Raw genomic sequence first — 110731 nt, forward strand, 5'->3', positions numbered from 1 at the left:
CGGCCTCCTCGACGCACAGTCCCGCACGGTCAACACCGACATGATGCTCGCCGCCGCCCGCGCCCTCGCCGACGTCGTCGCCGAGGACGAGCTCAACGCGAACTACATCATCCCCAGCGTCTTCAACGACAAGGTCGCCGGGGCGGTCGCGGGCGCCGTCCGCGAGGCCGCGAAGGCCGCCGGTGCGGCTGTGACGGGCACCACGACCGTCTGATGACGGCGCGTCGCGGGCCCGCGGGCCCGCGACCTGCCCCTAAGGTGTCGGGCAGAAATCAGGCCGCAGAAATGCGGCTGTATCCGAGGCTGTGCCGCTTTCCGTGTGACTCTCCAGGGTGCCGGATTGGCTTTCCCGCCACTGGTGGGGGCAGGATGCGTAACCGGGCGCGAGGGTCTGGCAACGGACCCGGGTCCGGGGACTGTCCGAGGGCCCTGGCAGCATCGGCTTCGATCTCACGCCTCATTGGCAAGAAGAACACGGGAGTACAACATGAACCGCAGTGAGCTGGTGGCCGCGCTGGCCGACCGCGCCGAGGTGACCCGCAAGGACGCCGACGCCGTTCTGGCCGCGCTCGCCGAGACCGTCGGCGAGGTCGTCGCCAAGGGCGACGAGAAGGTCACCATCCCCGGCTTCCTGACCTTCGAGCGCACCCACCGTGCCGCTCGGACCGCTCGCAACCCGCAGACGGGTGAGCCGATCCAGATCGCTGCCGGTTACAGCGTGAAGGTCTCCGCGGGCTCCAAGCTCAAGGAAGCCGCCAAGGGCAAGTAAGGCCTTCAGCGCTGCGCTCAGCGCTGGAAGGGCGGTCACCCCGGGCCGGGGTGACCGCCCTTCGGGCTTTTCCCGGGCTTCTACGGCCCCTGCAAGGCCCGTGGACGGCGTACGGCCACCCGGATGCACGAAAGCGCCTGTACGGGCCTTGAATGGCTCGTACAGGCGCTTACGGCCCGTCAGAACGGCTGCACTCAGGCGCCGGTGCCGCCGGGTCACGCCCCCGGACCCCCAGCCGGGGGCCCGGGTGGGGCTCAGGCGCCGGCGTTGCCGCCGGGCATCTCCACGTTCGCGCCCAGGTCCTTCAGCTTCTGCATGAAGTTCTCGTAGCCGCGGTTGATCAGGTCGATGCCGTGGACCCGCGAGGTGCCCTCCGCGGCCAGGGCCGCGATCAGGTACGAGAAGCCGCCGCGCAGGTCGGGGACGACCATGTCGGAGCCCTGCAGCTTCGTGGGGCCGGAGACGACCGCCGAGTGGAGGAAGTTGCGCTGGCCGAAGCGGCAGGCGGAACCGCCCAGGCACTCGCGGTACAGCTGGATGTGAGCACCCATCTGGTTCAGCGCCGAGGTGAAACCGAGGCGCGACTCGTACACCGTCTCGTGGACGATCGACAGGCCCGAGGCCTGCGTCAGGGCCACGACCAGCGGCTGCTGCCAGTCGGTCTGGAAGCCGGGGTGGACGTCCGTCTCCAGCGCGATGGCGTTGAGCGAGCCGCCCGGGTGCCAGAAGCGGATGCCCTCGTCGTCGATCTCGAAGGCGCCGCCGACCTTGCGGTAGGTGTTGAGGAAGGTCATCATCGAGCGCTGCTGGGCGCCGCGCACGTAGATGTTGCCCCCGGTGGCCAGCGCCGCGGACGCCCAGGAGGCGGCCTCGAGGCGGTCGGAGAGCGCGCGGTGGTTGTAGCCGCCGAGCTTGTCGACACCGGTGATCCGGATGGTCCGGTCGGTGTCCATGGCGATGATCGCGCCCATCTTCTGCAGCACGCAGATGAGGTCCTCGATCTCCGGCTCCACGGCCGCGTTGGACAGCTCGGTGACGCCCTCCGCCAGGACGGCGGTCAGCAGCACCTGCTCGGTCGCGCCGACCGAGGGGTAGGGCAGGCGGATCTTGCAGCCGCGCAGCCGCTGCGGGGCCTCCAGGTACTGGCCGCCCTCGCGCTTCTCGATGGTCGCGCCGAACTGGCGGAGCACCTCGAAGTGGAAGTCGATCGGCCGGCCGCCGATGTCGCAGCCGCCCAGGCCGGGGATGAAGGCGTGGCCGAGGCGGTGCAGCAGCGGGCCGCACAGCAGGATCGGGATGCGCGAGGAGCCGGCGTGCGCGTCGATGTCCGCGACGTTGGCGCTCTCCACGTACGTGGGGTCGAGGACCAGCTCGCCGGGCTCGTCGCCGGGGCGGACGGTCACACCGTGCAGCTGCAGCAGTCCGCGCACGACGCGTACGTCGCGGATGTCGGGGACGTTGCGCAGCCGGCTGGGACCGTGTCCGAGCAGCGCGGCGACCATGGCCTTGGGCACGAGGTTCTTCGCGCCGCGGACACGGATCTCGCCCTCGAGCGGGGTACCGCCGTGGACAAGCAGGACATCGTCAGGGCCGGTCATGGATCTCGCGTTCCTGGAGTTGGGCAGGGGGCAAGAAGAAAGGGTAATGCGACGAGGGGGCCGCCCTGCATGCCTGAGGGGGCTCCGGGCACGTCATGGCTTTGCAACAACACGCTCCGTTAATGGAATGGTCGCTACCGGTTATCGGCGAGGCGCCGGGGGCCGCCCCTTTCTTGCCGGAGTGGGCGTCCACCCCCCGCGCGGGCCCGAAATGCGGGATCATGTGCCCATGTCCGAGGTGTCCTCGCTCACAGGACGACTGCTTGTCGCGACACCGGCGCTCGCTGACCCGAATTTCGACCGCGCGGTGGTGCTGCTGCTCGACCACGACGAGGAGGGTTCCCTCGGAGTGATCCTGAACCGCCCGACCCCCGTCGGGGTGGGCGACATCCTGGAGTCCTGGGCCGCGCTGGCCGGGGAGCCGGGCGTGGTCTTCCAGGGCGGGCCCGTCTCGCTCGACTCGGCGCTGGGCGTGGCCGTGGTGCCGGGGGAGGGGAGCGACAAGGCGGGCGCCTCCGCCGTCGTCGGCGACGGCCCGCTCGGCTGGCGCCGCGTCCACGGCGCGATCGGCCTCGTCGACCTGGAGGCCCCGCCGGAGCTGCTCGCGGCCGCCCTCGGCTCGCTGCGGATCTTCGCCGGCTATGCCGGCTGGGGCCCCGGCCAGCTGGAGGACGAGCTGGTGGAGGGCGCGTGGTACGTGGTCGAGTCCGAGCCGGGGGACGTGTCGTCGCCCGACCCGTCGCAGCTGTGGCGCGCGGTGCTGCGCCGCCAGCGCAACGAACTGGCGATGGTCGCCACGTATCCGGACGACCCGAGCCTGAACTGACCCCGCGCGCCCGTACGGGTGCGCGCAGGGCGTCCTCCGGGCGGGGGAGCAGCGCGGCCGGCTCCGCGGGCCTGCGACCGGGGTACGGCCGGGTGCGAGCCGGGCGGGAAACGAGCGGACCGGGGATCGGTCCCCGGCGGTGTCCCCCAGTACCCTTGGAGACCATGAGCACTCTTGAGCCCGAGCGCGGGGCAGGGACCGGCACCCTCGTAGAGCCGACGCCGCAGGTGTCGCACGGCGACGGCGACCACGAGCGCTACGCCCATTACGTCCAGAAGGACAAGATCATGGAGAGCGCGCTCTCCGGTTCTCCGGTCGTCGCCCTCTGCGGCAAGGTCTGGGTCCCGGGCCGCGACCCGAAGAAGTACCCGGTCTGTCCGATGTGCAAGGAGATCTTCGACGGCATGGGCGCCGGCGGGGACAAGGACAAGGGCGGCAAGGGCGGCGACAAGAAGTAGGGCCCGGCCCCCCGCCGCCGGCACCGCCGGCACCACCGGATCTTTCCCGGCCCCCGGGATGCGCTGAGGCGCGTCCCGGGGGCCGTGTGCGTGTGCGGCCGGGAGCGTGAGGGACGGCTCGCCCCGAGAGCGTGCGCGTTGCGCAGGGTGCTTTTGCGGATCACGGAGTGGTGGAGACCTCTTGTCCGGGCCATGGCACGCCTCTACTCTCCTGCCAGTTGTGCTGAGCGAAACGCCCATTGCGTATGTTGCAACGCCACGCGGGAGGGGACCCCATGACGCCGTCCGGCCGTCGCTTATCCGCCTGGGCGGCCCTGACAGCGGCCGCCGTCGCCCTGACGGCCTGCGCGCCCTCCACCTCCGTCGGCGGCGCCCGCGGCGACGACAGCACGGGACGGCTGCGCGTCTGGCTCTTCCGGGAGGTCGACAACAAGCCCAAGGCCGCCGTCGTCGACAAGGCCGTCGCCGGCTTCACCCGGGAACACCGCGGCGTCTCCGTCGACGTCACCTACATCCCCGTCGAGACGCGCGCCCAGCGGATCAAGGCCGCCTTCAACGACCCCGCGAGCGCCCCGGACGTCATCGAGTACGGCAACACCGACACCGCCGGCTACGTGCGCGACGGCGGACTGGCCGACGTGACCGCCGACTTCGCCGCCTGGCCCGAGGCGAAGGACACCGACCCCGCCGCCCGCCGCTCGGTGACCGTCGACGGCAAGGTCTACGGCGCCCCGCTCTTCGTCGGCGTGCGCGCCCTCTACTACCGCACCGACGTCTTCCGCGAGCTCGGCCTCCGGCCGCCGCGCAGCCAGGCGGAGCTCGCGGAGACCGCGCGCCGCGTCCACCGGGAGCGGCCCGGGATGTACGGGCTCGTGGTCGGCGGCGCGTACACGTACGGGGCCCTGCCCTTCCTGTGGGCCAACGGCGGCGCGCTCGCGCAGCAGAAGGGAAGGAAGTACACCGCCGCGGTCGACCGCGAGGACGCGAAGAAGGGCATCGCCGCGTACACCGGCCTGTTCGGCGACCACAACTGCCCGCCGGCCAAGTGCGCGCAGATGGGCGGGAACGCCACCGTCGAGGCCTTCGCCTCGGGCAAGGCCGCCATGGCCATCGGCGGCGACTTCAGCCACCGGGCCGTCGAGAACGGCAAGGTCCGGGGCAAGTACGCGGTCGTCCCGCTGCCCGGTGCCGAAGAAGGCAGCATCGCCCCCGCCTTCGCGGGCGGGAACAACCTCGGTGTCCTCAAGCGCAGTTCCCGCCGCACGCTCGCCGTCGCCCTGATGCGCACCCTCACCGGCAAGCGCACCCAGTCCGAGCTCTTCGACGCCATGGGCTTCCTGCCCACCTACACGGACGTGCGCCGGGAAGCCGCCCGCAGACAGCCCTTCGTCGAACCCTTCGTGAAGACGCTCACGGCAGGCGCCGCCTTCGTGCCCGTGACCCCCGCCTGGGCCGCCATCGACGCCGGGCAGGTCCTGCCGACGATGCTCCAGGAGATCGTGAGCGGCCGCAGGAGCGTGGACGCCGCGGCGTCGGCCGCGGCGAAGAAGATGAACGCCGCGTTCAAGGCGGCAGGCTGAACGATGCGTCCACACGACAAGCCCGCCCGCGCCGGAGCGACCCGCACCCCCAGCAGGTGGACGCCCTGGCTCTACCTCGCCCCCGCCCTCGTCCTCATCGGCGGACTGCTGGTCTACCCCGTCTACGAGCTCGGCCTCATCTCCTTCCTGGAGTACACCCAGGCGCAGGTCAGCGGCGGCAGGCCCACCTCCTTCCAGGGCTTCGGCAACTACGCGGCGCTCTTCGGGGACCCCCAGTTCCGGGAGGTGCTCGTCACCACCGTCCTCTTCGCGGCCGCGTGCGTGCTCTCCACCCTCGCCGTCGGCTGCGCGCTGGCCGTGCTCCTCACTCGCGTGCGCGCCCTGCCCCGCCTCGCCCTGATGGCCGCCGCGCTCGGCGCGTGGGCCACGCCCGCCGTCACCGGCTCGACGGTCTGGCTCTTCCTCTTCGACCCCGACTTCGGGCCCGTCGACAAGGCGCTCACGTGGCTCGGCCTGTCCGGCTTCGAGGGCTACGCGTGGACGTACGACCGCTACAGCGCCTTCGCGCTCGTCCTCCTCGAAGTCGTCTGGTGCTCGTTCCCCTTCGTCATGGTGACCGTCTACGCGGGCATCCGGGCCGTCCCCCGCGAGGTCCTGGAGGCGGCCGCCCTGGACGGCGCCTCGCAGTGGCGCATCTGGCGCGGGGTCACGGCGCCGATGCTCAGGCCGATCCTCGTCGTCGTCACCATCCAGTCGGTCATCTGGGACTTCAAGGTCTTCACCCAGATCTACGTGATGACCAACGGAGGCGGGGTCGCCGGGCAGAACCTGACCCTGAACGTCTACGCCTACCAGAAGGCGTTCGCCTCCTCGCAGTACAGCCTCGGCTCGGCCATCGGAGTCGTCATGCTGCTGATCCTGCTCGCCGTCACGCTCGGATACCTGCGGCTGCTCAGGCGCCAGGGGGAGGAGATATGAGCTTTCCCCGTTCCGCCGGCGTCCGTTTCCCCCGCATCCCCCGTTTCCCCCGTTTCCCCCGCATCCGCCGCCCGTGGCGCCTCGCCGCCGAGGCCGCCGCCCTGCTGACCGCCGCCGTGGTGGCCTTCCCGCTCTACTGGATGGTCCTGTCCGCGGTGAAACCGGCGGGCGAAGTGCAGTCGGAGCGGCCCCGCCCCTGGACGGCGGAGCCCTCCCTGGACGCCTTCCGCCGCGTCTTCGGCCAGCAGGACTTCGCGCGCTACTTCCTCAACAGCCTGCTCGTCGCGGGAACCGTCGTCGTGGTCTCCGCGGTCGTCGCCTTCCTCGCCGCGACCGCCGTCACCCGATTCCGCTTCCGGTTCCGGACGACGCTGCTCGTCATGTTCCTCATCGCCCAGATGGTGCCGGTCGAGGCCCTCACCATCCCGCTGTTCTTCCTCCTGCGCGACGCCGGGCAGACCGTCCCCGGCATCGGCCTCAACACCCTCGGTTCGCTGATCCTGCCCCACATCGCCTTCTCGCTGCCCTTCGCGATCTGGATGCTGCGCGGATTCGTCCGGGCCGTGCCGGAGGCGCTGGAGGAGGCGGCCTGTCTGGACGGCGCGAGCCGCTCCCGCTTCCTGTGGCAGATCCTCTTCCCCTTGGTCTTCCCCGGGCTCGTCGCGACGAGCGTCTTCTCCTTCATCTCGACGTGGAACGACTTCCTCTTCGCGAAGTCCTTCATCGTCAGCGCCACGGAGAACTCCACCCTGCCGATGGCGCTCCTCGTCTTCTTCAAGGACGAGGGCAACGACTGGGGCGGCATCATGGCGGCGTCGACCGTCATGACCGTCCCGGTGCTCGTCTTCTTCGTACTCGTACAGCGGAGGCTCGTGTCGGGCCTCGGCGGAGCGGTGAAGGACTGACCCCATGGACGACTTCGGCACCCACCTGATCCCGGCTCCGCGCCGGATCCGTCCCACGCCGCCCGGCGGCGGCGCGGGCTTCGTGCTCGACGAGGAGACCGGGATCGACGCGCAGCCCGGAACCCGGGGCGTCGCCTGCTGGATGCGCGCGACCGTCGGCGCCGCCACGGGGCTGCCCCTGGCCCCGCACACCGGCAGTGGCAGTGGCAGCGACAACCGCATCCTGCTGCGCGTCCTGCCCGAGCTCGGCGAGCAGGGCGGCCCCGAGGCCCACCGCATCGTGGTCGACGGCGGCCTCGTCGAGATCGCCGGGGCGGGCGAGGCCGGGGTGTTCCGCGGGGCGCAGACCTTCCGTCAGCTGCTGGGGCCGGAAGCGTTCCGGCGGGCGCCGGTCGCGCCGGGGCGGCGGTGGGAGCTCCCCGCGGTCGTCGTCGAGGACGCCCCGCGCTTCGCCTGGCGCGGCGTTCTCCTCGACGTCGCCCGCCACTTCCTCCCCAAGGACGGCGTGCTGCGCTACCTCGACCTCCTCGCCGCGCACAAGCTCAACGTGCTGCACCTGCACCTGACGGACGACCAGGGCTGGCGCATCGAGATCCTGCGCCACCCCCGGCTGACGGAGGTGGGCGCCTGGCGACCGCGCACCAAGGCCGGGCACCGGGCCTCACCGCTGTGGGACGAGCGGCCGCACGGCGGCTACTACACGCAGGACGACATCCGCGAGATCGTCGCGTACGCGGCCGAGCGGCACATCACCGTCGTCCCGGAGATCGACATCCCGGGACATTCGCAGGCCGCCATCGCCGCGTATCCCGGGCTGGGCAACACCGACGTCGTCGACACCGCCGCCCTGACGGTGTGGGACACGTGGGGCGTCAGCCCGAACGTCCTCGCCCCCTCCGACGCCACCCTCGCCTTCTACGAGGACGTGCTCACCGAGGTCCTCGGCCTCTTCCCGTCGACGTTCGTGCACATCGGCGGCGACGAGTGCCCCAAGGACCAGTGGAAGGCGTCGCCGGCCGCGCAGGCCCGGATCCGGGAGCTGGGGCTGGCGGACGAGGACGAGTTGCAGAGCTGGTTCGTGCGGCACTTCGACCGCTGGCTCGCCGAGCGCGGCCGGCGCCTCGCCGGGTGGGACGAGATCCTCGAAGGCGGCCTGGCCGAGGGCGCCACCGTCTCCTCCTGGCGGGGCTACGCGGGGGGCGTCGCCGCCGCGCGGGCCGGGCACGACGTCGTCATGTGCCCCGAACAGCACGTGTACCTCGACCACCGGCAGGCGCCCGGTGCCGACGAGCCCGTACCCATCGGCTACGTCCGCACTCTGGAGGACGTCTACCGCTTCGAACCCGTGCCGCCCGGCCTCACCGGCGCCGAGGCCGCCCGCGTCCTGGGCGCCCAGGCCAACCTCTGGAGCGAGGTGACGGAGAACCAGCAGCGCGTCGACTACCAGGCCTTCCCGCGCCTGGCCGCCTTCGCCGAGGCCGTGTGGTCGGACCTGCCCGCGCCCGCCGAGCGCGACTACCCCGCCTTCGAACGCCGTATGACCGCCCATTACGCCCGCCTCGACGCCCTGGGCGTGGACTACCGGCCGCCCGGCGGCCCCAGGCCCTGGCAGCGCCGCCCCGGCGTCCTCGGACGCCCGATCGAGGGTGCGCCCCCGATCGTGTGAGCCACGGCCAAGCTGCGCGCCGTTGCGCCGGACGGCTGGCACGGTAGTCCTTCACACACTGCCGTAAGTCGTAAAAAGGCCCCCTAAAATGGCAATCCGTACACAGCGGGGACACTCCCGGAAATCGGACCATTCGCATTGCCGGGGACGGATCGGCGGTTCGTGGACCCTCGCGACGGCGGAGTCCGAAGATGTGCCAGAGTTGCCACGTCCGGGCCGTGAGGACGTACCGTACGGCGGGATCGTACGGCGGGATCAGGCCGGACAGCCGGGACCACCGGGGAAGGGGCAGCTGGGTTGACCACGCACGCACCGCAGGCAGCGCACACGGTGACGCTGCCGGGCTCGCTCGACGAGGCCGTGGCGGCGCTGGCCGCCATGCCCGCGGCCGTGCCCGTCGCGGGTGGCACCGATCTGATGGCCGCCGTCAACTCCGGGCTGCTGCGGCCCGCCGGGCTCGTCGGCCTGGGCCGCATCAGCGAGATCCGCGGTTGGCAGTACCAGGACGGCCACGCCCTGCTCGGCGCCGGCCTCACCCACGCCCGGATGGGCCGCCCCGACTTCGCGGCCCTCATCCCGGCGCTCGCCGCCGCCGCCCGCGCCGCCGGCCCGCCCCAGATCCGCAACGCCGGCACCCTCGGCGGCAACATCGCCTCCGCCGCGCCGACCGGTGACGCCCTGCCCGTCCTCGCCGCCCTCGAAGCCACCCTCGTCATCGCGGGCCCCGGCGGCAGCCGCCGCGAGATCCCCGTCGGCCACCTCCTGACGGGCTACGAGATGCTCGCCCCCGGCGAGCTCATCGGCTACGTCCGCGTGCCCCTGCTGCACGCCCCGCAGACCTTCCTCAAGGCCACCGGACGCACCGGCCCGGGCCGCGCCACCGCGTCCGTCGCCGTCGTCCTCGACCCCGCCCGGCGGGGCGTGCGCTGCGCGGTCGGCGCCGTCGCGCCCATGCCGCTGCGCCCGCTCGACGCCGAGCGCTGGGTCGCCTCCCTCATCGACTGGGACGGCGAGCGCACGCTCGCCCCCGAGGCGTGCGCCGCCTTCGGCGACTACGTCGCCGCGGCCTGCATCCCGGACCCCGCGCCCGCTCCCGACGGCGGGGAGCCGGGCGCCCTGCCGCCCGCCGCGCTGCACTTGCGTCGTACGGTGGCGACTCTGGCCCGCCGAGCACTGGGGAGGGCACTCGCGTGAGTGACGAACAGCGACAGGCCCACGCCGCCGGCCCGGTCGGCTGGCAGCCGATCCCGCGCGGCGGGGAGTACGACGAGGGCACCACGTTCCTGCAGCTGCCCCCGGAGCTCCTCGCGCATCCGGGCGCGGCCATGAACGGCACCGGCGCCTGGGACCCGCTGGCCGCGGCCGGCTCGGGCGGCTACACCCCGCCCTCCGCCGACTCCTGGCAGCAGGCGCCTGCGGCGGCTGCTGCGGGGGCGCAGGGGCAGTGGGGGGTGCCCGGGGCTTACGGGCACGGGCAGGGGCAGGGGCATGGGGACGCGGGTGCCCATCAGGGCGGCTACGAGCCGGTGTCCGAGACTTCTGAGGCCCATGGCGGGGTCCACGGTGCGCACGGTGGTGCCCATGGTGGTGGCCATGGTGGTGGCCATGGTGGGGTGCCTGACGCGGCCTACGGTGAGACGTACGGCGAGGGTGTGCACGTCGGGGGTGCCCACGGTGGTGGCCTCCATGACGGCGGTCTGCACGACGGTGGTCTGTACGACGGCGGTCTGCACGACGGGGGCATGCACGACGCCGGTGTGCATGACGCCGGGCTTCACGACGGTGGTGCTCACGAGGGTGGTGCTCACGAGGGCGGTCACCATGACAGCACCCTCCACGACGGCACGCTTCACGACGGCACGCTTCACGACGGCGCCCTCCACTCACTCCACGACGGTGGTGCCGACCCGCACGCCACGGCGGAGTGGCCGGCGCCCGGGCCCGGCTCGACGGGCCAGTGGTCCGTGCCGGCCGCGGGCGACGACCCCGTCGACGAGTCCGGTGAGTACCTCGTCCGCAGTGGCGCCCCGGAGGCGCCCGCGGCGCCGCAGGCTCCTTGGTCGGCGCAGCCCGTCGACGACTCCTGGCGCCAGTCGCTGGCCGCGGCCACCCCGGCGGCGGGTACGCCCGTCGTGGGCCCCGACACCGGCCAGTGGTCGGTTCCGGTTCTGCCCGAGGACGCGGCGGATGGGGCGGATACGGCGGACACGTCCAGCGAGTACGCGCGGGACGGTTTCCCCGGCACGGGCGCGGAGAATTCCGCTTCCGCCCTGCCCGGCGAGCCTCCGGCCGTGGACGCGACGAGCACGTTCACCGTGCCGGCGTACGTCAGCGACGTCACCGGTACGGGCGATAATCCGGGCGGAGCCGGGACGGCCGGGACGGAGAACGAGCCGCCTGTCGCGGCCGTCTCCTCCGCCGCCTCCGAGGAGCCGTCGTCCGCGGCGGAGCCGGAGGGTTCCGGGACCGAGCAGGGGCAGGGGCAGGAGCAGGAGCAGCAGCCCGCGCCGCACCTGCAGCCGGCGCAGCAGGCGGTGCACGCCGAGTCGTTCGCCCACCCGGGCCCGGCCGGGCCGCACGCCCGGCCGACGCTGCCCGAGCAGTTCGTACCGCCGCAGGGGCCGCCGCAGGGACCGTCGGATGCGGCCGATGCCGTAGCGGCTGACGTCGAAGCGGCTGACGTCGTGGCGGATGAGGCGCCGATGCCGTCCGCCGCGCCCGCCGACGGCCCCGAGCACGAGCAGGACGCGCCCGGTGCCGACGCCGATCCGGGTGCCGGTATTCCGGAACACGCCATCCCCGGCCCCGGCGTCCCGGCGCACGACACGCTCGGCGCCGGCGATCCCCTCGGGTCCACCGGCGATCCTCTCGGGTCCACGGGTCACCCCCTCGACCTTTCCGATCCCCTCGACCCCCTCGACCCCCTCGGCGTCCCGCACAACGAGCACCCCTGCACGTCCTACGTCCTGCGCGTCAACGGCACCGACCGGCCCGTGACCGACGCCTGGATCGGCGAGTCCCTGCTGTACGTCCTGCGCGAGCGCCTCGGCCTCGCCGGGGCCAAGGACGGCTGCTCGCAGGGCGAGTGCGGGGCCTGCTCGGTCCAGGTCGACGGGCGGCTCGTCGCGTCCTGCCTCGTCCCGGCGGCCACTGCGGCCGGCGCGGAGGTCCGTACGGTCGAGGGCCTGGCCGTCGACGGCCGGCCGTCCGACGTGCAGCGGGCGCTCGCCGAGTGCGGCGCCGTGCAGTGCGGCTTCTGCGTGCCCGGCATGGCGATGACCATGCACGACCTCCTCGAGGGCAACCACGCCCCGACCGAGAGGGAGACCCGCCAGGCCATCTGCGGCAACCTCTGCCGCTGCTCGGGCTACCGGGGCGTGCTGGACGCGGTCCGGCAGGTCGTCGGCGAGCGCGAGGCGGCCGCGGCGCAGGAGCTTCAGGACGCGGAAGCGCAGCAGCACGAGGTGCAGCCGGATGCGGACCAGGCCCGTATCCCGCACCAGGCGGGCCCGCACGGCGGGGGCAGCGGAAAGGCGACGACGGCATGACGGGAAGCGGCGGAATGGGCGGAATGACGGGAATGGCGGGCGCGGCCGAAGGTGCCGCCACGGCCACCGCCGTCCCTCTGCTCGCCTCGCCCGGCGGCCCAGCCGAACCGCAGCGCGGCATCGGCGCCTCCCTCACCCCGGCCGACGCGGAGGCCAAGACCCAGGGCATCTACCCGTACGCGGCCGACCTGTGGGCCGAGGGCCTGCTGTGGGCCGCGCTCCTGCGCTCCCCGCACCCGCACGCCCGCATCCTGTCGATCGACACCAGTGAGGCCGCCCGGATGCCGGGCGTCCGCGCCGTCGTGACGCACGCGGACGTGCCCGGCGACGCCGCCCACGGCCGCAAGATCGCCGACCGCCCGGTCTTCGCGTCCGGCATCGTGCGCCACCACGGCGAGCCGATCGCCGCCGTCGCCGCCGACCACCCCGACACCGCGCGGCTCGCCGCGGCGGCCATCGCCGTCGAGTACGAGGTGCTGGAGCCCGTCACCGACCCCGAGCAGGCCTTCTCCGCCGAGCCGCTGCACCCCGACGGCAATCTGATCCGCCACATCCCGCTGCGCTTCGGCGACCCCGACGCGGTCGGCGAAGTGATCGTCGAGGGCCTCTACCGGATCGGCCGCCAGGACCCCGCGCCCATCGGCGCCGAGGCCGGCCTCGCCGTGCCGCGCCCCGACGGCGGCGTCGAGATCTACACCGCGTCGACGGACCCGCACGCCGACCGCGACCTGGCCGCCGCCTGCTTCGGCCTGGAGCCCGAGCGCGTGAAGGTCGTCGTCACCGGCGTGCCCGGGGCGATGGGCGACCGCGAGGACCCCGGCATGCAGCTGCCGCTGGGCCTGCTCGCGCTGCGCACCGGCCACCCCGTCAAGCTCGTCGCCACCCGCGAGGAGTCCTTCCTCGGCCACCCGCACCGCCACCCCACGCTGCTGCGCTACCGCCACCACGCGGACGCCGACGGCAAGCTGGTGAAGGTCGAGGCGCAGATCCTCCTGGACGCGGGCGCCTACGCCGACACCTCCTCCGACGCGCTGGCCGCCGCCGTGGCCTTCGCCTGCGGCCCGTACGTCGTGCCGCACGCCTTCGTCGAGGGCTGGGCCGTCCGCACCAACAACCCGCCGTCCGGCCACATGCGCGGCGAGGGCGCCATGCAGGTGTGCGCCGCGTACGAGGGCCAGATGGACAAGCTCGCGGCACGCCTGGGCCTGGACCCGGCCGAGCTGCGCCTGCGCAACGTACTGGCGACCGGCGACCTGCTGCCCACCGGCCAGACGGTCACCTGCCCCGCGCCCGTCGCCGAGCTCCTGCGCGCCGTCCGCGACTACCCGCTGCCCGCCCTCCCCTCGGACGACCCCGAGGAGGAGTGGGTGCTGCCCGGCGGCCCCGGCGGCGCGGGCGAGGCCGGCGCGGTGCGGCGCGGCGTCGGCTACGGGCTGGGCATGGTGCACATGCTGGGCGCGGAGGGCGCGGACGAGGTCTCGACGGCCACGGTCAAGGTGACGGGCCCGGTGGCCACGGTCATCTGCGCGGCGGTCGAAACGGGCCAGGGCTTCTCGACCCTCGCCCGCCAGATCGTCCAGGAGGTCCTGGGCCTGGACGAGGTCTACGTCGCCCCCGTCGACACCGACCAGCCCCCGTCCGGCCCCGGCGCGCACAGCCGCCACACGTGGGTGTCGGGCGGCGCGGTCGAGCGCGCGGCGCGGATGGTCCGGACGCAGCTGCTGCAGCCGCTCGCCGCGCAGTTCGGCATGTCGGCGGAGCTGCTGACCATCGCCGACGGCAAGATCACGTCGTACGACGGGGTCCTGAGCATCACGGTCGCCGAGGCCCTGGAAGGCAAGGAACTCTGGGCCACGGCCCAGTGCCGCCCCCACCCCACCGAGCCGCTCGACGAATCGGGCCAGGGCGACGCGTTCGTGGGCATGGCCTTCTGCGCGGTGCGCGCGGTGGTCGACGTCGACGTGGAACTGGGCGCGGTGCGGGTGGTGGAAATGGCAGTGGCCCAGGACGTGGGCCGAATCCTCAACCCGAAGCAGGCCCGCGCCCGCATCGAGGCGGGCATCACCCAGGGCGTGGGCGCGGCCCTGACGGAGAACCTCCGCACGGCGGGGGGAATGGTCCGCCGCCCGGACTTCACGGGTTACGCCCTCCCGACGTCGCTGGACACCCCGGACGTCCACATCGTGAAGCTGGTCGAGGAGCGCGACGTCGTTGCTCCTTTCGGGGCCAAGGCGATCAGCGCGGTACCGGTGGTGACGTCCCCGGCCGCGGTGGCCTCGGCGGTGCGCGCGGCCACGGGGCGGCCGGTCAACCGGCTGCCGATCCGGCCGCAGGCGGCGGTGGCGACGTCCGGCTGACCGCCCCACTGGGTACGTGCGTGTCACTGCCCGGCGTTACTGTGTAGCGTGAAGTTACATGTGACGGCGGGCGGTTGGCGGGTGGGGAAAGCAGTGGCGAGGCGCACGTGACCGAGTACGCAGCTCCGGGGGGAGCAGGCCAGGGCCCGAAGGGCGGCCTGGCCGCCGAACTGGCCTCCCTGAAAAAGTTCAAGGGCAGGGTGGACGAGCTCCTGAGGACGCTCGACGAATCCGACGGCGCACCGGGAAAGGTCGCCGACACCGCCCTGACCCAGGCCCACCTGGGTCAGGGCTTCCACGCGGCAGAGGCCCTCTTCGGTGTCTACCGCGACGTCCACAACGACTTGGTGACGCTGGCCAACCTCCTCAACGACCAGATCCAAGCGCTGAGTTCCGCTGTCCTGGATGCCCATTCGGGCTACGCCAACACGGACGCGGAGGAGCGGGAGAAGCTCTGGGCGATCCACGAGCGGATGCAGCGCCAGTACGACCCGAAGCTGGACCCGGACCCGGACCCGGATCCCGGGCCTGCGCAGCCGCACACGTCGCGGACGGGGGGCCGTACGGATCTGCGCGGCAACAGCGAACCCAACGGGAAAAGTCACTTCTAAAGGCGGGAAGGAAGCACAGCACTCATGACCGACCGAGCCGTGACCAGAAGCGCCAAGGACCCCCGCTTCCCGCCGGTATGCGCACCCGCCGAGGACTTCTACGAAATCCCGCACGAGAAGCTCCAGGCGATGGTCGAGCACGCGGACCAGCACCGGGTCATCGCCATCGGCCTCCAGCTCAACGGCGCGTCCCAGGCCATCAAGAAGCTCGGGGACGACCTCAAGAAGCACATGGAGGGCGTCGTCTGGTCGGGCGAAGCCGGCGAGGCGTTCCGCAGGTGGGGCTACTCCATGGCCAATGAGACGATCAAGCTCGGCGATTACGTCAAGAAGGTCAACGAGTGGATGGGCTACGCGTCCACGGACCTGGGCAGCGCGAGGCGGATGCCGAAGTACTCGCCCGAGGACAGGGCCACGGTCGATGCGTGGCTGAAGAGCGCCCCGTTCCCGACGAAGACCGTCCCCTCGCCGTTGGCCCCGGGCATCCCTCACGATCCCGTGGGCGGCCCCACACAGGTCGAGGCGTACAACGCCCAGGAGCGGCTCGAAAGCAATCACAAGGCAGCGGCAGCGTTGATGAAGGCGCTGGCGGAGTCGTACGACCAGTCGGGGACGCAGCTTTTGCGGGCGGATAGGCCTAATTTTCGGCCTATGCCGGAAAAGGTGATGCCGAAAAAGGGTGATGAACGGGACCAGGTCCGCGACTTCGGGCTGTCTGGCGGCTCCGACTCGCCGTCGTTTGGTGGAACTGAGGGAGGCTCATCAGCAGGCTACGGGGGTGGCACGTCGGCCGATGTCTCGGCTGGCGACGTATCGACGCCGTCCAGACCTGCCGAACGAGTCGTTCGGAGGCCGGCCCTCGACCTCTCCGGTGGCGTTGATACGCCACACCGCATGGTGGTTCCACAGCCGGACCGGCTCCCTGTAACCCCGCCGGATGCTCCGAAGCCGCAGACTCCTGTGCCGCACATCCCCCTGCCCAGTTGGTCGGGGACTGGCCGAGGCCCCGATCCAGGTCGCCGACCTGGAGGGCCGATCCCTGATAGAGGGGCACAGCCGACACCCAGGATCCCAGGACCGGGCCCGGAGACTGGCGCCAGTCGTCGCCCGAGCACCCGAGTGCCGAACACGCCACGCGACGGCATCGTCGGCGGCCGCCCCACGCCGCGCGGGCCGTCTATGCCGACACAGAACCCTGGACGGGTTCCGGCCTTCGGCACGGAGCCGTCCCAGCGACAGGGGCAGACTCGGCCTTCCCTGGCTCCAGGCGCAAGCTTCGGAGGCGTGCCCGGGCCTGCGACCAGCGGCCCCGGAGCCGGAGTTGGCCGGGTCAGGGCAACGGAGCCTGGTGGAGTCGTCGGGGGCCGTCCGGGACAAGGCCCGGGCAGAGGCGGCGGTACGGCTTTCACCCCGGGGGGTACGGGGCTGGTCCGTGGCGGTGCCCCGGGGGAGAGCCGCGGTAGCGCCTCCGTAAGGTCCGGCATGATGGGCGGGTTCATGCCCGCGGCGGGTGTGAGTGCCGCCGCTTCGGAGCGACGGTCTGGCGGTCGACGTCCCGACTACCTTGTCGAGGATGAGGAGACCTGGAACCAGGACGGCAAGCGTGTTGTGCCGCCGGTCATCGAATAGAGGACATCCAGATGCATAGTGCCCGTGCCGTACGCGGGGCATGGGTGGGAACGGCAGTCGCCGTCTTCGCCTCGCTGGTCGTTGCCTCGGCCTCACCGGCCCATGCCGAGACCATTCGCTCCCATCAGTGGCATCTGGACGCCATGCATGCGGAGGATATGTGGGAGACCAGTACCGGCGCAGGGGTCACGGTGGCCGTGATCGACTCGGGGGTGGATGCCAGCCTGCCTGATTTGCAAGGGCAGGTACTCGAAGGGAAGAACCTCTCGGGTGAGTCGGGTGACGCCCATACAGACCCCAGAGGTCACGGCACAGGAATGGCTGCCCTCATCGCCGGGACAGGAAAGAGAGGAGGTGATCTTGGGGCTTACGGCCTTGCCCCCGGAGCGAAGATCCTCCCTATCCGTGTGGATGGGAAGAACTTCCATGAGGACTCGATGGCGATGGTCGAAGCGCTCCGCTATGCAGCGGACTCGGATGCCAGGATCATCAACATCTCGCGAGGCAGCCCGGGGCGGAGCGCGGAAGAAGAGAAGGCCATCGCCTACGCTCTGAGCAGGGGGAAGATGATCTTCGCCTCGGTCGGCAACACCGGCGACAAGGGAAATGCGGTGGAGTACCCATCCGCTACACCCGGTGTCATCGGCGTGGCTGCACTCGATCAGGAGGGTGCTTCCGCGAAGTGGTCTCAGCACGGACCCCAAGTCGACCTCGCGGCACCAGGCGTGGGCATGATCGCAGCCTGCCCAGGCCGTACCGGCACCTGTCAGAGTGACGGCACCAGTGACGCCTCGGCCCTCGCCGCCGCCTCCGCCGCCCTAATCTGGTCCGTCCACCCCAACTGGACCGCCAACCAGGTAACCCGCGTCCTCATCAACACCGCCGGCGGCACCGGCACGGCTGAAAAGCGCAACGACTACGTCGGCTACGGCGCCGTCCGCCCCCGCATCGCCCTCAAGGACCCGGGCGATCCCGGCCCGGCCGACGTGAACCCCCTGCCGGGGCCGGCCCCGGCGCAAGACCCGAAGGACGACGACGCCAAGTCCGCCGCCGAGAGCGTCCCGAAGGAGTCGGCGGTTAGCGAAGCAGCGAGCGGCGGCGGCAACGGCAGCCCAGCAAAATGGATCGCCCTCGGCGCCGGGGCAGCCGTCCTGGTGGGCGCGGCCATCACCACCCCGATCCTCCTCACCCGCCGCCGCAACGCCGTGCGTCGACCTTAGTGAGGTTCGTGGCCTGGGCACCATTGCGACGCCCGCCGGGGTCGTGGGCTCAGGCTTCGCCGCCAACGCCACGCGGCGCCTACGAGCGGGCGCCCGTAAGCGCGCCCCAAATCCCCCTGTGCCAACAGGCTGTGACGAGGCGTCCGGGCAAGCACCCCGACGGAGTGTCGAAATCGCATTCGCCGAATCAGCGTGCGATTATGTGGCCTCGGTGATACCAGGCGATGGATGACGCCTGAGTGACCGCGACCGCGACCGCGACCGTGGGCGGGCGGTACCTCGGTGGGGGAGGCAGCGATGGGCGGCGGCCCGGGCAGTGGCGACGGCAAGATCCTGGACATCAGGACCGCGGACCTGAAGTCCGCGGCCCCGGTGTTCAGCGAGCACAGCGGCAAGCTGCGCGAAGCGTTGTCGGAGCTGACCACGACGCTCGACGGCCTCGGTGCGCCGTGGGGAGCCGACGATCAGGGCAAGGCCTTCGGGGAGTCGTACAAGCCTGCCCGTACGAAGGTCGAGAACGCGACGAAGATCCTGGTCGCCGGACTCGCGAGCATTCACGAGGCGATGGTCGACATGTCCGACGGCCACGTAGAGAACGACAAGCTGATCGCCGGGATGTTCTCGAAGAAGGGCGTCCAGGGCTCCCAGGGCTCCCAGGACTCCCAGGGCTCCCAGGGCGGCGGCTCCGGTAAGGCCGGTAAGTGAGCGTCAAGCACAAGGTCCAGAACTTCCTCATCGACTACATGGGCCTGTACTGGCCCGATGGCGACGCGGACAAGCTCCGTAAGGCGGCCAAGGCCTGGCGTACGTTCGCGGGCAAGGTCGAAGCGATCCGCACCCCGGTCAACAACCAGGCCACCTCCCTCATCCACAACAACAAGGGCGAGGCGATCGAGGCCTTCGAGGTCTTCTGGCACCGCTACGCCAAGGGCTCGCAGGACGGCTGGCTGCACGACCTCGCCGAATCGGCGAAGAAGATGGCGGACGGGCTGGAGAAGCTCGCCAAAGCCATCGACAAGGCGATGGACGACCTCTGGGACAAGATCATTGAGGATCTCGTCGTCCTGGGAGCGGCCGTCACCATCGCCGTGGCGACCGGCGGAGCGCTCGCAGGCCCGGCCGCCGGCGCAGCGACCGCGATCGTGGAAGCGGGCGCCGCGCTCGGCATCGTCGTGTCCACGACGGTGGCGGAAGTGGCGGGCGTGACGCTGGCCGCGGCGGCGTTCGGCGGTCTGGAGTCGGTCACGGTCAACCTGGCGGTCGCCCAGCCCATCAAGATCGCACAGGGCCGCCAGGACGGCATCAACCTGACCGAGGCGGGCGCCGCGGCCAACAACGGCATGCTCTACGGCGGCATGTTCGGCGGTTTCGGCAGCATCGCGAAGAACGCCGGTGCCGCGGGCGGCTACCGCAACCTCTTCACCGGGATCCGCCCGCTGGACGTCGAACTCGCCCAGGCCGCCCGCCTCCCGGCCAACATCGAGTGCGCCCTGGACCCCATCGACGTCGCCACCGGCGCCATGCTCCTGCCGGCCACGGACGTCACCCTGCCCGGCTCCCTGCCCCTCGTCATCGGTCGCACCCACCTCTCCTCGTACCGCGCGGGCGCCTGGTTCGGCCCGACCTGGGCCTCCACCTTCGACGAACGAGTCCAGATCGACGCCGGCGGCGTCGTCTACGCGGCGGCCGACGGCACGCGACTGGTCTATCCGGTACCTGCCCCGGGCGAGCCCGTGCTCCCGGTCAAAGGCCCGCGCTGGCCCCTGACCTGGGACGGCAGGCCCGGCGGCCTGATGACCATCACCGACCCGCAGGCCGGCGTCATCCGTACCTTCGGCGGCGTGGCCCCGACCGAGGAGCCGGGGATCCTCCAACTGCCGCTGGAGTGCGTGGAGGACCGCAACGGCGCGCGCATCGACATCGAGCGCACGGCCACCGGCACGCCCACCGCGATCCGTCACTCGGGCGGCTACTACGTGGCCGTCGAGACGGCCGTCGTCGGGGCGGCGGGAGCCCGCGTCACAGGCCTGCGCCTCCTCGACGAGCCCCCGTCCCCGTACGAGCCGGCCCACGCCCCCGGCCGCGGCACCGTCCTCATCCAGTACGGCTACGACGACGCGGGCAACCTGACGGAGGTCACCAATTCCAGCGGGAAGCCCCTGCGTTTCACGTACGACGCAGAGGGCCGAATAACCTCGTGGACCGACCGCAACGGCACGTCGTACGGCTACACGTACGACGCGGACGGGCGCGTGGTCCGCACGGACGGCACCGACGGCTTCCTCTCGGGCTCGTTGTCGTACGAGGCCGCGACTCGTACGACGACGGTCACGGACTCCCTGGGGCACGAGCGCACCTACCGCTACAACGCCGACGCCCTCGTCACGGAGGAGACGGACGCGCTCGGCCACACGACCGTCACCACCTGGGACGCCACGGCCACGAGCCGCCTCTCGGTGACGGACCCGCTGGGCCGCACCACCCGCTACGCGTACGACGAGGCGGGCAACCTCGCCCGGGTCACCCTGCCGGACGGCTCGACGGCCTCGGCGAGCTACAACGACCTGTGCAGGCCCACGGAGATCACGGAACCGGGCGGCGCGACGTGGCGCCACGCGTACGACGCCCGCGGCAACCTCCTCGCCACCACGGACCCGGCGGGTGCCGAGACGCGCTACGGCTACGACGAGCTGGGCCATCTGTCCGCGGTGACCGATGCCCTCGACCACACCTCTCACGTCGCCTGTGACGCGGCCGGGCTCCCCGTCACCCTCACCGACCCGCTCGGCCACCGGACGACGGTCCGGCGCGACCCCTTCGGGCGCGTCGCCGAGGTCACGGACCCGCTGGGCCGCGTCACGCGCATGATGTGGACGCCGGAGGGGCGGCCGAGCCGCCGCGAGCATCCCGACGGTACCGCCGAGACCTGGACCTGGGACGGCGAAGGCAACCTCCTCGCCCACACCGACCCCGCAGGCAACACCACTCGTCACGCCGCGGGCCACTTCGACCTCCCCGCGTCCCGCACGGACCCCGACGGCACGACGTACGCCTTCGCGTACGACACCGAGCTGCGCCTGACGGGTGTGACGAACCCGCAGGGCCTGACGTGGTCCTACGCCTACGACTCCGCCGGCCGCGTCACGTCCGAGACGGACTTCAACGGCCGCACTCTGACGTACGCACACGACGCGGCGGGCGAACTCGCCGCCCGTACGAACGGCGCGGGGGAAGCGGTGCACTTCACCCGCGACCTGTTGGGCCGCGCGACGGAACAGCGCGCGGACGGCGCCGATGCGGCGACGACGTTCGCCTACGACGCGGCGGGCAGCCTGCTGCGGGCGGTGAACGCGGACGCGGAGATCGTCTACGAGCGGGATGAACTGGGCCGCGTCCTGTCCGAGACGGTGAGCGGCAGGACGACGACGTACACGTACGACGAACTGGGCCGCCGCACCAGCCGCGTGACCCCGTCCGGGCTCACCTCGGAATGGACGTACGACGCGGCGGGCCGCCCGACGGTGCTCCGCGGCGACGCGGGCGAGCTGACGTTCACCCATGACGCGGCCGGCCGCGAGACGGGGCGCCGTCTGGGCGAGGGCACGGTGCTCACCCAGGAGTGGGACGTCAGCGACCGCCTCACGACCCAGGTGATCCGGGGCGCCGAGCGCCTCCTGCAGCACCGCGAGTACGCCTACCGCGAGGACGGCTACCTCACCGAGATCCGCGAACTCACCTCCGGCACCCGCCGCTTCGACCTCACGCCGACCGGCCGCGTCACGACGGTCAGCGCCCACGGCTGGACGGAGCGGTACGCCTACGACGGCGCCGGCAACGTCACGAACGCCGAGGCACCGGCACACGCCGCCGCTGGCCAGCGCGACTTCGAAGGCACCCTGATCCGCCGCGCGGGGCGCACGGTGTACGAACACGACGCCCAGGGCCGCCTCACCCGCAAGACCCGCAAGCTCCTCAACGGCCAGACGCGCACGTGGACGTACACCTGGGATGCGGAGGACCGCCTCCGGGAAGCGGCGACACCCGAGGGGGAGCGCTGGCAGTACGCGTACGACCCGCTGGGCCGCCGAATATCGAAGTGCCGAGTCCTGGCCGATGCCGAGTCGGCTGAGGAAACGCTCTTCTCCTGGGACGGCACGCGCCTCGCTGAACAGTCGACCGCCGACGGCAGAGTGACCACCTGGGACTACGCGCCCGGAACCCACCGGCCTCTGACGCAGACGGACCACACGCGTCTGGTCCGGTCGGCGGGCAAGTCCCTGATATCGGAATTCGCCGACACGGCGGAACGCGACTTCGGCACCCGCTTCCACGCCGTGATCACGGACGCGATCGGCACCCCGATGGAGCTGATCACCCCGTCCGGAGACCTGGCCTGGCAACCCCGCACCACCCTCTGGGGCACCCGCCTCCCGGGTCCCGCAGGGCAGGAGAGTGTGGACTGCCCCCTCCGTTTCCCGGGCCAGTATCACGACCCCGAAACGGGTTTGAATTACAACTACTTCCGGTATTACGACCCGGAGGTCGCTGGTTACCTCACGGCTGATCCGCTCGGCTTGATGCCCGGTCCGAATCATCACGGTTACGTGGCCACTCCTCACGTGGTGAGTGACCCATTGGGCTTGGCCCCGGACGCTTGCGCCAAGAAACCTCAGAAGAAGAAGGACTACCCCACCCTCAATGAGCTAGGGAAGGTTGGCAAGGATGTCAACGAAAACATCGTGTCGGGAGGTGTGGGTGGGCAGCGCCTGATCGAGGAGCTGCGTCGTGAGTCGTCCGGCTCGGTCTTTACTCCTGAAGGGAAATTGACTCCGCAGGTCATATCTGAATCGACGATGGTTATCCCAGGGGTTGAGCTCCGTAACCGGTACGTCGTTGACCACCTTAAGGGGATTGGAGGGTCTATGGATGACTGGGGTAAGTACAGCACGCGAACGCATCAGAGTCCGTATGGCGACTTCCAGGTCCATTACTACTACAATGAGAAGACTGGTGCGGTGGCATATGATTCGGACTACAAGGTCGTCATGAACCGGAGGAAGCAGTAGATGCTCGTAAGAGTAATCCGCGATGGCGGGGTTAATGTAAGCCCTCTGCGAAGCGGTGAAGACTATTGCGTACTTGAGGTCTACGCCAGGTTCGAAGGGAAGAACTACTATCGAATCGATCCGATGGATGGTTCGGCCCCTGCGCTGTTCGACGCTCGCGGATTTTCTGTCACTTCTCCGACTGTTTCTCGGTCCTGGTCAGCTGAAGCGAATGAGGGGACTCTGTTTCTCCGGCCTGCAGTTTGGAGCGTGCCAGGTTTCTGGGAAGCTTATTTCGACGATGAAGACTGGGCCGACGGTGAATATGTGAGAATGCGGAACCTCATCATGGAGGAGGCGACCCGAGAGGCATAGCGCACTAGGGTCAACACTTGATGGGCAAGTTCTGGAGCTCGTGGAATCGGGGATCGTAGTCGATAGTGGGCGATGCGGGTGACAAAGGACGCGCCTCGGTTTTGGAGTACGAGCGGGCCATGGTTCCATGTCCTGCCGAGGACGGTGGTCGGGGTGGTAACGGATGTTCTTCCCCCGGCCGGTGTGGCCTTCGTCGGGCGCTTGGACGGGGCGAACATGGCCGACAGCGATGGCGTTTTTGAGCAGTTCTGGGACCGACTCGCGTTTCCCGATTATTTCGGTTGGAACTGGTACGCACTGTACGACTGTCTACGGGACCTCAAGTGGCTCCCCGCCAACCGTTACCTTGTGTTGATCGACAACGCGCCACTGGTGCTCTCGTCGAGTCCGGAGGAGCGGGATGTGTTCTTCTCGGTCTTGAAGCGGGCTGTGGAGTACTGGCGTAATCCGCACGAGAAGCCTGGAAACATCGGAGTTGCGTTCACTGTGCTGCTCGTCTGCGAGTCGGATGAGGTTGAGCCTTTGCGAGCCGAGCTTGCCCGGATGGGGTGAGGAGCGCCAAGTGGGTGGTTGGGGTTCGGCTAGGTGTCACGGCCCGGCCGGGTGGCTTCCGGCCGGGCCGTTTGCCGCGCTCAGTGCGGGTGGTTTTGGGGTGCGTTCTGGGTTGGGATGGCTCGTACGGCGGAGACTTCGGTTGCGGGGTGGAGGTAGATCAGTTCCCCGGACTGGAAGCGGACCGCCTTCATGCGGCCCACCTCCGTCACGTCCAGAACCCTGAACGGCACGTTGCCGATCGCGATGACGTCTCCCGGCTCCATGGTGTCGCTGGTGACTTTGACGGAGGTGAAGGTGTGGGTGGCGGCGCTCGCGATCATCAGCAGGCCTCCGCCATCTGCTGGTGCCCGTGTCGGCTGGCCGGGAGGGGTTGCCAGCGCGGCTGGAGTCGTAGGCGTGCGTGTTCTCCGTCGGTCAGCAGGTACAGGCGGACGAGGCTGGTCTCCTCGGCGTGGGTCAGGTCCTGATGCCACGAGGTTTGGTGCGGGGGCTTGGGCGGCGGCGATGTCACCTCCGCTGCCGGGTGCATCCGCGGCGTTGCGGGTACGAATAGCTGCCTCGTCCATGTGACGGCCCGGCGGATATGCTCGAACACGCTGATCTGCTCCTTCAAAGCTGTCGGCCACGCCCCCGGGTAGCGCCTACTACCGCGGGGGTTTCTCTGTTCACGGCGGCCCAAGCGGACCGGCCGCGCTTGCTGTTGATGGCAGCTCCCCATTCGTCCCCTATGGCGAGAGTCGCGAAGAGCTCGCGCCAGGACTCGCTGGAGAGTCGGTCCCGCACCTCCGTCTCGATGTGCGCATGGCTCCCGTGGTCGGTGATCCGCGGGACGTATCCGGCGGCGGCAAGGCGTGCGGCGATGGCCTCGATGCGGTCCTGAAACGAAGGCACAACGTGTTCCTCCACCGCCGTGCGCGCAGGGTGTGCAAGGGGTACGGGCTAGCTCAAAGCTAGACCGCTAGATAGATGGTAGACGGTGAACGTGGGGGTAGAGGGCTAGATTCCCCGTATGCGTGAGCAGTCTTCTACCCGCCGTGTGGCCGACAAGTTCCGGAAGCGCATCGCGGACCAGGAGTGGGCCCCGGGTTACCGCATGCCCTCCCGTGGTGAGCTGGCGCAGGAGTACGGCGTGACCGAGGCCGTTATCCGCCGTGCCCAGGAGGCGCTCATCGTGGAGGGCCTCCTGGAAGGGCGGGTGGGTTCGGGTACCTACGTCGCCGAGCCCCGCGAGCGCGTGCGCGTAGTCCGGTCGCCCGAGCGTGAGCGGACCAGCGGCTCCGCGTTCGAGGCGGACATGGCGGCGTTGGGCAAGCGGGCCACGTGGGAGAGCCGGTCGGATGCCATGGTGCCCGCCCCGGCGGACATTGCTGCGCGGCTCGGTATTCCCGAGGGCGACTACTGCGTGCGCACCACGTACGAGTACCTGGCCAACGACAAGCCGGTGCAGTTGTCCACCAGTTGGGAGCCGTACAGCATCACCGCGGGCTCTCTCGTCGTGATGCCCGAGGCCGGTCCGCTGGCCGGCGAAGGGGTGGTGCGGCGGATGGCCGAGGTCGGGATCAAGGTCACCCGTGCCGCGGAGCGGCCGGAGCCCGGACATGCGGATGCCGAGGAGGCCAACCTCCTCGGCATTCAGAAGGGCGCGCTGGTGACGCGGATCCAGCGCACGTACTACAGCGACGACGGCCGGGCCGTCGAGACGGCGGACATCGTCGTGCCGACTGCCCTGTGCGAGATCGTCTACGACGTGTCGTTCGGTTCTTAGCTCGACGGTGATCGGCCGGCGAACGTTCTGCCGTCCAGGGCCCGGCAGAGCAGGAGCGTCAGCAGCACAGCTGCCGACGCCACGACCGCCGGGAGCCAGTCGAACCTTACGGCGCCCGCAACCACCAGCACCTGTACGGACATTGCCGTCGTCAGGCTGCGCGCGGCGGAGGAGCGGCCCCGGACGGCGCGGGCCATGCCGCGGCAGCTCCAGGTGTTCGCCGCCACGGCTGCGAGCCCCAGGGCCATGGCGGCCGCCGTCCAGGCGAGGGCGGTTTCGGGGTCGGCTCCCTGTTCCTCGTCCTCGGGGTCTATCCCCTGGAAGTACATCGGGGCGAACAGGAAGCAGTACGCCGCGATCATCAGCGTTTGGGCGGCCACCAGGAACGTCGCCAGGCCCAGCAGTCCACGATGTCCATGTGTCATGGGCGGTTCCCGCCTTCCCTCCCTGTAGTCCGAAGGGTGATCTTAGGTGGGCGGCCCGGCTTGGCTCGCAGGTGGCCGAGAGGGCTCATACGCTGGTCACAAGGGTTGAAACGGCTCGATCCTAGGAGCCTTCCATGAGTACGAGGAAGAAGAGAAAGGGTGCCTGGCGCGCTACCGGAGTCGTCACCGCATTCGTGACGGCCGCCGCCATCGTCTCCGTCGCCCCGGTTGAAGCTCAAGCCCATCAGGTCCAGGTTCAACCCACCGCCCAGCTGTACGCGTGGGTCAGTGACGGATGGGGCGGGGGAACCATCACCAGTCAGCCTGCCGGGATCAATTGCCACCAAGAGGCGTGGGATCCGTACGGGACCGGTGAACCGCAGCCGGCCCCGACCGGCAGCTGTGCCGCGAGCTTCGAGGTCGGAACTACGGTCACCTTCACCGCAACGCCCGACCCGGGGTCCTACATCAACTTCGGGCCCGTGCCGAATCCCGTGACCGTGCAGTCCGGCTACAACTTCACCTGGGTGATGTTCTGCCCGGACGATGGGCTCTGCTCCGCGGGCTAGTGCGAAGGCGCCACCGCGCCGGCACACTCGCCAGAGGCCGTGACCGGAATCGAACCGGCGTAACTCGCTTTGCAGGCGAGTCCCTCAACCACTCGGGCACACGGCCAGGTTGTGCTCGTTTGTGCTCAGTGGTTTTACCGTAAGGGGCTGCCCAAGGGGCGGCAACGGTTCGGCGTGCGCCGCAACGCGACTGCCATGTCGCGTTCACGCGTGGCCCGCCCCGCCCCCGATCCCGTCCTCGCCCCCGCCCTCGTGCGCCTCCGGGTCGTGGCCCCTCGTCAGGAACGACTCCACCACCGGGCGGAACAGGTCCGGCTCGTCGACCCACGGGTAGTGGCCCACGCCGTGGAGGGTGCGGACGGACGCCGTGCGGAAGGAGGTGGCCACCAGTTCTCCCGCGCGGAGGCCCGCCAGGGCGTCGCGGTCGCCGGTGATGACGAGGACGGGGCACGTGACCTCGCGGAGGCGGTCCAGGAGGGCCGTGCGGGCCGGTTCGTCGACGCCTTGCCAGAAGCCGGCGCGGGGGACGGGGCCGAGCTGGCCGGGTTCGGTGGCGGCGTGGGCGCGCTGGGGGGCCTCCCAGCGGCCGTAGCCCATGGGGGCGGCGCGGAGGAGGAGGCTGCGGACCTCTTTCATGTCGGCGGTCGTCGGAAGGGTGTGGACGGCTACGTACGCGTCCGGCCACCAGGGCTCCTCCGCGCGGGACTCGAAGATCTCCTCGGCGTCGTCCGGCAGCCGGCCCTGGAGCCGTGATCCGGGGGTGACGAGGACGAGCCGGGTGAGGCGGTGGCCGTAGAGCGCCGCGTAGGCCTGGGCCGTGGCGCACGCGGCGTCGTGGGCCAGCAGGGCGAAGGCTTCCAGGCCGAGGTGGGCGCGGAGGGATTCGAGGTCCTCGGCGAGGGCGGGGAAGGCGTAGCCGGAGGCGTCGGGGGCGGGCGGCGAGGCACCCGTGCCGCGGCTGTCGGGGATGACGAGGGTGCGGTGGGCGTCGAGCCCGCCGAGGTCACCCAGGTAGGCGGCGTCCCTGCCGGGGCCGCCCGCCAGGCACAGCAGCGGCGCCCCGGGCTCCGGCCCCTCCAGCACCCGGTAGCTCAGTTCCACTCCGTCGTACGATGCGTAGTGCGGCATAAGTCCACCTTGCCCTATCTGTCCGCCGATCCCGCTGATCCAGAAGCTACCCCTCGCTTCTCTCCCCTCTATCCCAAATTCCGCTTATGATTCCGGCGTGTTCGACTCGCGGCACATCAAGACGTTCCACGCGGTGGTCACGGCCGGTTCGTACTCCGCGGCCGCCCGCGTGCTCGGCTACACCCAGCCCGCGATCACCCAGCAGATGAAGGCGCTGGAGCGCGCCGTCGGCACCCCGCTGTTCACCCGCGTCGGCCGCCGGATGCGGCTCACCGAGGCCGGCGAGGCGCTCTCCCGGCACGCCGAGACCATCCTCGACAGCCTCACGGCCGCCCAGCAGCAGATGAGTTCGCTGACCCGGCTGCGCGCCGGGCGGGTCAGGGTCTGCGCCTTCCCCAGCGCGAGCGCCACGCTGATACCGGAGGCGCTGGCCCGGCTCGCCGCCGACCACCCGGGCATCCGCGTCGAGCTGCTGGAGGGCGAGCCGCCCGACTCGATCCGCCGCCTCGTGCGCGGCGAGTGCGACATCACGCTCGCCTTCACCTATCCCGGCCTGCACGAACAGGTCCCCGAGGAGCTGGTGGAGATACCGCTCATGGAGGACCAGCTGACGGTCCTGATGCCCGTAGGGCACCCCCTCGCCCGCCGCCGCGCCGTCCAGCTCGCCGACCTCTCCGAGGAGCGCTGGATCGCCGGCTGCCTGCGCTGCCGCACCAACTTCCTCCACGAGTGCGCCGAAGTCGGCTTCGCCCCCGACATCGCCTTCACCACCGACGACAACCTCGTCGTGCAGTCCCTGGTCGCCGAGGGCCTGGGCATCGCGATGATGCCGGGCCTGGTGCTGTCCTTCATGCGCCACGACCGGATCACGGGGCGGGCGCTGGACCCGGCCTCGCGCCGCCAGGTCTCGGCGTACGTGCTCCGCGACCACCTGCGGATCCCGGCCACCGCACTCGTCCTGGACGAGCTGAAGGCGGTGGCGGCCCGGCGCGTCGGCTGCTGATCCACCCGGCCGGTTCGAGCCGGCCCGGCTCAACTCATAAGCTCCTGTTGGGTTCCGGCCAACAGACTGTCGTTGGACCCGCCGGTCCGCCCGCCTCGACCCTGCACTCATGACCACTCCCACCGCAGCCCCGACGACCGCGCGCCTCGCCCAGCTCGTCGACGACGTCCGGGAAGCCGTAGGCCGTGGCCTGCCGCCCGACACGACGGCCTGCATCGTCGGCGAGCGGCTCGCCGCCCACCTCGGCGCCGGCGACCTGCTCACCGCCGAACAGCGCGAGGGCGACCCCGACCGCTACCGGCAGCACATCCTGCACGCCGAGCAGGACGGCAGCTTCTCCGTCGTCGCGCTCGTGTGGATGCCCGGCCAGCAGACCGCCGTCCACGACCACGTCTCCTGGTGCGTCACCGGCGTCCACGAGGGCACCGAGAGCGAGCGCCGCTACCGGCTCGTGCCCGACGGCACTACCGCCCGCCTGGTCGCCACCGAGGACGTCGTCAACCACCAGGGGGACGTGTGCGGCTTCGCGCCGCCCGGTGACATCCACCGCGTCCGCAACGCCTGTACGACGAAGGCGATCTCCCTCCACATCTACGGCGCCGACATCTCCCGCCTGGGCTCCAGCGTGCGCCGCGTCTACGACCTCCCGGCCGACGAAATCTGATGGCATTCACCACCGCACGGACCCACAGGACACAGGGAACGCCCCCGAGCGCGCCGCCCCGCCCCGCCCCCGGCGCGCTCCCCGGCCTCGCCACGGCCGCCGCGGGCGTGGCCGCCGCCTGGGCCGTGCACCTGCTCGTCCCGGCCGTCCCCATGCTCACCGCCGCCGTCGTCCTCGGCATCGCCGCGGCCCACGCCCCGGGCGTACGGGCATGGGTGCGCGGCGCCGCCCGGCCCGGCCTCACCCTGGCCGGCAAGCGGCTCATGCGGATCGGCGTCGTCCTGCTCGGGCTCAAGCTCGGCCTCGACGACGTCCTCGGCCTCGGCTGGGCCACCGTCGCCATGGTGATCGCCGTCGTGGCCGCCACCTTCGCCGGCACGCTCTGGCTCGGCCGCAGGCTGGGCCTCCGCGGCGACCAGCCCCTGCTCATCGCCACCGGCTACTCGATCTGCGGCGCCTCGGCGATCGGCGCGGTCAGCGAGGTCTCGGGCAGCGACGAGGAGGACGTGGCGACGTCCGTCGCCCTGGTGACCCTCTGCGGCACCCTCGCCATCGCCGTCCTGCCGCTCCTGCACCACCCCCTCGGCCTCGACGACGCGCAGTTCGGCCGCTGGGTCGGCGCGGGCGTCCACGACGTCGGCCAGGTCGTGGCCACGGCGCAGACCGCCGGGCCCGCGGCGCTCACCGACGCCGTACTGGTCAAGCTGATGCGGGTGGCGCTGCTCGCGCCGCTCGTCGCCGCGGTGGCCGTGTCGGTGCGCAAGCGGCGCCGGAGCCCGGTGAAGGCCTCCGGCAAGCGGCCCCCGCTCGTCCCCCTGTTCGTGCTCGGGTTCCTCGCGATGGTCGGCGTCCGCACCACCGGCTGGGTGCCGGCCGCAGGCCTGGACCTCGCCGCACACGCCCAGGAGCTGCTCCTCGCCGCCGCCCTCTTCGGGCTCGGCAGCGCCGTCCACCTGCCCTCGCTGGTGCGCACCGGCGGGCGCGTGGCGGCCCTTGGGCTGTGCTCGTGGGTCGTGATCGCGGGTGCCTCGTACGGGGGCGTGCTGCTGACGACGTGACGGAGGTGACCGGGCCCCGGCCGGTCACAGCGTCACCGGCCCCGGCCGGTCACGCCGTCCCCGGCCCCGGCCCGCCCCCGGCGCCCCCCGCGCCCCGCACCCCCCGCCGCACCTCCTAGGACCCAAGTCCGACCTGATCTCGTCCCCGCGACAGGCGCCGGAAGCGGACTCCGTCCGTACGCTCAAGCGGTATGACCGCAGCCGAATCCGTGGCCCCGCAGGCCACCCCCGCGACCGGCCGGGGTGAGGGCATACTGGGCCGCCGCCACCGCGCGCTGACCCTCGGCATCATCTCCGTCGTCTCGCTCATCGCCTTCGAATCGAGCGCGGTCAACACCGCGATGCCGGTCGCCGCCCGTGCCCTCGACGGCATCGGGCTCTACGCCTTCGCCTTCTCCGCCTTCTTCACCGCGAGCCTGTTCGCGATGACCCTGTCGGGGGAGTGGTGCGACCGCTCCGGCCCCCTCGTCCCCCTCTTCACCGGCATCGCCGCCTTCGGCACCGGCCTGGTGATCGCCGGGTCGGCGCAGCGCATGTGGATGTTCGTCGCCGGGCGCGGGGTGCAGGGCATCGGCGGCGGGCTGGTGATCGTCGCCCTGTACGTGGTGGTCGGCCGGGCCTATCCGGAGCGGCTGCGCGCCTCCGTCATGGCCTCGTTCTCGGCCGCCTGGGTGGTGCCGGTGATCGTCGGCCCGCTGGTGGCCGGCACCGTCACCGAGCAGGCCGGCTGGCGCTGGGTGTTCCTGGCGATCCCCGTGCTGATCCTGCTGCCCCTGGCCGTGATGCTCCCGGCGCTGCGCGCCCTGCCGCCCGCCGTCGCGCCGGGGACGCCGGACCGCCGCCGCATCCTGCTGGCGCTCGCGGTCGCGGCCGGCGCGGGGCTGCTGCAGTACGCGGGCCAGGACCTGCGCCCCCTCGCCGCCGTGCCGGCCGCGGCCGGGCTCGCCCTGCTGGTGCCCTGCATCCGGCGGCTGCTGCCGCCCGGTACCTTCCGCGCGGCGCGCGGGCTGCCGTCGGTCGTGCTGCTGCGCGGCATCGCGCAGGGCTCGTTCCTGGCGGCCGAGACGTTCATCCCGCTGATGCTCGTCACCGAGCGCGGCCTGTCCGCGACCCTCGCCGGGCTCTCCCTCACCGGCGGCGGCCTGACCTGGGCGCTCGGTTCGTACACCCAGAGCCGCCGCCGGGCCGAGCCGTACCGCGAGCGGCTGATGAGCCTCGGCATGGTGCTGGTGGCGCTGGCCGTCGCGCTGATGTCGGCGGTGCTGGTGCACGGCGTGCCGGTGTGGGTGGCGGGCGCGTCCTGGGTGATCGGCGGCTACGGCATGGGGCTGACGATCTCCAGTGGCGCGGTGCTGCTGCTGAAGCTGTCCCGGCCCGGGGAGGAGGGCACCAACGCGGCCTCGCTGCAGACGGCCGACGCGCTCGGCAGCATCGTCCTGGTCGGGCTCGCGGGAGTGCTCTTCGTCTCCTTCGGCGGCGGCTCGGCGAGCGCCGCGACGGCCGGCGCGGCCGCCCCGGCGCACGCCTTCGCGGCGGTCTTCGCGGCCGCCTCGGCGTTCGCGCTGGTGGGCGCGTACGTCGCCACCCGGCTCGCCCCGCGCGACGCCGCCGGCCGCCGTGTGACCTCGGTCCCACCCTCGGGTGACCCCGGGGCGTAACCCCGGAGCGTGAACCCCGGCACCGGTAGGCTGACGCGGTTGCCGACTGCCGACCCTCCCCCGGCCAGCGCCGGGGGCGCCCCCAGACGGAGACCGTGACTACCACCACCACCAACCACCATCTCTCCCCTGCTTTCCCCGGCCGGGCCCCTTGGGGTACCGCGAACAAGCTCCGCGCCTGGCAGCAGGGCGCCATGGAGAAGTACGTCCAGGAGCAGCCCCGCGACTTCCTCGCCGTGGCCACCCCGGGCGCCGGCAAGACGACCTTCGCCCTCACCCTGGCCTCCTGGCTGCTGCACCACCACGTGGTCCAGCAGGTGACCGTCGTCGCCCCGACCGAGCACCTGAAGAAGCAGTGGGCGGAAGCGGCCGCCCGGATAGGCATCAAGCTCGACCCGGAGTACAGCGCAGGCCCCCTCGGCCGCGAGTACCACGGCGTCGCCGTGACCTACGCCGGCGTGGGCGTGCGCCCCATGCTCCACCGCAACCGCAGCGAGCAGCGCAAGACCCTCGTCATCCTCGACGAGATCCACCACGCCGGCGACTCCCGCTCGTGGGGCGAGGCCTGCCAGGAGGCCTTCGAGCCGGCGACGCGCCGCCTGTGCCTGACCGGCACGCCCTTCCGCTCCGACACCAACCCGATCCCGTTCGTCACGTACGAGGAGGGCAACGACGGCATCCGCCGCTCCTCCGCCGACTACACGTACGGATACGGCAACGCCCTCTCCGACGGCGTCGTCCGCCCGGTCATCTTCCTCTCCTACAGCGGCAACATGCGCTGGCGCACCAAGGCGGGCGACGAGCTGGAGGCCCGCCTCGGCGAGCCGATGACCAAGGACGCCGTCTCCCAGGCGTGGCGCACGGCGCTCGACCCGCGCGGCGACTGGATGCCGAACGTGCTGCGGGCCGCCGACCGCCGCCTGACCGAGGTGCGCAAGTCCATCCCGGACGCGGGCGCCCTCGTGATCGCCTCCGACCAGGAGTCCGCCCGCGCCTACGCCAAGCTGATCCGCGAGATCACCGGCGAGGGCGCCACGCTCGTGCTGTCCGACGACACCGGCGCCTCCCAGCGCATCGACGACTTCGCGCAGGGCGACGCCCGCTGGATGGTCGCCGTCCGCATGGTGTCCGAGGGCGTGGACGTGCCCCGCCTCGCCGTCGGCGTCTACGCCACGACGATCTCCACGCCGCTGTTCTTCGCGCAGGCCGTCGGCCGCTTCGTGCGCTCGCGCCGGCGCGGCGAGACCGCCTCCGTCTTCCTGCCGACCGTCCCCAACCTGCTGACCTTCGCCAACGAGATGGAGGTCGAGCGCGACCACGTCCTCGACAAGCCCAAGAAGGAGGGCGAGGAGGACCCCTACGCCGAGGAGGACAAGCTCCTCGCCGAGGCGGAGCGCCAGCAGGACGAGGACACCGGCAGCGACGACCAACTCTCCTTCGAGGCCCTGGAGTCCGACGCGGTCTTCGACCGGGTCCTCTACAACAACGCCGAGTTCGGCATGCAGGCGCACGCGGGCAGCGAGGAGGAGCAGGACTACCTCGGCATCCCCGGCCTGCTGGAGCCCGAACAGGTGGAGCTGCTGCTGCAGAAGCGGCAGGCGCGCCAGATCGCCCACAGCCGCAAGCGCCCGGACGCCGAGGCGGACCTCCTCGAACTGCCCGCGGAGCGCCGCCCGGTGGTCACCCACAAGGAGCTCCTCGAACTGCGCAAGCAGCTCAACACCCTGGTGGGCGCCTACGTCCACCAGAGCGGCAAGCCCCACGGCGTCATCCACACCGAACTCCGCCGCGTGTGCGGCGGCCCGCCGAGCGCGGAGGCGACGGCCGGGCAGCTCAACGAGCGCATCAAGAAGGTGCGCGAGTGGGCGACGCGCATGAAGTAGCGGGCCGCACGCACGAAGCAGGGAACGCCCGCCGAGGGCGCGCACGACGTACCGATGACGGGGCCGGTGTCCGCATGATGGGACACCGGCCCCGATATTCGTGATTCCGCCTCCGCCTGACCGGATCGCGGGCAGACTCTTCCGCTGAGCGGACCGGCGGCGCTACGGTTCCGGTCACGCACACGCCCCGTGGCAGCGCCGCCGCGGAGCGCAGCCGGTGCAAGAAGCGCAAGAAGCGCATGAAGCGCAGCAAGAAGCGACAAGCCGCCGGCGGCCTCTCCTCGCGCGCTGCCGGACGGGACGGCGGCGCACCCCACCCGACGAGAGCCGCCATACATCGGAGGAGGGGCGTCGTGACCGCGGAGACCTCGCAGACGCTCGACAGAGGACTGCGCGTCCTCAAACTGCTCGCCGACACCGACCACGGCCTGACCGTCACCGAGCTGTCCACCCGGCTCGGGGTCAACCGCACCGTGGTCTACCGCCTGCTCGCCACGCTGGAGCAGCACGCACTCGTCCGCCGCGACATCGGCGGCCGGGCCCGGGTGGGCCTCGGGGTGCTGCGGCTCGGCCGCCAGGTGCACCCCCTGGTGCGCGAGGCGGCCCTGCCCGCCCTGCGCTCCCTGGCCGAGGACATCGGGGCCACCGCCCACCTCACGCTCGTCGACGGCACCGAGGCGCTCGCGGTGGCCGTCGTCGAGCCGACGTGGACGGACTACCACGTGGCCTACCGCGCGGGCTTCCGCCACCCCCTGGACCGGGGCGCGGCCGGCCGCGCCATACTCGCCGCCCGCCGCGGCGAGAGCGACGGCCCCGGCTACGCCCTCACGCACGGCGAGCTGGAGGCCGGCGCGAGCGGCGCGGCGGCGCCCCTGCTCGGCGTCCTGGGGATCGAGGGCAGCGTGGGGGTGGTGATGCTCACGGACTCCATCCCCGACCGCGTCGGGCCCCGCGTGGTGGAAGCGGCCAAGGAGGTCGCGGACGCCCTGAGGTGACGCCGCCGGCCCGGCCGGCTCCCGCCCTCGCCGCGCCTCGCCCGGCGAGGGCGCATGTCACGGAAGGGACGCACGTGAACTAGATTCGCTGCATGCCCGCTCCGACCACGCCCGCCCGGTCCCGCCGCGCCCGGACCCTCGCCGTCTGTGCCGTGCCCGTCGTCGCCCTGCTCGCCTCGGTCCCCTTCGTGCCGCTGCCGTTCTCGGTCGCACAGCCGGGTTCGACGGTGGACGTGCTCGGCACGCACGAGGGCAGACAGGTCATCGAGATCCAGGGCGCGCAGGCCCGCAGGACCACGGGCCAGCTGCGCATGACGACGATCGTGGTGACGGGCCCGCGCGTCGACGTGGACCTGGGCGACGTGATCAGCGGCTGGACCCGTACGGACCGGGCCGTGATGCCGCACGACGCCGTCTACCCCGTCGGCGACTCCGACGAGGAGGTCGACGCGCACAACAAGGCGGAGATGAAGAAGTCGCAGGACGCCGCCACGGACGCCGCCCTGCGCTACCTGCACCGCTCGCCGGACGAGCTCAAGGTCGGCCTCAGCCTGGCCGACGTGGGCGGCCCGAGCGCGGGACTCCTCTTCACCCTCGGGATCATCGACAAGGTCGACGGCGACGGCCGCGGCGGCGACCTCACCGGCGGGCGGACCATCGCGGGCACGGGCACGATCGACGCCGACGGGACGGTCGGCCAGGTCGGCGGCGTGCCGCTGAAGACGCAGGCGGCCCGGCGCGACGGCGCGACCGTCTTCCTCGTCCCGAAGGCCGAGTGCTCGGCCGCCGAGGCCAACCTGCCCAAGGGGCTGCAGCTGATCCCCGTGCAGAAGCTGCAGGACGCGATCACGTCGCTGCGCGCCCTGCAGTCCGGCGACAAGGACAACGTCCCCACCTGCTGATGCCACCTGCTGGCCCCGCCTGCTGACCTCGCCTGCCGCCCCGCCTGTTCACCGGCCCGGCCTGTCGCCTATTTGCTGATGAACCCTTCCTTCAGCAGCCACTCCTTCGCGACCTCGTGCGGGTCCTGGCCGTCCACGTCCACCCTCGCGTTGAGCTGCCGCGCCACGTCGTCGTCGAGCCGCGCCGTGATGGGGTCCAGCACGTCCTTGATCGCCGGGTGCTTGCGCAGCGTGCCGCTGTTGATCTCCGGTGCGGCGTTGTAGTTGGGGAAGAAGTGCTTGTCGTCCTCCATGACGACGAGGTGCATCGCCGCGATGCGGCCGTCGGTGGTGAAGACCTCGCCGAAGGTGCAGGAGCCGCCCCCGGAGACCTGGGTGTAGATGATGCCGCCGTCCATCTTCTGGACGCGGGAGGCGGGCACGTCCATCCCGTAGGCCTTGGCCATGCCCTGCAGCCCGTCGTCGCGCGCGGCGAACTCGCTCTCCACGCACAGCGTCACCGCCCCCGGGTTGCGCCGCGACAGCGCGGCCACGTCCGAGAGGGTGCGGGTGCCGTACTTGCGCGCGCCGGCCCGGTTCACCGCCAGCGCGTAGGTGTTGTCGAGGGCCGCGGGGGCGAGCCAGGTGAGGCCGTTGCGCGCGTCGGCGTCGGCGACGGCCCGCCACTGCCGCGCGGGGTCGGGGATGGGCCGGTCGTGGCCGAGGTACGTGATCCAGGCGGTGCCCGTGTACTCGTACATGGCGTCCGCCTCGCCGGACCGGACCGCCTCGCGGGCCCCGACCGAGCCCTGGATGTTGGTGCGGTCCAGCACCTTCGCGCCGGCGGCCTGGAAGGCCAGGCCCATGATCTGGCCGAGCACGATGTTCTCGCTGAAGCTCTTGGACGTGACCGTCAGGTCGGCGCCCTTCAGCGGCAGGCCCCGGCCGACCGAACCCGGGCGGACGCCGTCGGCCATGGGGGAGCCGCTGGTCAGCCCGCAGCCGCCGGTGAGGGAGGCGAGCAGGGCGAGGACGAGGGCCGGCGCCGCCGCCCGGACCACTGCGCGCCGCCCGGCCGTCTGCAGCCCGTCCGTCTGCCGCCCGGCCCTCCGCCCGCCTGCCACCTGCCGCCCGGCCATCTCAGGAGGCCTCCAGGCCGCGCGGCCGCAGCAGCAGCTCGGCCAGGGACGCCAGCCAGTCCACGAGCAGCGCGAGCGCCACGGTCAGCACGGACCCCAGGACGAGCACGGGCATCCGCTGGTTGGTGATGCCGGAGGCGATCAGGTCGCCGAGCCCGCCGCCCCCGCCGAAGTAGGCGAGCGTCGCCGTGCCCACGTTGAGGACGAGCGCGGTCCGTACGCCCGCGAGGATCAGGGGTACGGCCAGTGGCAGTTCGACGCGGCGCAGCACCCCGGTGGCGGACATGCCGATGCCGCGCGCGGCCTCCACCAGGGTCGGGTCGATGGCGCGCAGCCCGGCGACGGTGTTGGCGAGGACGGGCAGCACCGCGTAGATGACGATGCCGACGAGCGCCGCCTGCATGCCGATGCCCAGCCAGATCACCAGCAGCGCCAGCAGACCGATGGCGGGGGTGGCCTGGCCGACGTTGGCGACGGCGATGGCGGCGGGCGCGGCGGGGCGCAGCCGGCGCCGGGTGAGCAGGATGCCCAGCGGGATGGCGATGATCAGGACGAAGAAGGTGGAGACCACGGTGAGGACGACGTGCTGGCGCAGGCGCAGCCAGACGTTGCCGTCGGCGATGGAGTTGCGGGCGACGGAGTCCAGGCCGGCGCCGCGGAACCACAGCCAGGTGGCCAGCAGCAGGACGAGCAGGAAGCAGGGCCGCAGGAGCAGCTTGCGCCGGGTGATGCGCCGGGCGGGGCGTACGGCGGACGGGGGCGGCCCGCCGGGCCTGCCGGGCCCGCCTGGCCCACCCGCATCCGCACCCGCGCCCACGCCCTCCGTCCGTACGGTGCCCGCGTCGGGGCCCGCATCGGCGTCCGCGTCTGCGGACCCCGGCCGCCCGCCGCCCGCGTCCGCACCTGCCACCTGCGGCTGTACGCCCTCACGGCAGGAGCCGCCCTCCGCCTCCTGCCGGCCGTCCGGCGGAGGGACCCGCTCGTCCGGCCGGCGGTCCCGCCCGCCCGGCCGCCCGCCGGTCACGCCAGCTCCTCCGGCGCGTCGGTCGTGCCTTCCTGTTCCTCCAGCACCTGCTGGGCGCGCTGTTCCTCCAGCAGGTGCTGGTGTTCGACGGCGTCGAGCCGGTCCTCCTCCAGCAGTTCGTGCACGGAGTTCATGAGGGTCTCCATGTCGACGACCCCTTCGTAGCGGCCGCGCCGCCCCGTGACGGGCACCCGGCCCGCGTTGTCGATGAGGACGGCCTCCAGGGCGTCGCGCAGCGTCGCGTCGCGGGTGACCGTGTCGTGCACAAGGGTGCCGGCGCGGGCGAGGGAGCCCTGGGCGCGCATCAGGTCGCCGCGCCGGAGCCATTTGTACGGGCGGTGGTGGCGGTCCAGCAGCAGCACCTCGTTGGTCGTGCCGCGGCGCAGCCGCTCGAAGATCGTCTGGAGGGGGTCGTCGACGGTGGCGGTGGGGAAGTCGACGACGCCCACGTCCCGTACCCGCGTGAGGTTGAGCCGCTTGAGCGCCGCGCCCGCCCCCACGAAGCCGGAGACGAAGTCGTCGGCGGGGTTGGTGAGGATGGCCTCGGGGGTGTCGAACTGGGCGATGTGCGAGCGCTCGCGGAGCACGGCGATCCGGTCGCCGAGCTTGATGGCCTCGTCGAAGTCGTGGGTGACGAAGACGATCGTCTTGTGCAGCTCGTGCTGCAGCCGGATCAGCTCGTCCTGCAGGTGGTCGCGGGTGATCGGGTCGACCGCGCCGAACGGCTCGTCCATCAGCAGCACCGGCGGATCGGCGGCCAGGGCGCGGGCCACGCCGACGCGCTGCTGCTGCCCGCCGGAGAGCTGGCGCGGATAGCGGCCCCGGAACTCGCCGGGGTCGAGCCCCACCAGGTCGAGCATCTCCTCCACCCGCTCGGCGATCCGCCGCTTCGGCCAGCCGGTCATGCGCGGGACGAGCGAGATGTTCTGGGCGACGGTCATGTGGGGGAACAGCCCGGAGGCCTGGATGGCGTAGCCGATCTTGCGGCGCAGGCGCACCGGGTCGATGCCGGTGACGTCCTCGCCGTCGATGCGGATGCGGCCGGACGTCGGCTCGATCAGCCGGTTGATCATCTTCATGGTGGTGGTCTTGCCGCAGCCGGACGGGCCCACGAAGACCACCAGCTCCCCGGCCTTGATGTCCATGTTCACGCAGTCCACGGCGGGCGCGGGGTTGCCGGGATAGCGCTTGGTGAGGTTCTCCAGCTGGATGGTGGCTCCGGGCGCGTCAGCCACGGATCCCCCTCGGGACGGTCAGCCGGCCGATCAGCACGTACGCCGCGTCGAAGAGCAGGGCGAGCACGATGATCCCGAGCGTCCCGGCGAGCACCTGGTTGAGGGCGTTGGCGCTGCCCAGCGACGAGACGCCGCGGAAGATCTCGTTGCCCAGGCCCGGCCCGGAGGCGTACGCGGCCACCGCCGCGATGCCCATCAGCATCTGCGTGGCCACCCGGATCCCGGTGAGGATCGGCGGCCAGGCGAGCGGCAGCTCGACGCGCACCAGCTGCGCCGCGCGCGACATCCCGATCCCCTTCGCGGCGTCCACGAGCGAGGGGTCCACGCCCCGCAGCCCCACCACCGCGTTGCGGACGATCGGCAGCAGCCCGTAGAGCACGAGCGCCGTGACGGTCGGCGCCACGCCCAGGCCGGTGAGCGGGATGAGCAGGCCGAGCAGGGCCAGCGAGGGGATGGTGAGCAGGGTCGCCGTCGTGGTCACCGCGAGGTTGCCGGCCCACTCGCTGCGGTAGGTGAGCACGCCGATCACCACGCCGAGGACGGTCGCGACGACCATGCACTGGAAGACGGCGCTGGCGTGCTGCCAGCCGTCCGCCAGCAGCTGGGCGCGGCGGCCGGCCAGGTACTCCCAGAAGCTCACCCGCTCGCCTCCCTCTCGCGCCCCGGAACCCGGGGGGCCGCAGAACCTCAGGGCCGGTACGGGGCCTGCGACGCCTGCTGCACCAGCGGGATGATCCGCAGCGGCACGGCGTTCTCCATGACGATCGCCGTGGAGGCCCGCACGATGCCATCAAAACCCACAACCCGGTCGATCACACGCTGGAGGTCGGCGTTCGAGCGTGCGACCAGACGGCAGAGCATGTCGCCGCGCCCGGTGGTGGTGTGCAGCTCCAGCACCTCGGGGACGGTCGCGAGGTGCGCCCGGACGTCGCCGCCCTGCCCCTGCTTGATCTCCAGCGTCGCGAAGGCCGTCACCGGATAGCCCAGCGCCGCCGGGTCCACGTCCGGGCCGAAGCCGCGGATGACGCCCTGCGCCTGCAGCCGGTCCAGCCGCGCCTGGACGGTCCCGCGCGCCACGCCCAGCCGGCGCGAGGCCTCCAGCACGCCGATCCGCGGCTCCTCGGCCAGCAGCTCGATCAGCCGGCCGTCCAAACGATCGATCGCCATGCGGCCCTCCCAGTAGTCAGCATGTACAGAACGTCCGGTGCTACCTGCGGTCTGCTATGCAGTCTGCCCAGTGAATACGCAAACTATTGCGCACCTTGTGGATCGGCGGGACGCTGCGGCCATGACTCAGACCACGGATCACACCCCGCACACCGCACGGCAGGCCGACCCCTTCCCGGTCAAGGGGATGGACGCGGTGGTCTTCGCCGTCGGCAACGCCAAGCAGGCCGCCCACTACTACTCCACCGCCTTCGGCATGAAGCTCGTCGCCTACCGCGGACCGGAGAACGGAAGCCGCGAGAGCGCCAGTTACGTGCTGGAGTCGGGCGGCGCCCGCTTCGTCCTCACCACGGTCATCAAGGCCGCGACCGACCGCGGCCGGGCCCTCGCCGCCCACGTCGCCGAGCACGGCGACGGCGTCGTCGACCTCGCCATCGAGGTGCCGGACGCGCGCGCCGCGTACGCCTACGCCGTCGAGCACGGCGCCACCGGCCTGGAGGCCCCGTACGAGCTCGAGGACGAGCACGGCAAGGTCGTCCTCGCCGCCATCGCCACCTACGGCGAGACCCGCCACACGCTCGTCGAGCGCTCCGCCTACACCGGCCCGTACCTGCCCGGCTACGCGGCCGCCAAGCCGCTCGTCGAGCCCGGGGACCGCCGCTTCCAGGCCATCGACCACTGCGTGGGCAACGTCGAGCTCGGCAAGATGGACGAGTGGGTGTCGTTCTACAACAACGTCATGCACTTCACGAACATGAAGGAGTTCGTGGGCGACGACATCGCCACCGAGTACTCCGCGCTCATGTCGAAGGTCGTCGCCGACGGCACCCGCAAGGTGAAGTTCCCGCTCAACGAGCCGGCCATCGCCAAGAAGAAGTCGCAGATCGACGAGTACCTCGAGTTCTACAACGGCCCCGGCGTCCAGCACATCGCCCTCGCCACCAACGACATCGTCGCCACCGTGCGCGCCATGCGGGCGGCGGGCGTGCAGTTCCTCGACACCCCGGACTCGTACTACGACACGCTGGGCGAGTGGGTCGGCGAGACCCGCGTACCGGTCGACACCCTGCGCGAACTGAAGATCCTCGCGGACCGCGACGAGGACGGCTACCTGCTGCAGATCTTCACCAAGCCCGTGCAGGACCGGCCGACGGTCTTCTTCGAGATGATCGAGCGGCACGGCTCGATGGGCTTCGGCAAGGGCAACTTCAAGGCGCTCTTCGAAGCGATCGAGCGGGAGCAGGAGAAGCGCGGCAACCTGTAGCCCGATTCGCACAAGGGTGCCCGGGGAATGAGCCCCCCATGGGCGATCTGATCAAGCTGTTGCGCGAAGGGCTCCCCGCGGAGGCGATCCTCACCGACCCCGACGTCACCGCGTCCTACGCCAAGGACATGGCCGGCTTCTGCGCCGCAGGGCGGCCGGCGGTCGTCACGCTGCCCCGCACCGTGGAGCAGGTCCAGCACGTCATGCGCACCGCCACCGCCTTGCGGGTCCCCGTCGTCCCGCAAGGCGCCCGCACCGGCCTGTCCGGCGCGGCCAACGCGAGCGACGGCTGCATCGTCCTCTCCCTCGTCAAGATGGACCGCATCCTGGAGATCGACCCCGTCGACCGCGTCGCCGTCGTCGAACCCGGCGTCGTCAACGCCGTGCTCTCCCGCGCCGTCGCCGAACAGGGCCTCTACTACCCGCCCGACCCCTCCAGCTGGGAGCAGTGCACCATCGGCGGCAACATCGGCACCGCCTCCGGGGGCCTGTGCTGCGTCAAGTACGGCGTCACCGCCGAATACGTCCTCGGCCTCGACGTCGTCCTGGCCGACGGCCGGCTGCTGAGGACGGGCCGCCGCACCGCCAAGGGCGTCGCGGGCTACGACCTCACCCGCCTGTTCGTCGGCTCCGAGGGCAGCCTCGGCGTCGTCGTGCGGGCCGTCCTCGCGCTCCGCCCGGCCCCGCCCCAACAGCTGGTGCTGGCCGCCGAGTTCCCCTCCGTGGCCGCCGCCGGCGAGGCCGTCCGCGAGATCATGACCCGCGGCCACGCCCCCTCGCTGCTGGAGCTCATGGACGGCACGACGATCCGCGCCGTCAACGCCATGGCGCGCATGGGCCTCCCCGAGACCACCGAGGCCCTCCTGCTCGCCGCCTTCGACACCCCCGACCCGGCCGCGGACCTCGCCGCCGTCGCCGCACTGTGCACGGCCGCCGGAGCCGACCAGGTCGTCCCCGCCGAGGACGCCGCCGAGTCCGAGCTGCTCCTGCAGGCCCGCCGGCTCGCCCTCACCGCCCTGGAGGCCCTCCGCCCCGCCACCATGATCGACGACGTGTGCGTCCCGCGCTCCCGCCTCGCCGACATGCTCGAAGGCACCGCCGGGATCGCCCGCAAGTACGGGCTCACCATCGGCGTCTGCGCCCACGCGGGCGACGGCAACACCCACCCCGTCGTCTGCTTCGACCCCGCCGACGCCGACGAGTCGCGGCGCGCCCGCGAGTCCTTCGACGCGATCATGGCCCTCGGGCTGGAGCTGGGCGGCACGATCACCGGCGAGCACGGCGTGGGCGTCCTGAAGAAGGAGTGGCTGGCGAGGGAACTGGGCCCGGTGGGCCTGGAGATCCAGCGAGGCATCAAAACGGTCCTGGACCCCCAGGGCATCCTCAACCCCGGCAAGGTGCTGGACCTTTAACGGGCCCTATAACGGGTCTTCAGCGGCACGGCACGACACGGCGCGGTGGCGCACGCCGGAGGGTGATCGCCGCACAGGCATCACGCAGCAAGCATCACGCATCCAGAATGTCCCGCAGCGCCGCGTCCAGCCCCAGCCGCTCCGGCTCCGACCCCGGCGCCACCACCCGCAGGGTCCGCTCCAGCCACGCCGACACCGCCGGCTCCGGGGCCTCCAGCAGCGCCGCCCCGTCCGGCGAGGACAGCGCCATGCACACCACGTTGCGCCCGTCCGACCGCGTCGGCCACACCCGTACGTCCCCGCTGCCGCACGGCCGGAACACGCCCTCCACCAGCAGCTCGCGCGCGAACGTCCAGTGCACCGGGGCCTCCGAGGTCACGTGGAAGACGATGTGCACCGCGTACGGGTCGGCCGTGCGGTAGCTCAGCCGCGACGGCACGGGGATGCTGCGCTCGGGCGACAGCACCAGGTCGATCTCCAGCTCTCTTTCCACCACGGTGTGCATGAAGTGCGCCCTCTCTGCTCTGCTTCCGTCGGTCCGTGGCCCCTCGCGAACGGGCCCGCACCGACTGAGAGCGCATCGACCCCCACACCATTACGCGACTTCGCCGAACCGGTGCCCCGGTCGCACGTGTGAGTGGTCCCGCCCGCGGGACGGCCGCAGAGTGGAGAGCCGTCTGGTAGACCTGTGTGCTGCGCCCCCGGTTGCCTTTTGTGCATAGAGGTCATGAGGTACGGGAGCAGCGCGCCCCACGTCGCTCGTGTGCGGCAGACTGCTTGTCGTCGCCCCACCGAGCACCGACACCGCAGTACGGCCGAGCAGATACGGGACATCGGAGACCATGAGCGCCCCTTCCTCAGGATCCGCCGACAGCAGCCCCGTCCAGGGCTTCTACCCGGACCCGTCCATTCCTGGCTATATCCGCTACTGGAGCGGCTCCGCCTGGGTGCCCGGCACGAGCCGGCCCGCGCCCGCCGAGGGCGAGCCGATGCCCGCCCCGCCCGCCGGCGTCGCCAAGCCCGCGGCGCCCGCGCTCGCCGCGCCCGTGCCGCCGACCCCGCGCCGTCCCGAGCCCTCCCGAACGGAGCCGCGCCCGGACGAGACCGGCCCCATGTTCCTCGACGAGGAGCCCGCCCTGCGCGACGCCCGGGCGGAGCAGCCGTCCTCCGCCTGGTGCGCGGAGCCGGCCCGGCAGGAGGGCTTCGGCGGGGAGCAGGACCGGCGCGTCTCCTGGGGGGACGGGCCCGCGTCCGGCGGCGCCCTGCCCACGCCCCGCGACCCGCGCGTCGCCCCGTCCCGCACGCCCGCCGAGCCGTCCCGTACCGAGCCCTCCCGAACGGAGCCGGCCCGCGCCGAGGAGAGCCCCGCCCGCGGGGAGGGCGTCCCCGCGGTCCGGCCGGGCGGCACGATGCAGCTGCGCGCGTCCGGCAAGCCCGTCCCGGCGTCGTCCTCGCCGGGCTGGCCGGACGCCCGTGCCGACGAGCCGCGGCCCCGCGCCGAACCGCAGCAGGTGCCGCCCTCGGGCCCGCAGGCGCAGCCGGCGTCGCAGGCGCCGTCACCCGCATCCTCACCGGCGCAGTCCGCACCGGAGCGCCAGGCGCTCCCGGCCACGGCCCCGGCGCCCGCGCTGCCCGCCCCCGCGCGTTCCGCGCACGCCCTGCCCGAGCTGCAGGAGGCGCCCCGCACCGCCGAGCCGGCCAGGCCCGCGGCCGGCGGCTGGGCCCAGCAGGTGCAGCAACTGGCCCAGCAACAGCCCGCGCAGGCCTCCGCCGCCGCCTCCTCCGGCTCCTCCGACGCGCCCGCGCCGTGGAAGCCCCCGAAGGACGATCCGTTCCTGCGGGCCGCCCAGGAGCAGCAGGGCAGGCCCGCGCCTCTGGGCCGCCGGCTCGCCGCCCGGCTGGTCGACACCGTGGTGCTCGGGGCCGTCGTCTCCGCCGTTGCCGTGCCGCTGTGGGCCAAGGCCGTCGAGCACATCGACGCCAAGGTCGAGCAGGCGAAGCAGGCGGGCGAGACGGTCACGGTCTGGCTGCTCGACGGCACGACCGGCGGCTATCTGGCCGTCGTGCTGGGCGTCCTGCTGATCGCCGGGGTGGTGCTGGAAGCGCTGCCGACCGCCAAGTGGGGCCGCACGCTGGGCAAGCGCCTGTGCGGCGTGCGCGTGCTGGACATCGAGGCGCACGACACCCCGCGCTTCGGGGCGGCGCTGCGCCGCTGGCTGGTGTACGGGGGGCTGGGCTCCCTGGGCATCGGCGTCGTGGGCGCCCTGTGGTGCCTCATCGACCGGCCGTGGCGTCAGTGCTGGCACGACAAGGCGGCGCGCACGTTCGTGGCGGCGGGCAAGCGCTGACGCCCGGGGGCCGCCGCCCCGGGCCCGGGGCGACCCGAACGGCACCTCTTCGGATGCGACGGGCAGGAGCCTGGGTTCTACTCGGCCCATGAGCACCGAGCAGCCCCGCGACGACGACCCGTTCCGGAAGCGGCCATCGGAGCCTTCCGGGCCGCCACCGCCTCCCGGGCCGGGCCCGGAAGGCGGCGGTGCGTACGCCGGTGGCGGCCAACCGCCCGGCGCCGGCGGCCCTTACGGAGGCGGCCCGTACGCGGGCGGCCCCTACGGGGGCGACCCGTACGGCGGCGGGGGCGCCCCGGGCCCGGGCGGGCCCGGCAATCCCTACGGGGACCAGTACGGCGCGGCCGACCCGCTGGCGGGCATGCCGCCGCTCGCGAACCGGGGGAAGCGGCTCGTCGCCCGCATCATCGACGGGCTGCTCGTCTCCATCCCGGTCACCGCGGTCTTCAAGGCGGCGGTGTGGGACTGGGATCCGGGGGACTGGAACGACGGCAGGTCCACGAGCCTGGGCATCATCGTCTCCGTCGTCTACTTCGTCTACGAGGGGCTGATGCTCACCAAGCGGGGGCAGACCGTCGGCAAGATGGTGATGGGCATCCGGGTGGCGATGCTGGAGAACGGCGCGATCCCCGAGGGAAGCCCGGGCTGGACGCGCGCCGCCGTGTACTCCCTGCCGCAGGTGGTGCCCTGCTGCGGCTTCGTCTTCTGGCTCATCAACGTGCTCTGGTGTACCTGGGACCAGCCCTATCACCACTGCATTCACGACAAGGCGGCCAAGACCGTGGTGGTCTCAGCCGTGTAGCGAGTGCTCGCCGAGTCTCGGCTCGGCGGGCAGGGGAGTGCGCTGCCGGGGCACCCGGGGCTTGCGGGCGCCGACGCGCGGCATGGGGAAGGCGACGGCGACGAACAGGCCGAGCGCGAGCGCTGCGACGGCGATGACCGCGATCCCGAACCCCGAGCTCGTCTGCGAGAGCAGCAGCATGGCGAGGGTCGAGAAGACGACGGTGGCCGATCCGTAGGTTATCTGTGCGGGAGTCGGACGCGGCATGGCGGGATCCGTCCTCGGAGCAAAGGTGTGGGGTGCGGAGCCGGCTGGTGCACACAACGTGCCGGGGGCAAGTGTGTATACCAAAACGACTCTACGGTCCTGTCTGCCCGAGCGGAACTGCCGGTAAGCGTGACCTAACACACGGTGCCGGAGCACGGGGGGCGCACGGAGTCATCCAACGGTCCAGGGGGTGAGATGGGCGCGCCCGTTGTTGTCCGAAATCCGTAACTTAAAGGCCGGATAACGTACTTGCTCTTCCGTCTCTAGTCAAGGTCTGTCTTTTCTGGCGTCACTCCGGTCAAATACCTCCACAGTTCTTACTGGGGAGGACATTCACAAGTGAACAGCAGCCAACGGAGGCTCGCCAGATCCGCCGCCGTGGCCACGGCCGTCGCGCTCGCCGCGACGGCCCTGGCCACGGGGACCACGGCCGGGATCGCTCAGGCGGCCACCACTGCCGACACGCCGTCGGGCATCGAGCGCCACGACCCGGAGCAGGCCGGGAAGAGCGTCGAGCACGACCTCAAGGGGCCGTTCAGCAAGAAGCGCGAGGCTCAGCGCAAGGCCGCGCTCGACAAGGTCATATCCGGGGACGCCCGCGCGGAGCAGCGCGGCGCGTCCAAGGTCGTCCAGCTCGGCAAGGGGAAGTACGTCGAGCTGGGCCGGGAGAAGACCGACAAGATCTTCACGATCCTCGTGGACTTCGGCGACAAGGTCGACGACACCACGATGTACGACCCGGACGGTCCGGACGGCCCCAAGCCGCCCGTGAAGAAGTTCGGCGGCCAGCCGGGCCCGGCGCACAACCAGATCAAGCAGCCGGACCGCAAGCAGGACAACAGCACGGCCTGGGAGAAGGACTACAACCGCCAGTACTTCCAGGACCTGTACTTCTCGCACGACAAGGGCAAGGAGTCGCTGGCCAAGTACTACGAGAGGCAGTCCTCGGGCCGCTACTCCGTCGAGGGCACCGTCACCGACTGGGTCAAGGTCCAGTGGAACGAGGCCCGTTACGGCTCCAACTACTGCGGCTCCACCAACTGCCCCAGCGCCTGGGACCTGGTGCGCGACGGCGTCAACCAGTGGGTCAAGGACCAGAAGGCGGCCGGCCGCAGCGACGCCGACATCAAGGCGGAGCTGGCCAAGTACGACCAGTGGGACCGCAACGACTTCGACGGCGACGGCAACTTCAACGAGCCCGACGGCTACATCGACCACTTCCAGATCGTGCACGCCGGTGAGGACGAGTCCGCCGGCGGCGGCGCGCAGAAGACCGATGCCATCTGGGCCCACCGCTGGTACGCCTACGGCTCGGACGCCGGCAAGACCGGCCCCGCGAACAACAAGGCCGGCGGCACGCAGATCGCCGACACCGGCATCTGGGTCGGCGACTACACCATGCAGCCGGAGAACGGCGGCCTCGGCGTCTTCGCCCACGAGTACGGCCACGACCTCGGCCTGCCGGACGAGTACGACACCACCGGCAGCGGCGAGTCCTCCGTCGCCTACTGGTCCCTGATGTCCTCCGGTTCGTGGCTGGGCCGCGGCAAGGACAGCATCGGCGAGCTCCCCGGCGACATGAGCTCCTGGGACAAGCTGCAGCTCGGCTGGCTGAACTACGACAAGGCGAAGGCGGCGACGAAGTCGACGCACAAGCTGGGCGTGGCCGAGTACAACACCAAGGACAAGCAGGCGGTCGTCGTCGAGCTGCCCAACAAGGCGGTCAAGACCGACGTCGTCAAGCCCGCCGAGGGCAGCAAGCAGTGGTGGGGCGGTCAGGCCGACGACCTGAAGAACACCCTCTCCCGCCCGGTCGACCTCACCGGCAAGTCCAAGGCCAGCCTGGACCTCTCCGCCTGGTGGGACATCGAGGCCAACTACGACTACGCCTACGCCGAGGTCTCCACGGACGGCGGTGCCAACTGGACCCCCGTCGACGGCACGGCCGACGGCAAGTCCATCCCGCGCGACGGCGGCGACAAGCCCGCCCTGACCGGTGTCTCGGGCGCGTACAAGAAGCTGTCGTACCCGCTCGACGCGTACGCCGGCAAGAAGATCGACCTGCGCTTCCGCTACACCACCGACGGCGGCACCACCGGCAAGGGCTTCACGGCCGACGCCATCAGCGTCACCGCCGACGGCGCCGCCCTCTTCACCGACGGCGCCGAGGGTGACGACAACGGCTGGACGGCGAAGGGCTTCTCGCGCATCGGCGAGTCCTTCACCAAGGAGTACGCGCAGTACTACATCGCCGAGAACCGCCAGTACGTGTCGTACGACGAGACGCTCAAGACCGGTCCGTACAACTTCGGCTGGAAGAGCACCCGCCCGAGCTGGGTCGAGCACTACCCGTACCAGAAGGGCCTGCTCATCTGGAAGTGGGACACCTCGCAGGCCGACAACAACGTCGGCGTGCACCCCGGTGTCGGCCGCATCCTGCCGATCGACGCCCACCCGCAGGTCGAGAAGTGGGCCGACGGCTCGGTCATGCGCAACCGCTTCCAGGCCTACGACTCGCCCTTCAGCTGGTTCCCGAGCGGCGGCTACACCGTCCACCAGGACGGCGTGGCGACCCGCGTGAAGGGCAAGCCCGGCACGTCGGTCTTCGACGACCGCAAGGGCACCTACTGGAGCAAGGACAACCCGACCGGCGGTGTGCAGGTTACTGACACCAACACCCGGATCAAGATCCTGTGGCAGGCCCCCAGCGGCTCCACGATGACCGTCCAGGTGGGCCCCTCGGGCAAGTAGTCCCCTGACAGTCTGCATATCTGCAGGTCAGAGCCGTATCGGCCGTCGCCCCCTAGCGGGCGGCGGCCGATCGCGTTTAGATGACTGCCGTGACGCTGTTATTGACACCCCGGCCCGGGGAGAGGTGACACGGGCATGGCAGGCGGTGGTTTCTGCAAGCTGCCGGGCGGCAGTGTGGTGGTGGCGCTGTACCTTCCGGGCCCGCCCGGCGGGGGCGCCTCGCCCGGGGCCCGCGTCCGGGTCCTGGTGCACGCCGCGAACCGGGCACGGGCGCTGACACGCCTGCGGAACCTGGGCCTGCGGGCCGTCTACCTCCGCGGCAACACCGAGCCGCCGACGCCGGACGAGATAACGGCGGTGCTCCACCATCCCGACGGCCTGGTCTGGCGCGAGGCGCCGGACGACGACACGGAGTCGTGGCACGGCATACGCACCCTGCTGCGCAGGGCTCCGGCGGCGTAGCGGGCTGCGCCCGGCTTCGCTGCGGCGGGGCTCGCCCCGGCCCGGCACCGCCGGATACGCCGACGGTGGTTGCGCGCCGTTGCGGCGGAAGATGTCCGGGGCTTCGCCCCGGGATTCCGGGGGCTGGGGGCTTGCCCCCAGGAAGCGGTGAAGGGGTGGGTCCGGGGCTTTTCCCCGGCCGCGACGGCGATCAGCCACCGTCGGCGCCTCCGGCGGTGCCGAGCCGAGCCCGGCGGGGACGTTACCCCGTCTGAACGACCGGCTTCCCGCTCAGTTCGACCCCCGCGTCGCGGAGCTCCCCGAGCGCCTTCTCCGTCGTCCCCGGAGCAACCCCCGCCGTGAGGTCGAGCAGCACGTGGGTCGAGAACCCCTCCCGCGCCGCATCGAGCGCGGTCGCCCGCACGCAGTGGTCCGTGGCGATCCCGACGACGTCGACCTCCGTGACGCCCCGCTCGCGCAGCCAGTCCCCCAGGGACACCCCGTTCTCGTCGGTGCCCTCGAACCCGCTGTACGCGGCCGCGTACGCCCCCTTGTCGAAGACGGCGTCTATCGCCCCGGAGGCGATCACCGGGGAGAAGTTCGGGTGGAACCCGGACCCCTCCGTGCCGGCGACGCAGTGCGGCGGCCAGGTGTTCTCGTAGTCCGGCTCGGTGGAGAAGTGCGCGCCGGGGTCTATGTGGTGGTCGCGCGTGGCGACGATGTGCCGGTATCCGGGCGTGGCCTCGCCGACGAGGTCGGTGATGGCCGCGGCCACGTCGGCGCCGCCGGCGACTGCGAGGCTGCCGCCCTCGCAGAAGTCGTTCTGCACGTCGACGATGATCAGTGCACGCTGCATGATGCGGATCCTTTGTGGAAGGGCCCTCGGCCGACAGTGCGGATCGCCTCTCTGTGACCGAGGGTAGTGACTTCCGTTGCGCAATGGGAGAGGGACCCGGAGCGGGGGAGGCCCACCGGGCGCGCGGGGAGCGTCAGAGGTACTCGGTGGGGAGCACCGGCTCACCGCGCGAGAGCTGGGTGGCGGAGAGCGGGAGCCGCGCCCGGGCCGCGGCGTGCCGGTCCCGTGCGGCGTCCAGGGGCTCGCGGGCGACGACCTCGCCGCCGCGGACGAGCTCGGTGATCAGCTGGTGGTCCGCGAGCCCGTCCGGTACCGCGCCGGTACCGACGACCTCGGCCTCGGCCACCCCGTCCGCGTCGGGCCGGCGCGCGGCCCACTTGCGGCCGCCGATGGAGGTCTTGCCGCCCATGGACTTCTTGGCGACCGGCCGCAGCGGGGCGTCCGGCCCGGCCTCGTCCGCGCGGGCCACGAGCTTGTAGACCATCGAGCACGTGGGGTGCCCGCTGCCGGTCACCAGCTGCGTGCCCACCCCGTAGGCGTCGACGGGGGCCGCGGCGAGCGAGGCGATGGCGTACTCGTCCAGGTCGCTGGTGACGACGATCCGCGTCTTCGTGGCGCCCAGGTCGTCCAGCTGCTGCCGCACCCGGTGCGCGAGCAGCAGCAGGTCGCCGGAGTCGATGCGGACGGCGCCGAGCTCCGGCCCGGCGATCTCCACGGCGGTCCGGACGGCCTCGGTGACGTCGTAGGTGTCCACGAGCAGGGTCGTGCCGCCGCCGAGCGAGTCGACCTGGGCGGTGAAGGCGTCGCGCTCGCTGTCGTGCAGCAGCGTGAAGGCGTGCGCACTGGTGCCGACGGTCGGGATGCTGTAGCGGAAGCCTGCCGCGAGGTCGGAGGTGGAGGTGAAGCCGCCGACGTAGGCGGCGCGGGCGGCGGCCACGGCCGCGAGCTCGTGGGTGCGCCGGGCGCCCATCTCGATCAGCGGGCGGTCCCCGGCGGCCACGGCCATCCGGGAGGCCGCGGCGGCGACGGCCGAGTCGTGGTTGAGGATCGACAGGATCACGGTCTCCAGCAGCACCGCCTCGGCGAAGGTGCCCTCGACGCGCAGGATCGGCGAGCCGGGGAAGTAGACCTCCCCCTCGGGGTAGCCCCAGATGTCGCCGCGGAAGCGGTAGCCGGCGAGCCAGGCCAGGGTCGGCTCGTCGACGATCCGCTGGGCGGCGAGGAAGTCCAGCACGCCGCTGTCGAAGCGGAAGTTCTCCACGGCGTCCAGGACCCGGCCCGTGCCGCCCACGACGCCGTAGCGGCGTCCCTCGGGGAGCCGGCGGGTGAAGACCTCGAAGACCGAGCGGCGGTCGGCGGTGCCGGAGCGCAGCGCGGCCTGCAGCATCGTGAGTTCGTACCGGTCGGTGAAGAGGGCCGTCGACGGAACGTCCACCGGCAGCCTCAAGTCCGCAGCGTTCATGGAACCAGATGCTACCCCCAATCTCGTCAGTTTGACGATTTCTCGGGGGCGCGGCCGGGCGAGCCCTCGACGCGCGGCCGGGCGGTACCCCCCTTTGTGCATCGCGCCCCCGCGAGTGGCAGCATGGGAAACGTGAGTGTTGCACCGGTCGAGATCGAACGCCCCGAGTCGAGCGAGTCCCCGTACGCGGTGACCGAGCCCGACGTCCCCTGGGTCACGCTGGTCCACAACGACCCCGTCAACCTCATGAGTTATGTGACGTATGTCTTCCAGGCGTACTTCGGCTATCCCAAGGACAAGGCCCGCAAGCTGATGCTCGACGTCCACCACAAGGGGCGCGCCACCGTCTCCAGCGGCAGCCGCGAAGAGATGGAGCGCGACGTGCAGGCGATGCACGGCTACGGGCTGTGGGCGACGCTGTCGCAGGACCGTTGATGGCCGGCCACTTCGAGCCGCTGTCCGGCGGCGGGGCCGCCGTGGCCCTGGACGAGGTCGAGGTCTCCATCCTGCGCAGCCTGGCCGTGCAGCTCCTGGAGCTGATCGGCCCGGGCGACGAGTCCGCCGGCCCCGAGGGCGCCGATCCGCTCGCGCGCCTCTTCGCCGAGGGCCCGAGCGAGCCGCCGTCCGATCCCGCGCTGGCCCGGCTCTTCCCCGACGCCTACGGCGAGCCGGGTGCCGAGCAGGACCCGCAGGAGCGCGCGCACGCCGCCGAATTCCGCCGCTACACCGAGAACGACCTGCGCGACCGCAAGCGCGAGGACGCCCTCGCGGTCGTCCGCTCGCTCGACTCGCTCACCGTCGCCGGAGACGCCGGGGACGACGCCGCCGTCCTGAGGCTCGCGCCCGAGGACTGCCGGCGCTGGCTGGGCGCGCTCAACGACCTCCGGCTGGCCATCGGGGCGCGGCTGGAAATCGCCCATGACGACGACAGCGAGGTGCTGCTCCGGCTGCCGGACGAGGATCCGCGCAAGCCGATGGTGATGGCCTATCTCTGGCTCGGTGGCCTGCAGGAATCGCTGGTAGAGGCACTTATCGGCTGATCGATCAAATGCGTCCGGACGTCCGCTCAGGGAACAATCAAGTCCGGATAACGATCGGATCACCGTAGTGGCGGCTTTTGCCTACCCTTTTCCTTGTTGTCCGCATTTCTTTGTGGTGCGCATCACCCGGCCATGATCGCCATTCAGACGATCTACCGGCCACTCGTGATACATCTTGCCGACCTGCCTCCGTGACGCCACCCATGTTCACGGCGGGAGCGCTGAGCCGGCCGACCGTCGGCACTCGCAGGACTCCATCCGGGGGGATCGGAACCCGATCCGGAGCAACCGGATCGGTATGGAGAAAGGCGCACCACCATGACCTCTGAGCAGGTCGCGGCCCGTACCGCGGACGCAGTCGCGGAACCGGGCCACAAGGGAAGCGGCAACGCGGCTTCCGAGGGTTACGAGCGGGGACTCGGTAACCGGCAGATTCAGATGATCGCCATTGGTGGCGCCATCGGCACCGGCCTCTTCCTCGGCGCGGGGAAGGCCATTTCCAAGGCCGGCCCGAGCCTGATCCTGGCCTATGCGATAGCGGGCCTGGTCATCTTCTTCATCATGCGAGCGCTCGGCGAGCTGCTCATGTACCGCCCGGTGTCGGGCTCCTTCTCGGACTACGCCCGGGAGTTCCTCGGCCCCTTCTGGGGCTATGTGACCGGATGGACGTACTGGCTCTTCTGGGTCGTCACCGGAATCACCGAGGTGACCGCCGCGGCGGCCTATGTGCAGTACTGGGACAAGGACATCCCGCAATGGGTGTCCGCACTGGTCTTCACCGTCATCCTGTATTTCGCCAACCTGATCTCCGTGAAGCTCTTCGGTGAGCTGGAGTTCTGGTTCTCGATGGTCAAGGTCACCGCCATCATCGGCATGATCCTCATCGGTATCGGCGTGCTGACGATCGGCTTCTCCGACGCCGGTGACACCGCCACCGTGGCCAACCTCTGGAACGACGGCGGCTTCTTCCCGCACGGCATCGGCAGCACCCTGATGACCCTGCAGATCGTGATGTTCGCCTTCCTCGCCGTCGAGCTGGTCGGCGTCACCGCGGGCGAGGCCAAGGACCCGGAGAAGACGCTCCCCAAGGCGATCAACACCGTGCCGTGGCGCATCGCGGTCTTCTACATCGGCGCGCTGATCATCATCCTGGCCGTGGTCCCGTGGGGCGAGTTCATGCCCGGCGTGAGCCCGTTCGTGGCCGCCTTCCAGAAGATCGGTCTGCCGGCCGGCGCCGGCATCGTCAACTTCGTCGTCCTCACGGCGGCGCTGTCGTCCTGCAACTCCGGCATGTACTCCACCGGCCGCATGCTGCGCGACCTCTCGCTCAACGGCCAGGGCCCGAAGTTCTTCGGCCAGCTGACCAAGGGCGGCCTGCCGCTGCGCGGCACCACCTTCTCCGCCGCGCTGATGCTCGTCGGCGTGTGGATCAACTACCAGTGGCCGGGCAAGGCGTTCGACTACGTCGTCTCCTTCGCGACCATCTCCGGCATGTGGGCCTGGATCATGATCCTCGTGGCCCAGCTCCGCTACCGCCGCAAGGCCAACCGCGGCGAGCTCCCGCAGTCCCCGTTCCGCGCCCCCGGCGCGCCGTGGACCAGCCTCTTCGCCCTCGGCTTCATCTTCATGGTGATCGTGATGATGGGCCTCGACGAGAACGCGCGGGTCTCGCTGTACTGCGCCCCCGTCTGGGCGGCGATCATGTGGGTGTCCTACCTCTTCCTCAAGGCCCGCAACCCGCAGGCCTTCGAGCGCAAGGACTACACGCAGGCCGTCGAGGCCGAGCAGAAGGTCGAGCAGGTCGCCTGACGGCCTGACACCTGACCCGCCGGACCCGCACTGTCCGGCATCCGGGCCCGCCCGTACCACTCCTCGGTACGGGCGGGCCCTTCGCTTTACCCCGGCGATCCCCGCGTGCCTATCCTGGGGCGCATGCTGACCATCACCCAGGACCTGTACGACCGGATCGTCGCGCACGCCCGCGCGGACCACCCCGACGAGGCCTGCGGCGTGGTCGCGGGGCCGGCCGGCAGCGACCGCCCCGAGCGGTTCGTCCCGATGCTCAACGCCGCCCGCTCGCCCACGTTCTACGAGTTCGACTCCGCGGACCTGCTCAGGCTCTACCGCGAGCTGGACGACCGGGACGAGGAGCCCGTGGTCATCTACCACTCGCACACGGCCACCGAGGCCTACCCCTCCCGCACGGACGTCTCGTACGCCAACGAGCCCGGCGCCCACTACGTGCTGGTGTCCACCGCCGACACCGACGGCGAGGGCCCCTTCCAGTTCCGTTCGTTCCGCATAGTGGACGGCCAGGTGACCGAGGAGGACGTCACCGTGGTGCCTGCTTACTGAGCCCAGGGCCTCCGGCGGCCCGCCGCTGTCCGTATGCCGGTACGAACTTCCGGCGGCCGCACACGGAATCGATACGATCGCCCCAGGTGCCCCACCCGCACGCCGACAGGAGCCACATCATGGCCATCGAGGTCCGCATCCCGACCATTCTCCGCACCTACACCGACGGCAAGAAGGCCGTCGAAGGCAGCGGTGCCACCATCGACGAGCTCTTCAAGGACCTCGAGACCCGCCACGCGGGCATCCGCGAGCGCCTCGTCGACGAGTCCGGCGAGCTGCGCCGCTTCGTCAACGTCTACCTCAACGACGAGGACGTCCGCTTCCTCGCCGGCATCGGCACCGAGCTCGGCGACGGCGACAGCGTCACCATCCTCCCGGCCGTCGCCGGCGGAATGGTCTGAGCGGCCCGGCGCATGCGTTACGACAGCCACCTGGCCTCGGTCGGCAACACCCCGCTGGTGCGGCTGCCCAGGCTCTCCCCGTCCGAGTCGGTCCGCGTCTGGGCCAAGCTGGAGGACCGCAACCCCACCGGCTCGGTCAAGGACCGCCCCGCCCTGCACATGATCGAGCAGGCGGAGCGGAGCGGGCGGCTGACCCCCGGCTGCACCATCCTCGAGCCCACCTCCGGCAACACCGGCATCTCGCTGGCGATGGCGGCCCGCCTCAAGGGCTACCGCATCGTGTGCGTCATGCCGGAGAACACCAGCGAGGAGCGGCGGCAGCTGCTCGCCATGTGGGGCGCGGAGATCGTCTCCTCGCCCGCCGCGGGCGGCTCCAACACCGCCGTCCGCGTCGCCAAGGAGCTCGCCGCCGAGCACGCCGACTGGGTGATGCTCTACCAGTACGGCAACCCCGACAACGCCGGTGCCCACTACGCCGGCACGGGCCCGGAGATCCTCGCCGACCTCCCCGAGATCACCCACTTCGTCGCCGGCCTCGGCACCACCGGCACGCTCATGGGCGTCGGCCGCTACCTGCGCGAGCACAAGCCCGGCGTGAGCATCGTCGCCGCCGAGCCCCGCTACGACGACCTCGTCTACGGCCTGCGCAACCTGGACGAGGGCTTCGTCCCCGAGCTCTACGACGCCTCCGTCCTCACCACGCGCTACTCGGTCGGCTCCGAGGACGCCGTGCGCCGCACGCGCGAGCTCCTCACCGAGGAGGGCATCTTCGCGGGCGTCTCCACCGGCGCCGTCCTGCACGCCGCCCTCGGCGTGGCCCGCAAGGCCGAACGCGCCGGGGAGAGCGCCGACATCGCCTTCGTCGTGGCCGACGGCGGCTGGAAGTACCTCTCGACGGGCATCTACACGGCCCCCACCACGGAGGCGGCCGTCGAGGCGCTGCACGGCCAGCTCTGGGCGTGACCGCAGGGCCGCCCCCGGCCCCGGCGGGCCCGGGGCGGGGGCCCGCCCAGAAGGGTCCGTACCGGTGACTTCAGCCACAACCCCACCTCGCGGAGGAGCGGCCGTCCCGTTCGCGCTTTACGCTCGACGGACCGCATGGCCCCCCGTCACGAGTCAACGGAGGTTCAGGCCCGCATGAAGCTCACCGTCGTCGGATGCTCGGGGTCGTTCCCGTCCACGGAATCGGCCTGCTCGAGCTACCTCGTCGAGGCCGACGGCTTCCGGCTGCTCCTCGACATGGGCAACGGCGCCCTCGGCGAGCTGCAGCGCCACATCGGTCTCTACGACCTCGATGCCATCCTGCTCTCGCACCTGCACCCCGACCACTGCATCGACATGTGCGGCTACTTCGTGGCCCGCTACTACCGGCACGAGGGCGGCCGCGCTGAGGCCATCCCGGTCTACGGCCCGCGGGACACCGAGCACCGGCTGGCCACGGCGTACGGGGACGTGCCCGACGACTCCTGCATGAGCGAGGTCTTCGACTTCCGCACGCTCACCCCCGGCACCTTCTCCCTGGGCCCCCTGACCGTCCGCACGGACCGGGTCCGCCACCCCGTGGAGGCCTTCGCCTTCCGCGTCGAGCACGACGGCAGCGCGCTCGTCTACTCCGGCGACACCGGGCCCTGCGAGGAGCTGCACGGCCTGGCCGACGGCGCCGACCTCCTGCTGTGCGAGGCGTCGTTCACCGACGGCAAGGAGGACATCCCCGACCTCCACCTCAACGGCCGCGAGGCGGGCGAGCACGCCGCGCGGGCCGGTGCGGGCCGGCTGGTCCTCACCCACATCCCGCCGTGGACGGACCCGCTGACCAACCTCCGCGACGCACAAGCCGTCTACGACGGGCCGGTCGAACTCGCCCGTGCGGGCGCGGTGTACGAGCTCTGACCCCCGGTCCTTTCCGTTTTCCGTAAACCCGGAAATGCGCAAGCAAATGCCCCCGGAATCCATTGGATTCCGGGGGCAGCTGCTTGTATTGCCGTTGGTTACGAGGTCACGCCTTCAATTCGGCGGACTCTTCCTCGGACTCGCGGCCGGGGGTCTTGAGGTCGAACTTCGTGATGGCGAAGCGGAAGACCACATAGTAGATCGCGGCGAAGCACAGACCCACGAGGACCAGCATCCACGGCTTCGAGGCGATGCCCAGGTTCAGCAGGAAGTCGATGACGCCGGCCGAGAAGCCGAAGCCGTCCTTCATGCCGAGCGCCCAGGTCAGGGCCATCGAGACACCGGTCAGCACCGCGTGGATCGCGTAGAGCACCGGCGCGACGAACATGAAGGTGAACTCGATCGGCTCGGTCACGCCGGTGACGAAGGCGGTGAGCGCGAGGGAGAACATCATGCCGCCGACGACCTTGCGGTTCTCGGGGCGGGCGCAGTGCACGATCGCGAGGCAGGCGGCCGGCAGCGCGAACATCATGATCGGGAAGAAGCCGGTCATGAACTGGCCGGCGTTCGGGTCGCCGGCGAGGAAGCGGGCGATGTCGCCGTTGACGGTGCCCTTGGGGCCCTCGTACGAACCCGCCTGGAACCACGGGAAGGAGTTGAGCAGGTGGTGCATGCCGACCGGGATCAGACCGCGGTTGGCGACGCCGAAGATGCCCGCGCCGACCGCGCCGGAGCCGACCAGCCACTCGCCGAAGCTGTGCAGACCCGTGCCGAGCACCGGCCAGATGTAACCGAAGGCGACGCCGATGAGCAGACCCGCGAAGGACGACAGGATCGGCACCAGGCGGCGGCCGCCGAAGAAGCCCGCCCAGTCCGGCAGCTTGGTGCGGTAGAAGCGCTGGTATATCAGCGCGACCACGAGGCCCATCACGACACCGCCGAGGACCTTGGCGTCGACGGCCTGCTCCACCATGGCGACCTTGTGGTCGACCACGGCCTCCTTCTTCGGGAGGCTGCCGTCGGTGAAGGTGCCCAGGACCTTGCTGAAGACCAGGTAGCCGGCCACGGCGGCCAGCGCCGTCGAGCCGTCCGACTTCTTGGCGTAGCCGATCGCGACACCCACGGCGAACAGCAGCGCCATGTTGTCGAGGATCGCGCCGCCGCCGGCGGACATGAATTCGGCGATCTTGTTGAGGAACGCCGGGAGGGACTCCTTGCCCAGCATGTCGCCCTGGCCGAGGCGGACCATCAGCGCGGCGGCGGGGAGCACCGCGACCGGCAGCATCAGGCTGCGGCCGATACGCTGGGCAATCGCCATGGCGCCGGCGCCGAACTTCTTCTTCTCCGGCGCAGCGGCGTCGTCAGGCGCCGCCTTTGCCGCCTTGGCGCTCTTACTCATCGGATTCCTCCAGGTGAGGCGGGCGCTCGGGGGAAGGGGGACGGCCCGCTTTTGGTCTACACCACTCAGTGGTTTAGACCTGTTGTAGCACGTGAGTACGGGATAAAGGAATCCGTGCTTCTCCGTGGCTTCGGACACAGATCCGGACGTGGATCCGGGCACCGATCCGGGCGCAGATCCGGGCACCGATCCGGGCACGGAAAAGCCCCCGGACCGGGTGGTCTCCGGGGGCTCTCTCGGTGACGGGCTGCGATTAGCCCTTCACGTTGCCGCTACTCCTTCACGTTGCCGCGCTCGATCTCCTCCGCGAGCTCTTCCGGCTCACGCCCCGGAGTCGGCAGGTCGAACTTCGTAATCGCGAACCGGAAAATCACGTAGTAGACGACGGCGAAGCACAGCCCGATCGGAATGATCAGCCACGGCTTGGTCGCCAGCCCCCAGTTGATCACGTAGTCGATCAGGCCCGCCGAGAAGCTGAACCCGTCGTGCACCCCCAGTCCCCAGCTCACCGCCATCGACACGCCCGTCAGCAGCGCGTGCACCACGTACAGCAGCGGCGCGATGAAGAGGAACGAGTACTCGATGGGCTCGGTGATGCCCGTGACGAACGACGTCAGGCCCACCGAGAGCATCATGCCCGCCACCGCCTTGCGCCGGTGCGGCTTCGCGCAGTGCGCGATCGCCAGCGCCGCCGCCGGCAGCGCGAACATCATGATGGGGAAGAAGCCCGTCGTGAACTGGCCCGCGGCCGGGTCGCCCGCCAGGAAGCGGTTGATGTCGCCGTGCACCACCGTGCCGTCCGGCTTCGTGTAGTCGCCGAACTGGAACCACATGAACGTGTTGAGGAACTGGTGCAGGCCCACCACCAGCAGCGCCCGGTTCGCGACGCCGAAGACGCCCGCCCCCGCCGACCCCAGGTCCGACAGCCACTTGCTGAAGCTCGTCAGCGCGTCGCCCACCGGCGGCCAGACGAACAGGCAGACCACCGCGAACAGCAGCGCGACGAACGACATCAGGATCGGCACCAGCCGCCGCCCGTTGAAGAAGCCCAGCCAGTCCACCAGCCGCACCCGGTGGAAGCGCATCCAGAACCACGCGCTGAGCAGGCCGATCACGATGCCGCCGAAGACCCCCGGGTTCTGGAAGCTCGCCGGCGCCGCCGTGCCGCCCGTCGAGACGCACACCCCGCTCCACAGCCCCGCCCCGCCGAACGTCGTCTCCCGCGGGCAGTCCTCCGGGAACTGGTGCAGCACCGAGAAGTAGACGAGGAAGGCCACCACCGCGGCCAGCGCCGTCGAACCGTCCGCCTTCTTCGCCATGCCGATCGCCACGCCCACGCAGAACAGCAGCGGCAGGCCGAGCGCCGAGTCCAGCAGCGCGCCGCCCGCGCCGGCGAAGACCTTGGCCACGTCCGTCCAGCCCAGCCCGTCCTTGCCGAAGACGTCCGGCTGGCCGAGCCGGTTCAGGAGGCCGGCGGCCGGGAGCACCGCGATCGGCAGCTGGAGGCTGCGGCCCATCTTCTGCAGGTTCGAGAAGAGGGTCTGCCAGCGCTCGCGCCAGCGGCTCTGCCGCGGTGCGGGTGCCGGTGCCGCCGTGGCGTCCGTGGTCATCTGCGTCCTCCCGGCCGCCGCCCCGGCGGCGGTCCACTCGGTGCTTGCCGCATACTGGTGTAGACCACTTATGCGGGGTGGTGGGTGAGGCCATCATTTGCCGGATGGCGGACATCTGCCCGCATAGTTGGGCTGAACGTGGTTTACCGTGTGGAAGCCGGTCGGTGGTACCGCCGAAGGGCCGAAGACAACCAGGAGTGCACATGGCCAGCAAGGCTGAGAAGATCGTCGCCGGCCTCGGCGGCATCGACAACATCGAGGAGATCGAGGGCTGCATCACCCGTCTCCGCACCGAGGTCGCCGACCCGGAGCTGGTCGACGAGGCCGCGCTCAAGGCCGCCGGCGCGCACGGCGTCGTCAAGATGGGCACCGCCATCCAGGTCGTCATCGGCACCGACGCCGACCCGATCGCCGGTGAGATCGAAGACATGATGTGAGCCACTGAGGCTCCCGCCGGAGGGCCCCGCCCCGGAACGCCCGCGACACCGCCCGCGCCGCCGTCGGACACGACGACGCCGAGCACGCTGCCGCTGCGAACCGGAACGGGGCCCTTCGCGCTCCCCCGATGCCAGTAGGCTCATCACCATGTCTCGCATCGACGGCCGCACGCCCGACCAGCTCCGCCCCGTGACCATCCAGCGCGGCTGGAGCAAGCACGCCGAGGGCTCCGTCCTCATCTCCTTCGGCGACACCAAGGTCTTCTGCACCGCCAGCGTCACCGAGGGCGTCCCCCGCTGGCGCAAGGGCTCCGGCGAGGGCTGGGTCACCGCCGAGTACTCGATGCTGCCCCGCTCCACCAACACCCGCGGCGACCGCGAGGCCGTCCGCGGCAAGATCGGCGGCCGCACCCACGAGATCTCCCGGCTGATCGGCCGCTCGCTGCGCGCCGTCATCGACTTCAAGGCCCTCGGCGAGAACACCATCGTCCTCGACTGCGACGTCCTCCAGGCCGACGGCGGCACCCGCACCGCCGCCATCACCGGCGCCTACGTCGCCCTCGCCGACGCCATCACCTGGGCCCAGGGCAAGAAGCTCGTCAAGCACGGTCGCCAGCCCCTCACCGGAACGGTCAGCGCGGTCAGCGTCGGCATCGTCGACGGTGTCCCCCTCCTCGACCTCTGCTACGAAGAGGACGTCCGCGCCGAGACCGACATGAACGTCGTCTGCACGGGCGACGGCCGCTTCGTCGAGGTCCAGGGCACCGCCGAGGCCGAGCCCTTCGCCCGCGAAGAGCTCAACGCCATCCTCGACCTCGCCGTCACGGGCTGCTCCGCACTCGACGCCGCCCAGCGCGAGGCACTCGCGGCGACGCTGTAGGCAACCGCCGGAGGGATCAGGAGCGTTCCTACGGGCGTACGGCCGGAAATCCGGGCCGTGCGCCCGTAGCGGTTCTCACAGGGGAGGGGCCCTCATGCCCGCACGCAAGGCAGCACTGGCACTGGCCACCGCAGCACTCGTCGCCGTCCCGCTGGCGGCCGGCTGCTCCACCGCCCAGAAGGCCGTGGACTGCGCCCGCCTCGGCATCGAGATATCGAACGATGTCGACGACCTCCAGCGCAGCGTCACCGACACGGCCACCGACACCGACAACGCGGGCAAGATCCTCGACAACCTCGAGAAGGACACGAAGAAGCTCAAGGACAAGACGAGCAACGTCGACGTCGGCAAGGCCCTCGACCACCTCCAGAAGGCCGTCGGGAACGTCCGCGACGCCCTGCGGGACGACAGGACCCCCGACCTCACGCCGCTGACGGACGCGGCGGGAGAACTGTCGAAGGTGTGCACGTCGAAGTAGGGCGGGGCGGGACGCGGGGGAGTGTGCGGGGGCGGCGGGATAATCACCCCATGAAGCGCCTGATCCTCGCCACCCGCAACGCCAGCAAGGTCACCGAGCTCCGCGCCATCCTGGAGGCGGCCGGCCTCGACGTCGAACTCGTCGGCGCCGACGCCTACCCCGAGATCCCGGACGTCAAGGAGACCGGCGTCACCTTCGCCGAGAACGCCCTGCTCAAGGCCCACGCCCTCGCCCGGGCCACCGGCTTCCCGGCCGTCGCCGACGACTCCGGCCTGTGCGTCGACGTCCTGAACGGCGCCCCCGGCATCTTCTCCGCCCGCTGGGCCGGCCGCCACGGCAACGACAAGGCCAACCTCGACCTCCTCCTCGCCCAGCTCGGCGACATCGCCGACGAACACCGCGGCGCCCACTTCGCCTGCGCCGCGGCCCTGGCCCTGCCGGACGGCACGGAACGCGTGGTCGAAGGCCGCCTGGAAGGCACCCTCCGCCACGAACCGGCGGGCGGCGGCGGCTTCGGCTACGACCCCATCCTCCAGCCCCACGGCGAGACCCGCACCTGCGCCGAACTGACGGCGGACGAGAAGAACGCGATCAGCCACCGGGGGAAGGCGTTCCGGGGCCTGGTGCCGGTGGTGCGCGAGCTGCTGGGCTGACGGTGTGCCAAAGGGCCGTCCTGCCGGAGCGGGACGGCCCTTGGTGTCCGTGCGGCCGGAGGGACTCGAACCCTCACGGGTGTTACCCCACTGGGACCTAAACCCAGCGTGACTGCCAATTCCACCACGGCCGCGAGCTGCTGACCATGCTATCGGGCCGGCCGCCGGCCCTGTAGGCGGATCGGGCCGAGCCCGCCGGACCGGCCGCCGGACGGCGGGTCCCGCTCGGCGGCCCGGACCGTGCGGACCGCCGGAATCCCGGTCCGGCCGTCAGAACTTCGGCTCCGGGGACCGGGACGTGACGATCTCTTCCGCTTCCTCCTTCGTCGCCACCGCCGGCGGTGAGCCCTCCAGGGGCTGACGGGCCGTTTCCCGCATGAAGGCGACGGCGACCATGCCGATCAGGGCCGCGCCCGCCGTGTAGAACGCCGGCGTCATGTCGCTGCCCGTGGCGTGGATCAGGGCCGTGATCACCAGGGGGGTCGTGCCGCCGAAGAGGGACGTGGAGATGTTGTAGCCGATGGCCAGGGAGCCGTAGCGGACGTGGGTGGGGAAGAGGGCGGGGAGGACGGCGGACATGGTGCCGAGGAGGCACACCAGGGGCAGGCCGAGCATCAGCATGCCGCCGAGGACCGCCGCGAGGCCGCCCTGTTTGAGCAGCAGGAACGCCGGTGCCGACAGGGCGACGAAGCCGCCCAGGCCCGCCATCAGCAGCGGTTTGCGGCCGATCCGGTCGCTGAGCCTGCCCACGCAGGTGATGACGGCCATCAGCAGGATCATCGTGGCGATCAGGATCAGCAGGCCGTGCGTGTCGTCGTAGCCGAGCTGGTCGGTGAGGTACGTCGGCATGTACGACAGCAGCATGTAGTCGGTGATGCCGTACGCCCCGGCCAGGACGACGCACAGCAGCAGCCGGGCCCACTGCGCGGTGAAGATCTCCTTGAGTTCGGTGCCGCCGGTCTCCTCGTCCTCCTCCAGCTTCTGGAAGGCGGGGGTGTCCTCCAGCTTCATCCGCAGGTAGAGGCCGACGAGACCGAGCGGGCCGGCGACGAGGAAGGGTATGCGCCAGCCCCAGTCGGTCATCGCGGCGCTGCCGAGCGCGGAGGTCATGGCGGTGACGAGGCCGGCCGCGCCCACGTAGCCGGCGAGGGTGCCGAATTCGAGGAAGCTGCCGAAGTAGCCGCGGCGCTTGTCGGGCGCGTACTCGGCGATGAAGGTCGCGGCGCCCCCGTACTCGCCGCCGGTGGAGAACCCCTGCAGCATCCGGAAGCAGATCAGCAGCACGGGTGACCAGAAGCCGATGGCCGCGTACGACGGGATGAGGCCGATGGCGAAGGTGCCGGAGGCCATCAGCACCATCGTCAGGGCCAGGACGCGCTTGCGGCCGATCCGGTCGCCGAGCGGGCCGAAGAACATGCCGCCGAGGGGCCGGACGAGGAAGGCCACGGCGAACGTCGCGAGCGAGGACAGCAGGCGCACCGTGTCGTTGCCGGAGGGGAAGAAGACGTTCCCGAGGGTGACGGCGAGATAGCTGTAGATGCCGAAGTCGAACCACTCCATGGCGTTGCCGAGCGCCGCCGCCTTGACCGCCCGTCTGACCGTGCGCTCGTCCGTGACGGTGATGTCCGTGCGCCGCAGCCGCGGGTTGCGGCGGCGGGCGACGGCCCGGAACAGAGCCGGGTGGCGTCTGACGGCGGCCGGGTCGTGTCCGGCGTTCCCGGCCTCGGTGCTGCTGCCGTTGGGCACGGCTCGGCCCCCTCACGGTTGCGCGCGATGTGTACGGGCCTGCGTCTGCGCGCTGTGCCGCGGCTCAAACCGGTGCGCCTGCCGATAGGGAGATTGGTCACGCCCGGCGCCCGGCGTGCCGCGGAAGCTGATATAGGCATGAAGGGAACGCGCGGCCCGATTTCACCGTCCCTCACAGCGGGGACGTTCAGCCGGACCCGAGAACACCGGAAAGACCAGAGAGAGGGCCGATGGCCGACCGTGTTGCGCCCCGTCGCCCCGGCATGCGCACCGCCCTGGCGATCTTCGCGGCGGTGACGGTGCTCGCGCTCGGCGGCGTGTGGTTCAGCCAGGCCGAGGAGCGGTCGGGCACGGTGGCCGACGCCCCGAAGACGTCGGCCGCGCAGAAGGCCCACCCCGCGCGGGACACACCGGAGGCGACGCCGGAGACTCTCGCGCCGCGGGAGATGCCGGGCGTGCGCGAGTGCGGCGTCGGCAGGCCGGTCGTGGAGCCGAAGATCATCACGCTGAACTGCTCGAACGCCGGGGTGGTGGCCAGCGACATCAAGTGGGACTCGTTCTCCGCGGACGGCGCGGACGGCTCCGGCGTGGTGCTGGTCTCGGGCGCGGCCGGCGGCGGTTCCCCGGCCTCCTTCCCGGCGCGGCTGCGCCTGTACGACGTCACGAAGGTCGACGGGATGATGGCCTTCACGGGCATCGAGGTCAGCTACACGGGCGCCACCCCCCATGCGAAGGCGAAAGAGGTGTACACGATCGCGTGATGGGTATCCGTGGCCGGATCGCCCTCGCGATCTCCTTCGTCACCGCGCTCGCCGTCGTGGTGCTGGGCCTGGCCGTGCACCACATCTCCACGGCGGAGCGCGACCGGCAGGCCCAGGCCTACCAGGACGACCTGCTGAGTTCGGCGCTGCAGATCTACCAGCGCGACAGCACGCTCGCGCTGGGCGCCCAACTGGACGACGCGGCGCTGCCGTTCCCGCTGGCGCAGGCCGTGGCGCGGGGCCGCTCGGGTACGTACATCAGCGACGGGGACGATCCGCGGGTGTGGGCGGCGACGGCGGTCGGCGGCGACAAGGTGCTGTCGGTGTCGGCGCCCTACCCGGACCGGGACCCGCTGATGACGGCGCTGGACAAGGCGCTGCTGGTGGCGGGCGCCGCGACGGTGGCGCTGATGGCGGTGGTCGCCTGGTTCGTGGCGCAGAGCCTGTCGCGGCGGCTGCGGCTGAGCGCGGCGGCGGCCCGGCGGATCGCGGCGGGCGAGCCGCCGGACGCGGAGGCGCTGGCGGCGGGCGGCCGGGACGAGGTCGCGGAGCTGGGCCGCTCCGTGCACCACATGGCGACGTCGCTGGCGGCGCGCGTGGAGGCGGAGCGGGAGTTCACGGCGGACGTGGCGCACGAGCTGCGGACGCCGGTGGCGGGGCTCGTGGCGTCGGCGGAGCTGCTGCCGCACCCGCGGGCGGTGGAGATGGTGCGCGAGCGCGCGCAGACCATGCGGGTGCTGGTGGAGGACCTGCTGGAGGTGTCCCGGCTGGACGCCGGCCGGGAGCGCGCCCAGCTGGACGCGGTGGAGCTGCCGTCGCTGGTGCGCGGGATCGTCAAGCGGGCGCAGGGGCAGCGCGGGGTCGACGACGTGGCGGTCGAGGTGGTCGGCGAGGGCCGCATCGTGGCGACGGACGCCCGCCGCGTGGAGCGCATCCTGGTGAACATCCTGGCCAACGCGGCGAAGCACGGGAAGCCGCCGATCGAGGTCACCGTGGAGGGCACCCGGATCGTGGTGCGCGACCACGGTGACGGCTATCCGCCGGACCTGGTGGACCAGGGCCCGCGCCGGTTCCGCACGGCGGCGCCGGAACGCGGCACGGGGCACGGCCTGGGGCTGACGATCGCGGTGGGCCAGGCGGTGGTGCTGGGGGCGCGGCTGGAGTTCGGCACGGCGCGGGGCGGGGGCGCGCAGGCGATCCTGGACCTTCCCGAGGCGGAGGCTCCTGCGGAGGGCGAGTGACGCCCCCTCCCGCTGGGATTCGCCGGGCCCGGCGAATCCCAGCGGGACCGTTGCCTACAGGCCCAGGTCCTTGATGATCTTCGCTACGTGGCCCGTGGCCTTCACGTTGTAGAGTGCACGCTCGACCCGGCCCTCCTCGTCCACGATCACCGTCGAGCGGATCACCCCGGTGACGGTCTTCCCGTACAGCTTCTTCTCGCCGAAGGCGCCGTACGCCTCCAGGACCTTCTTCTCCGGGTCGCCGACGAGCGTGACCTTGAGGCTCTCCTTCTCGCGGAACTTCGCGAGCTTCTCCGGCTTGTCGGGGGAGACGCCGATCACGTCGTAGCCCTGCCCGGCGAGGAAGTCGAGGTTGTCGGTGAAGTCGCAGGCCTGCTTGGTGCAGCCGGGGGTGAGGGCGGCGGGGTAGAAGTAGACGATCACCTTGCGGCCCTTGCGGTCCGCGAGCGAGACCGGGTTGCCGTCGGCGTCGGGAAGGGTGAAGGCGGGGGCGGTGTCGCCGGGCTGCAGTCGCTCGCTCATGGCTCTCCTCGGGTCGTGGGCCTGCGTCCCGAGCGTAGTCACCGGCCCGATCGGGGGTGCCGCGGGGCACGGGGTCCGGCGAGCTGACAGACTGTCGTCATCACTCATCATCACTCTTATCGAGACGACGGAGGCAGCGCGGTGTCGGATGCCAGGACCCCTGCGCAGATCGAGGCGGACATCGCCCGCAGGCGGAACGAGCTCGCCGTGACGCTCGACGAGATCGGCGTGCGGATGCACCCGAGCACGATCGTGGGCGACGCGAAGGCGAAGGTCGCCGCGAAGGTGGACCACACCGCGGGCCGTGCCTGTGCGGCGGCGCACCGGCTGGTGTCGGACGCGAAGGCGCGCTTCACCACGGAGGAGGGCGCTCCGCGGCTGGACCGGATCGTGCCGGTGGCGATGGTCGCGGTGGGCGTGCTCGGGCTGATCGCCGTGTCGTCGAAGCGGCGCGGGGCGTAGGTCACATCCGCGGATCCGTGATCCGTGGCCGCGGGGCCGGGTGCGGGCGGGTACGGTCGTCTGCGTGAGTACGAACACCAGCCACGACAAGCTGCCCATCCGGATGCTGCACGACCGCGTGCTGGTCCGGACCGACATCCCGGAGGGCGAGCGCCGGTCCTCCGGCGGCATCGTCATTCCCGCGACGGCGGCGGTTGGCCGCCGGCTGGCCTGGGCGGAGGTCGTGGCGGTCGGGCAGAGCGTGCGCACGGTGGAGCCGGGCGACCGGGTGCTGTACGACCCCGAGGACCGCGCCGAGGTGGAGGTCCGGGGCGTGGCGTACGTGCTGATGCGCGAGCGCGATCTGCACGCCGTGGCCGCGGAGCGGCTGGAGGGCTCGGAGGACTCCACGGGCCTCTATCTGTAGTACGCCCCTTTTGGTACGGTTGTCGGAACCCGACGAGACGCGCCGTACCGGGTCAGGACAAGACGACGCACCCCTGGAATCTCGTCCACGGAGGTGCCGTCATGGCATGGGTCCTGCTCGCCGTCGCCGGTCTGCTCGAGGTCGGCTGGTCGATCGGCATGAAGTTCACCGAAGGGTTCACCCGGCTGTGGCCGAGCGTGTTCACCATCGCGGGTATCGCCGCCAGCATGCTGCTGCTGTCGCAGGCGGCGAAGTCCCTCCCCATCGGTACGGCCTACGGCGTGTGGGTCGGCATCGGCGCGGCCGGTGCGGCGGTCCTGGGCATGCTGGTCCTGGGCGAGCCGGCCACGGCCGCGCGGATCTTCTTCATCGTGCTGCTGCTGGTCGCGGTGGTGGGCTTGAAGGCGACCTCGGGCCACTGACCGGCCGCGGGCCGGGGGTGCCCCGGCCCGCCGCTCGTCAGTAGTCGCCCAGCAGGTCCCGGTCCAGCCCGCCGACCCCGTGCCCGTCCTTCGGCTCGTTCGGGATGAACGTGGGGAACCCCGGCAGCGACGGCGGTGACGGCGGCCCCGTCGGGAAGCCCGGAGGCGGCCCGGTCGGCGGCAGCGGCGGGAACGACGGCGTGGGCGGCCCGGGCGGCGGCGCCGGCGACGTGGGCGGCGCGGGGACCTCCGGCGGCGCCGAGGTGACCGGCGGCTCCATGGTCGGGATGCGGGCGCCGCTCTCCAGCTCCAGGTCGAAGTCCTTGACGGAAGTGCCCCGGAGGGCGGCCGCGGTGTAGGCGGCCCAGATGTCGGCGGGGAAGCCGCCGCCGTTGATGCGGGCCTGCCCGGCGGCCCCGTAGAGGGACTTGTGCTCGCCGGTGTCGGAGTCCTGCCCCATCACGGCGACGACCGTCGCGAGGTCGGGGGTGTAGCCCGCGAACCACGCGGCCTTGTCGTCCTCGGCGGTGCCGGTCTTGCCCGCCGCGGGCCGCCCCGCGGCCTGCGCGCCCCGGCCGGTGCCGTTCTCGACGACGCTCTCCAGGATCGAGGTCGTGGTGTCGGCGGCCGTGCGCGTCACGGCCTGCTTCACGTCCTTGCCCGGCAGCGGGACGATCTCGGCGCCCTTGGCCACCTTGTCGACCAGGGTGTACGCGCCGTGCCGCCCGTGGTTGGCGAGCGTCGCGTACGCCTGGGTCATGTCCAGGACGCTGGCGTTGGCGACGCCGAGCGCGATGGAGGGGGTGGCGGTCAGGTCGGGGGTGTTCTCGGGGATGCCGAGGGCGACGGCGGTGTCCTTGACCTTGGCCGGGCCGACGTCCTGCGCCATCTGGGCGTAGACGGCGTTGACGGACAGGTCGGTGGCCTTGGTGACGGTGATCCGCCCGTAGGAGATGTCGTCCTCGTTGGCGGGGGCGTAGCCGACGGGCCCGCCCGGCCCCTGCACGGGGCGCTTGTTCGTGCCGTCGTAGAGCGTGTACGGGGTGATGGTGCGCCCGTCCTGCGTGGACGCGTCGTCGGCGACCGCAGCGGTGAAGACGAACGGCTTGAAGGTGGAGCCGACCTGGAAGTCGCGGCGGGTGGCGTTGTTGACGAACTGCTTGGTGTAGTCGATGCCGCCGTAGAGGGCGACGACCCGGCCCGTGCGCGGGTCGATGGAGGCGCCGCCGGCCCGTACGTACCGGTCGACCGTGCGGTTGTCGCTGAGCTCGTCCATCAGCTGCTTCTGCACGGCGCCGACGAAGGCGTCCTGCTTCTTCTTCTCGATGGTCGTGGTGATGCGGTAGCCGCCGCGGGCGAGCGTCTGCTCGTCGACGATCTTGTTGCTGGTGAGGTAGTCCTTGACCGCCTCCACCAGATAGCCGCGCTGGCCGGACATGCCCAGCCGCGCCCGCGCCTTGCCGGGGGTGGGGAACTTCATGGCGTTGCGCTCGTCCTGGCTCAGCCACTTCTTCTTGACCATGCCGTCGAGGACGTAGTTCCAGCGGGCGGTGGCGCGCGCCTGGTTCTCGGGGTGGGCTCCGACGTCGTACAGGCTCGGGGCGTTGAGGAGCGTGGCGAGGTAGGCGCCCTCGGCGGTGTTCAGCTTGTCGGAGTCCTTGCCGTAGTACGCCTGGGAGGCGGCCTGGATGCCGTAGGCGTTGCGGCCGAAGTAACTGGTGTTCAAATATCCTTCGAGGATGTCGTCCTTGCTCTCCTCGCGGTCCAGCTTGATGGCGATGAAGAATTCCTTCACCTTGCGGGTGATGGTCTGCTCCTGGCCCAGGTAGTAGTTCTTCACGTACTGCTGGGTGATGGTGGAGCCGGACTGCTTGCCCTTCCCGGTGACGGTGTTCCAGGCGGCGCGCAGCATGGCCTCGGGGTTCACGGCGGACTCGGAGTAGAAGTCGCGGTCCTCGGCGGCGAGCACGGCGTGCTGCACGGTGCGGGGCACCTTGCTGAGCGGCACGCTCTCTCGGTTGACCTCGCCGTCGCGCGCGAGCTGGCTGCCGTCGGCGTAGAGGAAGACGTTGCTCTCGGCGACCGCGGCCTGGTTGGCGGCGGGGATCTGCACGAGCGTGTAGCCGGCGATGAGGCCGCCCGCGACGAGGAGGACGAGGAGCAGGAAGGCGCCCAGCACCATCCGCCAGGTGGGCAGGAGGCGCCGCCAGCCGGTGCGGCGGCGGCCGTTGCCGTTGCCGGGGCGGTCCGGCCGTCCCGGCGTTCCGGGCCGGCCGCCGTGCCCGCCGCGCCCCGGGCCGCCGGTCTCCCTGGGCGCCCAGCCCGCCGGTGCGCCACGGCCGCCCCCGGCGGCCCGCTGTGCGTGCTCGTCGCTCATGTCTGTAGGGACTCCTCGGCCGCCGCCGTTGGTTCGGTCACGGCGGCGCGGTCTCGTGTCGGGCGGTCCGCTGTGCTTCGTACACGTCGTACATCCCGTCGAACACTGTCGCATCATGCGTTCCGCGCCATGGCACGTTCCGCACACCGGGCAGGCCCGGCTCGGCCGTCCGGGCCAGGCGCCGGCCACTCCGGGGGGTGAAAACCGGGGCCGACGCTGCCGAGGTTCAACGACCGGATGCGGTACGAGATGCGCCCCGGCGGGGCCGTTGCGGTGAATGTCCCTTCTCGCGCAACGCCCTGAATCGATTCTTCCGCTCGCTACGCTGTTCGTATGATGAGCGAACTTCCTGACATGAGGGCCTCCGACGCGGAGCGGGAGCGTGTGGCCGAGGCCCTGCGCGAGGCCGTCGCCGAGGGCCGGCTGACCATGGAGGAGTTCGAGGAACGGCTGGAAGCGGCCTACAAGGCACGGACGCACGGCGACCTGGAGCCGCTCGTGCGCGACCTGCCGGCCCCCGCCGCCGCCGTCTCCCTCACCAAGCCCGCGGGCGCGACCGCGCCGGTGCAGCAGGACTGGGCGGACCGCATCGGCGGCCCCGCGAGCGGCACGGTGGCCATCGGCGTCATGGGCGGCTTCCAGCGCCGCGGCGCCTGGACGGTGCCCCGCAGCTTCACCGCCTTCACCTTCTGGGGCGGCGGCGAGATCGACCTGCGCGAGGCGCGCTTCGAGGACGGCGAGATCGTCATCCGCTGCATCGCGATCATGGGTGGCATGCAGATCACCGTGCCGCCGGACCTGGACGTGCACGTCGGCGGCATCGGCATCATGGGCGGCTTCGACGACAAGGCCTCCGGTCCCGGCACCCCGGGCTCGCCGCGGGTGCGCGTCACCGGCTTCGCCTTCTGGGGCGGGGTGGGGGTGGAGCGGAAGGTCACGCGGGAGGAGCGCAGGAGGCTCCGCGAGGAGCGGCGCGAGCAGCGGCGCCTGGACCGCGAGGAGCGGCGCAGGCCGCTGGAGTAAGGCGCTTACGGGGAGCCGGGAGCCGGGAGCCCCCGGCGGGTCACAGCGCGGCCGCCGCCTGCCCCTTCAGGCTCTCCAGGTCGATCGCCCGCGCCATCGCCTCGTACCCCGCGTCGCTCGGGTGCAGGTGGTCCCCGGAGTCGTAGGCCGGAAGGAGCCGCTCGGGAGCCGCCGGGTCCCGCAGCGTCCGGTCGAAGTCCACGACCGCGTCGAAGACGCCGCCGGCCCGGATGATCTCGTTGACGCTCTGGCGCGTGCTCTCCTGGCGCTCCACCGCGCCCTTGTGCCCGCCGAACGGCATCAGCGTCGAGCCGACCACCCGCAGGCCGCGCGCGTGCGCCCGCTGCACCATCGAGCGCAGGCCGCCCACGATCTGCTGCGGGTCCTGCACCTGCGGACTGCGCAGGATGTCGTTGATGCCGAGCGCCACGACGACGACGCGGGCGCCGGTCCGGCCGAGCACGTCCCGGTCGAAGCGCGAGAGGCCGCTGGGGTTGTTCGGCATCGGCGCGGCCGAGTTGCTCAGCAGTATGCGGTTGCCGCTGATGCCCTCGTTGAGGACGCCGTAGCGCGGGGCGCCGTTCTCCGTGCGCAGCCGGGCGGCCAGGTAGTCCGTCCAGCGGCGGTTGGCGCCGGCGGTGGAGGTCACGCCGTCGGTGATGGAGTCGCCGAGGGCGACGACCGCGCCGTGCGCCTCCTGGGTCCACACGTCCACGGCCGTCAGGTAGCGCCAGTACGGCGTCTTCGTGGTGTAGGCGGTGCCGAGGGGCTCCTCGGTGTGGTCGCCGCGCGCGATGAAGGAGAACTGCCGGGCGTGCGGGTGGTAGGTGACCGGGCCCGAGGAGACCGGCGTGTACGTGGTGACGAGCAGGTCCGCCGCGGCGGGCACGGCCATCCGGACCGGGTCGCTGAGCAGGGAGCCGCCGGCCGGGACGGTGACCGTGGGCTGCCCGGCGAAGGTCAGGCGCTGCATGCTGCCGGGCGCGGCCGCGGGGGAGCCGGGGGTCGCGGCGAGGGCGAGCGAGGCGTGGGTGACGGCGAGCGGCCGGTTGCCGTAGAGGTTGGAGAGCTGGATGCGGGCGCCCGTGCCGCCGATGCTGGTGCGGACCACGTTGCGGACCGACATCCCCGCGACGCCCTTGGCGGGGTTCGCCTCGCCGAAGGCGGGGGCGGTGGCCCAGGAGCCGACCCATTCCCCGGAGGCGGCGGGCTCGGCGGAGGGGTGGCTCTCGTGCCGGCTGGTGACGGCCTGTCCGTCCTGACCGCCGACCCCGATGAATATCGCGGTCGAGACGATGATCACCACGGCCGCCAGCGCGGCGAGGACGGCGTAGGCCGTGCCGCGGGGCAGGGGTGGCCTGTTCATGCGGGTGTCTCCTGGAAGAGGCGGAGCGAGCAGCTCCGGGTGCGGAAGCGGAACCGGGGACGGAAACAGCGACTGATCAGCAACAGCGCCCTCGCGGTCCGATCGCCGTTCCATGATCCCACGGTGGCCTCGGGGGTCGCCCGTCGGCCCGATGGGTCACGCAACGTGTCACATGCGACTTGTCAGACGCGGGGAACTCCCGGTCCGTTCCAGGAGTAGGCCGGGTAAGGACAATGCACGGAAGTCGGCTGGAACGGGTGGTGCGGATGAAACGGTCGCCGAGTGAGGATGCGGGTACCGCCGAACGGGTGATGCCCGCTCCGCTGGGCAGTCTCACCTACAGCGAGGCCGACGAGGAGAAACGCCGCGGAGTGCGCCGGATGAAGGCCCTCGCGACGGGGCTCCTGCTCGCGGTCGCACTGGTGTACGGGCTCGCGAAGTGGTCCCAGTCGGCGGGCGCGGGGGCCTGGGCCGGCTACGTGGCCGCGGCGGCCGAGGCCGGCATGGTCGGCGCCCTCGCCGACTGGTTCGCCGTCACCGCGCTCTTCCGCCGCCCGATGGGCCTGCCCATCCCGCACACCGCGATCATCCCCACCAAGAAGGACCAGCTCGGTCAGAGCCTCGGAGACTTCGTCGGCGAGAACTTCCTCTCCGGCGAGGTGGTGCGGGTCCGGCTGCGGGCCGTCGGCATCGCCTCCCGCCTCGGCGCCTGGCTCGCCCGGCCCGAGCACGCCGACCGCGTCACCGCCGAGCTGGCCACCGCCGTGCGCGGCGCGCTCACCGTCCTGCGGGACTCCGACGTGCAGGCCGTCGTCGGCGAGGCCATCACCCGGCGCGCCGACGCCGCCGAGGTCGCCCCCGGCATCGGCGCCATGCTGGAGAAGGTCGTCGCGGACGGCGGCCACCGGAAGGTCGTGGACCTGGTGTGCGTCCGCGCCCACGACTGGCTCGTCACCCACGGGGACTCCGTGATGGGGGCCGTTACGGGGGGTGCGCCCGGGTGGACGCCGCGGTTCGTCGACCGGAAGGTCGGGGAGCGGGTCTACAAGGAGCTGTTGCGGTTCGCCATCGAGATGCGCGACATGCCCGACCACCCGGCGCGCGGCGCCGTCGACCGCTTCCTCGGGGACTTCGCGCGCGACCTGCAGTCCGACACCGACACGCGGGCGCGCGTCGAGCGGCTGAAGTCCGACCTGCTGGGGCGGGGCGAGGTGCAGGACGTCATCGCGTCGGTGTGGGCCTCGGTCCGCGCCATGATCGTCGCCGCGGCGGAGGACGAGCGCAGCGAGCTGCGGCTGCGCGTGCGCGCCGGCATCCTCTCGCTCGGCTCGCGGATGGCCGCGGACGACCGGCTGCGGGAGAAGGTCGACGGGTGGCTGGAGGACGCGGCGGTCTACGTCGTGACGACGTACCGCGACGAGATCACGTCGCTCATCACGGACACGGTCGCGGGCTGGGACGCGGAGCACACGTCCCGGAAGATCGAGGCCCACATCGGCCGGGACCTGCAGTTCATCCGCATCAACGGCACGGTGGTGGGGGCGCTGGCGGGGCTGTGCATCTACGGTCTGACCAGGGGGCTGGGGGGTTAGCGCCGCCGGGCCGGCACCCGGCCCGGTTAGGGTCGCCCCGTGTTGAAACGTCCCACCTTGCTGTGGTTGCTCATTCCGTACGTGCTCTTCCTCGGCACGCTCCCGCTCGCCGACCGGGTGCGGCCCACGGTCATGGGGTTGCCCTTCCTGTTCTTCTGGCTGCTCGCCGCCACCCTCCTCACCCCCGTCGCCGTCTTCCTCGCCTGGCGGGGCGACCGCAAGCGAGGCCGCGTGTGAACGGCAACGCAGCGGTGGCGACCACCGTCTTCGCCGTCTTCATGGTGCTCACCGTCGCCCTCGGCCTCCTCGCCGTGCGCGGTCACGGCCGCACCACCGGCCTCGCCGAGTGGTCCGTCGGCGGCCGCAGCCTCGGCACCGTCTTCATCTGGGTGCTGATGGCCGGCGAGGGCTACACCAGCTTCAGCTACCTCGGCGCCGCCGGCTGGGGCTACAACCACGGCGCCCCGGTCCTCTACGTCATCGCCTACATGTCCTGCGGCTACGCGATCGGTTACGTCGTCGGCCCGACCCTCTGGTCGTACGCCCGCCGCCACGGCCTGGTCACCATCACCGACATGGTCGCCCACCGCTACGGCCGCCCCTGGCTCGGCACGGCGGTCGCGGTCCTGGCGACCGTGTGCCTGCTGCCGTACATCCAGCTGCAGATCACCGGCATGGGCGTCGTCGTCTCCACCATCTCCTACGGCGCCATCAGCCTGAACCAGGCCTACTTCATCGCCTTCGCCGTGACGACGGGCTTCGTGGTGGTGAGCGGGCTGCGGGGGAGCGCCTGGGTGTCGGTGCTCAAGGACGTGCTGGTCATCGTCACGCTCGCCTTCCTCGCGATCTACGTCCCGAACCACTACTTCGACGGCTACGGCCCCTTCCTCGACCGGCTCGTCGCCGAGAAGCCCGACTGGCTGACGCTGACCGGCCACGGCGGCAGCGGCCTCGACGTCACCTGGTTCGCGACCACGAGCTTCCTCAACTCCCTGACGGTCGTCATCTTCCCGACCACCGTGGCGGGGTACCTGGGCGCGCGCAGCGCCGATGCCCTGCGCCGCAACGCGATGCTGCTGCCGTTCTACAACGTGCTGCTGTTCGTGCCGATGCTGCTGGGCATGGCGGCGCTCTTCGTCGTGCCGGGGCTGACGGGTGCCGGGTCGAACCTCGCTCTGTTCAAGCTGGTCGTGGACTCGCTGCCCGCGTGGGCGGTCGGGGTCACCGGCGTCGCCGCGGCCCTCTCCTCCATCGTTCCCATGGCCGTGTTCATGCTGGTCATCGGCACGATGTGGGGGAAGAGCGTACTGGGGACGATCCCGGCCCTGGCCGGCCGGCCGCGGCGGCAGCGGATCGCGGCCCAGACCGTCGTGGTCGTGTCGGGCGCGCTGGCCCTCGCCCTGACGTACCTGACGCCCAACACCCTCGTCCGCCTCTCCCTCATCTCGTACGAGGGGATGGCGCAGCTCGTCCCGATGATCCTGCTGGGCCTGGTGTGGCGGCGGCTGACGCTGTGGGGCGCGGTGAGCGGACTCGTGGCGGGAGGGACGCTCGTGTGCGCCCTCGTCTTCACCGAGCACGACCCCCTGTGGGGCGTGAACGCGGGAGCGCTCGCGCTGGGCGTGAACCTGGTGGTGGCGCTGGCCGTCTCCTGGCTCGGCCCGCAGCCGGCCGACGACCGCCCGGACGAGGAGGTCCTGGCGACCGATCCCCGGCCGGAGGAGTCGGCGCGACCGGAGGAGTCGGTTCCGGCATAAGGGGCGAATGAGTCGATTGCTTGGCCGGTTCCGGCACTTGCCGTGAGCAAAGGCGAATGGAAATGTTCGCGCTGTTCTCCGGACCGCATGTTTCGAACCGAATGGAGCGATGCAATGCGTATCACCGGCAAGATGATCTTTGCAGCCGCGGCGACCACCCTGCTGACGGGCGCCCTTGTCACCACCGGGAACCCGGCCACGGCCGCGGCCGCGCCGCCGGACACCTTCACCAAGTCCGTCCAGTCCTACCTCGACAACACCAACCTCGACGCCTACGACGGGGCTGCCGTCTGGACCAGGGACGGCAGCTACGCGGACCAGGTGTGGACGTTCGACAGAGTGGCCACCCAGCCCGACGGGCTGGGCGTCTACACGATCAAGAACACCCGCTTCGGCACCTGCATCGCCGCCACGGCCGCCTCCGGCAAGGTGCAGTTGGGCAAGTGCGACCCGCACAACCTGGCCCAGCGCTGGACCGTGGACACCGCCGAGGACCAGACCGAGATCCTCAACAAGAAGTTCGCGGACACCGCCCTCCAGGCGAACGGCTCCGACCAGGCCGTGACCACCGAGGAGCAGGGGGACGGCCCCAACAACCAGCTGTGGACCTTCTACGACAAGTAGGGGGCAGCGCCCCCGGGCTGACGAAATGCGACCAGGCCGACGATCCCGACTCGTCGGCCTGGACCAATTTTGACCGTACGTGTTCGGGAGATAGCGCAGATCCATGCAAGGATCACCCGTACCACCAGTAATCCGAGGTTTGTGCGAAGATTCCGTCCCCGGTCCGATCGGACCGGGCGACAAGGGGAAACATCGTGCACATAACGAGATTCAGAGCCGCTGTTGGGGCGGCTGTGACGGTGGCCGCGACGGCCGCTCTCCTGCCCACGTCGGCCGCGTTCGCGGCGGGCAAGCCGGACTCCCGCACGGCGGACAGTGCGACCGTCGAGGCCTTCGGCCGAATAGCCGACGCCGTACTGAACGACCGCACCTCGGTCCTCCTGGACTCCCGCTCGGCCGACCGCAAGGCGACCAAGCTCGACGGCAAGGTCCGTCTCTCCTCCGGCCTCTCGAAGGCCGAGGACACCGGACTGTCCTCGCTGAAGATGCGGAAGTCCTGGCTCGCCGCCCTCGGCGAGGCCTACACCGGCGCCGACACCAAGACCTCGGTCGACAAGACGACCGTCAAGGGCAACCGCGCCACCGTCCGTGTCACCGAGACCACGGTGCTCACGTACAAGAAGATCCGCGGTGACGAGCCGTCGACCACCGGCTTCACCGCCCACCACGAGCTCAGCTTCTCCCTCGGGAAGAACGGCAAGTGGGAGCTGACGGGCATCCGCCCGCAGGACGACGGCCCCGGCGCCATCAACGAGCCCCGCACGGCGGTGGCGGCGACCGGCAGCATCGACCTCAACGGCAGCCCGGCCGCGACCCGGTACCCCGGCAGCCGGAACGCCAAGCCGAAGTCGCTGACCGCCACCACCAAGGGCGGTCTCGACTACAAGGCGATGGCCGCCTACGCCGAGAAGTACTGGCGCAACTACAACCCCGCCTACCGCAGCTTCAACAGCTACGGCGGCGACTGCACCAACTTCATCAGCCAGGCCCTCAAGGCCGGCGGCTGGAAGGACGCGGCGGGCACGGACACCTCCGACTACCGCAAGTGGTGGTACAACAAGTCGAGCCAGTCCGACTCCTGGGTCGGCGCCAACGAGTGGTCGTGGCACACGCTGTCCACCAAGCGGGCGACCAACCTGTCGAACGTGTACCAGATGGACGTCGGCGACATCCTGCAGATGGACTTCGACGGTGACGGGTCCAAGGACCACTCCATGATGACCACGTACCGCAGCCGGATGGGCGTCCCGTACCTGACGTACCACTCGACCAACACCTACCGGAAGTCGGTCGCGAGCATCATCGCGTCCTACCCCGGGGCGATCTACTACGCCTACCGCACCTGATGCGGCGTGGGCCGCGCCCGCCCACCCGGCCTCCGGGCGGGCGGGCGCGGCCCGCACTTCACTGTTCGCAGTCCGAAACGGCTCTTGCGGAGAACCCCTCCGTTCTTGGACGATCAAGCGATGAAACTGCTGCGTGTGGGGCCCGCGGGGGCGGAACGCCCGGCGCTGCTGGACGAGGACGGCACCCTTCGTGACCTGTCGGCGCTGGTGACCGAGGTCGACGGCGCGCTGCTCGGCGACGCGCCCGCGCTGTCGCGCATCCGGGCCGCCGTCGGCGCCCGCATCCTCCCCGCCCTCGACCCGGCCAGCCTGCGCACCGGCCCGCCCCTCGCCCGGATCGGCAAGATCGTGGGCGTCGGCCTGAACTACCGCCGCCTGGCAGCCGAGACCCGCTCCGTCGTCCCCGCCGAACCCGTCCTCTTCCTCAAGGCCGCGGACACGGTCGTCGGCCCCGACGACCCGGTCCTGCTGCCGCCCGGGAGCGAGAAGACCGACTGGGAGATCGAACTCGGCGTCGTCATCGCCCACCGCGCGCGCCGTCTGGAGACGGACGAGGACGCGCTGGCGGCCGTCGGCGGCTACGTCCTCGCGCACGACGTCTCCGAGCGCGAGTTCCAGTTCACCCGCGGCGGCGCGTGGGTCAAGGGCAAGAACTACGAGACGTTCACCCCGCTGGGCCCCTGGCTCGTCACCCCCGACGAGATCCGCGACCCGCAGGCCCTGCGGCTGCGGCTGTGGGTCAACGGCGACCTCAAGCAGGACGACAGCACGGCCGACCAGATCTTCCCGGTCGCGGAGGTCGTCCGGTACGTCAGCTCCTTCATGACCCTGTATCCGGGTGACGTCATCCTGACGGGCACCCCGGCGGGCGTGGCCATGAGCCGCCCGGACCCCAAGCCGTACCTGAGGGCGGGGGACGTGGTGGAGCTGGAGGGGACGGGGCTGGGGCGGCAGAGGCAGGAACTCAAGGACGCGTAGCGTCCGGCCCTCGGCGTGTACGGCGCGGTTTTGCCCCCCACGTGCGGCATATTTTCCGATATGCGCAGAACGCGGAGAACCAACCCTGCGGTGGTCGCTGCGCTCGCCGTGGTGGCGAGCGTGGTGCTGGTGTGCGCGTTCACCTTCCCGGCGCCGAAGGGGGCGCCGAAGGGGGCGCCGCCCGCGCCCCGGGAGCGCCACGTCGCGCCCGACGGCCGGGAGCTGGCCCACGACGGCCGGCCGACGGGTGCCGACACGCTGGTAGTCGGCGCGGGGATGGTTGCCGTCGGCGCCGTGCTGGGTCTCTGTGGCCTGGTGTGCAACCGGCCCCGTCACGAGACCGGTTGAAAAGCGCCCTCGCTGCCGCCGCGTATGGAGTGCACGAAGGTCGCCCAGGCGTGCGGTGACAATGTCAGCGCGCCGCGGGGGCGGTCTTTGCTGTCGCCTATGGCGACGAGGCGGTCTTCTGTCGGCTGCATCTCGATGCAATTCGGGCCGGTGTCTGTGCTGTACGAGGACTTGCGCCATTCATCTTCGGGCAGGTCGTGACGTATCACGGGGGAGTCCCTCACTCATGTTCAAGCCCACGTGCGATCGACGCGATCAGCTCAATGGACCGTCCTGGTGGCAGCGCTGAGGACCGCAACTTGTCCAGAACGCGGCGGTACTTCGCAACGGTTTCATCATCCTCCAGGCAAAGTGCACCGTCGAGGTGTTCCACCTGTACGACGTCCAGGTCCAGCGGGTCCGGGTAGGAGTAAAGGGCGAAGGATCCACCGGAGTCGGTGAACGATGTCTGTGTGAAGGGGATGACCTGAATCGTGATGTCGGGAGACTGGCTCAAATCCACAAGGTGTCGCAACTGCTCGGCCAGCACCCCAGGACCACCGAACTGCTGGTGAAGTACGCCTTCTGCCATGATGGCCGTGTATTGCGGTGGATTTCCGCGCAGGAAGATGCTCTGCCGGCTCATCCGGAAGTCGACGAAGAAGTCCAGCTGTTGCTCGGTCAGCGACGTCGAGGCGCCGGAGATGAGTGCGGCCGCATAGGTCTGCGTCTGCAGCAGCCCCGGCACGACCTGTGATTGGAACGCCGAGATCCGTGCGGCTTCGGACTCCAGGTCCAGGGCCTCTTTGAAGCCGTCCGCGAGCATGCCGCTGTGGCGACGCCACCAAGTCCGCTTGTTGCCCTCGGATGCGAGTGCAACAAGCCACTCGCGCAGCTTCTCGTCGTCGACTCCGTAGAGGGTGAACAGGACTTCGAGTTCAAGTCGCGTGACGCGGTGCTGTCCAGTCTCCTGTCGGCTGATCTTCGTTCTGTCGCCATGGATCGCCTTGGCCGCCGCTTCAGGCGACACGCCTGCAGCTTCCCGTAGTGCTCTCAGTTCGGCGCCCAGCTTGCGGCGACGGGCTGTGCGGCGCGGGTGCTTCATGCTTCCTCCCCTGCTGGCCGTGCCCGCCCAGTGTGCTGCACGAGATCGGCGCCCTCGCTGGGCGGCTGCGACCGTCACCCACAGGGGTGAACTCTCCATTTTGGAGGTCAAATTGTTGCGGGCGAAGCGCGCGGAGGGCCATCGTGGATGCGCGGCTACAGCGGGTAGTCGCGGACGCCGGGGGAAGGTTGCAGGGGCGATGACGTACAGGAACGGCGCGTTCGTGGTGGACACCCGGGAGGGGCGGATGGCCCAGGTCATCGGCAGCGAAGGCCACCGCGTGCAGGTGCGGCAGCCCGGCGGTGGCCTGGAATGGGAAGTCCCCTTCTCGTCCCTGCGGTTGGCGACCAGCGCGGAGCGAGCCGCGGCGCGCGCGAACCCGGAACCTCCCGCCCGCCCCGCGATCGCCGACTGCCCGGAGTGCCCGGCGCTCAAGGCGGCCTGGTGGGAGGCGACGATCGAAGGGGACCCTTTCAAGGCGGGCGACGCCCTGGTCGCAGTACGGCGGCACTGGAGGTCGCACATGTCGGAAGGAACGCGCGCATGAGGATCCGCTGCAACCACAGCGAGGGGTGGGCACACCCGGCCCCGGGCGAGGCCCGGTGCAAGGCCTGCGGGGTGACCCGCTTCGCGGATTACGGCGCGGTGCGCCCGCCGGGCCTGCCGAGCGCGCTCACCCCGAAACCGAGGGACGCCCGCCGAGCGGACCTCGCCGCGGCAACGTGGATCGCGAACATGCCCCGCAGGACGGTGTGGTGGGGGCTGACCACCGCGGCATAGGTGCGGGTCGGAACAGGCCGGCAGCCGGGGGCCAGTCCGGCTGTCGGTCGTCGGCCGGTGGGGGCGCCTTGGGGCCCGGAAATCACCCGGGCTGGGGCGTACGGCGGCGGATAAGCGGCCCGTTTTCTTCAGGCGGCGGCGCTCTGGGGCGCCGCCGCCTGAAGGGCCGGGCGTCAGCCCAGGTTCTCCAGGCTCAGCGGGGTCCGCGCGCGCCACTGGTCGATGGCCGGTTCCAGCATCGGGGCCAGGTCCGGCTTGAGGGAGGCGAAGGCCAGTGCTCCTACGATCTGCAGGAAGCGCGCGCTCTCCATGACGTCCAGCAGGGCGCGGTCCACGCGTGTGCCGCTCGCGCGCTCGTACTCCTCGATCCCCTGCGGGCCGACGAGGGTGAGGTCCCACTCGACGGGGCCGCGGGTGGCGTCCTCGAAGTCGCTGAAGAGATGGCCGGTGGCGGTGCGCAGGAGGTTGTAGGCGGGGGAGTCGCCGTGGAGGGTCTGCAGGCGCGCGCCGGGGAAGCGGGCGGGCAGGTCCTGGACGAGGGTCTCCAGGACGGCGTACTCCTTGCGGGCCCGGTCCAGCTCCCCGGGCGTGAGGAGGGGGTGCGGGTGCTCGGCGAGCTCGTCCAGGGTCCGGCCGACCGCGGGGACCACGGGGGAGAGGACGGGCAGGTCGTCGCCGGGGTGCTCGGCGAGCAGCGCGTGCAGTTCCGCCACCCAGCCCGTCTGTTCGACGAAGCGCTCCTGCAGGGCCGCGGGGTCGGTGACGGCGGACAGGGGGTCCGTCTCGTCGACGAACTCCCAGAACGTCAGCGACCGTCCGTCGATCTCGACGGGCTCGCGGGGGACGAGGGGGCTCGGCCCGACGACGGGCGCGCCGCGGTCCGCCAGCCAGCCCGCCACGGCGAGCTCGCGGCGCTGCTTGGCGGCCTGTTCCGCGAGGGGCCCGGCGGCCAGGGAGGGGACGCGGACCACGACGGGGTGCGGGGCCAGGTGCACCAGCACGTTGAAGACGTTGTACAGCACGCGCGGCTCGTCCGGCTGCAGCCCGAGGCCGCAGCCCGCCCTGGTGGCCAGGTCGACCGCGTGCTCGGCGCGTTCGGCGGCGGTGAGGGCGGGGGAGGGGGTGTCAGCGGTAGGCATATGGGCGATCCTGCATGGCGGGAAAGGGCGTTGTCGACGGGATTTCGCCCCGTACGAGCCCCGCATGAGCCCTTCCCGCGCCCCTCACTCCTCCAGGAAGCGTTCCAATCCCTCCACCACCAACGCGTGGTCCTCCGCCTGCGGCAGGCCCGAGACGGCGACCGCCCCGATCACGCCCGTACCCCGTACCCGCAGCGGGAAGGCGCCCCCGTGCGCCGCGTAGCGGTCGGGGTCGAGGCGGGAGGCCTCCTCGAAGGTGCGGCCCTTGGCGCGGAAGCGGGCTCCGACCAGGAAGGACGACTCCCCGTACCGTTCCACCACCCGGCATTTGCGGGCGATCCACGCGTCGTTGTCCGCGGACGTGCCGGGGAGCGCGCAGTGGAAGAGCTGCTGGGCGCCGCGCCGGATGCCGACCGTGACCGCCGCGCCGCGCTCCCTCGCCAGGTCCACCAGGACGTTGCCCAGGCGCCACGCGTCGTCGTTGCCGAAGTGGCCGAGGACCAGGCGCCGTTCGTCCTCCTCCAGGCGGGCGATGTCCGCAGCGGTCACCGGGTCTCCTCGATCCGTACCGTCCGGCCCTCGTCCGCCGACACCCGCGCCGCCTCCAGCACCCGCAGCGCCGCCGCCGCTTCCCACGCCGTCACGGGCGGCTCGCCGCCGGTGCGCAGGGCGGTCTCGATCGCCGCGTAGTAGGCGGGGTAGTCGCCCGGCAGGGTGGGGACGGGGTCGCCGCCGCCCGTCTGCGGGGACTCGCCCGCGCCGAGGCGGCCCCAGAGGGACTCGGGCTCGACGCCCCAGCCGGCGGGCCCGGAGCCGGGGCGCAGGCCCTCCCGCAGCGCCGCCTCCTGCGGGTCGAGGCCGTACTTCACGTAGCCGGCCGCGCTGCCCAGCACCCGGAAGCGCGGGCCCAGCTGGGCCGTGGTGGCGCTGACCCACAGGTGGGAGCGGACGCCGCTCGTGTGCGTCACGGCGATGAACGTGTCGTCGTCGGCCTCGGCGCCGGGGCGGCGGACGTCGGCCTCGGCGTAGACGGAGGCGGCGGGGCCGAAGAGGGTGAGGGCCTGGTCCACGACGTGGCTGCCCAGGTCGTAGAGGAGGCCGCCGATCTCCGCGGGGTCGCCGGACTCGCGCCAGCCGCCCTTCGGCTGCGGCCGCCAGCGCTCGAAGCGGGACTCGAAGCGCAGCACGCTGCCGAGGGCGCCGTCGGCCAGGAGCCGCTGCACGGTGCGGAAGTCGTTGTCCCAGCGGCGGTTCTGGAAGGCGCTGAGCAGCAGGCCGCGCTCCTCCGCGAGGCCGGCGAGGGCCTCCGCCTCGGCGGCGGTCGCGGCGAGGGGCTTGTCGACCACGACCGGGAGGCCGGCTTCGAGGGCGGTGCGGGCGAGCGGCACGTGGGTGCGGTTGGGGGAGGCGATGACGACGAGGTCGAGCTCTCCGGCGCGCTCGAAGAGCGCCTCGCTGCCGGCGACCGTCCGCACGCCGGGGTGCTCGGCGGCGGCCTGGCGCTGCCGGTCGGGGTTGCCGGTGACGACCGTGTCGAGGACGAGGCCGTCCGTGGCGGCGATGAGCGGGGCGTGGAAGACGGAGCCCGCGAGGCCGTAGCCGATCAGGCCCACCCGGAGGTCCCCCTGCGGGGCTCCGCCGTCGCCGTTCATGCCGTCCGTACCGTTCGCGCCATTCATGCTCCCTACTTTGGCAACGCTGTTGCGAAACCGCAAGCGGCAGGGACAATGGACTCGTGAACCGCACGCTCGCCCCCGGCGCCAACCTCACCGCCCTCCGTGACCACAACGCCGCCCTCGTCCTCGGGCTGCTGCGCGACGCCGGGCCGGACGGCGCGAGCCGGGCCGAGCTGGCGGACCGTACGGGCCTCACACCGCAGGCGGTCAGCAAGATCACGGGGCGGCTGCGGGTCGCGGGCCTGGCCGCCGAGGCGGGCCGCCGGGCGTCCACGGGCGGCAAGCCGGCCACGGCCCTGCGCCTGGTGCCGGGCGCGGCGCACGCGATCGGCGTCCACCTCGAACGCGACGCCCTGACGGTCACCCTCGTCGACCTGTCCGGGGCCGGGGCCGCGACCCGTACGTCCCCCCTCGACCTGGGGGCGGGCGCGGAGGCGGTCCTGGCCGCGGTCGCGGAGGCGGTCGCGCGCGTACGGGCCGAGGCCGGCGGCTCCCTCCTCGGCGTCCTCGGCGCCGGGGTCGCCCTCCCCGGGCCCCTCGACCACCGCACCGGCGTCCTGCAGCGCGTCACCGGCCTGCCCCGGTGGGACGGGTTCCCGCTGCGGGACGCGCTCGCCGAGCGGCTCGGGATGCCCGTCGTGGTCGACAAGGACACCAACGCCGCCGCGCTCGGCCTCGTGCTCCGCGGCTGCGTCGGGGCGGCGGGCTCCTTCGCCTACCTGCACCTCGGCACCGGCCTGGGCGCCGGCCTCGTGCTGGGCGGCGAGGTGCACCGGGGCGCGCGGACCGGCGCGGGCGAGTTCGGTCACCAGGTGCTCCAACTGGACGGGCCGCCGTGCCGCTGCGGCAACCGTGGCTGCATCGAGGTGCTGTGCCTGGACGCGGTCGCCCGGGGCGACACCGCGGAGGCGGCCCGGCTGCTCGGCACCGGCGCCGCCAACCTCGTACGGCTGCTGGACATCGACCTCGTGCTGCTCGGGGGCGGCGTGCTGCTGAAGGACTCCGGCGCCTACGCGGCCGGGGTGCGGGAGGTGCTCGGCGGTGCGCCGCCGGTGGCCGTCGCCCCGGCCGGGGAGCGCACGGTCGTGGAAGGCGCCGCGGAGCTCGTCCTGGCGTCGCTGTTCGGCCGGGGAGGGCGGGACCGTCACCGGGCCCTGGAGGAGGCCGGCCTCGCGGGTCCGTCCGGCCTCGCGGGCCCGTCCGGACTTACGGCTCCGCCCGGACTTACGGGCCGGTGAGGCCTCACCATCCCGTCCGGTCTCGCCGCCCCCTCCGCCCTCACGGCCCCGTCCCCAGGAACCGCTCGACCTTGAGCGAGGCGAATCCGCCGGCCGGCGCCTCCCCCAGCTCCGACGCGTCGTCGCCCTCCTCGATCCTCCTGCTCGTGCCCGTCTGGCCGGGCCCGCTGTAGAGGGTGACCACCCACCGCGGCCGCGGGCCCTTGCCCGGCCTGCCGCGCCGCTCCGGCACCAGCACGGACCGGACGGGCCCGGCGTGCTCGTACGCGCCGGGGCCGAACTCCTGCCACCGGCCCCGGAAGTGGGGCGCCGAGAAGAGCGCGGGCAGGTCCTTGCCGGGGTAGTGCCCCAGGAAGGGCTCGAGCAGATCGCCGACCAGGGGCAGGCCGGCCAGGGTCTTGAGGGGGTTCCTCCGGTAGGTCTCGGCGTCGTCCCCGCTCCGTGGGGCCGGCGTCCCCCGGCCGCCTCGCTCCTCCGTCACCGTTACTCCGCCACCTCCGTGCGGGCCACCCACTCGTAGACCGGCAGCCGTCCCTCGGCCGTGTCCCACTGCCGTGACGTGGCCCTGAAATGTTCGTAACCGCCCCGGAAGGGGACCTTCACTTCCTCGCCCGGCGCCGCGGCCGGGACGATGTGCTCCGGGAGGCCTTCCGGCCCGCCCTGGAGGACGCATTTGTCAGCAGTGGCCATGTCCCGATCCTGACCGCGCGGCGCCCGGGTGGCACGGCCCGGCGCACCGGCGCCACTCGGATGACACGAAAATAGGCTCATCGGGCGGTATGTGACGGCTGGTCGGGGGTACGTGGCCGCGCCGGGCCGGGGACCGCCGCCGGGCGGTGGGAGGTTCGGGACAGCAACAGGACCCCACGACCCGTCAACCGGGCCCACGGCACGACCCCGTCGGCCGGCCCCACGACCCCCACCGCAAAGGTCCCGCGATGCCCAAGCCCCGTGTGCTCGTCCTCGGCGCCACCGCGCTCGCGATCTTCTCCACGGCCGCACCCGCGCCCGCCTCCCCGGCGGGCGGGACCGCCGTCCGCTCCCGCTGCGCCTCGCCCGGTACACCGGACTTCCCCATCGCCGCCCGGCTGAGCGGCGGCCCGGAGACGTACGAGCGCGGCGCCCCGCCCCGCTCCTGGCGGCTGGAACTGCGCAACGACTCCGGCGCCGAGTGCCGGGCCGTGCACCCCGTCGCGGTCCTCGCCGACCGCGGCCGGGCGCTCGCCCCCGGCGACATCCGCCTCGACTTCTACGACCCGGGGGCGGAGCGCTGGCGCCCCGTGCGGTTCGAACGGACCGACGAGGCCGAGAACGTCGGCGTCTTCGACGGCTCCAAGGACCCCGGCCGCGCCGACAAGAATCCAGGCCGGGCCGACCGCGCCGACCGGGCCGCCCGCGTCCCCGCGTTCCCCGGCTTCTCCGTCCCCGCCCACGGGAGCGTGCCCGTACGCGTACGCCTCGGTTTCGCCAGGACCGCCCCCGAAGGCCCCGTGACGGCCAACGTCACCGCCGTGCAGCGGCGCGGCGACGACGGCGACTGGGTGGGGGAGTCCAACGACTACACCTTCGGCATCGGCAAGGCCGCCGGCCGTGCCGATGCCGGCAAGAAGCGGGGAGCCGACGACGGCGAACAGCCGATCCTCGCCGACACGGGCTCCCAGCGCCCCCTGCTCGCCATCGCCGCGGCGGCCGGCGCCCTGCTCCTCGCCGGGGCGTCCCTCGTCGTCGGGGCGCGCCGCTCGGGGCGCTGAGGCCGGGCCCGGGGCGCGGGACGGCGCGGTCGCCGCACGGGCGGCCGCGCCGTCCCGCGCACACCCTCGCACCGGTGGGGAACCCCGGTGGAGAAGGAGGCCGGCGGGAGCTGATTACGCTGGAGGGGCAGGCCGTGGCACGAAGAGGTGCGACCCGGCGTCCCCCAGGCCCGCGAGCGGGCGCGTACGGCAGGAGTACCGCATGGCAGAGCGCAAGCCGATCGAGTCCTGGCTCACCGACATGGACGGCGTGCTGGTCCACGAGGGCATCCCGATCCCCGGGGCCGACGCCTTCGTCAAGAAGCTCAGAGAATCCGGCAAGCCCTTCCTCGTCCTGACCAACAACTCCATCTACACCCCCCGTGACCTGCACGCCCGCCTCGCCCGCATCGGGCTGGACGTGCCGGTCCAGAACATCTGGACCTCCGCGCTGGCCACCGCCCAGTTCCTGGACGACCAGCGGCCGGGCGGCACCGCCTACGTCATCGGCGAGGCGGGCCTGACCACGGCCCTGCACGACATCGGCTACGTCCTCACCGACTCCGAGCCCGACTACGTCGTCCTGGGGGAGACCCGGACGTACTCCTTCGAGGCGCTCACCAAGGCCATCCGGCTGATCAACGCCGGTGCGCGCTTCATCGCCACCAACCCCGACGAGACCGGGCCGTCCGCGGAGGGCGCCCTGCCCGCCACCGGCTCCGTGGCCGCGCTGATCACCAAGGCGACCGGCCGCGAGCCGTACTTCGTCGGCAAGCCCAACCCCCTGATGATGCGGGCCGGGCTCAACGCCATCGGTGCCCACTCCGAGGGCAGCGCCATGATCGGCGACCGGATGGACACCGACATCCTGGCCGGCCTGGAGGCGGGGATGCGGACGTACCTCGTGCTGACCGGGCTGACCCGGCCCGAGGAGGTCGACCGCTACCCCTTCCGGCCCTCCCACGTCGTCGACTCCATCGCGGACCTGGCAGATCTCATCTGACGCCTCCCGTGACGCCTCCCGGTCCGCGGGGCCCGGCCTCCGGCCCCTGATCCGAACGGGCCCCGCCACCCTCATCTGAACGGGCTCCGTCCGGCACCGAACGGAGCAACTCGCCTACGGAGCGGATGCGCCCGCGGGGAAGAGCGGGTGAACCTCTGAACACCAGGAGGTTCACCATGGACTCTGTCCGTCTCGCCCTGTGCGGTGCTCTCGCGGCCGTCGCCGTCTGCGTGCCCGCCGCGCACGCCAACGACGAGCCCGCCACCATGTCCGGAACGATCGAACTCACCCCCGTCAGCAGCCACCCGGGGGGCCAGGTGCAGCTGCGCGTGGCCGGCTGCGCGGGGAACAGGGCCACCGCCGCCTCCGAGGCCTTCGTGACCGACGCCAAGCTCGCCAAGGACTCGGCCGGGCTCTTCGCCGAGGCCACGGTCCGCTCGACCGTGGACCCCGGCGTCTACCCCGTCAGGGTCAACTGCGACGGCTACGACGCGGTGGCCGAGGGCAAGCTGACGGTCGTCCCCCACGGCAAGCCCCTGCCGCCCTCGCGCGGCCACGACCAGGTGGTGCTGCCCTCCCAGGCCCCGGCGGCGCAGCCCTCCCCGCAGCGCGCGGTGCCGGACCGGCCGTCCGTCCACCCGCAGGAGCAGCAGAAGCCTCCGGAGCAGCCGGCGCCCGTGGCGCCCGTCCCCGCGGGCGGGGGCGGCACCGCGGCGGAGGGTGCCCCCGGCACCCCCGGCCTCGTCCTCGCGGGCATCACCGCGCTGATCGCCACGGGCCTGATCTGGCAACGCCGCCGCACCGAGTCGTCCCGGCAGCAGTGAGGGAAGGCGGCCCCAGGCCATGTCCGAAGCGCACGCCGGCCGCCGCGGCCGGCTCCTGACGGGGGCGGTGTGGTCCGTACTGCTGCTCGCCCTGTGGCTGTGGGGGCGTGAGATCACCGACGGGCCGGGGTCGTCCGCCACCCCCACGGCCGGGGACGTCGCCGCGGCGGGCCGGCCGCTCGCCGATCCGCTGCCCCCGGCCCACGCGCCCCTGCCCCCGGCCCGCCCCCGCGCCCTGGCCATCGAGGCCCTGGACGTGAACGCCCCGGTGGAGGAGAGGGGGCTGGACCGGCTGGGCGCCGTCGACCCGCCCCCGTACGCGCGGGCCGGGGCCGTCGGCTGGTACCGCGGCGGGCCGGCCCCCGGCGCGCCCGGCGCCGCCGTGCTCGTCGGCCACGTCGACACCGACAACGCGCCCGCCGTCTTCTACGACCTCGGCAGCCTCAGGCCCGGCGAGACCGTCAGCGTCCGCCGCGCGGACGGCACCACCGCCGAGTTCACCGTCGAGGACGTCTCCGTCTTCACCAAGGACCGCTTCGACGCCGCCAAGGCCTACGGCGCGCGCGACACCAAGCGCGCGGAGCTGCGCCTGATCACCTGCGGCGGCGACTACGACCGCGACCGCCGCTCGTACAGCGCGAACGTCGTCGTCTCCGCCTATCTGACCGGAACCGGACGGAATTGAGCGTATGGGTGCTCCAACCGGGCTAATTGACTGCCCGTCATCAGCGGATCACTCACGGTCCTGCGGTGGCTTGTGCCAGCATTGCAGGGACCGGTCATGTCCCGTGGGGGCGTGGGGACACCCCTACAGGAATGCACCCGAGGGGGAATCGATGTACGGCAGTCAGTCCGGCCGCGCCCGCGTGTCGCTCACCACCGCCGGGGCCGCCGTGGGGGCGCTGCTGCTGCTCTCCGGCTGCTCCTCGTCGTCTCCCGAACCCCCCGCGGAAGCGGCGCCCGTGCAGGCGCCGGCCCAGCAGCCCAAGGAGAAGGACCCGTTCTGGGTCAACCCCGAGTCCACCGCGGCCAAGCGGGCGGCCGAGCTCCGCAAGGGCGGCCGGAACAGCCAGGCCGAACTCCTCTCCAGGATCGCGGCCCAGCCCGTCGCCGAGTGGATCGGGCCGGACGACCCGGAGGGGCAGGCCCGGGGCTTCACCGAAGCCGCGGCCAAGGCCGACCGGACCGCCGTCCTCGTCCTCTACAACATCCCCCACCGCGACTGCGGCCAGTACTCCCAGGGCGGCGCCTCCGACGGCGACGCCTACCGGGGCTGGCTGGACAGCGCCGTCCGGGGCATCGGCGACCGCGGTGCGACGGTCATCCTGGAGCCCGACGCCCTGCCCCACATCTCGGACGGCTGCACCCCCCATGAGCACCACGAGGAGCGCTTCGCGCTGCTCAAGGAGGCCGTCGGCCGCCTCAAGTCGCTGCCGCACACCAAGGTCTACCTCGACGCGGGCAACCCCAGCTGGGTCACCCCGGCCGACCGGATGGAGGAGCCGTTGCGCCGCGCCGGCATCGACCGCGCCGACGGCTTCGCGCTCAACGTCTCCAACTTCCAGACCACCAAGGCCAACAAGGACTACGGCCACCAGCTGTCCCAGCTCCTGGGCGGCAAGCACTTCGTCATCGACACCAGCCGCAACGGCAACGGCCCGCTGCGCGCCGCCGACCACGAGAAGGCCTGGTGCAACCCCCACGGCCGCGCCCTCGGCGAACCCCCCACCACGCGCACCGGCGACTCCAAGGTGGACGCGTACCTGTGGGTCAAGCGGCCCGGCGAGTCGGACGGCACGTGCAAGGGTGGTCCGGACGCGGGCCAGTGGTGGGAGACCTACGCACTGGACCTGGCGCGCAACGCCCGCTGACCCGGGCGCCGGCGCCACGTCCTCACGAATCCGCCACGGGCACCTTCACCCACACCGCCGGTGAGGGCGTCCCCCGGCCGTCGACGACATGGAGCATGTACCACCCGGGCGGGACGAGCGAGGGGTCCTTCGGCAGGGTGACCGTGATCCCGTCCGCCGCCTTGGTGAACTCCAGCGCGATCGAGCGCTGCTCCACATTGGTGACGTGCGTGAACGACCCCGGCCTGATGAGCCTCGCCTTGGCGATGTCGCGCGGGCGGTCCGTGCGGTACGTGGCCGTGCCGCCCAGCTCCACCGTCCTCGGCTCGGCGTCCTTCAGCTCCGGGCGGTCCTTCCGGAACAGGTAGGGCGGGGTGTAGAGGTCGATCTGCTGCTGGAAGACGGCCGGCCTGGTGTTGGCCTTGTCGCCGAAGAGCGAGTCGGAGCCGAAGGTCATCACGCGGCCGTCGGGAAGCAGCAGGGCGCCGGAGTGGTAATTGCGGCCCACCAGGGGGTCGGCGACGGCGCGCCTGCTGTTGGCCGCCGGGTCGTAGATCTCGGCCCTGAGGATGTTGGAGTCGCTGCGGCCGCGGTAGTCGCCCGAGCCGTTGGTGGTCAGCACCGTGTCGTCCGGCAGGATGACGCTGCTGGGATAGCGGGCCTCGGCGTAGAGATCGGGGCCGTCGCGGAAGCGCGGGCTGGGGTCGTGCAGGTCGACGATGCGGGTCCTGGCCGTGGACTTCTTGTCCTCGCCGACCCCGCCGCCACCCAGCACCATGTACCGCTGGTCCTGGGCGGGGGGCAGCAGCACGGACATCGAGGTCTCCAGGGTGTCCGGGTCGCTCATGCCGGGGATCTCGGTGAAGTCGTTGCTCGTCAGGTCCCACAGGCCCGGCACGCGGCCCTTGTCCGCCGGGCCGTACCCGGCGTTCGAACCGGTGTAGAAGATGCGGCCCTTGTCGGTGAGGAAGAGGGCGGGGTACGTCGGGAAGAAGCGCTCCTTGGGGAGGTAGGTCCACTTCTTGGTCTTCGGGTCGTAGATCTCGTTCTTGCCGGGGACGACCTGGCCGATCTCGTCGAGGCCGGAGACGGAGAGGACCCGGCCGTCCTGGAGGGTGGTCAGCGTCGGATACCAGCGGGCCTCGTTCATCGGGTCGACCGTGACGTAGCGCTCGGCCTCGGGGTCGAACTCCAGGGTGTCCTTGATGCCCTGGAAGTCCTTCTTGTCGAAGGAGAGCTTGTTGGCGATCCCGTAGACGTTCTGGGCGTCCTTGCCGGTGAGGCCCTCGACCCGGTAGTTGTCGGTGAGGCCCGTCTCGTACTGGTGGCCCTTGTGCAGCGCCTCCACGTAGACGCGGGCGGTGGAGACCGTGACCGTGACCTTGCGGGTCTGCCCGTCCTGCTCCTTCTTGGCGCGGGGGACGAGGACCGTGTCCTTCGCCTCGAAGGTCTTGCCGTTCTTGCGGCCGGTGAAGCGGGTGCCCGCGGGCAGCGTCATCGGCTTGTCCGGGTCCTCGTTGTGGACGACCATCAGACCGCCGGCCTTGTCGACGTCGCCCTCCAGCTTCTCGTAGCGCTGGGTGCCGCCGGCCACCAGCAGGCGGCCGTCGGGCAATTGGGTGTGGCCGGCGCAGAAGAGGTCCTTCGGGGTGGGGATGTCCTTGTAGGTGTTGTTCACCGGGTCCCACAGGACCGTGCGGAAGGACTTCGCCCGGAAATTGGCGGCGTTGTTGCCCGAGCCCGCGACGAGGAGGACCTTCCCGGTGTGCAGCAGCGCCGCGTGGATCGTATTGATCCGGTACCGCTCGGGGACGTCGACCACGGCCCAGTGGCCGTTCTTCGCCTTGTACTCCGGTTGATTGATCTTGTAGTCGTGGTACTGGTGGGAGGCGTAGCCCCAGATGGCCGGCCCGTTCATGCCCGCCAGGGCGAGCACCACCGCCGACCCGACCGCGAAGCGGCGGGTGCGGCGGCTGACACGGTAGTGCCGGAAGTTCATCGGGAGGCCTCCACGGCTCTCTTGGCGCGGTGCGTGGTCCACCACCACGCGACGATCGGGGCGACGGTGATCGCGAGGGCCAGCGACGCCCAGGTGCGCATCGCGACGTGGGTGTGGCCGAGCCAGAAGGAGGCCACCAGCGAGCCGCCGAAGACCAGCAGGAAGAACAGATGGATGCGGAACGTCCCGAAGAGGGTGTCGGGGCTCGCCGAATCCCCCTTGGGCGTGACCACGAAGCCGCTCTTGCGGCGCAGCACGGCATCGGTCAGCGAGCGGGCGTAGACCGGCGCGGAGAGCGCGGACATCACCATGCCGGCCAGCCCGCCCGAGCCCTCGGGCTCGTGCGGCGAGACATTGTGCCGGCGGTTCCAGATGTAGAGCCCGATCTGCAGCGCGGCCGCATCGCTGTAGAGCATCATCCAGACCTCGGAATTGATCTGGATTCCGGAGGCGCCGAGCCCGAGGAAGAGGGCGCAGCTAAGGGCGCCGAGCATCCAGTTGAGTGCGGTCATCGGATAATAGATGACCATCAGGGAGTAATTGAGGAATTTCCCCGGGGAGAGGCTCCAGGGGCCTTTCCAGTACTGCTTGATGATGGTCTCGTAGGTGCCGCGGGACCAGCGCAGCTGCTGGGTGAAGAAATCCGTCCAGGCGTTGGGGCCCTCGCCGACCGCGAGGACGTCCGGGGTGTAGACCGAGCGCCACTTCCGGCCCGTCGCGGGATTGCGGTGGCGGTGCAGTTCGAAGCCGGTGGCCATGTCCTCGGTGATCGAGTCGTAGAGGCCGCCGATTCCCTTCAGGGCGCTGATCCGGACGGCATTGTTGGTGCCGACGAACATGGGTGCGCCGTAGCGGTTTCCGGCGCGTTGGATCAGGGCGTGGAAAAGGAACTGCTGGCTTTCTGCGGCCTTGGTCACGGCCGCATCGTAGTTCCCGTAGACCTGAGGACCAACGACAAACGCGATATCGGGGTCGCGGAAGTACCCGAGCATGCGTTCCAGGAAGTTGGGCAGCGGGACGTGGTCGGTGTCGACCGAGGCGAAGAAGTCGTAGGAGTCGCCGTGGGCGTCGAGCCAGGAGTTGTAGTTCCCGTGCTTCGTCCTGGCGCGGAAGGAGCCCTTCGGCTGATTCCACTTCTCGATGCCCTTGCGGGAGAAGTGGCGCACGCCGAGCCGCCGGCAGACGGCCTTGACGGCGGGGTCGTCGCCCTCGTCGAGCAGCCAGACGTCGAGCGGGCCGCGGTGGCGCAGCCGGACCGCCGCCTCCAGGGTCCGGGTGACCATCTCGAGCGGCTCCTTGCCGGGCACGAACGAGGTGAGGAAGGCGACCTTGGTGCCGGTCTCGGGCACGACCGGGACGGGGTCGCGGGCGACGAGGGTGGCGTGGGCGTTGGAGGCGACGTTCATCGTGCGGAAGAGCTCGATGAGCCCGATGGAGACCAGCATCACCGCATCCAGCGCCCGCATCAGGGGCGTGGCATGGTCGCGCTGGGTCCAGTGCGCCGGCTGCATCAGCCACATCAGCAGGCCCAGTGACACGACGGGCGCGGCGCCGAGGAGGGCCGCGCCGAGGACGCGGTGCGTCTCCTCGGCGAGCAGGCTGCGGTAGCGCACCCGGTAGGGACGGTCCGGGTCGGGCTGGGTGAGCGGGCCGGCCAGCCGGCTGTAGTGCTCGTAGTCGAAGCGGGGCCGGGCTCTCGGCGGACGCGCGGGGAGCGCACGGTTATGGCCCGGTTGCTGGGGAATCGTTCCCTGGCTGACGGGTGTGCGGGGCCCGGCCGCCGCCGTCGGGTCGTGGAGCTGCCGCCGGGCGCCGGCAGGAGTGGACGTCATCTGTCATTGCCCCCCGCACGCATGCTGACTGCGTGTGTCAGATCGCGGGTCTCATCCGGCCCCCCACGGCCGCACGGACCCCAAGAGCACCGGCCCCCCCGGCGCAGCCCAACTCAACTCGATAGTCACTCAGTGATGTTGGGTCATCGCTGTCCGTTCAGGATCTCGGACGCCCGGGCATGATCGCAAGGGTGAAACAAGGTGTTTACCGGGCAAAGTGGTGCGACCTGCCGTGATGGGTCATGCCATTGACCGGAAAATGACTCAAGGCCCCTCACCGGTGGTGAGGAGCCTTGAGACTCGCGTGCGCCGCCAGGGACTCGAACCCCGGACCCGCTGATTAAGAGTCAGCTGCTCTAACCAACTGAGCTAGCGGCGCCTGCTGACAGAGAAAACTCTACCTGATCCCGGAGGGTGCTCCCGACCACCCGACCGGCCGCTCCGACATGCGGTTCTCCGGGACCGCTGAGATGCTGTGCCCGAGTACCGGCAGGGCGCCGGACCGAAGGAAGGCGACGGGCGTGGTGCGAATACGCGGCGCGGTCGTGGCGGCTGTGTGGGCGGCGGTGCTGGCCGGGCCCGGCGCGGCCCCCGCGGCCGCGGCCCCCGGTCCGCAGGCGGGACGCGGCGGCCCCCGGACGGTGTTTCCGGCCCTCCCGTCCGCCGGCGACCGTCTGGAACCGGCCATCCGCTACGCCATGGCCCATCTGGGTGACCCCTTCGCCATGGGCGGCGCGGGCCCCCGCCGCTGGGACTGCTCCGGACTCGTCCAGCAGGCCTACCGCCGTGCGGGCGTGCGACTGCCGCGCATCGCCTCCGACCAGTACCGGGCCACGAAACGGATCACCCGCCGCGCGCTGCACCGCGGCGACCTGGTCTTCTGGTCCCGCAACGGCCGGGCCTCCGGGGTCCACCACGTGGCGATCTACCTGGGCGGGCAGCGCTACATCGAGGCGCCGCACCCGGGGGCCAAGGTGCGGATCTCGTCCTTCTCCCGCTACCGGCCGACCCTCTACGGGCGGGTGCGGTGAGCCTTCCGGCGGACGCCCGGACGCCCGGACGCCTGGATGCGGGGAGCCCCCCCGTACGTCTCGTGAGCCCTGAGCCGTCGGCCCGGGCCCCGGTGACGTGCGGCGCTAGCGTGCCCGCATGACGATCACCACATGGGCGGCAGACGCCTGGGCCCTCGCGGCCGCGGACGGGCGGTCCCTCCTCGGCATCGCCGGGCCGCCGGGCGCGGGAAAGTCGACGCTCGCCCGGGCCCTGGTCGCGGAGGTGCGGCGGCAGCACGGCGCCGGCTCTGCCGCGTACCTGCCGATGGACGGCTTCCACCTCTCCAACGCGCAGCTGGAGCGCCTCGGCCTGACCGGCCGCAAGGGCTCCGCGCCGAGCTTCGACGTCTGGGGCTACGCCGACCTGCTGCGCCGCGTGACGGAGGAGCGCGACCGGGACGTCTACGTGCCGGACTACGACCGCACGCTGCACGAGCCGGTCGCCGCCCGGCACCTGGTCCCGCCGTCCGCCCGGCTGGTGGTGACGGAGGGCAACTACCTGGCCTGTGACGAGCCGGGCTGGCGCGACGCCCGCCGGTACCTCGCCGAGGTCTGGTACCTCGAGACACCTGACGAAGTCCGTCAAGACCGCCTGCTTGAACGGCAAATGACCGGAGGGCGGGACGAGGCCGCAGCGCGGGCATGGGTGCAGGGCAACGACGGTCCCAACGGCGAACAAGTGAAGGCTTCGCGTCTGCGGTGTGACCGGATTCTTGCGACCGTTGGCCTAGACATGCCAAACGGCCGGTACTAGCCTCCGCCTTGGTCTAGACCGCATTTCACTCGGCTCACAGAACCCCCCACGTTCTCCGAGGAGCGAAAGCATGCGCAAAAAGATCAGTGCGGCGATCATCGGCTTCGGCATCGCAGGCGTGTCCCTGTTCGCCACCGGCAGCGCGAGCAGTCACGGCTACACCGACTCCCCCACCAGTCGCCAGGTGTACTGCGCCAACGGCACCGTCAAGAACTGCGGCGCGATCCAGTGGGAGCCGCAGAGCGTCGAGGGCTCCAAGGGCTTCCCGGCCCGCGGGCCCGCCGACGGCACCATATGTTCCGGCGGGAACAGCCGCTTCGCGGAGCTCGACGACCCGCGCGGCGGCCAGTGGCCGGCCACCCAGGTCACCGCGGGCCAGAGCCTCACGTTCCGGTGGCGGCTCACGGCCCGCCACGCCACCACCGACTTCCGCTACTACCTCACCAGGCCCACCTACGACCCGGGCCGGCCGCTCACCCGCGCCGACCTCGAATCCCAGCCCTTCCTGACCGTTCCCTACGGCGGCCGGGTGCCCGAGGCCACCGTCTCCCACCAGGGCACCCTCCCCGCGGGTCGCACCGGCAAGCAGCTCGTCCTCGCCGTCTGGACCATCGCGGACACGGGCAACGCCTTCTACGCCTGCTCCGACGTCCGGTTCTGACGGCCCCACCGGCGGCCGCACGGACGGACGGAGCATCCCGGCGCCTCCCCGGCCCCACCCCGGGGAGGCGCCATCCGGCTCCCCGCCGCGCCGCTCACTCGCTCTCCGCGTCTCACTCGCTTTCCGCGTCGCCCTTCCCCGGCCGCAGCGCGATCCGTGCCAGCACCCCCGCGACCACCAGCGCGACCCCCGCCAGCAGCACGTAGTCCGGCACCGCGCCGCCCACCCGGGACGCGAGCTCCTCCAGGCGGTACTCCTGATCGGCGTCCAGGAGACCGGGCAGGCCCGTCGTTCCGTCGTAGGCGAGGAAGAGCACCCCGATGCCGATGAAGAACAGGCCCGAGACCAGCGAGGTGGTGTGCAGCCGCAGCGGTCCCAGGCGCAGCTCCCGGCCGCGCAGCCAGCGCCGCCCGCCGAGCCGGAAGCGGTCCCAGAAGACCGCCAGCACGAACAGCGGCAGTGCCATGCCGAGGGCGTAGACGGCGAGCATGGAGCCGCCGTGGACGGGGTTGCCGTTGACGGCCGTCACGGTGAGGACCGCACCGAGGATCGGCCCCGCGCAGAACCCGGCCAGCCCGTACACGCAGCCCAGCAGGAACGTGGACGCGGCCGAGCGCGGCGTGATCCGCCCGGCGGCGGCCTGCGCCTTCTTCGAGGCGAAGCCCAGGCCCAGGATCTGGGCGACGCCCATGGCGATCACGATCCAGCCGCCGGCGGTCACCAGCACCTCGCGGTGGCCGTTGAACAGCCTGCTCGCGGCGGTGGAGGCCACGCCGAGCGGGACGAGCGTGGTCGCGAGGCCCGCGTAGAAGACGCCGGTGCGGGCCAGCAGCCGGCCCGGGCTCGCGAGGGAGTACGCGAAGAAGGCCGGCAGCAGCAGCGCGCTGCACGGGCTGACCAGGGCGAGGGCGCCGCCGAGGAACGCGGCGAGGTAGCCGATGTCGGTCACGCCGTCCCCTTACTTCTTGCGCTCGTGCGCGGCCCGCGCGGCCTGGGCGATGGCCTCGTCGAAGGCGGCCATCGGCTGGGCGCCGGCGATGGGGCGGCCGCCGACGAGGAAGGACGGCGTGGAGGCCACGCCGAGGTTGTACCCCTCCTTCTGGTCCTTCTTGACGGCCTCCTCGGAAGCCGACCCGTTCAGGTCCGAGCGGAAGCGGTCGATGTCGCTCACGCCGGCCTTGCCGGCCATGTCGACGAGCTTGTCCTCGGCGAGGGCGTCGCCCTTGCGGAGCTTGGCGTAGACCTCGTCGTGGAACTGCCAGAACTTCCCCTGCTGACCGGCTGCCCAGGAGGCGCGGGCGGCGCGCTCGGAGTCCTTGCCGAAGATCGGGAAGTTGCGGAACTCGATGCGCAGCACGCCCTCGTCCACGTACTTCCTGACCAGCTCGGGCTGGCTGTCGCGGGTGAACTTGCCGCAGTACGAGCACTGGTAGTCGGCGTACTCCACGAGCACGACCGGCGCGTCCTTCCGGCCGAGCGCGAGGGGGTCGCCGTCCTGGCGGCGGCTGGTGGCCCGCTCGGCCTGCGCGTACATCCCCTCCATCGGGTCGGCGGAGGACGTGCCGGACGCGGAGGGCTTGCGCGTGCCGGAGCCGCTCCCGCTCTTGCCGATCGCCATGCCCACCGCGACGACGGCGACGACGAGCGCGAGGACCGCGCCGAGGGCGGCGAGACGGCGGGGGAGGGAGGCGGTACGGGCCGTGGCCCGGGAAGACTTCGCGGCCTTGGAGGAGGGAGCGGCCTTGGAGGCCTTGGAGGTCGCGGGGGTCTTGGGGGACTTGGTGGACATAAAGGAGAAAGCTCCCTGGAGCGTACGGAATCTGGATATGCCGAAGCACGGCCCGGCGGGGCCGTGACGGGCGGACCTAGATCCGTAGGACGGGGAGCAGCTCGGCGCAGCCGGCGGCGGGGGCGGGCGGTGCGCGCGGCGCGGTCGCCCGGGGCGCGGTGGCCTGGGGGAGCGGGGCGCGGGCGGTGCCCGGCGCGGTGACGGGGTCGGCGTGCCCGGAGGCGACGGCGGTCTGGGCGTCCTTCAGCGGCACGTCCTGCTGCCGGCAGCTGGAGCCGGTGTCCGGGGCGTCGGCCCGTACGAGCTGCCCGGCGACGGCGACGGCGACGGCGACGGCGACGGCATCGGCCCCGGCGGGGGCCGGGTCCGCGTGACGTACGGGCTCCGTGGCGCGTGCGGATGAGGTGACCGCGGCGTACGGCAGTGCGCCGCCCGGGAGCGGGCCGAAGGCGACCGCGAGGAGGAGCAGGAGCGCGGCCGCGGCCGCCGACCGGTGACCCTTGGACGTGCTGGTCACGGTTCTCCTCTCCTTGCGCGCGGGACGGACGGCCCCATGCTACGGGCGGGGGACGCATACGCCGAAGGCCCCCACCTGACGGTGAGGGCCTTCGGTTGTCTGTGCGCCGCCAGGGACTCGAACCCCGGACCCGCTGATTAAGAGTCAGCTGCTCTAACCAACTGAGCTAGCGGCGCCTGCTGACAGAGATAAATATACCTGGTCCGGAGGGGTGCTCTCGACCGCCTTTCCCTCAAGGGCGAGGGCGGCCCCCCTTCCGGCCCTCAGAGGGCCATCGACAGCATCAGGGGTGCGGCCCGCCGGTTCAGCGTCTCCGCGGCCTGCCGCAGCCGGTGGGCGTGGGCCAGCGGGAGCGAGAGGGCGAGGCAGCCGTCGGCGCTCCCCGCGCTGACCGGGACGGCCGCGCACACCGTGCCGACGGCGTACTCCTGAAGATCGAGGACGGGGACGGTCGCGGGCTGCCGTTCGAGGGTGCTGAGGAGCACCTTCTCGCTGGTGATCGTCCGGGAGGTGAGCCGGGCGGCCCGGTGGCGCGAGAGGTGGTCGCGGCGGTCGTCGTGGTCGAGCTGGGTGAGCAGGCACTTGCCGACGGCGCTGGCGTGGGCGGCGGAGCGGAAGTCGACCCACTCGTTGACCCGCGGGGTGCGCGGCCCGTCCGCGACCTGCGTGATCCTGACCTCGCCGTCGATGTAGCGGCTCAGGTACACGGCGGCGCCGAGGGAATCGCGGAGCTCGGCCAGCGACCGCTGCAGTTTCCGGCGCAGGGCGGTGGTGCGGTCGCCGCCGGAGCCGAGCAGGACGAGGGCGTCGCCCGTGACGTATCCGCCGTCGCCGGTCCGCTGCACGTAGTCCTCGCGGCGGAGCATCGGCAGGAGGTGGGCGAGGCGGGCGGCGGGCAGCCCGGTCTCGCGTGCGATCTGGATCGTGGTCACCCCTCCGGAGTGCCGGGCGATCGCCTCGAGCACCCGCAGGGCGTACTGCACCGAGTGGAACGGTGCGGTCGGGTCGGGCATGAGCGCCACGGTCTCCCCCTACGGGCTTTCCGGCGAGTGTCCCGCCGACCACGATAACGGCGAAACATGCCGCAAGCAGGGGGTGTTGTCAGCTCGGCATATGCCGATGCCATAGCGGAGGGAACGTCCCTGCGGACGGCGCGGGAGCCCGGCGGGGGAATAACCGGAGACACTCTCCGGCTGCCCCTTTCGGCCGGTCGCAGCGGACCGGCTCCGTCCGCGCTGCCGCACAGCGCGCCGCGGACGATCAGCAGACGATCAGGAACAGGAAGGCGGAGCACCGTGCCCGACGCGCAGGACGACTTCATCCGGGGGCAGGCCCCGGGCAGCGCCCCCGTTCCCCTGTCCGTACTGGACCTGGCGACCGTCGGTGCCGGACGGACCGCCCGGCAGGCCCTCACCACCACCGTCGAGCTGGCCCGCCTGGCCGAGCGCCGCGGCTACCACCGCTTCTGGGTCTCCGAGCACCACTCGATGCCCGCCATCGCGAGCTCCTCCCCGGCCGTCGTCCTCGCCCACCTCGCGGCCCACACCGAGCGCATCCGCCTCGGCTCCGGCGGGGTGATGCTCCCCAACCACGCGCCGCTGGTGATAGCCGAGCAGTTCGGCACCCTGGAGGCCTTCGCCCCCGGGCGCGTGGACCTCGGCCTCGGGCGCGCCCCGGGCACGGACGGCGCCACCGCCGCCGCGCTGCGCCGCACCGACCGGCTGAGCGAGGGAGCGGACGAGTTCCCGCAGCAGCTGGCCGAGCTCGTCCGCTTCCTCGACGACGACTTCCCCGACGGCCACCGCTACGCCGGGATCCACGCCGTGCCCGGCCCGGTCCAGGGCCGTGTGCCCGGCGGGGTGCAGCGCGCCGACCGCCCCTCGGTCTGGCTGCTCGGCTCCTCCGGCTTCAGCGCGCGGCTCGCGGGCGCGCTCGGCCTGCCCTTCTCCTTCGCGCACCACTTCTCCTCCGGCAGCACGGTGGCCGCGCTGGAGCTCTACCGCGAGTGCTTCCGCCCCTCCTCGGTCCTCGACCGCCCGTACGCCAAGATCGGCGTGCAGGCGTTCGCGGCGGAGGACGCGGGGGAGGCCCGCCGCCAGGTGCTCACCGGGGCGCTGTCGATGCTGCGGGTGCGCACCGGGCGGCCGGGGCTCGTCCCGACACCGGAGGAGGCGGCGTCGTACGACTTCGGCCCGGCGGAGCGGGAGTTCGTCGACAGCCGGATCGCCAATGTGGTGCACGGTACGCCCGAGACGGTCAGGGAGGGGCTGAACCACCTGGTCGAGACGACCGGCGTCGACGAACTGATGATCACTACGAATGCGCACGGCGCCGAGGCGCGGCTGCGCAGCTACGAACTGATCGCGGACGTGTACGGCATGTGACGCGCGGGGCTCCCGGCCCGGGCCGGGGGTGCTACGGCCGCACCCCCGTCGTCAGCAGGGAGGAGATGGAGTCCGCCGGCACGGGGCGGGAGTAGAACCAGCCCTGCCCCGTGTCGCAGCCGATCCGCCCGAGCCGCTCGGCCTGCTCCGCGCTCTCCACGCACTCCGCCGTGACCGTGATCCCCAGCCGGTGCGCGAGCTGCACGAGGGCCTCGACGATCGTCTCGTCCGCGGGGTTCGGCGGCTCCCCGGAGCGGAAGCCCCGGACGAAGGAGCCGTCGAGCTTGAGCGTGGAGACCGGCAGCCGGCTGAGGTAGGCGAGGTTGGAGTAGCCCGTGCCGAAGTCGTCGATGGCGATGGCCACGCCCATGTCGCTGAGCTGGCGCAGCTGCTGCAGCGGCCGGCCGGCCGAGCCCATCACCGCCGACTCGGTGAGCTCCAGCTGCAGCAGCCGGGCCGGCAGCCCCGTCTCGGCGAGGATCGCCGCCACGTCGGAGACCAGGTCGGAGTCCCACACCTGCCGCACCGCGACGTTGACGCTGACGACGATCGGCTCCGCGGGGTGGGCGAGCTGCCAGCGCCGGGCCTGGCGGCAGGCGGTCGCGAGCACCCAGCGGCCCAGGGGGACGATCGCGCCGGTCTCCTCGGCGAGGCCGATGAACCGATTCGGCGGGAGCATCCCGAACTGCGGGTGACGCCAGCGGACCAGCGCCTCCACGCCCCGGACGACCCCGTCCCCCAGGCCCACCAGCGGCTGGTACTGCAGGACGAATTCGCCGCGCTCGACCGCGGGCCGCAGTGTGCTGGACAGGGCCTGGCGGGTCATCCGGTGGGCGTTGCGCTCGGGGTCGAAGAGCGTCCAGCGGGCCTTGCCGTCGGCCTTCGCCCAGTACAGCGTGGTGTCGGCGGCCTGCATCAGCTCGGTGGCGTGGGTGCCGGCCGCGGGGCGCTCCACGACGCCGATGCTCGCCGAGACCGACAGCTGCTGCCCGGCCACCTCGAACGGCCGCTGGAGCCCGTCCTGGATGCAGGCGGCGAGCTCGACGAGCTGTTCGGTGCCCTCGGACTCCTCCACCAGCAGCGCGAACTCGTCGCCCCCGAGCCGGGCGACGAGGTGCCCGCCGGGCGCCGCGCACTCGCTCAGCCGCCGGGCCACCGCGCCCAGCAGCCGGTCCCCGGCCCGGTGGCCGAGGGTGTCGTTGATGGCCTTGAAGCCGTCGAGGTCCAGGTAGCAGACCCCGATCCGGCCCTGTCCGCCCGGTGCGGCGGAGGCCGATGCCAGCGCGGCGGTCAGCCGCTCGAAGAAGAGGCTGCGGTTGGGCAGCCGGGTGACGGGGTCGTGCATCCGCAGGTGCCGCAGCCGGGCACGCAGGTCGCGCCGGTCGCTGATGTCGGCGACGGACAGCAGGGTGTCGCAGCTGTCGGGCAGCGGGGTGACGATCACTTCGGCCCACACCCCCTGGCCGCCGGTGTGCTTCAGCCGCCGGGTGCAGTGCAGCCGCTCGCGGCGGCCGAGCAGCACTTCGCGGTACGCGCTCCAGGTGCGCGAGTCCTCGCGCAGGCCGGTGAACTCGGCGGCCGGGGCGTCGGCGAGCCGGGCCGGGTCGGTGCCCAGCAGCGCCCCGAGCGCGTGGTTGGCGGTGCGCACCAGACCGTCGCGGCCCACCACGGCCATGGCGAGCTGCGCGGCATTGAACGCGGCACGAAAATCACTGGATTCATTACGTTGCGTGACGACTGTAGGCGTTGGGCAGGGCGCGCCGCCCTGGCCATCGAGGGTTCCGCTCACCGCTCGCTCCCGCAAGGCATTCGTTCCGCACTGGTTTCGTATGGGTCTCATGGATCTCGTACGCGTGTCCGAACGGGCGGCGGGAGGCCGTCCGTCCGGGGTATCCGTGCTGGAAATGTGGCGATCATAGAGCTCGCGGGGGGACCGTTCCAGCGGCCCTTCCGCGAGAGGCCGGGCCGCGGCCCCCGGGGTGTCCACTTCTGCACGACCGTGCGCGCTCGTGCCTGAGGCTGTTGTGCCACACCATCTCGATTGACCATCAGTGACTGAGTGTGATGTACCCAGAAGTCGGCCTAGTCACTCGACCGGAGCAGCGGAATAGGGCATACCACCATAAATCCACCGAGGGTGGATGAGGTGTCCCGAATCCGTCCCGGGAGGTCGACGTGGTGCGTCCGCAGACACCCATGGGAGTGGACCGGCCGCGGCCGCTGCGCCGCGTCGGGGCCGTCCTCACCGTCCTGTGCGCCATCGCGGCGACCACCCTCGTCGCCGTCCCCGCCCAGGCCGTGGGGCCCGGCGGGCCCTGCGCGCTCCCGCGCAGCCAGGCCCACCACTCCGAAGGGCTCGACAGCTGGAACCCTGCCTATCCACGGCCCGTCGGGCGGCTCGACGCCGTCATGATCTTCCTGTCCTTCCCGGACTCCAAGCCCGCCGTCTCCCCCGAGAAGCTCGCGGCCGACCACTTCCCCGCCACCAGCCGCTTCTTCGAGCGGGCCTCCTACGGGAGGTTCTCCCTGCGCGCCCACCCGGTGAAGCGGTGGGTCAGGATGCCCCGGTCCGCCACCTCGTACCGCATACAGCGCGACTGGGAGGGCGACCGGCGCTCCGACTACCTGCGCGACGCCGTCGCCGCCGCCGACCCCGGCGTGGACTTCAGCCGCTACGACCTCGTCTACCTCGTCGCCGACCCCGACGCCCCGGGCGTCGACTCCGACGCCACCAAGGTCGTCAACCTCGACCGGCCGCTGCAGGCCGACGGCGCGCAGCTGCGCCGGATCGTCACCGTCTTCGAGCACCACCCGCCCGACCGCAACGTCCTCGCCCACGAGACCGGGCACGTCCTGGACCTGCCCGACCTCTACCACCGGCCCACCGACGGCAAGGGCGACTGGGACACCCACGTCGGCGACTGGGACCTCATGGGCAGCCAGTTCGGGCTCGCCTCCGACCCGTTCGGCTGGCACAAGTGGAAGCTCGGCTGGCTCACGCCGGCCCAGGTCGCCTGCGCCCGCGGCCCCAGCGGCGCCCTCTACACCCTCCAGCCGCTGGAGACGCCGATGCAGCCGGGCGGCGACGGCCGCACCCGCCTGATCGTGATCCGTACGGGCACCACCACGGCCCTCGTCGTGGAGGCGCGCTCCGCCTCGGGCAACGACAGCGGCGCCTGCACCGAGGGCGTCCTCGTCTACCGGGTGCACAGCGACACCGCCTCGGGCAGCGGGCCGGTCCAGGTGCTCGACGGGCACCCGGGCCACCAGGCCTGCTGGGGCGAGTCCGTCTATCCGCCGCTGGCCGACGCACCGCTGGGCGTGGGGGAGTCCCTGTCCTCGGAGACCGACGGGGTGCGCGTGACCGTACGGGGGCGGACGGCCGGCGGGTCGTGGACCGTCGGGGTGACCCGGGCGTGAGGCGCACACCGGCCGCGCACACGGGCTGTGCATACGGGCTGTGCATACGGGCTGTGCATACGGGCTGTGCATACGGGCCGCACACGACGAAGGCCCTCACCTGAGGGTGAGGGCCTTCGACTGTCTGTGCGCCGCCAGGGACTCGAACCCCGGACCCGCTGATTAAGAGTCAGCTGCTCTAACCAACTGAGCTAGCGGCGCCTGCTGACAGAGAAGACTCTAGCACCCTGATCGGGTGGAACGAAAATCCGGATGTTTCAGCGGGCTGCAAGGGTGCTCGTGCAGGTCAGCGGGGTGGCCCTGGTCACAGGGCGGGCTCGGGGGCGGCCTCGGGGGCGAGAGCGGCCGACAACGTGCCGGCCGTCGCGCGCGCCACCCGTACACAGGCCCACAGCAGCGCCTCGGCGTCCGGCAGCCACGGGTGGCGCACCTCGGGGGCGACCACCCAGCGCGAGACGGGCGGCACGGGCTCCTCCGGGCCGGACGGGTAGAGCGGCGGGACGGTCACGGTGTCGCCCGTGCCGTGGCACAGCAGCGGCGGCATCGCGCGGGCCCACTCCTCCCAGCCGAGCAGCGCGGGCAGGCGCTGGGCCGTGCCGGGGGCCGCGAACAGCTGCAGCCGGCCGCGCTGGGCGGCGACCGGCCCGGAGCCCGGCCCCTTCTCCCATAACCGGTCCAGCACCCGGCGGCCGAACAGGTCGGGGGCGCTGACCACGTCGAAGGCGACGCCGCAGGGCAGCACGACCGGATTGGCCGGGCAGTCGATCCACAGGGCGTGCACGCTGCGGGGGAAGCGGCTGGCCGAGGCGAGCCAGTCCGCCCCGGCGAGGGTGACATGGGCCGGGCGGGGCAGCCGGGAGGGGGCACCGGGAGCGCCGCGGTTCAGGGAGAACGGATCGCGCGGGTCGTACTGCCGAGAGGTCATGGCGCCCATGCTGGGCGGTGCGGCAGCCGGGGCATCCGGTAGTTGCGGAAGTCGGGACAGGGCGGGGTGCCGTGCGCTATTTTTCGCGCCGCATATGCCAACGGCCCATGGTCGGTGCCATGGGCCGTTCCGGTCGCCGCCGGTGGCCGGGGGTGCGCCGGGGCCGTCCGGGGCCGTCCGGGGCGTGCGGGGCCGCGGGGCCGGGGTGCGGCGCGCGTCACGGCACGCGGGTCACTCCCCGGTCCGGCTGCCGCGCAGCAGGTCCCGGCCGAACTCGACCATCTTCTTCGCGTAGTCCTCGCTCCACTCCGCGCGCTCGGCGATCACGGCTGTGGACAGCCGGTCGAACCGCCGGGGGTCGGCGAGCTGCGCCGCGGCCACCGCCTGGAACTCGGTCGCCCGGTCGGCGGCGGCGCGGAACGCCAGCGCGAGCTCCGTGGAGCGCGTGAGCAGCTCGCGGGGGTCCTCGATCGACTCCAGGTCGAAGAAGTGCTCGGGGTCGGCGACCGCCTCCGGGGGCTCGAAGAGCAGCTGCGCGGGCTTCAGGCGGCGCGGTCGCTCGGTCGGGCCCGCGTCGGGAGCCGACTGCGGCTCGGACATGTACATACCTCCAGGATCGTCTGCACCGCCATCCATTGTCCTGCGCGACGCAAGGGCGCCCCCGGCGGCTGCGGCCCGGATCCGCTACCGGTCAGTACGGCGGCAGCTGGCCCGTCCGGGCCACCTGGGAGTACCAGCGGGCGCTGGACTTGGGCGTGCGGACCTGGGTGGCGTAGTCGACGTGGACCGCGCCGAAGCGCTTGCTGTAGCCGTAGGCCCACTCGAAGTTGTCGAGCAGCGACCAGAGGAAGTAGCCGCGCACGTCGGCCCCGTCGGCGATCGCCCGCCGGACGGCGTCGAGGTGGGCGTGCAGGTAGGCGATGCGCTCCGGGTCGTGCACCGTGCCGTCGCCGTCGGGCTTGTCGTCGTAGGCCGCCCCGTTCTCGGTGACGACCAGGGGCAGGCCGGGGACCTCCTCGGCGAAGCGGACCAGGAGGTCGTACAGGCCGGTGGGGTCGACGGACCAGTCCATCGCGGTGCGCTTGCCGGGCGGGCGGTGGAAGGCGACGCCCGTGGCCGCGGGGAACGGCGAGGGCTCCAGGGCCTCGCCGGGCAGGCCGCCGTTGTCCGTGGCGGCCGCCACCACGGTGGGCGTGTAGTAGTTGATGCCCAGCGAGTCGAGCGGCTGTTTGATGGCCGCCGGGTCGCCGTCGTGCACGAACGACCAGTCCGTGATCGCCGCCGTGTCGGCGAGCAGGTCCTCGGGGTAGGCGCCGTGCAGCATGGGGCCCGTGAAGATGCGGGTGGCCAGGGCGTCGATGCGCCGCTGGGCGTCGACGTCCTGCGGGGCGCCGGTGAAGGCGCGGACGACGCCGGGGTTGAGGGTGACCGACACCTGCCCGTGGGAGGGCAGGGCCGCGCGCAGGGCCTGGGCGCCCAGGCCGTGGGCCAGGTTGAGGTGGTGCGCGGCGCGCAGGGCCGCGAGGTCGTCGGCGCGGCCGGGGGCGTGCACCCCGGAGCCGTAGCCGAGAAAGGCGCTGCACCAGGGCTCGTTGAGGGTGGTCCACATCTCGACGCGGTCGCCCAGGGCCTCGGCGACGAGGTGGGCGTAGTCCGCGAAGCGGTGGGCGGTGCCGCGCTCGGGCCAGCCGCCGGCCGACTCCAGCTCCTGCGGCAGGTCCCAGTGGTAGAGGGTCAGCACGGGGCGGATGCCGTGGTCGAGGAGGTCGTCGACGAGGGCGCGGTAGAAGTCCAGGCCCGGCTGGTTGGCGTGGCCGCGGCCGGTGGGCTGCACGCGCGGCCACGAGACGGAGAAGCGGTACGCGCCGATGCCGAGGTCCGCCATCAGCCGGACGTCGTCCGCGCGGCGGTGGTAGTGGTCGGTGGCCGTGTCGCCGGTGTCGCCGCCGAGGGTCTTGCCGGGGGTGTGGGAGAAGGTGTCCCAGATGGAGGCCGTGCGGCCGTCCTCGTGGGGCGCACCCTCGATCTGGTACGCCGCGGTCGCGGTGCCCCAGAGGAAGCCGGGCGGGAAGTTCACGGTCATCGGGTCTCCCGGGAGGTGGGGGCGTGGAGGGGAGCGGCGCGCGTCGGCGGGGTCAGCCCTTGACGGCGCCCCGCATGATGCCGCCGACGATCTGTCTGCCGAAGAGGGTGAAGGCGAGCAGCAGCGGCAGGGTGCCCAGCAGCGCGCCGGCCATGATCACGGACTGGTCGGGGACGTAGCCGCGGCCGAGCCCGGTGAGGGCCACCTGCACCGTCGGGTTCTCCTGGGTCAGCGCGATGATCGGCCAGAAGAAGTCGTTCCAGGCCTGGACGAAGGAGAGCATCGCCAGCACGGCCATCGCGGGCCGGGCGACGGGGAAGACGACGTGCCAGATGACGCGCAGGCTGCCGGCCCCGTCGACGCGGGCCGCCTCGACCAGCTCGCCGGGGAGCGCCTCCAGCAAGTACTGGCGCATGAAGAAGACCCCGAAGGCGCTGACGAGCGTGGGCAGGACCACCGACTGCAGCTGGTCGGTCCACTTGAGCTCGGCGATGACCATGAAGAGGGGGACGACGCTGAGCTGCGGCGGCACCATCATGGTGCCGACCGTCAGGAGCAGCAGCGCGCCGCTGAAACGGAACTTCAGCCTGGCGAAGGCGAAGCCGGCGACGGTGCAGAAGACCACCGTGCCCAGCGCGACGGTGCCCGCGACGAGCAGGGTGTTGAGCAGGGCCGTGCCCATGTTGGCCTCGGTCCAGGCGGTGCCCGCGTTCTCGGCGAGCCGGGTGCCGAACCAGAAGGGCGGCGGCGTCCTGGCGAGACGGGCGTTGTCCCGGGAGGCGGTGACCGCCGTCCAGACGAGGGGGAAGAGCGAGCCTGCGGTGAAGAGCGACAGCACCGCGTAGGCGAGGGGGCCGCCGTGCAGCTGCCGGCCCGCGCGGGTGCGGGCGGCGCCGGGCGCGCGCCGGTGCGGCAGCCGGGGGAGGCGGGGCCTGAGCAGGGCCGCCCTGCGGGACCGGGCCCGGTGGGGCCCGGGACCCTCGGGCCTCGGTCGTCCGGTCGTCGTGATCGTCACGGCAGTCCCTCAGTGGCTCTTCCTCAGCCGCCGCGCGATGAGCATGTTGACCGCGGCGATCAGCAACAGGATCAGGAACATCGTCCAGGCGACGGCGGAGGCGCGCCCGAGGTGGAAGTTGAACCAGCCCTGTTCGTAGAGGTAGAGGCCGAGGGTCTGGAACTGGTGCGAGGCCCCGCCCTTCTGGCCGCCCGCCCCGCCGAAGAGCAGGGGCTCGCCGAAGAGCTGGGTGGCGCCGATGGTGGAGACGACGACGGTGAACAGGATGGTCGGGCGCAGGGCGGGCACGGTGACGTAGCGGAACTGCTGCCGGCGGGAGGCCCCGTCCAGCGCCGCCGACTCGTACAGCTCGTCGGGCACGGCCTGCATGGCGGCCAGGTAGATCAGGGCGTTGTAGCCCGTCCACCGCCAGATGACGATCGAGGAGACCGCGAACTGGGAGGTCCAGGTGCCGTTCTGCCAGTCGACGGGGCCGATGCCGAGGGCGCCCAGGGCCCAGTTGACCATGCCGTAGTCGCGTCCGTAGAGGAGGACGAAGACGAGGGTGGCGGCGGCGACGGAGGTGGCGTACGGGGTGAGGAGGGCGACCCGCCAGAAGGTGGCGG

At 71.8% G+C, this 110731-nt stretch carries 106 protein-coding genes, 5 tRNA genes, 1 pseudogene and 1 riboswitch (1 of these 113 cut by a window edge); of the genes and pseudogenes, 68 read left to right on the top strand and 44 right to left on the bottom strand.

From position 1 onward, the window contains the following. Together ACFPP6_RS30650 and ACFPP6_RS30655 are read left to right on the top strand one after the other, a co-directional pair. A pseudogene (locus tag ACFPP6_RS30650) lies at positions 1–214 on the top strand (NAD-dependent malic enzyme); the annotation flags it as partial. A 273-nt stretch (positions 215–487) separates the two neighbouring features. Continuing rightward, on the top strand, positions 488–769 hold the full coding sequence (locus ACFPP6_RS30655) for an HU family DNA-binding protein (protein WP_004951951.1): 282 nt from the start codon (positions 488–490) through the stop codon (positions 767–769). A gap of 254 nt (positions 770–1023) precedes the next feature. Here the strand turns inward: ACFPP6_RS30655 and murA are convergent, their stop codons facing one another. Continuing rightward, the gene (gene murA, locus ACFPP6_RS30660) at positions 1024–2367 is read right to left on the bottom strand and encodes a UDP-N-acetylglucosamine 1-carboxyvinyltransferase (protein ID WP_382049364.1); all 1344 of its coding nucleotides are present in this window, start codon (positions 2365–2367) and stop codon (positions 1024–1026) included. Between the two features lie 229 nt (positions 2368–2596). Here murA and ACFPP6_RS30665 point away from each other — a divergent pair, with 229 nt between their 5' ends. The 10 genes from ACFPP6_RS30665 (at position 2597) to ACFPP6_RS30710 (ending at position 15257) form a co-directional block, all read left to right on the top strand. Next, entirely contained in the window at positions 2597–3193 is a 597-nt protein-coding gene (locus ACFPP6_RS30665; RefSeq protein WP_382049366.1) for a YqgE/AlgH family protein, read from the top strand. A gap of 164 nt (positions 3194–3357) precedes the next feature. Further along, complete coding sequence (locus ACFPP6_RS30670) at positions 3358–3651, top strand: DUF3039 domain-containing protein (protein ID WP_078660579.1); 294 nt, start codon at positions 3358–3360, stop codon at positions 3649–3651. 275 nt (positions 3652–3926) lie between these two features. Beyond that, positions 3927–5231, top strand: coding sequence for an extracellular solute-binding protein (locus ACFPP6_RS30675; RefSeq protein WP_382049368.1), 1305 nt, complete (start codon positions 3927–3929; stop codon positions 5229–5231). A 3-nt stretch (positions 5232–5234) separates the two neighbouring features. After that, on the top strand, positions 5235–6170 hold the full coding sequence (locus tag ACFPP6_RS30680) for a carbohydrate ABC transporter permease (protein ID WP_382049370.1): 936 nt from the start codon (positions 5235–5237) through the stop codon (positions 6168–6170). Further along, on the top strand, positions 6167–7075 hold the full coding sequence (locus ACFPP6_RS30685; protein WP_382049372.1) for a carbohydrate ABC transporter permease: 909 nt from the start codon (positions 6167–6169) through the stop codon (positions 7073–7075). The genes ACFPP6_RS30680 and ACFPP6_RS30685 overlap by 4 nt, the downstream gene beginning before the upstream one ends. Positions 7076–7079: 4 nt before the next feature. Further along, positions 7080–8741 carry a beta-N-acetylhexosaminidase gene (locus tag ACFPP6_RS30690; RefSeq protein ID WP_382049373.1) on the top strand — a complete coding sequence of 554 codons (1662 nt, stop codon included), beginning with the start codon at positions 7080–7082 and terminating at the stop codon, positions 8739–8741. A gap of 297 nt (positions 8742–9038) precedes the next feature. Beyond that, the gene (locus ACFPP6_RS30695) at positions 9039–9935 is read left to right on the top strand and encodes an FAD binding domain-containing protein (protein WP_382049375.1); all 897 of its coding nucleotides are present in this window, start codon (positions 9039–9041) and stop codon (positions 9933–9935) included. Next, positions 9932–12289, top strand: a complete 2358-nt coding sequence (locus tag ACFPP6_RS30700; RefSeq protein ID WP_382049377.1) for a (2Fe-2S)-binding protein — start codon at positions 9932–9934, stop codon at positions 12287–12289. Before ACFPP6_RS30695 ends, ACFPP6_RS30700 begins: the two co-directional genes overlap by 4 nt. Before the next feature lie 32 nt (positions 12290–12321). Next, positions 12322–14646 carry a xanthine dehydrogenase family protein molybdopterin-binding subunit gene (locus tag ACFPP6_RS30705; RefSeq protein WP_382049546.1) on the top strand — a complete coding sequence of 775 codons (2325 nt, stop codon included), beginning with the start codon at positions 12322–12324 and terminating at the stop codon, positions 14644–14646. 107 nt (positions 14647–14753) lie between these two features. Beyond that, positions 14754–15257, top strand: coding sequence for a hypothetical protein (locus ACFPP6_RS30710; protein ID WP_382049379.1), 504 nt, complete (start codon positions 14754–14756; stop codon positions 15255–15257). A 350-nt stretch (positions 15258–15607) separates the two neighbouring features. Here ACFPP6_RS30710 and ACFPP6_RS30715 read toward each other — a convergent pair whose 3' ends face one another. Beyond that, positions 15608–15742, bottom strand: a complete 135-nt coding sequence (locus tag ACFPP6_RS30715; protein ID WP_275477371.1) for a hypothetical protein — start codon at positions 15740–15742, stop codon at positions 15608–15610. Between the two features lie 1188 nt (positions 15743–16930). Here ACFPP6_RS30715 and mycP point away from each other — a divergent pair. The 4 genes from mycP to ACFPP6_RS30735 all read left to right on the top strand — a co-directional run bounded on the left by mycP (position 16931) and on the right by ACFPP6_RS30735 (position 24078). Further along, positions 16931–18106 carry a type VII secretion-associated serine protease mycosin gene (mycP, locus tag ACFPP6_RS30720; protein WP_382049381.1) on the top strand — a complete coding sequence of 392 codons (1176 nt, stop codon included), beginning with the start codon at positions 16931–16933 and terminating at the stop codon, positions 18104–18106. A gap of 297 nt (positions 18107–18403) precedes the next feature. Next, on the top strand, positions 18404–18811 hold the full coding sequence (locus tag ACFPP6_RS30725; RefSeq protein ID WP_382049383.1) for a WXG100 family type VII secretion target: 408 nt from the start codon (positions 18404–18406) through the stop codon (positions 18809–18811). Continuing rightward, on the top strand, positions 18808–23172 hold the full coding sequence (locus ACFPP6_RS30730) for a DUF6531 domain-containing protein (protein WP_382049385.1): 4365 nt from the start codon (positions 18808–18810) through the stop codon (positions 23170–23172). The genes ACFPP6_RS30725 and ACFPP6_RS30730 overlap by 4 nt, the downstream gene beginning before the upstream one ends. 426 nt (positions 23173–23598) lie before the next feature. Then, complete coding sequence (locus ACFPP6_RS30735; protein WP_382049387.1) at positions 23599–24078, top strand: barstar family protein; 480 nt, start codon at positions 23599–23601, stop codon at positions 24076–24078. Positions 24079–24158: 80 nt separating this feature from the next. Here the strand turns inward: ACFPP6_RS30735 and ACFPP6_RS30740 are convergent, their stop codons facing one another. After that, complete coding sequence (locus ACFPP6_RS30740) at positions 24159–24401, bottom strand: hypothetical protein (RefSeq protein WP_382049389.1); 243 nt, start codon at positions 24399–24401, stop codon at positions 24159–24161. A 689-nt stretch (positions 24402–25090) separates the two neighbouring features. On the opposite strand from ACFPP6_RS30740, the gene ACFPP6_RS30745 reads away from it, so the two are divergent. Beyond that, on the top strand, positions 25091–25846 hold the full coding sequence (locus tag ACFPP6_RS30745; protein ID WP_382049391.1) for a GntR family transcriptional regulator: 756 nt from the start codon (positions 25091–25093) through the stop codon (positions 25844–25846). On the opposite strand, the gene ACFPP6_RS30750 is transcribed toward ACFPP6_RS30745, so the two are convergent. Then, positions 25843–26271, bottom strand: a complete 429-nt coding sequence (locus ACFPP6_RS30750) for a hypothetical protein (protein ID WP_058044257.1) — start codon at positions 26269–26271, stop codon at positions 25843–25845. The genes ACFPP6_RS30745 and ACFPP6_RS30750 overlap by 4 nt on opposite strands. A gap of 134 nt (positions 26272–26405) precedes the next feature. On the opposite strand from ACFPP6_RS30750, the gene ACFPP6_RS30755 reads away from it, so the two are divergent. Further along, a complete protein-coding gene (locus ACFPP6_RS30755) occupies positions 26406–26840 on the top strand; it encodes a hypothetical protein (protein WP_382049393.1) in 435 nt (144 codons plus the stop codon). Between the two features lie 34 nt (positions 26841–26874). Here ACFPP6_RS30755 and ACFPP6_RS30760 read toward each other — a convergent pair. Together ACFPP6_RS30760 and ACFPP6_RS30765 are read right to left on the bottom strand one after the other, a co-directional pair. Beyond that, positions 26875–26946: transfer RNA gene (locus ACFPP6_RS30760), tRNA-Cys, on the bottom strand. 98 nt (positions 26947–27044) lie between these two features. After that, positions 27045–27968, bottom strand: coding sequence for an alpha/beta fold hydrolase (locus tag ACFPP6_RS30765; protein WP_382049395.1), 924 nt, complete (start codon positions 27966–27968; stop codon positions 27045–27047). Positions 27969–28065: 97 nt separating this feature from the next. Between ACFPP6_RS30765 and ACFPP6_RS30770 the strand changes: the two genes are divergently transcribed. From ACFPP6_RS30770 to ACFPP6_RS30800, 7 genes are all read left to right on the top strand, one after another. After that, a complete protein-coding gene (locus ACFPP6_RS30770; protein ID WP_382049397.1) occupies positions 28066–28971 on the top strand; it encodes a LysR family transcriptional regulator in 906 nt (301 codons plus the stop codon). Between the two features lie 109 nt (positions 28972–29080). Further along, positions 29081–29635 carry a cysteine dioxygenase family protein gene (locus ACFPP6_RS30775; RefSeq protein WP_382049399.1) on the top strand — a complete coding sequence of 185 codons (555 nt, stop codon included), beginning with the start codon at positions 29081–29083 and terminating at the stop codon, positions 29633–29635. Next, the gene (locus tag ACFPP6_RS30780) at positions 29635–30693 is read left to right on the top strand and encodes a YeiH family protein (RefSeq protein ID WP_382049401.1); all 1059 of its coding nucleotides are present in this window, start codon (positions 29635–29637) and stop codon (positions 30691–30693) included. Before ACFPP6_RS30775 ends, ACFPP6_RS30780 begins: the two co-directional genes overlap by 1 nt. 191 nt (positions 30694–30884) lie before the next feature. Continuing rightward, positions 30885–32351, top strand: coding sequence for an MFS transporter (locus ACFPP6_RS30785; protein ID WP_382049403.1), 1467 nt, complete (start codon positions 30885–30887; stop codon positions 32349–32351). Positions 32352–32446: 95 nt separating this feature from the next. Then, positions 32447–34234 carry a DEAD/DEAH box helicase gene (locus ACFPP6_RS30790; RefSeq protein WP_382049405.1) on the top strand — a complete coding sequence of 596 codons (1788 nt, stop codon included), beginning with the start codon at positions 32447–32449 and terminating at the stop codon, positions 34232–34234. A 353-nt stretch (positions 34235–34587) separates the two neighbouring features. Beyond that, positions 34588–35229, top strand: a complete 642-nt coding sequence (locus ACFPP6_RS30795) for an IclR family transcriptional regulator (RefSeq protein ID WP_179081057.1) — start codon at positions 34588–34590, stop codon at positions 35227–35229. A gap of 92 nt (positions 35230–35321) precedes the next feature. Further along, positions 35322–36131 (top strand): S16 family serine protease, encoded by an 810-nt coding sequence (locus ACFPP6_RS30800; protein WP_382049407.1) that lies wholly within the window; start codon positions 35322–35324, stop codon positions 36129–36131. 68 nt (positions 36132–36199) lie between these two features. On the opposite strand, the gene ACFPP6_RS30805 is transcribed toward ACFPP6_RS30800, so the two are convergent. The 5 genes from ACFPP6_RS30805 to ACFPP6_RS30825 form a co-directional block, all read right to left on the bottom strand. Beyond that, on the bottom strand, positions 36200–37249 hold the full coding sequence (locus tag ACFPP6_RS30805) for a glycine betaine ABC transporter substrate-binding protein (protein WP_382049409.1): 1050 nt from the start codon (positions 37247–37249) through the stop codon (positions 36200–36202). 1 nt (position 37250) lies between these two features. Then, positions 37251–38066: an ABC transporter permease gene (locus ACFPP6_RS30810; RefSeq protein WP_382049548.1), complete on the bottom strand. Its 816-nt coding sequence runs from the start codon at positions 38064–38066 to the stop codon at positions 37251–37253. 203 nt (positions 38067–38269) lie between these two features. Then, positions 38270–39508, bottom strand: a complete 1239-nt coding sequence (locus ACFPP6_RS30815) for a betaine/proline/choline family ABC transporter ATP-binding protein (RefSeq protein ID WP_382049411.1) — start codon at positions 39506–39508, stop codon at positions 38270–38272. Next, positions 39501–40148 (bottom strand): ABC transporter permease, encoded by a 648-nt coding sequence (locus tag ACFPP6_RS30820; RefSeq protein WP_382049413.1) that lies wholly within the window; start codon positions 40146–40148, stop codon positions 39501–39503. The genes ACFPP6_RS30815 and ACFPP6_RS30820 overlap by 8 nt, the downstream gene beginning before the upstream one ends. Before the next feature lie 47 nt (positions 40149–40195). Beyond that, positions 40196–40675, bottom strand: coding sequence for an Lrp/AsnC family transcriptional regulator (locus ACFPP6_RS30825; RefSeq protein ID WP_058044268.1), 480 nt, complete (start codon positions 40673–40675; stop codon positions 40196–40198). A 121-nt stretch (positions 40676–40796) separates the two neighbouring features. Between ACFPP6_RS30825 and hppD the strand changes: the two genes are divergently transcribed. Together hppD and ACFPP6_RS30835 are read left to right on the top strand one after the other, a co-directional pair. Further along, positions 40797–41939: a 4-hydroxyphenylpyruvate dioxygenase gene (hppD, locus tag ACFPP6_RS30830; RefSeq protein ID WP_382049415.1), complete on the top strand. Its 1143-nt coding sequence runs from the start codon at positions 40797–40799 to the stop codon at positions 41937–41939. 38 nt (positions 41940–41977) lie between these two features. Further along, complete coding sequence (locus tag ACFPP6_RS30835) at positions 41978–43351, top strand: FAD-binding oxidoreductase (RefSeq protein ID WP_382049417.1); 1374 nt, start codon at positions 41978–41980, stop codon at positions 43349–43351. A 94-nt stretch (positions 43352–43445) separates the two neighbouring features. On the opposite strand, the gene ACFPP6_RS30840 is transcribed toward ACFPP6_RS30835, so the two are convergent. Then, the gene (locus ACFPP6_RS30840; RefSeq protein ID WP_382049419.1) at positions 43446–43856 is read right to left on the bottom strand and encodes an SsgA family sporulation/cell division regulator; all 411 of its coding nucleotides are present in this window, start codon (positions 43854–43856) and stop codon (positions 43446–43448) included. Positions 43857–44193: 337 nt separating this feature from the next. On the opposite strand from ACFPP6_RS30840, the gene ACFPP6_RS30845 reads away from it, so the two are divergent. Both ACFPP6_RS30845 and ACFPP6_RS30850 read left to right on the top strand, forming a co-directional pair. Continuing rightward, the gene (locus ACFPP6_RS30845) at positions 44194–45699 is read left to right on the top strand and encodes an RDD family protein (RefSeq protein ID WP_382049421.1); all 1506 of its coding nucleotides are present in this window, start codon (positions 44194–44196) and stop codon (positions 45697–45699) included. Positions 45700–45787: 88 nt separating this feature from the next. After that, complete coding sequence (locus ACFPP6_RS30850) at positions 45788–46501, top strand: RDD family protein (protein WP_382049423.1); 714 nt, start codon at positions 45788–45790, stop codon at positions 46499–46501. On the opposite strand, the gene ACFPP6_RS30855 is transcribed toward ACFPP6_RS30850, so the two are convergent. After that, entirely contained in the window at positions 46490–46747 is a 258-nt protein-coding gene (locus tag ACFPP6_RS30855; RefSeq protein ID WP_336006676.1) for a hypothetical protein, read from the bottom strand. The two genes, ACFPP6_RS30850 and ACFPP6_RS30855, sit on opposite strands and share 12 nt — an antisense overlap. A 339-nt stretch (positions 46748–47086) precedes the next feature. Between ACFPP6_RS30855 and ACFPP6_RS30860 the strand changes: the two genes are divergently transcribed. Both ACFPP6_RS30860 and ACFPP6_RS30865 read left to right on the top strand, forming a co-directional pair. Beyond that, positions 47087–49498, top strand: coding sequence for an immune inhibitor A domain-containing protein (locus ACFPP6_RS30860; protein WP_382049425.1), 2412 nt, complete (start codon positions 47087–47089; stop codon positions 49496–49498). Positions 49499–49633: 135 nt separating this feature from the next. Continuing rightward, the gene (locus tag ACFPP6_RS30865) at positions 49634–49960 is read left to right on the top strand and encodes a hypothetical protein (RefSeq protein WP_058044276.1); all 327 of its coding nucleotides are present in this window, start codon (positions 49634–49636) and stop codon (positions 49958–49960) included. 241 nt (positions 49961–50201) lie between these two features. On the opposite strand, the gene ACFPP6_RS30870 is transcribed toward ACFPP6_RS30865, so the two are convergent. Together ACFPP6_RS30870 and ACFPP6_RS30875 are read right to left on the bottom strand one after the other, a co-directional pair. Then, positions 50202–50795, bottom strand: coding sequence for an isochorismatase family protein (locus ACFPP6_RS30870; RefSeq protein ID WP_382049427.1), 594 nt, complete (start codon positions 50793–50795; stop codon positions 50202–50204). Between the two features lie 133 nt (positions 50796–50928). Then, positions 50929–52257 (bottom strand): nicotinate phosphoribosyltransferase, encoded by a 1329-nt coding sequence (locus tag ACFPP6_RS30875; RefSeq protein WP_382049429.1) that lies wholly within the window; start codon positions 52255–52257, stop codon positions 50929–50931. 123 nt (positions 52258–52380) lie between these two features. Between ACFPP6_RS30875 and clpS the strand changes: the two genes are divergently transcribed. The 7 genes from clpS to ACFPP6_RS30910 all read left to right on the top strand — a co-directional run bounded on the left by clpS (position 52381) and on the right by ACFPP6_RS30910 (position 57943). Continuing rightward, positions 52381–52692 carry an ATP-dependent Clp protease adapter ClpS gene (gene clpS, locus ACFPP6_RS30880; RefSeq protein ID WP_382049431.1) on the top strand — a complete coding sequence of 104 codons (312 nt, stop codon included), beginning with the start codon at positions 52381–52383 and terminating at the stop codon, positions 52690–52692. After that, complete coding sequence (locus tag ACFPP6_RS30885) at positions 52692–53297, top strand: DUF2017 domain-containing protein (RefSeq protein ID WP_382049433.1); 606 nt, start codon at positions 52692–52694, stop codon at positions 53295–53297. The genes clpS and ACFPP6_RS30885 overlap by 1 nt, the downstream gene beginning before the upstream one ends. Positions 53298–53615: 318 nt before the next feature. Then, positions 53616–55106 (top strand): amino acid permease, encoded by a 1491-nt coding sequence (locus tag ACFPP6_RS30890; RefSeq protein WP_382049435.1) that lies wholly within the window; start codon positions 53616–53618, stop codon positions 55104–55106. Between the two features lie 123 nt (positions 55107–55229). After that, a complete protein-coding gene (locus ACFPP6_RS30895) occupies positions 55230–55652 on the top strand; it encodes a M67 family metallopeptidase (RefSeq protein ID WP_382049437.1) in 423 nt (140 codons plus the stop codon). A gap of 119 nt (positions 55653–55771) precedes the next feature. Next, entirely contained in the window at positions 55772–56053 is a 282-nt protein-coding gene (locus ACFPP6_RS30900) for a MoaD/ThiS family protein (RefSeq protein WP_382049439.1), read from the top strand. Positions 56054–56065: 12 nt separating this feature from the next. After that, the gene (locus ACFPP6_RS30905; RefSeq protein WP_382049441.1) at positions 56066–57016 is read left to right on the top strand and encodes a PLP-dependent cysteine synthase family protein; all 951 of its coding nucleotides are present in this window, start codon (positions 56066–56068) and stop codon (positions 57014–57016) included. A gap of 174 nt (positions 57017–57190) precedes the next feature. Continuing rightward, positions 57191–57943, top strand: coding sequence for an MBL fold metallo-hydrolase (locus tag ACFPP6_RS30910; RefSeq protein WP_382049442.1), 753 nt, complete (start codon positions 57191–57193; stop codon positions 57941–57943). 106 nt (positions 57944–58049) lie between these two features. Here the strand turns inward: ACFPP6_RS30910 and ACFPP6_RS30915 are convergent, their stop codons facing one another. After that, positions 58050–59342: a PTS transporter subunit EIIC gene (locus tag ACFPP6_RS30915; protein ID WP_058044286.1), complete on the bottom strand. Its 1293-nt coding sequence runs from the start codon at positions 59340–59342 to the stop codon at positions 58050–58052. 272 nt (positions 59343–59614) lie between these two features. Next, on the bottom strand, positions 59615–60952 hold the full coding sequence (locus tag ACFPP6_RS30920; RefSeq protein WP_382049444.1) for a PTS transporter subunit EIIC: 1338 nt from the start codon (positions 60950–60952) through the stop codon (positions 59615–59617). A gap of 203 nt (positions 60953–61155) precedes the next feature. Here ACFPP6_RS30920 and ACFPP6_RS30925 point away from each other — a divergent pair, with 203 nt between their 5' ends. The 4 genes from ACFPP6_RS30925 (at position 61156) to rdgB (ending at position 63400) form a co-directional block, all read left to right on the top strand. Next, positions 61156–61389 (top strand): PTS sugar transporter subunit IIB, encoded by a 234-nt coding sequence (locus tag ACFPP6_RS30925; RefSeq protein WP_030369451.1) that lies wholly within the window; start codon positions 61156–61158, stop codon positions 61387–61389. A gap of 148 nt (positions 61390–61537) precedes the next feature. Further along, positions 61538–62269: a ribonuclease PH gene (gene rph / locus ACFPP6_RS30930; RefSeq protein WP_168092813.1), complete on the top strand. Its 732-nt coding sequence runs from the start codon at positions 61538–61540 to the stop codon at positions 62267–62269. 94 nt (positions 62270–62363) lie between these two features. Beyond that, on the top strand, positions 62364–62747 hold the full coding sequence (locus tag ACFPP6_RS30935; protein ID WP_382049447.1) for a hypothetical protein: 384 nt from the start codon (positions 62364–62366) through the stop codon (positions 62745–62747). Positions 62748–62797: 50 nt separating this feature from the next. Next, positions 62798–63400, top strand: a complete 603-nt coding sequence (gene rdgB, locus ACFPP6_RS30940; protein WP_382049449.1) for an RdgB/HAM1 family non-canonical purine NTP pyrophosphatase — start codon at positions 62798–62800, stop codon at positions 63398–63400. 50 nt (positions 63401–63450) lie between these two features. Here the strand turns inward: rdgB and ACFPP6_RS30945 are convergent. Together ACFPP6_RS30945 and ACFPP6_RS30950 are read right to left on the bottom strand one after the other, a co-directional pair. After that, a tRNA-Leu gene (locus tag ACFPP6_RS30945) sits at positions 63451–63534 on the bottom strand. A 136-nt stretch (positions 63535–63670) separates the two neighbouring features. Then, on the bottom strand, positions 63671–65146 hold the full coding sequence (locus ACFPP6_RS30950; RefSeq protein WP_382049451.1) for an MFS transporter: 1476 nt from the start codon (positions 65144–65146) through the stop codon (positions 63671–63673). A gap of 230 nt (positions 65147–65376) precedes the next feature. Here ACFPP6_RS30950 and ACFPP6_RS30955 point away from each other — a divergent pair, with 230 nt between their 5' ends. Next, the gene (locus ACFPP6_RS30955) at positions 65377–65907 is read left to right on the top strand and encodes a hypothetical protein (RefSeq protein WP_382049453.1); all 531 of its coding nucleotides are present in this window, start codon (positions 65377–65379) and stop codon (positions 65905–65907) included. Then, positions 65907–67148, top strand: coding sequence for a sensor histidine kinase (locus ACFPP6_RS30960; RefSeq protein WP_382049455.1), 1242 nt, complete (start codon positions 65907–65909; stop codon positions 67146–67148). The genes ACFPP6_RS30955 and ACFPP6_RS30960 overlap by 1 nt, the downstream gene beginning before the upstream one ends. A 54-nt stretch (positions 67149–67202) precedes the next feature. On the opposite strand, the gene bcp is transcribed toward ACFPP6_RS30960, so the two are convergent. Further along, complete coding sequence (gene bcp, locus ACFPP6_RS30965; protein WP_382049457.1) at positions 67203–67670, bottom strand: thioredoxin-dependent thiol peroxidase; 468 nt, start codon at positions 67668–67670, stop codon at positions 67203–67205. Between the two features lie 141 nt (positions 67671–67811). On the opposite strand from bcp, the gene ACFPP6_RS30970 reads away from it, so the two are divergent. The 3 genes from ACFPP6_RS30970 to ACFPP6_RS30980 all read left to right on the top strand — a co-directional run bounded on the left by ACFPP6_RS30970 (position 67812) and on the right by ACFPP6_RS30980 (position 68960). After that, positions 67812–68132 carry a DUF3618 domain-containing protein gene (locus ACFPP6_RS30970; RefSeq protein WP_336013461.1) on the top strand — a complete coding sequence of 107 codons (321 nt, stop codon included), beginning with the start codon at positions 67812–67814 and terminating at the stop codon, positions 68130–68132. 103 nt (positions 68133–68235) lie between these two features. Beyond that, positions 68236–68538, top strand: a complete 303-nt coding sequence (locus ACFPP6_RS30975) for a GroES family chaperonin (protein ID WP_058046871.1) — start codon at positions 68236–68238, stop codon at positions 68536–68538. Between the two features lie 9 nt (positions 68539–68547). Then, positions 68548–68610: riboswitch (guanidine-III (ykkC-III) riboswitch) on the top strand. Positions 68611–68639: 29 nt separating this feature from the next. Beyond that, on the top strand, positions 68640–68960 hold the full coding sequence (locus tag ACFPP6_RS30980; protein WP_058044297.1) for a DMT family transporter: 321 nt from the start codon (positions 68640–68642) through the stop codon (positions 68958–68960). Between the two features lie 37 nt (positions 68961–68997). Here the strand turns inward: ACFPP6_RS30980 and ACFPP6_RS30985 are convergent, their stop codons facing one another. After that, positions 68998–71337 (bottom strand): transglycosylase domain-containing protein, encoded by a 2340-nt coding sequence (locus tag ACFPP6_RS30985; RefSeq protein ID WP_382049459.1) that lies wholly within the window; start codon positions 71335–71337, stop codon positions 68998–69000. 333 nt (positions 71338–71670) lie between these two features. On the opposite strand from ACFPP6_RS30985, the gene ACFPP6_RS30990 reads away from it, so the two are divergent. After that, entirely contained in the window at positions 71671–72360 is a 690-nt protein-coding gene (locus ACFPP6_RS30990) for a DUF1707 SHOCT-like domain-containing protein (protein ID WP_382049461.1), read from the top strand. Between the two features lie 40 nt (positions 72361–72400). Here ACFPP6_RS30990 and ACFPP6_RS30995 read toward each other — a convergent pair whose 3' ends face one another. After that, entirely contained in the window at positions 72401–73726 is a 1326-nt protein-coding gene (locus ACFPP6_RS30995; protein WP_382049463.1) for an SGNH/GDSL hydrolase family protein, read from the bottom strand. A 311-nt stretch (positions 73727–74037) separates the two neighbouring features. Here ACFPP6_RS30995 and ACFPP6_RS31000 point away from each other — a divergent pair, with 311 nt between their 5' ends. From ACFPP6_RS31000 to ACFPP6_RS31030, 7 genes are all read left to right on the top strand, one after another. Then, positions 74038–75318, top strand: a complete 1281-nt coding sequence (locus ACFPP6_RS31000; protein WP_382049465.1) for a DUF445 domain-containing protein — start codon at positions 74038–74040, stop codon at positions 75316–75318. A 39-nt stretch (positions 75319–75357) separates the two neighbouring features. Then, on the top strand, positions 75358–75555 hold the full coding sequence (locus ACFPP6_RS31005; RefSeq protein ID WP_382049467.1) for a DUF3311 domain-containing protein: 198 nt from the start codon (positions 75358–75360) through the stop codon (positions 75553–75555). A 41-nt stretch (positions 75556–75596) separates the two neighbouring features. Further along, entirely contained in the window at positions 75597–77075 is a 1479-nt protein-coding gene (locus ACFPP6_RS31010) for a sodium:solute symporter family protein (protein WP_382049550.1), read from the top strand. A 132-nt stretch (positions 77076–77207) separates the two neighbouring features. Next, positions 77208–77699 (top strand): RICIN domain-containing protein, encoded by a 492-nt coding sequence (locus tag ACFPP6_RS31015; RefSeq protein ID WP_382049469.1) that lies wholly within the window; start codon positions 77208–77210, stop codon positions 77697–77699. A gap of 233 nt (positions 77700–77932) precedes the next feature. Continuing rightward, positions 77933–79045, top strand: coding sequence for an amidase domain-containing protein (locus ACFPP6_RS31020; RefSeq protein ID WP_382049471.1), 1113 nt, complete (start codon positions 77933–77935; stop codon positions 79043–79045). Positions 79046–79165: 120 nt separating this feature from the next. Continuing rightward, positions 79166–80023 carry a fumarylacetoacetate hydrolase family protein gene (locus ACFPP6_RS31025; protein WP_382049473.1) on the top strand — a complete coding sequence of 286 codons (858 nt, stop codon included), beginning with the start codon at positions 79166–79168 and terminating at the stop codon, positions 80021–80023. A gap of 60 nt (positions 80024–80083) precedes the next feature. Further along, positions 80084–80371, top strand: a complete 288-nt coding sequence (locus tag ACFPP6_RS31030) for a hypothetical protein (RefSeq protein ID WP_382049475.1) — start codon at positions 80084–80086, stop codon at positions 80369–80371. On the opposite strand, the gene ACFPP6_RS31035 is transcribed toward ACFPP6_RS31030, so the two are convergent. Continuing rightward, positions 80356–80580: a DUF397 domain-containing protein gene (locus ACFPP6_RS31035; RefSeq protein WP_079110794.1), complete on the bottom strand. Its 225-nt coding sequence runs from the start codon at positions 80578–80580 to the stop codon at positions 80356–80358. The two genes, ACFPP6_RS31030 and ACFPP6_RS31035, sit on opposite strands and share 16 nt — an antisense overlap. A gap of 11 nt (positions 80581–80591) precedes the next feature. Further along, positions 80592–81455 carry a helix-turn-helix domain-containing protein gene (locus tag ACFPP6_RS31040; protein ID WP_382049477.1) on the bottom strand — a complete coding sequence of 288 codons (864 nt, stop codon included), beginning with the start codon at positions 81453–81455 and terminating at the stop codon, positions 80592–80594. A 199-nt stretch (positions 81456–81654) separates the two neighbouring features. Between ACFPP6_RS31040 and ACFPP6_RS31045 the strand changes: the two genes are divergently transcribed. Then, positions 81655–82002, top strand: coding sequence for a hypothetical protein (locus tag ACFPP6_RS31045; protein ID WP_382049479.1), 348 nt, complete (start codon positions 81655–81657; stop codon positions 82000–82002). Beyond that, complete coding sequence (locus tag ACFPP6_RS31050; RefSeq protein WP_382049481.1) at positions 81999–82235, top strand: DUF6255 family natural product biosynthesis protein; 237 nt, start codon at positions 81999–82001, stop codon at positions 82233–82235. The genes ACFPP6_RS31045 and ACFPP6_RS31050 overlap by 4 nt, the downstream gene beginning before the upstream one ends. 173 nt (positions 82236–82408) lie before the next feature. Here the strand turns inward: ACFPP6_RS31050 and ACFPP6_RS31055 are convergent, their stop codons facing one another. The 3 genes from ACFPP6_RS31055 to ACFPP6_RS31065 form a co-directional block, all read right to left on the bottom strand. Next, a complete protein-coding gene (locus ACFPP6_RS31055) occupies positions 82409–83374 on the bottom strand; it encodes an aminoglycoside phosphotransferase family protein (RefSeq protein ID WP_382049483.1) in 966 nt (321 codons plus the stop codon). Between the two features lie 84 nt (positions 83375–83458). Further along, complete coding sequence (locus tag ACFPP6_RS31060; RefSeq protein WP_382049485.1) at positions 83459–83923, bottom strand: heme-degrading domain-containing protein; 465 nt, start codon at positions 83921–83923, stop codon at positions 83459–83461. After that, on the bottom strand, positions 83920–85053 hold the full coding sequence (locus ACFPP6_RS31065; RefSeq protein WP_382049487.1) for a Gfo/Idh/MocA family protein: 1134 nt from the start codon (positions 85051–85053) through the stop codon (positions 83920–83922). Before ACFPP6_RS31065 ends, ACFPP6_RS31060 begins: the two co-directional genes overlap by 4 nt. A gap of 56 nt (positions 85054–85109) precedes the next feature. On the opposite strand from ACFPP6_RS31065, the gene ACFPP6_RS31070 reads away from it, so the two are divergent. After that, a complete protein-coding gene (locus tag ACFPP6_RS31070; protein ID WP_382049489.1) occupies positions 85110–86288 on the top strand; it encodes an ROK family protein in 1179 nt (392 codons plus the stop codon). A gap of 40 nt (positions 86289–86328) precedes the next feature. On the opposite strand, the gene ACFPP6_RS31075 is transcribed toward ACFPP6_RS31070, so the two are convergent. Next, positions 86329–86769 carry a hypothetical protein gene (locus ACFPP6_RS31075; RefSeq protein ID WP_382049491.1) on the bottom strand — a complete coding sequence of 147 codons (441 nt, stop codon included), beginning with the start codon at positions 86767–86769 and terminating at the stop codon, positions 86329–86331. A gap of 2 nt (positions 86770–86771) precedes the next feature. Further along, positions 86772–86978 (bottom strand): DUF5988 family protein, encoded by a 207-nt coding sequence (locus tag ACFPP6_RS31080; RefSeq protein ID WP_382049493.1) that lies wholly within the window; start codon positions 86976–86978, stop codon positions 86772–86774. Between the two features lie 248 nt (positions 86979–87226). Between ACFPP6_RS31080 and ACFPP6_RS31085 the strand changes: the two genes are divergently transcribed. The 5 genes from ACFPP6_RS31085 (at position 87227) to ACFPP6_RS31105 (ending at position 91716) form a co-directional block, all read left to right on the top strand. Next, positions 87227–88039, top strand: a complete 813-nt coding sequence (locus ACFPP6_RS31085; RefSeq protein ID WP_382049495.1) for a hypothetical protein — start codon at positions 87227–87229, stop codon at positions 88037–88039. A gap of 202 nt (positions 88040–88241) precedes the next feature. Continuing rightward, positions 88242–89021 carry an HAD-IIA family hydrolase gene (locus ACFPP6_RS31090; RefSeq protein ID WP_382049497.1) on the top strand — a complete coding sequence of 260 codons (780 nt, stop codon included), beginning with the start codon at positions 88242–88244 and terminating at the stop codon, positions 89019–89021. 176 nt (positions 89022–89197) lie between these two features. Next, positions 89198–89845 carry a hypothetical protein gene (locus ACFPP6_RS31095; RefSeq protein WP_382049499.1) on the top strand — a complete coding sequence of 216 codons (648 nt, stop codon included), beginning with the start codon at positions 89198–89200 and terminating at the stop codon, positions 89843–89845. Between the two features lie 19 nt (positions 89846–89864). Then, positions 89865–90530, top strand: a complete 666-nt coding sequence (locus ACFPP6_RS31100; RefSeq protein WP_382049501.1) for a class F sortase — start codon at positions 89865–89867, stop codon at positions 90528–90530. Positions 90531–90681: 151 nt separating this feature from the next. Continuing rightward, complete coding sequence (locus ACFPP6_RS31105) at positions 90682–91716, top strand: glycoside hydrolase family 6 protein (RefSeq protein ID WP_382049503.1); 1035 nt, start codon at positions 90682–90684, stop codon at positions 91714–91716. 22 nt (positions 91717–91738) lie between these two features. On the opposite strand, the gene glxA is transcribed toward ACFPP6_RS31105, so the two are convergent. The 3 genes from glxA to ACFPP6_RS31120 all read right to left on the bottom strand — a co-directional run bounded on the left by glxA (position 91739) and on the right by ACFPP6_RS31120 (position 95905). Next, positions 91739–93694, bottom strand: a complete 1956-nt coding sequence (glxA, locus tag ACFPP6_RS31110) for a radical copper oxidase GlxA (RefSeq protein ID WP_382049505.1) — start codon at positions 93692–93694, stop codon at positions 91739–91741. Next, a complete protein-coding gene (locus ACFPP6_RS31115) occupies positions 93691–95526 on the bottom strand; it encodes a glycosyltransferase family 2 protein (RefSeq protein ID WP_382049507.1) in 1836 nt (611 codons plus the stop codon). The genes glxA and ACFPP6_RS31115 overlap by 4 nt, the downstream gene beginning before the upstream one ends. Positions 95527–95831: 305 nt before the next feature. Continuing rightward, positions 95832–95905 (bottom strand) — tRNA-Lys (locus ACFPP6_RS31120). Between the two features lie 142 nt (positions 95906–96047). On the opposite strand from ACFPP6_RS31120, the gene ACFPP6_RS31125 reads away from it, so the two are divergent. The 3 genes from ACFPP6_RS31125 to ACFPP6_RS31135 all read left to right on the top strand — a co-directional run bounded on the left by ACFPP6_RS31125 (position 96048) and on the right by ACFPP6_RS31135 (position 97993). Next, on the top strand, positions 96048–96557 hold the full coding sequence (locus ACFPP6_RS31125) for a C40 family peptidase (RefSeq protein ID WP_382049509.1): 510 nt from the start codon (positions 96048–96050) through the stop codon (positions 96555–96557). A gap of 118 nt (positions 96558–96675) precedes the next feature. After that, a complete protein-coding gene (locus ACFPP6_RS31130) occupies positions 96676–97332 on the top strand; it encodes a nucleoside/nucleotide kinase family protein (RefSeq protein ID WP_382049511.1) in 657 nt (218 codons plus the stop codon). 70 nt (positions 97333–97402) lie between these two features. After that, a complete protein-coding gene (locus tag ACFPP6_RS31135) occupies positions 97403–97993 on the top strand; it encodes a lytic polysaccharide monooxygenase auxiliary activity family 9 protein (RefSeq protein WP_382049513.1) in 591 nt (196 codons plus the stop codon). A 112-nt stretch (positions 97994–98105) separates the two neighbouring features. On the opposite strand, the gene ACFPP6_RS31140 is transcribed toward ACFPP6_RS31135, so the two are convergent. The 5 genes from ACFPP6_RS31140 to ACFPP6_RS31160 form a co-directional block, all read right to left on the bottom strand. Continuing rightward, on the bottom strand, positions 98106–98942 hold the full coding sequence (locus tag ACFPP6_RS31140) for a cytochrome c biogenesis CcdA family protein (RefSeq protein ID WP_382049515.1): 837 nt from the start codon (positions 98940–98942) through the stop codon (positions 98106–98108). 9 nt (positions 98943–98951) lie between these two features. Further along, the gene (locus tag ACFPP6_RS31145) at positions 98952–99782 is read right to left on the bottom strand and encodes a DsbA family protein (protein WP_382049517.1); all 831 of its coding nucleotides are present in this window, start codon (positions 99780–99782) and stop codon (positions 98952–98954) included. A 76-nt stretch (positions 99783–99858) separates the two neighbouring features. After that, positions 99859–100299 (bottom strand): hypothetical protein, encoded by a 441-nt coding sequence (locus ACFPP6_RS31150; RefSeq protein ID WP_382049519.1) that lies wholly within the window; start codon positions 100297–100299, stop codon positions 99859–99861. 102 nt (positions 100300–100401) lie between these two features. Next, positions 100402–100475 (bottom strand) — tRNA-Lys (locus tag ACFPP6_RS31155). Between the two features lie 87 nt (positions 100476–100562). Further along, positions 100563–101321 carry an IclR family transcriptional regulator gene (locus ACFPP6_RS31160; protein ID WP_382049521.1) on the bottom strand — a complete coding sequence of 253 codons (759 nt, stop codon included), beginning with the start codon at positions 101319–101321 and terminating at the stop codon, positions 100563–100565. A 273-nt stretch (positions 101322–101594) separates the two neighbouring features. On the opposite strand from ACFPP6_RS31160, the gene ACFPP6_RS31165 reads away from it, so the two are divergent. Next, on the top strand, positions 101595–102683 hold the full coding sequence (locus ACFPP6_RS31165) for an LLM class flavin-dependent oxidoreductase (RefSeq protein ID WP_382049523.1): 1089 nt from the start codon (positions 101595–101597) through the stop codon (positions 102681–102683). Between the two features lie 31 nt (positions 102684–102714). Here the strand turns inward: ACFPP6_RS31165 and ACFPP6_RS31170 are convergent, their stop codons facing one another. Beyond that, positions 102715–104523: a putative bifunctional diguanylate cyclase/phosphodiesterase gene (locus ACFPP6_RS31170; protein ID WP_382049525.1), complete on the bottom strand. Its 1809-nt coding sequence runs from the start codon at positions 104521–104523 to the stop codon at positions 102715–102717. A gap of 356 nt (positions 104524–104879) precedes the next feature. Between ACFPP6_RS31170 and ACFPP6_RS31175 the strand changes: the two genes are divergently transcribed. Then, positions 104880–106103 carry a M6 family metalloprotease domain-containing protein gene (locus ACFPP6_RS31175; protein ID WP_168095676.1) on the top strand — a complete coding sequence of 408 codons (1224 nt, stop codon included), beginning with the start codon at positions 104880–104882 and terminating at the stop codon, positions 106101–106103. Between the two features lie 127 nt (positions 106104–106230). Here ACFPP6_RS31175 and ACFPP6_RS31180 read toward each other — a convergent pair. From ACFPP6_RS31180 to ACFPP6_RS31205, 6 genes are all read right to left on the bottom strand, one after another. Continuing rightward, positions 106231–106304: transfer RNA gene (locus tag ACFPP6_RS31180), tRNA-Lys, on the bottom strand. A gap of 103 nt (positions 106305–106407) precedes the next feature. Further along, positions 106408–107028, bottom strand: coding sequence for a bifunctional DNA primase/polymerase (locus tag ACFPP6_RS31185; RefSeq protein WP_382049527.1), 621 nt, complete (start codon positions 107026–107028; stop codon positions 106408–106410). Between the two features lie 231 nt (positions 107029–107259). Continuing rightward, entirely contained in the window at positions 107260–107628 is a 369-nt protein-coding gene (locus ACFPP6_RS31190; protein WP_058046876.1) for a hypothetical protein, read from the bottom strand. Between the two features lie 91 nt (positions 107629–107719). Next, complete coding sequence (locus tag ACFPP6_RS31195) at positions 107720–109111, bottom strand: GH1 family beta-glucosidase (protein ID WP_382049529.1); 1392 nt, start codon at positions 109109–109111, stop codon at positions 107720–107722. A 52-nt stretch (positions 109112–109163) separates the two neighbouring features. Next, complete coding sequence (locus ACFPP6_RS31200) at positions 109164–110120, bottom strand: carbohydrate ABC transporter permease (protein ID WP_382049552.1); 957 nt, start codon at positions 110118–110120, stop codon at positions 109164–109166. A 15-nt stretch (positions 110121–110135) separates the two neighbouring features. Then, positions 110136–110731, bottom strand: the 3' portion of a protein-coding gene (locus ACFPP6_RS31205) for a carbohydrate ABC transporter permease (RefSeq protein WP_382049531.1). Its footprint extends 397 nt past the window's final position; the window shows 596 of its 993 coding nt (coding positions 398–993); its start codon lies beyond the right edge, outside the window; it ends in the stop codon at positions 110136–110138.

The organism is Streptomyces aureoversilis (genome assembly GCF_042657885.1).
GTDB classification, from domain to species: Bacteria; Actinomycetota; Actinomycetes; order Streptomycetales; family Streptomycetaceae; genus Streptomyces; species Streptomyces aureoversilis.

What these genes read in the sequence shown, in the direction of transcription:
- ACFPP6_RS30655 (WP_004951951.1), top strand. Translation starts at nt 488, where the DNA reads ATGAACCGCAGTGAGCTGGTGGCCGCGCTGGCCGACCGCGCCGAGGTG.
- murA (WP_382049364.1), bottom strand. Translation starts at nt 2,367, where the DNA reads ATGACCGGCCCTGACGATGTCCTGCTTGTCCACGGCGGTACCCCGCTC.
- ACFPP6_RS30665 (WP_382049366.1), top strand. Translation starts at nt 2,597, where the DNA reads ATGTCCGAGGTGTCCTCGCTCACAGGACGACTGCTTGTCGCGACACCG.
- ACFPP6_RS30670 (WP_078660579.1), top strand. Translation starts at nt 3,358, where the DNA reads ATGAGCACTCTTGAGCCCGAGCGCGGGGCAGGGACCGGCACCCTCGTA.
- ACFPP6_RS30675 (WP_382049368.1), top strand. Translation starts at nt 3,927, where the DNA reads ATGACGCCGTCCGGCCGTCGCTTATCCGCCTGGGCGGCCCTGACAGCG.
- ACFPP6_RS30680 (WP_382049370.1), top strand. Translation starts at nt 5,235, where the DNA reads ATGCGTCCACACGACAAGCCCGCCCGCGCCGGAGCGACCCGCACCCCC.
- ACFPP6_RS30685 (WP_382049372.1), top strand. Translation starts at nt 6,167, where the DNA reads ATGAGCTTTCCCCGTTCCGCCGGCGTCCGTTTCCCCCGCATCCCCCGT.
- ACFPP6_RS30690 (WP_382049373.1), top strand. Translation starts at nt 7,080, where the DNA reads ATGGACGACTTCGGCACCCACCTGATCCCGGCTCCGCGCCGGATCCGT.
- ACFPP6_RS30705 (WP_382049546.1), top strand. Translation starts at nt 12,322, where the DNA reads ATGGCGGGCGCGGCCGAAGGTGCCGCCACGGCCACCGCCGTCCCTCTG.
- ACFPP6_RS30715 (WP_275477371.1), bottom strand. Translation starts at nt 15,742, where the DNA reads ATGCCCGGGGCCAACGGCGAGGGGACGGTCTTCGTCGGGAACGGGGCG.
- ACFPP6_RS30725 (WP_382049383.1), top strand. Translation starts at nt 18,404, where the DNA reads ATGGGCGGCGGCCCGGGCAGTGGCGACGGCAAGATCCTGGACATCAGG.
- ACFPP6_RS30735 (WP_382049387.1), top strand. Translation starts at nt 23,599, where the DNA reads ATGCGGGTGACAAAGGACGCGCCTCGGTTTTGGAGTACGAGCGGGCCA.
- ACFPP6_RS30740 (WP_382049389.1), bottom strand. Translation starts at nt 24,401, where the DNA reads ATGATCGCGAGCGCCGCCACCCACACCTTCACCTCCGTCAAAGTCACC.
- ACFPP6_RS30745 (WP_382049391.1), top strand. Translation starts at nt 25,091, where the DNA reads ATGCGTGAGCAGTCTTCTACCCGCCGTGTGGCCGACAAGTTCCGGAAG.
- ACFPP6_RS30750 (WP_058044257.1), bottom strand. Translation starts at nt 26,271, where the DNA reads ATGACACATGGACATCGTGGACTGCTGGGCCTGGCGACGTTCCTGGTG.
- ACFPP6_RS30755 (WP_382049393.1), top strand. Translation starts at nt 26,406, where the DNA reads ATGAGTACGAGGAAGAAGAGAAAGGGTGCCTGGCGCGCTACCGGAGTC.
- ACFPP6_RS30765 (WP_382049395.1), bottom strand. Translation starts at nt 27,968, where the DNA reads ATGCCGCACTACGCATCGTACGACGGAGTGGAACTGAGCTACCGGGTG.
- ACFPP6_RS30775 (WP_382049399.1), top strand. Translation starts at nt 29,081, where the DNA reads ATGACCACTCCCACCGCAGCCCCGACGACCGCGCGCCTCGCCCAGCTC.
- ACFPP6_RS30780 (WP_382049401.1), top strand. Translation starts at nt 29,635, where the DNA reads ATGGCATTCACCACCGCACGGACCCACAGGACACAGGGAACGCCCCCG.
- ACFPP6_RS30785 (WP_382049403.1), top strand. Translation starts at nt 30,885, where the DNA reads ATGACCGCAGCCGAATCCGTGGCCCCGCAGGCCACCCCCGCGACCGGC.
- ACFPP6_RS30800 (WP_382049407.1), top strand. Translation starts at nt 35,322, where the DNA reads ATGCCCGCTCCGACCACGCCCGCCCGGTCCCGCCGCGCCCGGACCCTC.
- ACFPP6_RS30805 (WP_382049409.1), bottom strand. Translation starts at nt 37,249, where the DNA reads ATGGCCGGGCGGCAGGTGGCAGGCGGGCGGAGGGCCGGGCGGCAGACG.
- ACFPP6_RS30825 (WP_058044268.1), bottom strand. Translation starts at nt 40,675, where the DNA reads ATGGCGATCGATCGTTTGGACGGCCGGCTGATCGAGCTGCTGGCCGAG.
- hppD (WP_382049415.1), top strand. Translation starts at nt 40,797, where the DNA reads ATGACTCAGACCACGGATCACACCCCGCACACCGCACGGCAGGCCGAC.
- ACFPP6_RS30835 (WP_382049417.1), top strand. Translation starts at nt 41,978, where the DNA reads ATGGGCGATCTGATCAAGCTGTTGCGCGAAGGGCTCCCCGCGGAGGCG.
- ACFPP6_RS30840 (WP_382049419.1), bottom strand. Translation starts at nt 43,856, where the DNA reads ATGCACACCGTGGTGGAAAGAGAGCTGGAGATCGACCTGGTGCTGTCG.
- ACFPP6_RS30845 (WP_382049421.1), top strand. Translation starts at nt 44,194, where the DNA reads ATGAGCGCCCCTTCCTCAGGATCCGCCGACAGCAGCCCCGTCCAGGGC.
- ACFPP6_RS30850 (WP_382049423.1), top strand. Translation starts at nt 45,788, where the DNA reads ATGAGCACCGAGCAGCCCCGCGACGACGACCCGTTCCGGAAGCGGCCA.
- ACFPP6_RS30855 (WP_336006676.1), bottom strand. Translation starts at nt 46,747, where the DNA reads ATGCCGCGTCCGACTCCCGCACAGATAACCTACGGATCGGCCACCGTC.
- ACFPP6_RS30865 (WP_058044276.1), top strand. Translation starts at nt 49,634, where the DNA reads ATGGCAGGCGGTGGTTTCTGCAAGCTGCCGGGCGGCAGTGTGGTGGTG.
- ACFPP6_RS30870 (WP_382049427.1), bottom strand. Translation starts at nt 50,795, where the DNA reads ATGCAGCGTGCACTGATCATCGTCGACGTGCAGAACGACTTCTGCGAG.
- ACFPP6_RS30875 (WP_382049429.1), bottom strand. Translation starts at nt 52,257, where the DNA reads ATGAACGCTGCGGACTTGAGGCTGCCGGTGGACGTTCCGTCGACGGCC.
- clpS (WP_382049431.1), top strand. Translation starts at nt 52,381, where the DNA reads ATGGGAAACGTGAGTGTTGCACCGGTCGAGATCGAACGCCCCGAGTCG.
- ACFPP6_RS30885 (WP_382049433.1), top strand. Translation starts at nt 52,692, where the DNA reads ATGGCCGGCCACTTCGAGCCGCTGTCCGGCGGCGGGGCCGCCGTGGCC.
- ACFPP6_RS30890 (WP_382049435.1), top strand. Translation starts at nt 53,616, where the DNA reads ATGACCTCTGAGCAGGTCGCGGCCCGTACCGCGGACGCAGTCGCGGAA.
- ACFPP6_RS30895 (WP_382049437.1), top strand. Translation starts at nt 55,230, where the DNA reads ATGCTGACCATCACCCAGGACCTGTACGACCGGATCGTCGCGCACGCC.
- ACFPP6_RS30900 (WP_382049439.1), top strand. Translation starts at nt 55,772, where the DNA reads ATGGCCATCGAGGTCCGCATCCCGACCATTCTCCGCACCTACACCGAC.
- ACFPP6_RS30905 (WP_382049441.1), top strand. Translation starts at nt 56,066, where the DNA reads ATGCGTTACGACAGCCACCTGGCCTCGGTCGGCAACACCCCGCTGGTG.
- ACFPP6_RS30910 (WP_382049442.1), top strand. Translation starts at nt 57,191, where the DNA reads ATGAAGCTCACCGTCGTCGGATGCTCGGGGTCGTTCCCGTCCACGGAA.
- ACFPP6_RS30915 (WP_058044286.1), bottom strand. Translation starts at nt 59,342, where the DNA reads ATGAGTAAGAGCGCCAAGGCGGCAAAGGCGGCGCCTGACGACGCCGCT.
- ACFPP6_RS30920 (WP_382049444.1), bottom strand. Translation starts at nt 60,952, where the DNA reads ATGACCACGGACGCCACGGCGGCACCGGCACCCGCACCGCGGCAGAGC.
- ACFPP6_RS30925 (WP_030369451.1), top strand. Translation starts at nt 61,156, where the DNA reads ATGGCCAGCAAGGCTGAGAAGATCGTCGCCGGCCTCGGCGGCATCGAC.
- rph (WP_168092813.1), top strand. Translation starts at nt 61,538, where the DNA reads ATGTCTCGCATCGACGGCCGCACGCCCGACCAGCTCCGCCCCGTGACC.
- ACFPP6_RS30935 (WP_382049447.1), top strand. Translation starts at nt 62,364, where the DNA reads ATGCCCGCACGCAAGGCAGCACTGGCACTGGCCACCGCAGCACTCGTC.
- rdgB (WP_382049449.1), top strand. Translation starts at nt 62,798, where the DNA reads ATGAAGCGCCTGATCCTCGCCACCCGCAACGCCAGCAAGGTCACCGAG.
- ACFPP6_RS30955 (WP_382049453.1), top strand. Translation starts at nt 65,377, where the DNA reads ATGGCCGACCGTGTTGCGCCCCGTCGCCCCGGCATGCGCACCGCCCTG.
- ACFPP6_RS30960 (WP_382049455.1), top strand. Translation starts at nt 65,907, where the DNA reads ATGGGTATCCGTGGCCGGATCGCCCTCGCGATCTCCTTCGTCACCGCG.
- bcp (WP_382049457.1), bottom strand. Translation starts at nt 67,670, where the DNA reads ATGAGCGAGCGACTGCAGCCCGGCGACACCGCCCCCGCCTTCACCCTT.
- ACFPP6_RS30975 (WP_058046871.1), top strand. Translation starts at nt 68,236, where the DNA reads ATGCTGCACGACCGCGTGCTGGTCCGGACCGACATCCCGGAGGGCGAG.
- ACFPP6_RS30980 (WP_058044297.1), top strand. Translation starts at nt 68,640, where the DNA reads ATGGCATGGGTCCTGCTCGCCGTCGCCGGTCTGCTCGAGGTCGGCTGG.
- ACFPP6_RS30985 (WP_382049459.1), bottom strand. Translation starts at nt 71,337, where the DNA reads ATGAGCGACGAGCACGCACAGCGGGCCGCCGGGGGCGGCCGTGGCGCA.
- ACFPP6_RS30990 (WP_382049461.1), top strand. Translation starts at nt 71,671, where the DNA reads ATGATGAGCGAACTTCCTGACATGAGGGCCTCCGACGCGGAGCGGGAG.
- ACFPP6_RS30995 (WP_382049463.1), bottom strand. Translation starts at nt 73,726, where the DNA reads ATGAACAGGCCACCCCTGCCCCGCGGCACGGCCTACGCCGTCCTCGCC.
- ACFPP6_RS31000 (WP_382049465.1), top strand. Translation starts at nt 74,038, where the DNA reads ATGCCCGCTCCGCTGGGCAGTCTCACCTACAGCGAGGCCGACGAGGAG.
- ACFPP6_RS31010 (WP_382049550.1), top strand. Translation starts at nt 75,597, where the DNA reads ATGGTGCTCACCGTCGCCCTCGGCCTCCTCGCCGTGCGCGGTCACGGC.
- ACFPP6_RS31015 (WP_382049469.1), top strand. Translation starts at nt 77,208, where the DNA reads ATGATCTTTGCAGCCGCGGCGACCACCCTGCTGACGGGCGCCCTTGTC.
- ACFPP6_RS31025 (WP_382049473.1), top strand. Translation starts at nt 79,166, where the DNA reads ATGAAACTGCTGCGTGTGGGGCCCGCGGGGGCGGAACGCCCGGCGCTG.
- ACFPP6_RS31030 (WP_382049475.1), top strand. Translation starts at nt 80,084, where the DNA reads ATGCGCAGAACGCGGAGAACCAACCCTGCGGTGGTCGCTGCGCTCGCC.
- ACFPP6_RS31040 (WP_382049477.1), bottom strand. Translation starts at nt 81,455, where the DNA reads ATGAAGCACCCGCGCCGCACAGCCCGTCGCCGCAAGCTGGGCGCCGAA.
- ACFPP6_RS31045 (WP_382049479.1), top strand. Translation starts at nt 81,655, where the DNA reads ATGACGTACAGGAACGGCGCGTTCGTGGTGGACACCCGGGAGGGGCGG.
- ACFPP6_RS31050 (WP_382049481.1), top strand. Translation starts at nt 81,999, where the DNA reads ATGAGGATCCGCTGCAACCACAGCGAGGGGTGGGCACACCCGGCCCCG.
- ACFPP6_RS31055 (WP_382049483.1), bottom strand. Translation starts at nt 83,374, where the DNA reads ATGCCTACCGCTGACACCCCCTCCCCCGCCCTCACCGCCGCCGAACGC.
- ACFPP6_RS31065 (WP_382049487.1), bottom strand. Translation starts at nt 85,053, where the DNA reads ATGAATGGCGCGAACGGTACGGACGGCATGAACGGCGACGGCGGAGCC.
- ACFPP6_RS31080 (WP_382049493.1), bottom strand. Translation starts at nt 86,978, where the DNA reads ATGGCCACTGCTGACAAATGCGTCCTCCAGGGCGGGCCGGAAGGCCTC.
- ACFPP6_RS31085 (WP_382049495.1), top strand. Translation starts at nt 87,227, where the DNA reads ATGCCCAAGCCCCGTGTGCTCGTCCTCGGCGCCACCGCGCTCGCGATC.
- ACFPP6_RS31090 (WP_382049497.1), top strand. Translation starts at nt 88,242, where the DNA reads ATGGCAGAGCGCAAGCCGATCGAGTCCTGGCTCACCGACATGGACGGC.
- ACFPP6_RS31095 (WP_382049499.1), top strand. Translation starts at nt 89,198, where the DNA reads ATGGACTCTGTCCGTCTCGCCCTGTGCGGTGCTCTCGCGGCCGTCGCC.
- ACFPP6_RS31100 (WP_382049501.1), top strand. Translation starts at nt 89,865, where the DNA reads ATGTCCGAAGCGCACGCCGGCCGCCGCGGCCGGCTCCTGACGGGGGCG.
- ACFPP6_RS31105 (WP_382049503.1), top strand. Translation starts at nt 90,682, where the DNA reads ATGTACGGCAGTCAGTCCGGCCGCGCCCGCGTGTCGCTCACCACCGCC.
- glxA (WP_382049505.1), bottom strand. Translation starts at nt 93,694, where the DNA reads ATGAACTTCCGGCACTACCGTGTCAGCCGCCGCACCCGCCGCTTCGCG.
- ACFPP6_RS31115 (WP_382049507.1), bottom strand. Translation starts at nt 95,526, where the DNA reads ATGACGTCCACTCCTGCCGGCGCCCGGCGGCAGCTCCACGACCCGACG.
- ACFPP6_RS31130 (WP_382049511.1), top strand. Translation starts at nt 96,676, where the DNA reads ATGACGATCACCACATGGGCGGCAGACGCCTGGGCCCTCGCGGCCGCG.
- ACFPP6_RS31135 (WP_382049513.1), top strand. Translation starts at nt 97,403, where the DNA reads ATGCGCAAAAAGATCAGTGCGGCGATCATCGGCTTCGGCATCGCAGGC.
- ACFPP6_RS31145 (WP_382049517.1), bottom strand. Translation starts at nt 99,782, where the DNA reads ATGTCCACCAAGTCCCCCAAGACCCCCGCGACCTCCAAGGCCTCCAAG.
- ACFPP6_RS31170 (WP_382049525.1), bottom strand. Translation starts at nt 104,523, where the DNA reads ATGAGACCCATACGAAACCAGTGCGGAACGAATGCCTTGCGGGAGCGA.
- ACFPP6_RS31175 (WP_168095676.1), top strand. Translation starts at nt 104,880, where the DNA reads ATGGGAGTGGACCGGCCGCGGCCGCTGCGCCGCGTCGGGGCCGTCCTC.
- ACFPP6_RS31185 (WP_382049527.1), bottom strand. Translation starts at nt 107,028, where the DNA reads ATGACCTCTCGGCAGTACGACCCGCGCGATCCGTTCTCCCTGAACCGC.
- ACFPP6_RS31190 (WP_058046876.1), bottom strand. Translation starts at nt 107,628, where the DNA reads ATGTCCGAGCCGCAGTCGGCTCCCGACGCGGGCCCGACCGAGCGACCG.
- ACFPP6_RS31195 (WP_382049529.1), bottom strand. Translation starts at nt 109,111, where the DNA reads ATGACCGTGAACTTCCCGCCCGGCTTCCTCTGGGGCACCGCGACCGCG.